Source organism: Bradyrhizobium sp. CCGE-LA001 (assembly GCF_000296215.2).
Lineage (GTDB): Bacteria > Pseudomonadota > Alphaproteobacteria > Rhizobiales > Xanthobacteraceae > Bradyrhizobium.
In genome coordinates this window covers 2896968-3010297 of the sequence record NZ_CP013949.1, presented here as the reverse complement: position 1 = coordinate 3010297, position 113330 = coordinate 2896968, and the positions used below count along the sequence as shown (strand labels likewise).

Genomic DNA, 113330 nt, shown 5'->3' with positions numbered 1-113330 from the left:
AACGGCTCGTCCGCCCGGCGCGCGTGCCAGACGAAGCTGACGGCGAGCGCGACCGCACCGCCGACCATCGCCAGCACGGTCGGCGACAGCCACGGATAGCGTGTGCCGCCCCAGGTCAGCACCAGCATGAAGACGACGGCGGAGGCCATCAGCAACACGCCGCCGAGCCAATCGACCTTGCGCCTGCGGTGGAACACCGGGATCTTCTTCATCTTCGGCAGCAGCAGCGCGATCGCGGCGGCCGAAAGCGGCAGGTTGATCCAGAAGATCATCGACCAGTGCAGATGCTCGGCGAACACGCCGCCGATGACCGGGCCGAGAATGCCTCCGACCATCCAGACGCTGGAGAAGTAGGCCTGATATTGCCCGCGTTCGCGCGGGCTCACGACGTCGGAGATTACGGTCTGCACCACCGGCATGATGCCGCCGCCGCCAAGGCCCTGAAGGCCGCGCGCCAGGATCAGCATCGGCATGTTCGGCGCGATCGCGCACAGCACGGAGCCCGCAACGAACAGGCTGAGGGACGTGATGATCATGGCCTTGCGGCCATAGATGTCGCTGAGCGTGCCGAACACCGGCGCGACCGCAGTCGAGGCGAGCAGATAGGCGGTGATCACCCAGGACAGGTTGGAGACGTCCTGGAACTGGCGGCCGATGGTCGGCAGCGCGGTCGCCACGATGGTTTGGTCGAGCGCGGCCAGGAACATCGTCAGCATCAGGCTGATGACGATGGTGCGGACCTCGTCCTGCGAGAGCGGCACCGGCGGGGCGATGGAGGGCGCGTCATCGACGCTGATGACCTCGCTCGGAAGCCGGGACAGCTCTTCGGCGATATCGTCGGGCAACGCCTGGATGTCGGCAGAACTGCTCTGCCGGTCGAACTTGTTCATCTCGATCGGACGTCGTGAGGCGGCGCAACGCCGCGAAGGATTCGTTCTATGCAGCCCAATGTAGACAGCAAAGACTTCCCCAGGCAGGCACCGCGGCGCATGGGTGCATCCCATCGCAGGGTCATCCCGAACACGTGATCAGGTCAGCACGGCGGATCAGTCCTTTGGACGTCGCTTCAGGCGGGCCCGTTTCGGCAAGGTCCCCGGCCATTGCACGATGTGGTCCTCGAGCTCCTCGTCCGGGATCTCATCCTCGCTGCCCTCGACCCGGCCGCGCACGGAGACACCGGCCTCATGCACCGTGTTGGGATCGCCCGACACCAGCGGGTGCCACCAATAGAGGTCGCGTCCCTCGGCGACGAGCTTGTAGCCGCAGCTCGGCGGCAGCCAGTTCAGGGTGCGGACATTGGTGGGAGTCAGGCGGACGCAGTCCGGAACCTTGTCGGAGCGATTCGGGTAGTCCTTGCAGGCACAGCTGGCGCCATCGAGCAGCTTGCAGCCGATATGGGTGAAATAGATATCGCCGGTGTCCTCGTCCTCGAGTTTGTTCAGGCAGCAGCGGCCGCAGCCGTCGCACAGGCTTTCCCATTCGTCCCCAGACATCTGTTCCAACGTCTTGGTTTTCCAGAAGAATCCTTCCTGGCCGGAAGGTCGCTTGGGAGCTGCGGTCATGCGCCTCAACAAGAGTTCGAAAGAGCTACGGCACCGCCATCTAGGGCGTGCGTCGGGAACGTTGCAAGCAACGCCCCCGCAAGGCCCGTAATGACCCGGGGGCAATTAGGCCTGTTGTTCAAAATCGCGAGCGTGGCCATTGGTTTATAGGCCCTGCTCGGCTAGAAGGAACGCTGGGTCCCCCTCGGACGCGTACCGGGCGCCTTGGGTTTGCCGCAACATACCCGCAAGACGTCTCGATGCCGCCCCGGCCGGGTGCTTGAACGCTTTCGAAGCAAGCCGCAAGGGTTCTAGGTGCGCCAGATCATACCACCGCATTGGAAGCAGAGGATCCGGAATTTCTTCCTGGATCTCGATGCGCGCATCGACTCCTCGCTGTTCTCCTCGGCCAAGGGCATCCGCGAGCTCTACGAACGCTACTCGACCTTCATGGACCGATTCTATGTCGGACGCTGGAAGCGCTGGGTGTTCATCGAGCCGCTGTCGGAAGCCGCGACCCTCGGCCTCGGCGGCCTGGTCGTGATGCTGACGCTCGCGATCCCCGCCTTCCGCGAGACCGCGGACGAGGACTGGCTGAAGAAGTCCGACCTCGCCGTGAGCTTCCTCGACCGCTACGGCAACCCGATCGGCAGCCGCGGCATCAAGCACAACGACTCGATCCCGCTGGAAGATTTTCCGGACGTGCTGATCAAGGCGACGCTGGCGACCGAGGACCGCCGCTTCTACGACCATTTCGGCATCGATATCGCCGGCACCGCGCGCGCGCTCGTCACCAACGCCCAGGCCGGCGGTGTCCGTCAGGGTGGCTCCTCGATCACCCAGCAGCTCGCCAAGAACCTGTTCCTGAGCAACGAGCGCACGATCGAGCGCAAGGTCAACGAGGCCTTCCTCGCGATCTGGCTGGAATGGCGCCTGACCAAGAACGAGATCCTCAAGCTCTATCTCGACCGCGCCTATATGGGCGGCGGCACCTTCGGCGTCGACGGCGCTGCGCATTTCTACTTCAACAAATCGGCGCGCGACGTGACCTTGGCGGAAGCGGCGATGCTCGCCGGCCTGTTCAAGGCGCCGACGAAATACGCTCCCCACATCAACCTGCCCGCGGCCCGCGCCCGCGCCAACGTCGTGCTCGACAACCTCGTCGATGCCGGCTTCATGACCGAGGGCCAGGTGTTCGGCGCCCGCCGCAATCCGGCCTTCGCGGTCGATCGCCGCGACGAGGCCTCGCCGAACTATTATCTCGACTACGCTTTCGACGAGATGCGCAAGCTGGTCGACACCTTCCCGAAATCCTACACCGAGCGCGTCTTCGTGGTCCGCACCGCGATCGACGCCACCGTGCAGAAGGCCGCCGAGGATGCGGTCGAGAACCAGCTGCGCCAGTTCGGCCGCGACTATCACGCGACGCAGGCGGCGACCGTCGTCGCCGATCTCGACGGCGGAATCCGCGCCATGGTCGGCGGCCGCGACTATGGCGCCAGCCAGTTCAACCGCGCCACCGACGCCTATCGCCAGCCCGGCTCCTCGTTCAAACCCTATGTCTACACCGCGGCACTGCTGAACGGCTACACGCCGAATTCGATCGTGGTCGACGGTCCCGTCTGCATCGGCAATTGGTGTCCGCAGAACTATGGCCATTCCTATTCCGGCTCGGTGACGTTGACGCAAGCGATCACGCGCTCGATCAACGTCGTGCCGGTGAAGCTGTCGATCGAGATCGGCCGGAAGAACGAGCCCAAGGCGCCGAACCCGGCCAAGGTCGGCCGCGGCAAGATCGTCGAGGTCGCCCGCCGTTTCGGCATCAAGGCGCCGCTGCCCGATACGCCGTCGCTGCCGATCGGCTCGGACGAAGTCACCGTGCTCGAGCACGCGGTCGCCTATGCGACCTTCCCCAACCGCGGCAAGGCGGTGACGCCGCATGCCGTGCTGGAGGTGCGCACCGGCGCCGGCGATCTCGTCTGGCGCTGGGACCGCGACGGGCCGAAGCCGCGGCAGGCGATCCCCGCCTCGGTCGCCGCCGACATGGCGGGCATGATGAGCCACGTCGTCAGCGAAGGCACCGCGCGCCGCGCAGCGCTGGACGGCATTCCGACCGCAGGCAAGACCGGCACGACCAATGCGTATCGCGACGCCTGGTTCGTCGGCTACACCGGCAATTTCACCTGCGCGGTGTGGTACGGCAACGACGACTATTCGCCAACCAACCGCATGACCGGCGGCTCGCTGCCGGCGCAGACCTGGCACGACATCATGCTGGTGGCGCATCAGGGCGTCGAGGTCCGGGAGATCCCCGGCATCGGCATGGGCCAGAAGCTGCCGCCGCAGCATGTCAGCAACGCGCAGGCCAATGCGGGACCGAAGGTGCTGGAGACCAAGCCGGGTCCGCCGCCCATCCTAACCAAGCGCGGCGCCGACATCCTGGTGCGCGTCGAGAAGCTGCTGGATGACGCGGCCAGGACCGCGAACAAATCGTCGGCCGCCGACGCCAATCCGGCCAAGCCGTCTTCGTCGAACAGCGCGCTCGCCTTCCCGCAGAATTATGCGGAAGAGAACGCCAACGCCTCCGCCCCGCGCAAGAACTGATCGAAACCCGTGCGGCTGATCCTGATCACATTGACGGCGCTCCTTCTCGCAGGCGTGGTCGGCGTCGGCACCACCTGGATGACGACGACGCGCGGCACCGATATCGGCGCACTGACCATCGGCCCCTGGACCGCGCGCCCGCGCACCGGCACCGCCGACGTCGACCCCTATTCGCGCGCCACCATCGTGCGCAACGGCGAGCTGCCGATCGGCACTGGTGACGGCGTCGCCTTCACCGCGACCACCGACGACAAGAAGAAGGCGCTCGACGGCCGCTGCGATGTGGTGGTCTCCGGCGTGACGCCGCCGGCGCGGTTCTGGACGCTGACGCTCTACGACCGCAAGGGCCATCTCGTCGCCAATTCGCTCCAGCGCTACGGCTTCACCAGCCAGGAGATCGTGCGCCAGTCGGACGGCTCGTTCGAGATCCGCATCGCCTCGCGCTCGCGCGCCGGCAACTGGCTGCCGACCGGCGGCATCGAACGCTACGCCCTGATGCTGCGTCTCTACGACACGCCGGTCGGCGTCGCCACGCGCACCCAGCGCGATGCGCCGATGCCCACGATCACCACGGTGGGCTGCTCATGATCCGGCTGCTGTTCACCATCGTCGCCGGCATTGTCCTCGGCCTCGTGGTCCATCTCGTCAGCGTGCTGGCGCTGCCGCGGATCGCGACGCAGGATGCCTATTCGCGGCTGACGCCGATGACGAAACTCAACGGCGTCACCCAGCTTCCCCTCGCCGATCCGCAGACCTCACCGATGCCGTTCATGGATCCGGCCTTTGCGCTGGCGATCTGCCGCTACGACCTCTCGAACGGGCCGATCAAGCTCACGGTGCCGGTGAGCCAGGCCTACACCTCGGTGTCGTTCTACACCCGCAACGAGATCGCCTATTACGCCATCAACGACCGCTCGGCCGGCCGCAAGGTGATCGAGCTCGACCTGATGACGGAAGCGCAGCACAGCGAGCTGCCCGAGGACGAGGAGGTCACCGCGGCCGACCGCCTGATCATCGATTCCCCGACCGCGACCGGCCTGATCCTGATGAAGGCGCTCGCCCCCGAGCCGGGCCTGATGCAGCAGGCGCAAAGCTCGCTTCAGGCTGCGACCTGCGCGCCGCAGACCGAGGCGCCCGCCAAGGCCGAGGCGCCGCGCCGGCGCTGACGAACGGTTCTTTGGCCGCGCAAAATAAAACGCGCGAAAACAACCCCATGCACAGTAGCGAAGGCGCTGAAATCATTCGCTCTTCGAGAGGGATATGCGAAGCCAAGCTGTGTTTGCTTGTTTGACACGTCGGGCAAAACACCCGGCATGCTCGCGAACAGCATCGCGCCCGATCAATGAATGATCTGGCCGAGGAAATCCCTCGCCCGCTCCGTGCTGGGCGCGCGGAAGAAGGTTTCGGGATCCGACTCTTCGACGATGGACCCGCGGTCCATGAACACCACCCGGTCGGCGACTTCGCGGGCAAAGCCCATCTCATGCGTGACGCAGACCATGGTCATCCCGTCCCGCGCGAGCTCGACCATGATGTCGAGCACCTCCTTGACCATCTCGGGATCGAGCGCGGAGGTCGGCTCGTCGAACAGCATGATCTTCGGCTGCATGCAGAGGGCGCGCGCGATGGCGACACGCTGCTGCTGGCCGCCGGAGAGCTGTCCCGGATATTTCTCCGCCTGATCGTGGATGCGCACCTTGCGGAGAAAGCCGAGCGCGCGCTCGCGCGCCTCCGGGCGCGACAGGCCGCGCACCTTCATCGGCGCCAGCATGCAGTTCTCGGCGATCGACAGATGCGGAAACAGGTTGAAGCTCTGGAACACCATGCCGATCTCGCGGCGGATGCTGTTGATGTCCGCCATCCGGTCGGTCAGCTCGACGCCATCGACCATGATCCGGCCGGCATCATGCTTTTCGATGTGATTGATGCAACGGATCAGGGTCGACTTGCCCGAGCCCGAAGGACCGCAAAGGACGATTTTCTCCCCTGCTCTCACGTTCAGATGGATATCGTTCAGGGCCGTGAAGCGGCCGAACCGCTTCACTACCCCCTCTACGGCGACGATGGCCGGTGACCGGCTCGTCTCGTTGATGGCGGCGCGCTGAACCATTTTCGTCTCCCCGGACCAGGACGTCTCGTACGCTCACTCATTGGCGCGTTCCGGCAATCGCATAGCGCTTGCGCAGCAACACGACGCCTTGCGATGCCGCCGAACTGATCGCGAGATAGACCACGACGATCACGAGATACATCTCGACGAGACGGCCGTTGAGCTGCGCAAGCTTCGAGGCTGCGCCGAGCAGGTCGGTGAGCGAGAGCACGTAGACCAGCGAGGTGTCCTGGAACAGGATGATGGTCTGGCTCAGGATGATCGGGCTCGCCACGCGGAGCACCTGCGGCAGGATCACGCTGCGATACGTCTCGAAGGTCGACAATGCCAGCGCCTGGCACGCCTCGAACTGCCCGCGGTTCACGGCGCGCAGGCCGACGCGGATGATCTCCGAATAGTAGGCGGCCTCGAACAGACCGAAGGTGATGAAGGCCGTCCAGGTGGCGCCGATCGGGATCGGGCGGCCGTTGCCGGCGAGATGACCGAGCACGATCGGCACCAGGAAGAAGAACCAGAACAGGACCAGGATCAGCGGGATCGAGCGGACCAGGGCGATGTAGCCGCGCACGATCTTGCCGATCACAGGCACCTCGAAGTGCTGCAACAGCGCAAAGCAGGTGCCGAGGACCATGCCGACCACGAAGGCGACCGCAGTGAGCGCGAGCGAAAACAGCAGGCCGGACCAGAGATAGGGCCACGCCTGAAGAACGATCGAGAAGTCGAGGCTGTTCATTTCGCGATCTCCATCCCCTCGGGCAGGGCCTCGGCGTTCTGGACGTCGTCGGCGAGGCTCGGCTCGACGGCATTCTCCGCTGGCGTGGTGCCGGGAATGCGCACCGCCCTGTCGATCAGGGCCATCCCCTGGTAGGCGATCAGCGCCAGCGCGAGATAGATCAGCGTTGCAGCGCCGAAGGCCGTAAAGGTCTGGAACGTCGCCTCGCTGATCTGGCGCGCCTGGGCCGTCAACTCCATCAGTCCGATCGTGAGTGCGACCGAGGTGTTCTTGTAAATGCCCATCACCTCGCTAGTCAGGCTCGGCACGATCAGACGAAGCGCCTGCGGCACGATGATGTGGCGATAGGTCAGATACAGGCTGAGCCCAAGCGCGCTCGCCGCCTCTGTCTGTCCTCTCGGCAGAGCCTCGATCCCCGCACGGACCTGCTCGGCAATACGGGCCGCGGTGTAGAGCCCGAGGCAGATCAGCGCCGGAAAGAACGATCCCCAAGGCGGTGGAATCTGCTTGATCGCATTTCCGAGCGCCGTGGGAAGGATCTCCGGCAAGACGAAATACCAGAGGAACATCTGCACCAGGACGGGGATGTTGCGGAAGATCTCGACATAGAGCCGCGCAAGCGCCGCGACAGCCCGATTCTGCACCGTGCGGCCGATGCCGACGACGATCCCGACCGCAAAGGCAATCCACCAGCCGAAGAAAGCCAGAGCCAGGGTCCAGCCGAGGCCCGACAACAGCCAGTCGATATAGCGCTGCCCATCCGCCGTCTGTTCAAAAAGCACTGAAAACATGACGCACCTCGAAGTTCCGGATGCGAGAGAGGATCAGCCCGTAGAGATTCCGCGATGTGGGTCTCCGCCTAATCGACCGCGTCGCTTGGATGGGCGATCCGTTGCTTCAGCTCGTCCGTCAGCGGGAAAGCGAGATTTTCCCCCTTGGGCGGAATCGCTCGCGTGAACCATTTCGCGTAGGTCTTTTCGAACTGACCCGACGCCATCTGCTTAGACAGGACGTCGTCGACCAGCGCCTTGAAGGGCGCATCGCCCTTGGTGAACATCAGGCCGTAATAGATCTTGGCGTAGCCCTCGGGGAGGAAGATCAGCGCATCTGGCTTCGGAGCTGCGGCCTTGAGGCCGGCAAGAAGGATGTCGTCCTCCATGAAGGCTGCCGCGCGGCCGGTATTCAGCATCAGGAAGGACTCGGCATGATCCTTCGCCTGCACGATGTTGAAGCCCAGCTGCTCCTTCGCGTTCACGCCCTGCGCAAAGCCGACTGCATTCGAGCCCTGGGTGACGACGATCGTCTTGCCCTTGAGATCGCCGGCCGTCTTCAGGCCGCTATCCGTCTTGACCAGCCAGCGCGGCTGGCTGACGAAGGTGGCGACCGAGAACGAAACTTGCTCCTGTCGCTTCCTGTCGTTCGCCGTGCCGCCGCACTCGATGTCGATGGTGCCGCTTTGAATGAGCGGGATCCGGTTGGACGAGTTCACCGGCGTATATTTGACGGCGAGATTAGGCAGATTCAGCTCCGTCTTGACCCTGTCGACGATCGCCGCGCAGAGATCGAGCGAGAAGCCTATCGGCTTTTGATCGGGACCGAGATAGGAGAATGGAATGGAGGCCTCGCGATGACCGATGGTGATGGCCCCGCTCGACTTGATCCTCGCGAGCGTGGAACTGTCGGCCGCGATCGACGGTGCAGCAAAGGCGGCGGCGGCCGCAAGGCCGGACAGAACGCCCCAGACACGGGCAAAACCAGTCATGTGCATCTCCCCTTCTGAAAAACGGTCTAGGCAGCCCTGAATGACGGCTTCACGCCGCGCCGCTTGATGACATCGATCAGGCGATCGACATCGGCGAACGTGTTGAACATTCCGAACGACACGCGAATGCCGTCGCGCTCCGGCGACACACGAATGCCGTTCTGCTCGAAATGGCCGAGCCATTCGGCAGCAGGCAGCGCGATGACGTAGATATGCGGCGCGCGGTGCCGCCGCTCGCGCGGACCGACGAGACCAACGTTCAGCGCGTCGAGCCCGGCGATGAGATGATCGCCGAGATCGAAGCAATGGCTCTGAATGTTCTGCACGCCCAGCGCTTCGATCATGTCCAGGGAGGCCCCAAGCGCGTGGATCGCCGGAAGATTGAAGTTGCCGAGCTCGAAGCGGCGCGCGCTCGCGGCGAGTTCGAGCTTCTCCGGCCGGGCAATGAGATCGGCCGGGACCTCCGCTAGGCTCGCGGCGGCGAGATAGGCGGGCTCCAGCTCGGTCCTGGATTTTTCCCAGACCAAGAGACCAAGCCCTTGTGGCACGAGGAGGCCCTTGTGGCTGCCCGACCCGATGAAGGTCGCGCGCATCGCTTTTGCGTCGATCGGCACGACGCCGATCGCCTGCATCACGTCGACGACGAAAAAGAGCCCCTTCTCCGCGCAGAGCGCGCCGATGCTTTCGACGTCGAAACGATGGCCGGCGTGGAACGTCACCTGCGACATCGAGATCGCCCGCGTGCTCGCATCGACATAGCGACGAAGGCTGTCGGCGTTCACGACCTCCGTCATCGGCACGAAGTCGACCGACACGCCCTTTCGCCGCAGGTTGAGGAAGGCATAGGCATTGTTGGGATGATCGCCATGGATCATCAGCACCTTGTCGCCGGCGCGCAGGGGCAGCGCATTGGCTGCGATGTTCATGCTTTCCGAGGTGTTCTTGGTGAAGGCGATCTCGTCGGCGCCGACGCCGAGAAACCGCGCGAGCTTCTCCCGGGTCTGCTCGACCCGATCGAGCCACACGCTTTTCGGGCCGGCCGTCTCAAACCCCTCGCGAAGGAAGAGGTCGATTGCCGCCCTGACGGGACGTGCAAGCGGCGTCTGGAAGCCGGAGTCGAGATAGGTGATGCGCTCGACCGCTGGAAATTCCTTCCGCACGGCATCGACGTCGTAATGGCGAGACATTCCAATCTCCTGATGAGCGCGCCCGGAAGAGGCATGGACGCGCTGCACAAATCCCGATCACCGTTCTGCAACGCCAACGATATGGGCAGCTCGCCAGCGCGGTCGAGAAAGTTTTTCATATTTCAATAGGAATTATTCCGAAAAATGATAATTTCTATATCCGCACGGAGGACAGATGCCACAAGCCAATTCCGACGGCCCGCTCGACCGGGCATTCGCCATCGTCGGCCACGTTGCCGGTCAGGTGAGAGCCGTCTCAGTCGCGGAAATCGCCAATGCGCTGGCTCTGCCGCTACCGACCGCTCACCGGCTGATCGGGAATCTCGAGCAGCGCGGGCTTCTGCAGAAGGCCGTGGGCACAAAGCGCTACGTCGTCGGCAATCAACTGGTCACGCTGTCGGCCAAGGTGATCGGCGCGGCCTTCCGCACTGCGCGCCGGCACGCCGTGCTGCGCGCAGTCGCGGCCGAAATCGGCGAGCAATGCGAGATCGGCGTCGTGCGCGACAATGTCGTTGCCTATGTCGACAGTGTTCGCGTCTCGCAACCGCAGGGTCTCCAATTCAATCCGGGCGAAGCGGCGCCGCTCCACTGCACTTCGACCGGCAAGATCTACATGAGCCGGCTGCCGGAGCGCGCGCGTGAGAAGCTGTGCCATGCACTCGCGCTCACTAAATACACGGAGACCACCATCGTCGACATCGAAAGCCTGATGAAGGTCCTCGACGAAACCCGCAAGCGCGGCTGGGCGAAGACCAATGAAGAATATGTGCGGGGGGTCGTTGGCTGCGCCGTGCCGATCCTGTCTCCGGATCGCGAACTAATTGCGTGCCTGGGCGTCTCCGTTCCCGTGGCCCGCGTGAGCTTCGCCGAACTGGATCGGTTCATAGGTCCACTTCAGAAAGCGGCCGCGCTGCTATCCGAAACCATCCTCCAGGCCGACGAGGAAGATGCCAGCGATGCATCGGAAAACGCTTGAACTCCTGAAGATTGAACTGTCGACGGCGCATGGTCACACCGCATCACGAAACAGTTCACTCTCCGAACCGACTGCGCCAATCTCCATCTTGAAACGACTGGGCGATTTCACATACATTGGACGCGTGGGGACGAAGCAGACTCCCCGTGAGACTTCGGTCCAAGCTCTGCGCAGCACGCAATACGTGGAGCTTGCGCATGGACACCGAACGACACTCCTCATCCCGCAATATCGTCGCCATCCTCTCGCGCGGAGATGCTGACGCCCGCGGGGTTGCGACCCCGCAAAACAGCCGCTTCGTCCGCGTCTTCGAAGCCCTCGCCGCCGTCGGCATCGAGGCTCGACCCGTCATCTACGACGAGAGCGTCGCCGACGCGGTTCGCGACCAGTTGCTCAGCGTCGACGGCGTGCTCGTTTGGGTCGATCCGATTCATCAGGGCAAGACGCGCGCCGAGCTTGACGGCCTGCTGCACGACGTCGCGGCGCAAGGACCATGGATCAGTGCACATCCGGACATCATCCTGAAGATGGGCGTCAAGGAGGTGCTCTACCGAACCCGACATCTCGGCTGGGGCACTGACACGCATCGCTACGATAGTGCTGCGGCATTCCGTGCCGAATTTCCCTCACGCCTGCAGGCGAGCAGCCCGCGCGTGGTGAAGCAGAACCGCGGCAATGGCGGCCAGGGAGTCTGGAAGGTGGAGCTACTATCCGACGCCGACGGCATCGTACGCGTGCTGCATGCGCAGCGCGGCAGCCTGCCCGAGGACATGCCGCTCGATGCCTTCATCGCGCGCTGCGAGCCCTATTTCGGCTGGGGCGGCTGCATCATCGACCAGGCGTATCAAGCTCGCCTGCCCGACGGCATGATCCGCTGCTACATGAGCGGAGCCAAGGTTGCCGGCTTCGGGCATCAATTGATCAAGGCTCTGATCCCGCCGCCGCCGGAAGGTCCCGATGCGCCTGAGGCGCAGCCGGGACCGCGCATCATGCACGGGCCGGATGCCCCGGCGTTCCAGCCCTACGGAGATCGATGGAGAACGAATGGACGCCGCGGATGATGGAGACGCTCGGCATCGACGAGGGCTCGCTTCCGGTGATCTGGGATGCGGACTTTCTCTACGGGCCACGGGATGCAGCCGGCCGCGACACCTACGTGCTGTGCGAGATCAACGCGAGCTCCTGCTTCGCCATCCCCGACGAGGCGCCAGCCGCGATCGCGCAGACGGTGAAGCACCGCTTGATCCGGACTCACAGGTCCTCCGCATCAACCTGACGTCAGCGATGTGGCAGCAGCTGTCACGCGACAGTAGGACGCAATCGCAACCAGCGATGAGCCGTTGAAGCTGCGAGTCTGCGGCGTTATCGATCCCGGCAATCTGCTTTGATCGGGAGGAACGCATGAGCACCATCACTGGCGGCTGCCACTGCGGCGCAATCCGCTATGAGGTCGAGGGCGAGGCAATCGTGCACGCGCTGTGTCACTGCCGTGACTGCCGGCTCCACGCGGGCGCGCCAGTCGTCGGGTGGACGATGTATACCGAGAATGCGCTCAAGGTGACCAAGGGCGAGCCCAAGATCTATCGCTCCTCCGAGCATGGCCGGCGGCACTTTTGCAGCGACTGCGGCACTGGCTTGTTTTACGTCAATGCCGACATCCTGCCGGGGATGATCGACATCCAGAGCGCGACCTACGACGATCCCGACGCCGTGCCGCCGATGATGCACATCCAGGTGGCCGAGCGCCTGCGCTGGATGGAGCGCGCGCACGAACTGCCGACGTTCGACCGCTATCCGCCGCAACCGTCGTAATGGCAGCTGTCAGCGCAGCCACTCCTTGATCTGCCGCGTCACTTCGGCGGTCGAGATGCCGTAGCGATCGTGCAGTGTCGGCAGTGCGCCGGCGGCGAGAAACGCGTCCGGAAGCCCGATCTGCCGGAACGCGGGATGGACGCCTGCGCGCATCAGCAGCGCCGCCACGGCTTCGCCGAGGCCGCCGATCACCGTGTGGTTCTCGGCGACGACGACGAGGCGGCGAGGCCTGCCCGCTTCGCGCAGGATCGCTTCGGTGTCGAGCGGCTTGATCGTCGGCACGTGCAGGACGGCTACGTTGACGCGATCATTCGAGAGAGCCTGGGCCGCCTCCAGCGCGCGCATGGTCATGATCCCCGACGAGATGATCAGAACATCGGTGCCGTCGCGCAGCAGCGCGGCCTTGCCGAGCTCGAAGCGGTAATTGTATTCGTCGAGCACCAGCGGCACCTGTCCGCGCAGCAGCCGCATATAGACCGGCCCGCGATGCGCGGCGATGGCCGGCACGATCTGCTCGATCTCGTGCGCATCGCAGGGGTCGATCACCGTCATGTTGGGCATCGCGCGGAACAGCGCGAGATCCTCGGCGGCCTGATGGCTCGGCCCGTAGCCCGAGGTCAGGCCGGGCAGCGCGCAGGCGATCTTCACGTTGCGGTCTTCTTCCGCGATGGTCTGGTGGATGAAGTCGTAGGCCCGGCGCGAGGCGAACACCGCATAGGTCGTCGCGAACGGCATGAAGCCTTCCGCCGCAAGGCCGGAGGCCGCGCCGAACAGCAGCTGCTCGGCCATACCCATCTGGTAGTAGCGATCGGGAAAGGCCTGCGCGAAGATATGCAGGTCGGTGTATTTGCCGAGATCGGCGGTCATGCCGACGACGTCCTCGCGGCTGCGGGCGAGTTCGACCATCGCGTGGCCGAACGGAGCCGGCCTGGTGCGCTGCCCTTCCGCCGCGATCGAGGCGATCATCGCCGAGGTGGTCAGCCTGGGCTTTCCTGATGGCGGCGATCCCTCGGGCTTCATGGCTGGTCTCCCGCGTTCAGGGCGGACAGGGCGAGCTGCCATTCATGCGGCTCGACCCGAATGAAATGGTTCTTCTCGCGCTGCTCCAGGAAGGGAACGCCCTTGCCCATCAAGGTGTCGGCGACGATCATGCGCGGCTTCGGTGCGGCATGCGCCAACGCCGCATCGAAAGCGCCCACGACGGCGTCGAGATCGTTGCCGTCGACACGCTGCACGAACCAGCCGAACGCTTCCAGCTTGTCGACCAGCGGCTCGAAGCCGAGCATCTGCCCGGACGGACCGTCGGCCTGCTGATTGTTGACGTCGACGATCGCGATGATGTTGTCGAGCTCGTGGTGGGCCGCCGACATGATGGCCTCCCATTTGGAGCCTTCGTCCAGCTCGCCGTCGGAGAACAGCGTGAAGATGCGTGCGGTGGATTTCTTGCGCTTCAGCCCGAGCGCCATGCCGACGGCGATGGCAAGGCCGAGACCGAGCGAGCCGCCGGACATCTCCATGCCCGGCGTATAGGAGGCCATGCCGGACATCGGCAGGCGGCTGTCGTCGAAGCCGTAGCTTTCGAGCTCGGCCTCGGGAATGATCCCGGCCTCGATCAGGGCTGCATAGAGCGCGATCGCATAATGCCCGTTCGACAGCAGGAAACGGTCGCGGCCTTCCCAGGCGGGATCTTCGGCGCGAAATCGCATCGCGTGAAAATAGGCGACGGCCAGCACGTCGGCGATGTCCAGCGCCTGGGCGATATAGCCTTGGCCCTGGACCTCGCCCATCAGCAGGGCATTGCGGCGGATGTTGCGGGCGCGCTGCGCCAGCGTCGGCGCATTTGCGAGCGTTGCCATGATCGTCTCTCCCTGCCCGCTCAGTGGATCAGCATGCCGCCGTTGACGTCGATGACCGCGCCGGTGACGTAGGCCGACAGGTCGGAGGCGAGGAAGGTGTAGATGCCCGCGACGTCGACGGCCTCGCCGAGCCGGCCGAGCGGGATGCCCTCGAGGATCTTCGCGCGCATCTCGTCGGTGAGCTTGCCGGCGGTGATGTCGGTGCCGATCAGGCCCGGCGTCACGCAGTTGACGCGGATGCCGTCGGGCCCGAATTCACGCGCCATTGCCTTGGCGAGCCCGAGTACGCCGGCCTTTGCCGCCGAATAATGCGGTCCGCCGAAAATGCCGCCGCCGCGCTGGGCCGAGACCGACGACATGCATGCGATCGATCCGCTTCTGCGCTTGCGCATATGCGGGATGACCGCCTGCGACAGGAACAGGATGCCCTTGAGGTTGACGTCCTGGATGCGGTCCCAATCTTCCGGCGTGATATCGAGAAGCTTGACCGGCTGGGTGACGCCGGCATTGTTGATGAGGATGTCGATCTGGCCGAATTTGGCCATCACGGCTTCCACGGCCTTGATGCAGGCCTGCTTGTCGGCGACGTTGCAGGCAAGGCCGAGATGCGGCTCGCTGCCGGCCGGTTCGAGGCCGCGCGCAGCAGCCTCCGCAGCCGGGCCGTCGATATCGAGGATGGCGACCCGGGCGCCTTCCGCTGCAAAACGGCGGGCAGCGGCGAGGCCGATGCCCCGCGGCGAGGCCGCGCCGGTGATGATGGCAGTCTTGCCGCGTAGCAGCATGTGCTCCTCCCTGGATCGCTTTTGCAGACCGCGCAGGCGCGGCGTTCTTGACCTCATTCATTATGCAGGCGCAGCTTTTCCCACAAACGCGCTGTTGTCTTGCATAGGTGAATTTGGTTCACTTGTCGGATGCTGCTATCGTCCATCCCGATATCGTCCATCCGCGCCTTCGAGGCGGCGGCGCGCACCGGCTCGTTCCGAGATGCGGCGAACGAGCTTCATCTCACCCCAAGCGCAGTCAGCCACGCCATTCGCAAGCTCGAAAGCGCGATGGGCACCGTCCTGTTCGAACGCAGCGCCCGCGCCATTCGTTTGACGCCGGCGGGCGAGAACCTGATGCGTCATGCCGGTGCCGCGTTCGACAATTTGCGGCGCGGCATCGAGGAGGTTGCCGGCCGCGGTCCGCAACTATTGAGGGTGCACTGCGCGCCGAGCTTCGCCGCCCAATGGCTCGCCCCTCGCCTCGCCCGTTTCATGGCCGCCGAGCCCAATCTCGAGGTCCGCCTCGCCGCCAGCACCGAGTACGCCCGGTTCAGCAACGACGATTTCGACATCGACATCGTCTACGGCCAGCCGAGGGCCGAGGGCGTCGAGGTGATGTCACTCGGCGAAGAGACCGTGACGCCGCTCTGCACGCCCGAACTCGCAAAGAAGATCCGCAAGCCGAAGGATCTGTTCGACCAGGTGCTGATCCGCTCCGAGGTGAAGCAGGTGCAGTGGCATCAATGGTTCAGCGCCAACGGCCTCGAAGCGCCGGCCATTCACGGCATGCGCTTCGATCGCAGCTTCCTGGCGATCGCGATGGCCTCAAGCGGCCTCGGCGTGACGCTGGAATCGACCCGGCTGGCCGAACGCGAGATCGCGACAAGGCGGCTGGTTGCACCGCTCGCCAAACGGTCCCTCGATATCCGCTATGTCGGCCATCATCTGGTGTTTCCACGCGCAAGCCAGCAGCGCCGGCCCATCCGCGCGTTCACCGAGTGGATCATGCGCGAGCTTGCGGCCGGCCGCTCGGTCTGATCTCTCCGCGCGCACGGGTCAGGCCGAGTCGGGGAGTATCGTCCGCCCGATCGCCGGCAGTGGCGTCATGAACAGCCGCACCCCGAAGCGCCGGCCTTCTTGGCGGTTTCGTCGGCGGCGCAACAGGCCGAGACGTCTTCCGTCGCGGGGCCACCGCAGCAGCCGGAAGCGGCAGTGGACTCCACGCCGCCTCGCGTGCAGACGCCGGTCTCCGGCAACACGAGCTCGACCCGGGCCGCAGCCGCCTTGTCGCCAGCGATGTCGGCGGCGATCGAGCGCACCTGTTCGTAGCCGGTCACCATCAGGAAGGTCGGTGCACGGCCGTAGGATTTCATGCCGGCGATGTAAAAGCCCGGCTCGTCATGCGAAAGCTCGCGCGCACCATGGGGACGGACCGTGCCGCAGCTATGCTCGTTGGGATCGATCAGCGGCGCGAGCGCAACGGGTGCCTCGATGGCCGGATCGAGCTGCAGCCGCAGCTCGGAGAGGAACGACAGATCGGGGCGAAATCCGGTCGCGACGATCAGCTCGTCTGCCACCACGCTGCGCGCGCCGCAGCAGGCACCCGCCGAGATCCTGAGAAGGCCTTCGGCGTCCAAGACGTGCGTGACACCAAAGCCGACCTCGATCGCGATCTTGCCGGCGGCCACGAGCGCTGCGAAGGCAGAGCCAAGCTCGCCACGCGCGGCCAGCTTGTCGTTGCGGCCGCCGCCAAAGGCCTTGGCGGGTTCAATGCCGCGCAACAGCCAGACGGGCTTCGTGCCGGGCACCTCTTCGGCGAGTTGCACGAGATCGACCAGCGTGCCGATGGCGGAATGACCGGCACCGAGCACGGCGACGGTCTTGCCGGCATATCTCGCGCGACCCGTGCCCTGCACATCCGGCATGCCATAGGCGATGCGGTCCGTGCGCTCGCGTTCGCCAATGGCCGGCAGGCCGTTGCTGCCGGCGGGATTGGGCGAGAACCAAGTGCCGGAGATGTCGATGACGGCATCGGCGCGCAGCACCTCGGGTCCTTTGCCGTTCTGATAGCGGATCTCGAACGGCGCCTGCTCCCTGCCCTTCGTCTTGGCCTTGTCGAAGCCTGCGCGGCTGATGGACGTGACGCGACTGGACGTCCGGATCACATCGCGCAGCTTCGTGCGCGTCGCGAGCGGCGCGAGGTAGCGCTCGATCAGCTCGCCGCCGGTGGGATAGGCGCTTGGATCCGGCGAATTCCACCCCGTGGGCGCGAGCAGGCGCGCCGCCGCCTGGTCGACATTGTATTCCCATGGCGAGAACAGCTGCACGTGCTGCCATTGACGGACCGCATGAGCGGCCTCGTTGCCCGCCTCGAGCACGATGGGAGACATGCCGCGTTCGAGCACGTGCGCGGCCGCCGCGAGACCGACGGGCCCTGCCCCGATGATCGCAACTGTCTTCTCGTTCATCCGACTTCTCCCATCATTCTAGAATGATCGAATAATGTGACCCGAAAGAATCAGGCCGCCGTTTGCGTGTCCTTGCACCCGAGTTCGTCCGCGCAGCATTCCGCAGCCAGGAAATCCACCAGGCCCCGCATCGCGTCGTAGTTCGCATGGCAGACGAGCGTCGTGGAGTCCCGCACCTGACTGACGAGCCCGACCGAGACCAAGGTCTTGATGTGATGCGACAGCGTCGAGGCCGGGATCTTCAGCTTGTCCTGCAAGCGGCCCACTGGCATGCCCGAATGCCCGGCGCGAACCAGGGCGCGATAGATCTGCAGGCGCGTCCGGTTGCCCAGTGCTTCCAAACGTGCCGCTGCGTCATCGATCCTCATGGCGCGAGACGATGCCCTCATTCGCGCGAGCAGTCAACTATATTTCTAGAACGTTCGAAACACGGTGATGCATATCCGGATTGACGCATGCCAAATAATTCCATAAGTCTGGATATATGGAAACAGAGGAAGCCGTCCTTGCTCTCGCAGCGCTGTCGCAATCAACCCGGCTGGAGGCCTTCCGGACGCTGGTCCGGCACGAACCTGAGGGACTTGCAGCAGGCGACCTCGCCCGCCTGCTCGAAGTGCCGCAGAACACGCTTTCGGCACACTTGTCGATCCTGAGCCGCGCGCGGCTCGTGTCGTCCGAGCGGCGCAGCCGCTCGATCATCTACCGCGCCAATCTCGGCGAGTTTCGCGACGTCGCCGTATTCCTGCTGCGCGATTGCTGCGGCGGACGGCCGGAGGTCTGCGAACCCGTCGTCGAGACGCTGCGATCGTGCTGCGCGCCCAAACGAAAGGAGCGAAGCCGTGCCTAATCAGCACGCCTTCGACCTTCCGCGGCGCCTGGCGGCCGAGGCGCTCGGCACCGGCATGCTCGTCGTCACCGTGGTCGGGTCCGGCATCATGGCGGAAACCCTGACCAGGGATGTGGCGCTTGCGCTGCTCTGCAACACCTTGCCGACCGGGGCCACCCTGGTCGTCCTGATCACGTTGCTCGGTCCGATCTCCGGCGCGCACTTCAATCCGGCCGTCACGCTCGTTTTCACCGGCAAGCGCGAGCTGCCGGTGAACGAGGCCGCTCTCTACGTGTTTGCGCAGATCGCCGGCGGCATCGCGGGAACGCTGGCGGCGCACCTGATGTTCGGACTGCCCCTGCTCGACCTCTCGGCCAAGGTCCGAACCGGAGCACCGCAATGGTTCGCCGAAGCCGTCGCGGCGTTCGGGCTGGTCGCGACAATCCTGGCCGGAATCCGCTTTCAACGCACGGCGATCCCCTGGCTGGTGGGCCTTTACATCACGGCGGCCTATTGGTTCACGGCTTCCACGTCGTTTGCCAACCCTGCGGTGGCCATTGCACGGTCGCTCACCAACACCTTCGCCGGCATTCGCCCTGTCGACCTGCCCGGATTCATCCTTGCCGAACTCTGCGGCGCGTTCGCCGGCATGCTGCTGATGCACTGGCTGCTCGGACCCTCCCGCGCGCCCGCCCCTGTCCCGATTGCGGAGACCACACGATGAGCGTCACGATCTATCACAACCCGGCCTGCGGCACCTCGCGCAACACGCTGGCGATGATCCGGCAGAGCGGCGTCGAGCCTGATATCATCGAATATCTGACGACGCCGCCCTCCCGTGAAAAGCTGGTCGGGCTCATCGCAGCCATGGGCATGACTGCTCGCGCGCTGCTGCGCGAGAAAGGCACGCCCTATCGCGATCTCGGCCTCGATGATCCCAAATGGTCCGATGACGAGCTGATCGACCAGATGCTCGCGCGTCCCATCCTGATCAACCGTCCGATCGTGGTGACGCCGAAGGGCACGCGGCTGTGCCGGCCTTCGGAGGCGGTGATCGATCTCCTGGAAAATCCGGTCGGCCGGTTCGTGAAGGAGGACGGCGAGGTGGTGGAAGCGCGATAGGCGCTTCCGTTTGCGATCAGATCTTCGGAATCTTCGCCTTCTCCACCACGCCGGTCCATTTGGTGATCTCGGTCTCGATCAGCGCCTTCATCTCCTCGGGCGAACTGCCGCGCACCTCGCCGCCGACGGCAGTTTCCAGCCGTTGCTTGAGATCGGGGTCCCTGAGTGCGTCGCGCGTTGCTGCATTGAGCGCAGCGACGATGGCGGGCGGCGTTCCCTTCGGGGCCAGGAGGCCCGCCCAGGTCCGCACGTCGTAGCCCTTGATGCCGGCCTCCTGAACCGTCGGCACGTCGGGCAACAGCGCGGTGCGCACCGGCGAAGTCACCGCAAGTCCGCGGATCGCGCCGCTCTGGATCTGGGGCGCGAGCAGGACGGGGGTGCCGACGATGACCGGAACCTCGCCGCCGAGCAGCGCGGTGATGGATTGGGAATCGCCGCGATACGGTACGTGCAGGATCTCGACGCCTGCGGTCGCGTTCAGCAGCTCGCCGGCGAGGTGATGGGTGCTGCCGAACCCCACCGATCCAAAGCTGAGCGAACCAGGCTTCGCCTTCGCCATGGCGACGAGCTCGCCGAGCGATTTTGCCGGATGGTCGTTACGCACGGCGATGACGAGCGCGTAGTACACCAGCGTGGAGACCATCTCGAAGCTGTCGGCGGGCTGATAGGCGAGGCTCTTGTAGGTCGCCGCGGAAATCGCGTGGGCGCCGGTGACGAGCCCGATCGTGTAACCGTCGGGCGCAGCTTTCGCGATCGCATCCGCAGCGATGTTGCCGCCAGCGCCGGGCTTGGCCTCGACGATGATCGGCTGCCCGAGCCGCTTCGAGAGGCCGTCGGCAATGATGCGCGACAACGTGTCGGCCGCCCCGCCGGCGGCAAAACCGTGCAGCAGGCGGATCGGGCGGGACGGATAATTGTCCGCCGACGCAGGAACGGTCGCGAGACAACCGCCCAGCAGAAAAATGGCCGCAGCAAGCCGCTTCACCCGTCGCATGGATGCTTCCTCCCCTTGATCGTTATGTCGTTGGCCGCAGCGTGTGCGGCGTCGTTCCGTCGAATTCGAATCCGCTAACGAGCGAACTCGGTGCATTCAGGCGAAGGCGCCATGCCCCAGACGTCGCGCGGCAGGCCGACCCAGATCTTGGGCCGCTGCGGACGATCGCGATGCCAGGGCCGCGGCTCGAAATAGCCGAGCGCCTCGTCGGTCATGCGGTCGAGATCGCAAAACAGCTCGACGAGATGCCCGTCGGGATTGCGGTGATAGATCGCGGTGTTGTGCCCGGGGCCGTGGCGAACCGGGCCCCAGAGCACGGGCAGCTTGTGCCGCGCGAGATGGTCGCAGGCCTGATGCATGTGGGCGGGACCGCGCAGCTCGAAAGCGAAATGATGCAGGCCGCGCACGGGTGCGCGGGCAAAGTTCAGCGTGTGGTGTTCGAAGCCGCTGCGCATGAAGACGAAGCGGTCCTCGATCCAGTCGGAGACCCGCAGGCCCATGAAATTGGCATAGAAGTCCGAGGCCGCGTGCGGATCGGGCGTACGAAGGGCGACATGGCCGAGCTTGCTGACGGCAAGCGCACCGATGCGCTCCTGCGCGGGCGTCGGCGTCCAGCCCTGGATCAGCTCGAAGCGTGTCCCCTCGGGATCGCTGAACGACAGCAGCCTGGAGACGCCAGGCAAGGAATCGCTCTGAAGCTCTGGCCGCAGATCGGCTTGCTTGAGCGCAGCGCCGAGCGCCTCGATCTGCACATCGGGAGATATCTCGAAGGCGATGCTCTTCAATTCGGCGTCACCGGGCTCGATCACGAGCGAGAGCTGCTCGGAATCGTTGGCGAGAAAGACGCGGTCACCGTCGCGGCCGACGAGGCCAAGGCCGATCACGGCGCGGTAATAGTCGAGCAGCCGCTCTGGATCGGGCGAGGAAAAGGTGGCGTGCCGCAACCGGGTGAAGCGTGCAATGGGTGCCTGTGTCGTCATCGTCCACCCCTCATGGCGTCATGATGATCTTGCCGAGCGCGGAGCCCTGCTCGAGCAGCGTGTGGGCCTTCCTGACCTCGTCGAGCTTCAGGACCGCCGAAATCGCCGGCCTGATCGCATTCCGGCCCAGGGCATCGATCACACTGCGCATCAGGGCGCGACGCCCGTCGCGATCGTGGTCGTAGATATGAAAGGAGAAGCAGCGCACGGCCGGACAGATATCGAGATGGTTGCGCATCGCCCCCATCAGGTTCTCTTCCGGCAATCCCGCGAAGGCGTTGTACGACAGCAGCGTGCCCCATTTGCCGAGCGCGCCGAGATAGGCGGTGAACTCGGGCCCGCAGACGTGATCGAGCACGAGGCCGACGCCCTCGCCGTTGGTAAGTTCGCGGGTTCGGGCCACCACATCTTCACTCCGATAGAAGATGACATGATCGGCGCCGTTGCTGCGCGCGAACTCCGCCTTCTCTTCGGTCGAGACCGTGCCGATGACATTCATCTGCGCGAGCTTCGCCAGCTGCACCAGCGCCGTGCCGACGCCGCCGGCCGCGCCGATCACCAGCACGCTTTTAGGCGCGCGCGGATGGTTGCACTCGTGCAGCAGCGCGTACGCGACCTGATAGTTCGACAGGCACACCGCCGCTTGCAGATCGACATTGTCGGGCAGCGCGTGAACGGCGTCCGCCGGCGCGACCACATAATCGGCGTAACAGCCGCCGCGTTGGGACAGATCGCGCGCGCTCAGCAAGACCTTCTGGCCGATCGCAAAGCCCTCGACACCGGGGCCGAGCGCCGCGATGCGGCCAGCGACGTCATTGCCGGGATTGGCCGGCAGCGGCGGCATCCATTTGTAGACGCCGCGCCGGATCAGCACGTCGGGCTGGCCGACCCCGAACGCTTCGGCCCGGATCTGCACTTGGCCGGGTCCGGGCACCGGCACGGGAAGCTCGACCAAGTCGAGTGCATCCGGCCCACCCGGCTGACGCACCAGCACCGCTCTCATGATTCAGCCGCCTCCCAAGTCCATATTTTCGAAAATCATACCGTTTGCGAAAATTATTGCAAGATGGTCGTTGGCGCGGCATCTTGGGCCATCGATTCAACGACAGACATCATGCCCGACAGCGCCATCCGCCCCCGCAAGGAATTCGGCAAGACCATTGCTGCCGACATCACGCATCGCTTGCGCGAGGAGATCGTTGCCTGCGCGCTTCCGCCGGGTGAGCCGCTGCGCTTCGACGTGCTGCGCGAACGGTTCGGCGCGAGCTTCACGACGCTGCGCGAGGCGCTGACGGCGCTTGCCGCCGAAGGACTGGTCGATGCGCAGGAGCAGCGCGGATTTCGCGTGGCACCGGTCAGCCGCCAGGATCTGGTGGAGGTCACCGACGCGCGGGTCCTGATCGAGATGGAATTGATCCGCCGCGCGATCGCGCGAGGCGATGACGATTGGGAAATCGCCGTGATCTCGACGCTGCACCGATTGAAGCGGATCGAGCAGCGCGATTCCGAACACCCCTTGCGCGACCCCGAGTGGAAGATCGCCCATCGCCAATTTCACCAGGCGCTGGTGTCCGCCTGCGGCTCGGCGACGCTGCTCGCCATTCGCGCCGAGCTGTTCGATCGCGCCGAGCGCTACCGGCATCTCTCCGCCAATTTCCGGCCGCGCCCGCGCGACAAGGCCGGCGAGCACCAGGCGATCATGCAGGCTGCGATATCCCGCAATGCTGATCTCGCCGTGCAACTGATCGAGGCGCATATCCGCTCGACGTCGGACAATGTGGCGACCTACGCCGGCCACCTGCTCGATACCGAATAGGCCGTAACAGGAATTTCGGACGCGGCGGGCTTGCGTCGCGCCTAATTTTCGAAAATAATACACAAGATCGAAAATTTGAACCTTCGGGGCGAGAAACCATGAAGCTACTGTCATTCTGGGATGGAAATCGGGAAAGCTGGGGCGCCGTTGTCGAAAACGGAATCGTCGATCTCTGCCGCGCCCTGCCCCAGTACCCTGTTCTCGCCGACTTCGTCGGCAGCGATGACTATGCGCGCCGCGAGGCCATCGTCGCCGCACACAAGCCGACGATGGCGCTGAGCGACGTCAAATATCTGCCAGTGATCCCCCGCCCCGAGAAGATCGTCTGCGCCGTGCGCAATTATCTCGACCACCACAACGAGGCGGTCGCGTTCGGCATGAAGCGCGAGATCACCGAATTCCCGCCGATATTCCTGCGGGTCTGGCGCTCCCAGGTGGCGCACAATGCGCCGGTGATCCGGCCGAAAGTCTCGGACAATTTCGACTGGGAGGGCGAGCTCGCCGTCGTCATCGGCAAGGGCGGTCGTCACATCAGCCAGGCCGACGCCTGGAGCCACGTGGCGGGATATTCGATCTACAACGATGTCAGCGTTCGCGACTGGCAGCGCCACGCCCAACAGATCGCTTCCGGCAAGAACTTCGTCGGCACCGGCCCGTTCGGCCCGTGGCTGGTCACGCCCGACGAGATCGGCGACCCGACCAAGCTGAAGCTCGAGACGCGCGTCAACGGCGCGACTGTGCAATCCTCTGACACCTCGATGCTGATCTTCTCGATCCCGCGGCTGATCGAATATTGCTCGACCATCTTCGACCTCGTGCCCGGTGACGTCATCGCCACCGGCACGCCGGCCGGTGTCGGCTTCACGCGCAAGCCCCCGGTCTTCCTCAAGCCGGGCGACGTCGTGGAGGTCGAGATCGAGAACATCGGCGTGCTCCGCAATCCCGTCGTGGACGAGGCATAGCATCGCGCATGTCATACGACATTCGAAAGACCGCGGTCGGCGTCGAGACGATCTGGCACGAGCGCGGCCCGCGGCTGGAGCAGCCGCTGCTGGTCGGCACCGCCGTCGCAGTCATCCGCAATCCCTTCGCCGGTCGCTTTGAATCCGACCTGATGCCGTTTCAGGCGTCCTTGCGCGAGCTCGGGCGCGAGCTGGCGACACGTCTGATCGCGCAGCTCGGCGGCGCAGAGCGCATCGAAGCCTATGGCAAGGGCATCATCGTCGGCGAGGACGGCGAGCTCGAGCATGGCGCGGTCTGGCACGAAGCCGGCGGCCACGGCATGCGCGAGGTGCTGAGCCGATCCAAGGAGCAGCCGAAGGCGATCGTGCCGGCCGCAAAGACCATCGGCGGACCCGGCACGCGCCTGATGGTGCCGCTGGGCCATATCCACGCCGCCTATGTCCGTAGCCATTTCGGCACGGCCGAGATGACGCTGTGGGACGCGCCGCGACGCGACGAGATCGCTTTCGGCCTCGTGATGGCGACGGGCGGCCGCCCGCATGCGCGCATCGGCGGCCTCAAGGCATCGGAGATTTCAGTGCACGACGGGCAGCGCTGACTGACGGGCGTCCACGTTCAGCTATCCGAGCATTCCCTTTAGTCCCGCGTAGATCGAGCCGACGGCGGTTGCGGCGACACCCGCCAGCGGCCCGACGGTCTGCATGAGATCCTGGATCAGGCGGGCGCGGCGGCGCAGCTGCTCCTCGCCGACATGCTGCCCGAGCAGGCGCGCCACCCTGAATGCGAAGGCGTTCGGCTTGCCGCCCTGGGTCAGCACACGCGGCAAGATCTGGAAGATCACAACGCTGAGAATGTTGCCGGAGACGAAGGCGAGCAGGATGCTCGCGCCATATTCGAACACTTCACGCCATTCGATCCAGATCGTCGGAAGGATCGGGACATGATCGTGGATCCCCGTGACCGTCAGCATCGACAGGACGCTGACGGCCGCCGCCAGGAACGCCAGCACGAGCGCCGTCAGGGCGGACACCCGGTGCAACGGATAGGCCACGAAGCCGAACAGCAGCGGTATGACAATCGATGCAATCCGAAGCGGGATCGGGGACACGTTGAAAGTGATGGTCACGAGCACGTGCGCGATCACCAGCAGCAGGGATGGAATGACCACATAGAGCACCGCATGCGTGCCGTAATAGCGCAGCGAATTGTTGTGGCGCTCGAGGCGGACATTGACGCGATCGAGATCGCGCCTGAGCTTGTCCAGGTCGGCAACGATCTCGTCGATCTCGAGCAGGGTCGGCCGCACGACGCGCAGATCCCGCGAGCAGTGCTTGCACGCAATGGCTTCGTCCTTGATGGTCTCGGCGCAGAACGGACATTCCATCGCTAGCGCGACTTCCTTTGCCTCATGATGGTCTCGACCTCGTCCCTGGCCCGCCGCAGTTCATCGCGCAAGTGCTCGCGCTTGCGCAGGAGATCGTCCCGCTCCGCAATCAGCGTCGCGGGAACGGCGATGTCGCGTCCGCAAGACGCGCAAACCAGCGCCCCCTCCGCAGTCCCGGACTGGCAGTAAGGACAACTCACTTGGGCGCGACCTTGAGGGTGAACATGGCCGTGCCCGGCCGGCCATCGCTATCCTTGATGTCGACACGCATCGTGTATTCGCCCGGCGGCAGCTCCGCATCATGCATGTTGATGCCGTCAGGCTGCACGAAGGGCTTGACCCGAGGGGTCAGGTCGACATTCGGCGTCCGGAGGAAGATCACCTTGACGGATTCCGGATCGATCTTGGCCCCGCCATAGGATTGGAATTTCAATACCAGCCGCAGGGGTGAACTCGCGGGGGCGCCCGGCGAGACGAACTCGATCTTGGGGCCGCGCATGATGCCGCGCTGATCGACGGCGACCGCGCCCTTCGGAGGCGGCAGCTGGGCTTCCTCTTCCGTGATCAACGGCGCGGCGCGCGATGATCCCGCAGCCAACAAACCTGCAGCCACAAGGCCCAGTAGAATATTCCGCTTCATTTTCTTCCCCCCTCCTCTTTTCGTCACCGCAAGCCGCCATCGCCGATGATGGTGTAAGGCGCCCAGAACAGCGGATGCGCGTAGGCAAACTCGGTCTTGCCTTCGCCGTTGAGATAACCGGGACCATCGACGAGGGCCATCGTCGCCTGGCGCAGCGCTTCGCTGCGCGACAGCTTGGGATCGTCGGCCTGCCGCTTGAACAGATCCGTCACCAACTGCCGTGCGGACTGCGAATGCACCGACCAGTTCGTCACCAGCAGGGCGCGCGTGCCGGCGTAGAAGAACGCACGGCCGAGCCCGGAGGCCGCCTCGGCCCCTGCGCCCGCACCGGCGCCGGTGTTGCAGGCGGACAGGACGACCCAGTCCGCGTCCAGCTTGAGACCGAGGATCTCTTCCATCGTCAGCAGCCCGTCGCCGCCCTCGCCCGTCACAACCGGCGACGACAAGGCGAGCGCCGGCTGCGTCAGGCCGTTGAGCTCGCCCGGGACCAGGCCGTGGGTGGCAAAGGCCAGGATCCTGAAGCCGGAGAGATTCATGGTCTTCACCGCGCTCTCGGTCGCGCTCTTGCCGAGGAACAGCACCTTGGAGGGATCCGCCTGCAAGACCAGCGCGATCGACTTCAACTCCTCGGCGGTATCGGGAAGCCGAGGCAGGAGACCGAGCTCGGCGCTGTCGACACCGTCGAGCTTGGGACTGTTGCGCCGCTTCAGCGGCCCGCCGCGCGTCATGTTGCCGCCTGCATCGGCGACCTGAATCTTCTCAGCGGTGCCTTCCGCCTCAGCGTGCTGCTCGCTGTTGAAATAGGGATCGCCGAACGCCACGAGATCGCCGCGGCCGGGCTTGCCGGGCGGCAATTGCCGCAGCGTGCGCAACGCTGCCGCCGACGGCACCGTCGACACGGCATGGGTTCGCGCCAGCCACGGCACGTTGCGGTAACCGACGAAGAGCGGATCCTCGTCCGCGGCCACGTCCGCCGGTGCCGTCGGCAACAACGACAGGGGCAGCAGTCCGAGCGCGCCGTTGGTCACGACGATCAGGTTCTTGGCCGGCTTCCAGCCGCTCTCGACGGGCTTGAGCAGCAGCTCGTACAGCTCATGGCCGAGCTTGAGGTCGAAGGGCGGAATGTCCGAGATCATCGCAGCCTGCGGCTCGAGCGCTTCCCGCAGCTTGCGGATCTTGCTCTCGATGTCACCGATCTTGGCCTGGACGGCAGCGAACGCCACCGGCCCCGACTTCGGCACGGCCCAGACGAAACTGCCGTTCTGGCCGAAATAGAACGACAACATCGCCTCGTCGTCGCCGAGCGTTGCGCGGATCTCAGCGACGCTCGGCGGCTTGGGCGAGACGAGATCGGCGTAGATCGGGAATTTCTGCTTGATCTCCTGGCGCGCCTTGTCGCGCTGGCCGCGCAAGGTGGCAATCGAGGCCTGGATTTGTGCAACACCTTTCTCGTCGCGCTCCGCCGCAGGAAGCGCGAGCACGTTGTTGAGCGTGCCGAGCTGGGCGTTGACCTGCTTGGTCAGGTCCTGCTCCTTGCGCACGAGTTCGGCGAGCGCGGGATCCTTTGCCGCCGCACGCGCACTCGAGGCTGCCAATGCCTGCTGCACCGAGCGGCCGCGGACGGCATCGGCCAAGCTGAACGTCTCTTCGCCAACCTCCTTGCCGGCTCCTTCCACCCTGCCGAGCAGCAGCAGATAGCTCTCGACAATGGTCTGCAGCCGCTGGCTGCGCGCGGCCACCACGGTGGTGTTCTCGTCGTCGGCGTTCTCGTTGGCGCTCGCCATCATGACCGGAATGGCGGCCTTGAACTCCCTGATCGCATCGGCATCGCGGCGGGCGCGCATCAATCCAACCGCCAGCGTGCCGCGCGCGGAGGCGGCGTCGAAATGATTTTCGCCGACCCGGGCGATCTGCTTCTTCACGAGCTGCTCGGCGGCGGCAATGCCGGCGTCCAGCTGACCGGCGCCATAGAGCGATAGGATGCGGGACGGATTGAGCTCGAACACCTGGCGACGCTGCGGCTCCCAGCCCGCGACCGCCTTGTCGATCCGCGCAAACATCACGTTCGCTTCGGCGTTCTGACGCCGCAGCGTCAGGATGCCGGCGAGCTGCGACAGCAGTTGCACGGTGGTCTGCGACTCCTCGGGCACACCCACGGTCTTGTTGATCTCGAGGGCGACACGGCCGAGCTTCTCGGCCTCTTCGTAACGGCCCTGGTCGACCAGAATGCCAGCCAGGCCCATGACGTAGCGCGGCGTAACCGAGTTGTACTTGCCGGTATCCTTCAGGCGCGAGAGCAGCGCGCGGCGCGCGTCCACCTCGGCCTCGGCGAGCCGGCCCTGCTTCGCCTTCATGCGCGCCTGGCTCAACACGGTGCCGTCGATCGCCTGCAGCAGAAGCGTCTCGGCCGGCGCACTGTCCGACGCCATGATGGCTTTCGTGCTCGCGCGCTTGCGCAGCTCCCCGTTGCGATAGGCGGCCTCGGCGTCGGCGAACTGCCCGCGCGCCTCGAAGATCACGGCGCGCGTGAGCTCCAGCTCGCCCTCCCAGCTCTGGCCGAACTTCGCATAGGCCGCTCGCCAGTTGGGATGGCCGCTGGTGCGGGCCTCCTGGATCGCGGTCTGGCTGCGGCGGAGATAGGCTTCGGCCTGTGCGATGTCGCCCATCTGGATGAGAACGGCCGCGATCCCGCGGTTCGTCACGAACTGGAATCCCTTGGCGCCCGGCATGCTGGCCGATTCGCGCAAGAGCCTTTGCATGATCTCGAGCGCGCGCTTCGGATCGCCCGCGATCGAGTGCTGCAGAGACTGGAGCTGCAACATCCGCCCCAACAGATTCGGGCCGACGGCGCCGCGCCCGATTTCCACGGCCTTGTCGGCGTCGGTCATCGCTTCGGCGAGCCGGCCGAGCTGCGCGCGTGCATTGGCGCGATCGAAATAGAGCTGGGCGAGATCCTGGCGGGACTCCTTCCCGGTCGGTGCCGCGTCGGCCTCCGACTTCAATTCCGCGATCAGCTTCTCGTCGGGCTTGTCGCCGTCGAGGATGGCCGTGATGTCGGCAATGCTGCGCGGCGGCGCAACGAAGTCCTTCGGCAGCGCCGTGCCTGCCTCGAGCTTGGGTGCGGTTTCCTTGGGAAGTTCGACCGCGACATTGGCGCGGCCATTGGCGGCATTCAGTGCCGCCATCACGCAAGCCCTGACCTGAGGCGTTGCCTTGGCACGGCAGGCTTCGAGATTGGCGCCACCCGCGGGCCCTCCGCCGGCGCGCATGCAGGCCTGCACGATCGGCCTGCCGACGGTCATCCGGCAATTCTCGAGCGCCGCTTCCTTGGTCAGCGCGGCTACGGAGCCGGTCGATCCGAGCAGAATGGCAAAGGCCAACAGGTGGCGGGCGGGAATGTCCAATCGGCTATTGCATGGACGCGCGGCGTCTAAGCTCATCTCGAAGGACCTTTGGGTAAAATGACTTTGAAGAAACGAGACAATCCTATCTGGCCGGCCCGGGAGGACAAGGGGGATCAATGCGGTTCCGGAAGCCTCACAGGCCGGGCTAAGCCCGGCAGAGGGGCCAAGGCTCCGCCGAGGGGCCGGTTCCAGGCTGATGGCGCTGATCGGTTGGGGAACGAGCCGAGGGCGGCGTGCTCAGCCCTTCGAGACCACCGCGCGGCCGTAAGGCGGCTGTCCCGCGACCGGCGGATTGGCGGTCTGGGCGGCCAATTCGCCGATCAGGCGGTCGGCGTCGGCGGCCATGCCGTCGGGCGCCTGGATCACCAGACGCTCCAGCGCCCAGCGGTAGGACGAGACGCGCTGCTCCAGGCACTGCTGTACCCACTGCACGATCAGCGAGTTCTCCTGCATGCGCGCCACCGCGTCGTCCCTCTCACGCGGCGAGAGGGAGGAGACGCGCGCCATGCTGGCATCGCGCTTCCTGTCGAGATCGATGACGCGGATCGCAGAGGCGAAGAACGGCTCGAACCGGGTGATGTCGTTGCGCACGTCCTCGATCAGCAGCGCATAGCGCGAGGCATGCGAGCGGTGCGGCTCGTCGATCAGGGTGCGTCCGTACATGGTGCGGTCGAACACGATCTTCTGCCGCCAGGGCGATGGCAGCGCCTTGTAGTCGCCGAACACGCTCTTCCATGCGGGGCGCGACAGCGGCGGCTCGATCATGGGATAGGCGAGGTCGCGGAGCTGACGCTCCTCGTCGGTGAGCTGAAATTGCGAGGGCCTCAGGCCGACGCTGGCGGTGGCCTCCGCACCCAGCCAGCGGTGCATGTCGTCGCTGCGCATGCTCTCGCGCGTGCGGCCGAAATCTCCGCCGCTACAGGCGCCCAGCATCGCGCCGAGCAGCGCGAGCAGGACGGCCGATAAAAAGGGCCGGATCTGGCGGATGGGCTCCGGCATTGCAAAAACCCGAAATCAGCGGCGACGACGACGGCGCCCCGGCGCTGTGCCCTGCTCCGGCCCGCGATCGCCGCTGGTTTCGTCCGCCTCACGCTCGATACGAATCACGGGAAGGATCACGATCGTTCCCATGTCCGCGCGCGGAGCGACATCCCCCGACGAGCCCACCCGGCGACCGGCCGGAAATTCAATGATGGTCCCCATGTCAGCTCTCTTCGATTGCCGCGCGACCGAACGCGCCCCTGCAACATGTCAAGCATTAAGATCAGTTCATGGTTAACGGGGTGTAAACGCGGCCTCCGGACCGTAAACGAACGGACGTGCCGCGCCGTCCCGCTGCGGCACGACAACGCTCAAATTGCCGGGCCGGCTTCACGCCTCGTTTTCCTTAACGAGGCTTTAAACGAAGCTGCGATAGGCTGGCCGCAAGTGTCTCTCCCGAGTTGCGTACGCTTCCATGACCAAGTCGCTGTTTCCCGGATTCGACGGGCTGATGACCCTCTCCCGTCGCGAAGGCGTCGACGTCCGTCCGACGCTGCTGCGCGTGCTGACAGATCTCTACGTCCAGACGCGCGTCCACAGTGACGACGAACAGCGCCAGTTCATCGAGCTTGCAACGCGGCTGATCGACCAGGTCGACGACGCGACGCGTGCGGCGATCAAGGCCAAGCTCGCGGTCTATCCGCAAACGCCCGTCCCGGTGCTGCAGAAGCTCGGGCTGGTGGCCACCCAGGAAGGCCGCAGGGTTCCGCTCGCGCGCGAAATTCCCTCGCCCGCGCCGGCGCCCACACCGCTGCGCACGCCCACCGAGGCCGAGCAGCGCATCGCGTCGAACATGGCGATGCAGCCAAAGGACGCCGCCGAGATCCACGACATGTTCTTCCGCGCCGCCGCCTCCGAGCGCGCGCTGATCCTGCACAATCTGGCGCAGACCCCGCTGAAGGCCGCGCCGCGGATTCCGACCGTGCGCGCCAAGCGCGCGATCCAGATCCTGGAGATGGCCGCGATCGCGGGCGACGCCGAGAACTTCACCTTCGAGCTCGGCGACAGCCTGATCCTGCCCTCGCGCGTCGCCGCCCAGATCGTCGACGATGCCGGCGGCGAGGCGCTCGCGGTTGCCGCGCGCGCGCTCGACATGCCGAGCCCGGTGTTCCAGCGCATCCTCCTGTTCTTCAGGCCGGAAATCGGGACGTCCGTAAACGAGGTGTACCGGCTGTCGCGGCTCTATGACCGCCTCAGCGATCGCTCGGCGCTGGTGATGCTGGCAGCCTGGCGCGGCTCGACGCTCGCCGTCACCCGCGCCAAGTATGGGTCATCGCTCCATGACGGCGAGCGCCAGCGCGCACGTGCCGGCGCCAGCCAAACGCGGCCGGGAGTGCAGCCCGGCTCTAGCCCGACCGTGCGCACTGGCACCAGTTCGTCGGAGCGTTGACCACCGCGATCGGCGCTATCGTTGAGTGAGACGCGTAAGGCGTCTCGAGCTCGTCATTGCCAATGCGGCGAGCAACACGTTTCTTTCTCGTGCCCCGGACGCAGCGCAGCGCCTCTTCGGCGGTGCGCTGCAGAGCCGGGGCCCATTTCGCCGCATCGCTCATGCCGCTTTCTGGGTCCGGCTCTGCACGGCAACGCTGATGCGTTGCCGCTTGTCCGGGACACGGTCGGCGGCAGTCAGCCCTTCGCCAACTCGAGAAAATGCCGTCCCGCGCGGTCCTCTGTCTCGACGATCCAGGCATCCGGATCAAAGCGGATTTCCTTGCCCAGCCTTTCCTCGATGGTGTGGTCCGGCAAGGGCCGCGGAGCGACCGGCACGAAGAAACGATCGACCGGGCGGCCGTCGTCATAGACCGTCTGCGGCGCGGGCCCATACAGCATCGCATTGCCGTCGAGCAGCGACACTTTGACGAACACCGCGCCCGCCTCCTCGGCCCCGCGGCGGCGCACGGCGCCGAACACGCCTTCGGTTTGGCAGCGGCGCAAGTATGCCGCCACCCAGATGTTGGATTTCAAACGCATGAATCGAACGATAAGCCAGTGGCGCAGTCCGCGCCAGCCGTCGCACGCGCGTGGAAATTATTCGACCGGCCGGCCGATCGCCGCACCGAGCTCGCGCAGCAGCCGGTCGGACACCTGGCCGGTGACCTGCATCTTGTGCTCGCGCTCGAATTTCTGGATCGCGGACTGGGTCTCGGCACTCATCGTGCCCGTGATCTTCAAATTGCCGTAGCCGTATTCGGACAGCGCGCGCTGCACGCCGGCGATGCGTCGCGCGGCCGGGCTCTGCGCCGGAATCGGCGCAGGCGGACGCATGGCGGCGGGTGGCATCGAGGTCGTCGCCTTGACCAGATTGGCCATCGGATCGCTCGCGCGCGTCGAGGCGGTCGCCTCGATGGGTTTTTCCGGCAGCTTCTCGGCGGCACGCTCGGCGGGTTTCGGCTCTGCGCGGAACTCCGTCGCGCGCGGCTCGAGCGGCGAGGTGTCGGCGCCGACAGGGCGCGGACGCGGCAAGGGATTCGACAGCGACGCGGACGACGGCGCGGGAAGATTGATCACCGTGCCGAACATCGGCGCCGGATGCCGGCCGGTCTGAAGGAACAGCGCATTGGCGACGATCGCACCGACCGCGGCGATGGCGACGAGGCCGGCCAGCGTATCCTTGGGACTGTGCAGCAGCACGCGCATCACGAGGTTGCGCTCGGTCTCGACATCGATGACCGCCGCCTTGGCGCCACGACGGCGCGGCGCGGTGTCGTCCTTTGCAGACTTCTTAGGCACTTTTCTTCACCAGAGCGGGTTGGTTCTGAGGTTCCTGGCGCAGCACCGGCGTCAGGGTCGCGATCTTGCTCTCGCCCGCCTTCTCATCGGCGAGCTTGACTTGCGGCGGCGTGTAGACCAGCGGCAGCTTGACGGTGACGGCCGTACCCTCGCCGAGCCTGCTTTGTACCGTCAATTCGCCGAGATGCAACGCCACGAGACTCTTGACGATCGAAAGTCCGAGGCCGGTGCCTTCGTGACGGCGCTGATAGGTCTTGCCGGCCTGGAAGAACGGCGCGCCGATGCGTTCGAGATCGTCGGGCGCGATGCCGACGCCGGTGTCGCTGATGCGTAGCGCGAGCTGCGAACCCGAGACCGCAGCGGTCACGGTGACCTGACCGCCGCGCTCGGTGAACTTGATGGCATTGGCGACGAGGTTGAGCACGATCTGCTTGAACGCCCGGGGATCGCCGGTCATGACCGGCAGGTCCTGCGGCGCATCGGTGATGAGGTCGATGCCGTTCTCCCGCGCCTTCAGCGCCAGCAGATTGCAGCAATGCATCAACGAGGCACGCGGCGCGAACGGCTCCGAGGCGATCTCGAAATTGCCTGATTCCATCTTGGACATGTCCAGGATGCCGTTGACGACCGACAGCAGGTGCTGGCCGGACGCGTTGATGAGCTCGGCGTATTCCTTGCGCTGGGCCGCGCCCAGCATCAGGGTCTGCTCCTGCGCGATCATCTCGGAGAAGCCGATGATGGCGTTGAGCGGCGTGCGCAACTCGTGGCTCATGGTGGCGAGGAAGCGCGTCTTGGCCGCATCGGCCGCCTCGGCGGCGCTGCGGGCCTGATCGAGCGCCTGCTCGGACAGCTTGCGGTCCGTGACATCGCGCATCACGGTGACGACTTCGGCCTCCTGCATGACGTCACGCGCCCTGTCCTGATCGAGCGGGCGGCAGCGCATCTCGACCCAGATGAAGTCGATCTGGCCGCGCTCGGCGCCGGCAGGCTCCCGCCGCAGCCGGAACTCGACGCTGCGCACGTCGCCGCGCGCCGCATCCGACAGAGCGGTGAGATAGGCCGGCCGATCAGCGACGTGGACGCGGTCGAACAGGCCATGGCCGAGCAGTTGCGCGACGGGCATGCCGAGCATGGCCTCCGCAGCCGGCGAGATGAACTGAACCGCGCCATTGCGCTGATGTCGCGAGATGACGTCGCTCATGTTGCGCGCGAGCAGGCGATAGCGCTCCTCCTCGCGCGACAACAGCGCAACGCTGGTGCGCGCGAGCGATTCCGCGCCGAAAGCAAGGCCCGCAGCGTACAGCGTCGCCGACGCCACGCCGAGGGCGATCAGCGCGCTGCGCTCTGCGGCGCTCGGTTCGCTCAGCGGGAGCCAGCCGAAATGGCCGACGAGGATCAGGATGCCGGCACAGGACAGCGCCAGCAGCGAGGCAAAGGCGGTGACGCGGCGCGAGGCCGATAGCGCGGCTTCCAGCGGAACCACCACCAGCCAGACCGCGGCAAAGGATTCGATGCCGCCGGTGGTGACCGCGACCGCCATGATCAGGCCGGCGAGCGCCAGCGACGACAACACGTGGGCGCCTTCATAGCGGCCGGTGCGCGACAGGAACCAGGACAACAGGATCGGCGCGATCAGCCAGGCGAAGGCCGCGACCTCGAGCGCGCTCGGCGCGCCGCGCACGACGAGATAGATCGGGAATGCGGCGAAGGCGGCCAGGCTGCCGAGCAGCCGCGGCGCCATGAAGGCACGATGGCGCGCTCGCGTCAGCGCATCGTAACGCGCGGAGGGATGCAGCAGCGCATCGAGACAATCGCGGATGATACTCAAAACTGTCACGGGTCTCGCGCTTCGGCTCAATCGTCTTTAGAAGACGCGCCGGAACGCCTCCTTGTCGTTGAGCCACCGTGTCAGAGCGACCTTAAACGAGTGCTAAGGCGGGTCGACATGCGGCCCGACACCGCGCCGTCGTGGGGCTTTTTAGACGATTTGGCGACGTCTTCGCTGCGGATGGTGAACACAGGGTTTCACCTCGCGCCACATGGTTTCGAATTGGTGGATGCGGGGCGCCCAGCAGTGTCACGGGCGCGGACGTCAATCGAAAATTTACCGCAGCGTCGATCGCGAAGAATTTTGCGTAAATTTTCGACGAATTAAGCTCAAGGCAATCACTTGCGATTTATCGAGGGTTGCTAGGTCCGACATCCGCGGCGATCGCCGCGAACGGGATCGAACGTACAGGTCGCAAGATGCGCTTTCTGCTCCGCATCACATTCTGGCTCGGGCTGGTGCTGGTGCTCCTGCCGCGGGACAAGACGCCCGAATCGGAGAAGCTGCCGCAGATCGGCGCCGCCGACGCGGTGCAGGCTGCGACTGCAGCCGTCTCCGATGCGACCCAGTTCTGCAAGCGCCAGCCCGCAGCCTGCGAGGTCGGCGGCCAGGCCGCAGCCATCATCGGCCAGCGCGCCCAGGACGGCGCACGCAAGCTCTATCAGATCATCAACGACAAGAAAGAGCAGATCACCAACGAGAAGGTCGACGGCACCAAGACCGATCACAAGAAGGCGCCCGACCATACCGGCTCGATCGCGATGGCCGGCGAAGGCGACATTGCCGCGAGCGAAGCTATGCGGGATACCCTGACCCAGGACGACCTCGCGCTGGAATGGCGTGGTCCTCAGGCGGCGAATTAGAGCGCGTCCTCGCAAGCTTTGGCGATGACCGCGCGGCCCGCCGCTCTTCCTAACGAGAAAGTCTATTGGGCCTTCCGCGGATCATCGGTGGCATTCAGGTAATCGATACCGGTGGGGCCGACGCCGGTGATCTGAAAGATGACCTCTTCGTCTCGTGTTTCGGCGAACTGCCATACCTTGGGTGGGACATGCGAGAACGTGCCCGGGGGAAAAGCCAACAGTTTCGAGCTCTCGGCCTTGTCGCCGATCGCGGAATAGTAGGTTCCGGAAATGATCGTCCGGACCCGCTCGTCCGGATGAGAATGGACAGGCAATCTGAAATTGGCGGGCAGCTTAAGGCGGATCGTAAACAAGCCGGGTTTGGCGGGATTGCCGTGTAGCACAGCTATCTGTGCGCCCTTCGGCATTGAAGCTATTGGATTCCACTTCAGGTCGGCAGGCATGATGCGGGCGTATGCCGGCGACTGATCTTGCGCCTGTAGCGTTCGCGGAGATCCGAGCGGAATCACGAGGACGACAAGGGCGGCCAGCAACTTGAAGGAACGCATCGTTGCACTCCATGCTCGATTGGGCCGCTTCATTCTACGTCAAGTAGCCGGCGTTGGCGATGGCTCCATTCGAACGCTTTGCTCAGCGACCACAGGCTGGCTGTAAGCACGCCGATCGTCGATTCGTGCCCGATCCCTATCGATTTCACGGCTTCGCGTCCCTATATTGGGTGGAAGCGGAACCGTGGGCCAGCATGACGACGATCAACGAAATCAGGGACAATTTCGAGCTTCTGGACGAGTGGGACGACCGCTACCGGTACGTCATCGAGCTCGGCCGAACCCTGGAACCGATGCCGGAGGCCGAGCACTCCGCCGAGAACAAGGTGAACGGCTGCGTCAGCCAGGTCTGGCTCCAGAAGCTGATCGACCGCAGCCATGGTGCACCGATCCTGAAATATCGCGGCGACAGTGACGCGCATATCGTGCGCGGGCTGGTCGCGATCGTGCTCGCGCTCTATTCCGGACGCACACCGCAGGAGATCCTCAATACCGACGCCATCGCGGTGTTCAACGAGTTCGGCTTTCGCGATCATCTGACGCCGCAGCGGTCCAACGGACTGCGCTCGATGGTCGAGCGCATCAAGACCGACGCGAAAGAGGCACTGGCCGAAGCTTCGTAGGGTGGGCAAAGCGGAGCGTGCCCACCATCATAGATTCGATCACCGAGAGATGGTGGGCACGGCACGCAAGCGCGCGCCTTTGCCCACCCTACGAGATTAAGTCCTGAGCTACTTCCGCTTCCGCTGCTGCTGCCCGAGGCCCATCTGCTTGGCCAGCTGCGAGCGGGCTACCGCATAGTTCGGCGCGACCATGGGATAGTCGGCGGGCAGGCCCCATTTCTCGCGATATTGCTCGGGCGTCATGTTGTACTGGGTGCGCAGATGGCGCTTCAGCGACTTGAAGCGCTTGCCGTCTTCCAGGCACACGAGATAATCCGGCGCGATCGACTTCTTGAGCGAGACCGCCGGCTTTGCCGGCTCGAGCGGCGCGGTCTCGGTACGGCCCGACGAGACCCGTACCAAGGCGCCATGCACCTGGCTGATCAGGTTCGGGATCTCGGCCGCAGGCGTCGGATTGTTGCTGAGATAAGCCGACACGATGCCCGCCGTCAGCTCGATGAAATTCTTGCCTCCCGCATCCGACATGCGCCCGCCCTTTCTACGCCTTGCGTCCCACGGGATTGACGACGTCAAAGTATTCCATGTCAAGAACACGTTCGGCTGAACACGACGACTGTCTACGATCGACTGATTACTGCTGAATGGCAGCCCTTTACTTGGGTACTCAGCCGCGCTGGTCGAGATGCGAGCGGAGTTCGTCGATGGAGGCAAAGCGCATCATGCCCTCCGGCATCTGCGCTTCGATCGAGCCGTCGGAATAGAGCGAATAGGCCATGCCGTCGACGACACCGGACTTGAGCACGGTGACGGGCGGCTGCTCGGGCGTGGCTGCGGACTCCGGTGCTGGCGGCGGCGGGGGAGCGGCTTCCTCAAAGGTCGAAGGCGAGCGCGGCGGCGGCGGGGGCCGGCGCGGGCTCACCGGCGGTTCCGTCGGGCGCATGCGCTCCGGCTTCGGCCAGGCATCGTCGAAACTGGCAGGCGGAGCGCCCTGGCCGGCGGGCGGTACGGGTTCGTCGTGAGGCGGCGGCGTCGTGTCCTCGGTGGCCTTCGCCTCCGTGCGCTCCCGCTCCTTGCGCGAGGTCGAGGCGAACAAGAGGTTGCGACGACGCGGCGCTTCCGGCGCCGCAGCAGGCGTTGGTGCTTCCGGAGTCTCGACGCGCGGACGCTCGCGCGCCGCGGCTTCGCTCTGCCACGGCGGCGGACCTGCTGCAGGAGGCGGCGGCGGCGCCGGTTCGATCTTCGCAGACGGCGCAGGCGCTGGCTCGCCAGGCATCGCCAGGCCCGGCAGCACAGGCCTGACACGAACCTCGGACGGCGAACCGGCAGCCAGCCGGCGCGCGATGCCCTTCAGCTCGAGCAACAGGACATGCAGGCCGACCAGTAACAGTCCGGTGCAGACGCCGAGGGTTCCAGAGATTATGAGGGTGCTGCCGAGACTGAATTCCCTGACGGTGTAGCCAAACAGGATCGCAAGGAGGCCCGCCAAAACGGCGAAAATCCCCGCGATCAACAATGCCAAGGTCATCGAACTCACCCCCGGCCGCGCACCCACACGCGACACTCGTCACGCCACGATACCGTCATACGGTGTTCCACGCCAACGACCAATTGGGGGCGCTGTTCCTAAAGAGAAGGAAATCAGGGACTTATTCACATTCCCTTCAGCTACGGCTCACTACAGCTACAACTCTCCAAGTTTCTGAATTTGCTGCGTTGCATCAGGAATTTAGCCATAATGCCCAATTACTTGGTAATGGAACTGCGCTATAGGGAATCCGGGGAGCAGGCCCGCGCGCACCAGTCGGGCCAAGAGGGGATTCCGGGGCGCCAATAGCCATGACATCCATCACGACTTCGGCGATCGACACGCCTCTGCGGCGCTCGGTCGAGCGGACTTGCGACGATCTCGCCATGGTGGTGCTCGCCGCGGTCGCGGTCATCGCAGGCCTGACCTTCCGCGACTACGGCCTCGGCTGGGATGACTACACCCACGCCGAATATGCCGATCTGTTGCTGCGCATGTTCGGTTCCGGCTTCAAGGACACCGCGGCGCTCTCCTTTGCGAACCTCTACATGTATGGCGGCGGCTTCGACATGGTCGCCGCGCTCCTGCACAAGGTCATTCCGCTCGAGCTGTTCGAGACGCGACGACTGGTCGGCGCGATCGTCGGCGTGATCGGGCTCGCGGTGACGTGGCGGCTCGGCCGCCGCGTTGGCGGCCCCCTTGCCGGTCTTGCCTCGCTCCTGCTGCTCGCGCTGTGCCCGATCTTCTACGGCCACATGTTCATGAACCCGAAGGATGCGCCCTTCGCGGTGGCCATGATCGTCCTGATGCTCGGCCTCGTCCGGCTCGCCGAGGAATATCCGCAGCCCTCGCCGCGCACGATCCTGATCGTCGGCCTGGGGGCCGGCCTGTCGCTCGGCTGCCGCGTTCTCGGCGGGCTCGCGCTGGTCTACGCCATGGTCGGCTTCATCCCGCTGTTCTTGGAGGAGCTGCGCAACGAGGGCGCGCGCGAGTCGGTCCGCCGCTTCGCCCATGTCGTCTACGTGCTGCTCCCCGGCCTCGTGGTCGGCTATCTCGTGATGGGGCTGATCTGGCCGTGGTCGATCATGGAGCCCGGCAATCCCTTCGAGGCGCTGACCTACTTCTCGCACTTCTTCGAGAAGCCCTGGAAGGAGATGTTCGACGGCGCGATCGTGTCCGTGCCTGATATGCCCTGGTCCTATCTGCCGACGCTGTTCGCGCTCCAGCTGCCCGAGGTGATGCTGGTGCTGATGGCCGGCGCCATTGTCGGCACCTTCGCACTGCTGCCGCGCCGCCAGGTTCCCGCGCGCCGCAAGACCATCCTGCTGATGCTGACGCTTGCCGCGACCCTGCCGCTCGCAATCGCGATGGTGAAGCGGCCGGCGCTGTACAACGGCATCCGCCATTTCGTCTTCGTGATCCCGCCGATGGCGGTGCTCGGCGGCGTCGCCTTTGCCTGGACCATGGAGCGCCTGCGCGCCAATCACCGCACCTGGCAGCCGGTCGTGCTCGCGACCTTCTGCTTCGGCCTCGCGCTCTCGCTGGCCGAGATGATCCGGCTGCACCCCTATCAGTACACCCACTTCAACCACATCGCTGGCACCGTGCGCGGCGCCGACGATCGCTTCATGCTGGACTATTGGGGCCTGGCGCTGAAGCAGGCCTCCGACGAATTGCGCGAGCAGCTCGTCGAGCGCCAGGAGGTGCCGCCTGCGAACCGCAAATGGAAGGTCGCGGTGTGCGGTCCGCAGCGCCCGGCGCAGGTCGCGCTCGGCCCCGACTTCACCATCGGCTGGGATTCCAACGCGGCCGATTTCGCGATGACGCTTGGCGAGTTCTACTGCAAGGGCCTCACCGCGCCCGTGATGGTCGAGATCAAGCGCGACGACGTGGTGTTCGCCCGCGTCTACGACATCCGCGGCCGCGGCATTTCCAGCCTGCTGTCGATCCCGGCGCCGTAATATCCTTCTCCCGTAGCCTGGATGGAGCGAAGCGCAATCCGCGACCGCTGCTGAGGCGCCCCGCATTGCGCGTTGCTCCATGCGAGCTACGCCGAACTGCCGCGCGCTTTGCCCGCCTTGCCGCCGCACCAGACCGGGACTAGGCTCCCTCCCCGCAACAACGATGTTCGGAGAGATCAGCCATGTCGCCAGCGGAAGCTCGCCTGAAGGAAGTGCCGTCGAACATGACGGAGGCGGAGTGGCAGCAACGGGTCAATCTCGCCGCCTGCTATCGCCTCGTCGCGCTGTACGGCTGGGACGATTTGGTCGACACCCATATCTCCGCACGTGTCCCCGGCCCCGACCATCACTTCCTCATCAATCCCTATGGGCTGATGTTCGACGAGATCACGGCCTCCAGCCTCGTCAAGGTCGATTTGCACGGCAACCAGCTCACTGAGAGCGAATACAGCATCAACCCGGCCGGCTTCACCATCCATTCGGCGATCCACGAGGTGCGCGAGGACGCGATCTGCGTGCTGCATCTCCACACCCTCGACGGCACCGCGGTATCAAGCAGCGCGGAAGGGCTGCTCCCGCTCAACCAGACCGCCCAGCTCGTCACCCACGATCTCGCCTATCACGACTATGAGGGCATCGCGCTGGACCACGACGAACGGCCGCGGCTCCAGAAGGACCTCGGCGACCATAACCACATGCTCCTGCGCAACCACGGCACCCTGACCGTCGGCCGCTCAGTCGCCTCCGCCTTCGAGCGCATGTATCACCTGGAGCGCGCCTGCTCGATGCAGGTGCGCACGCGCGCGCTGGGCACGCCGGTCTATCCGGTCGAGGAGATCGCGATCGAGAAGAACACCGAGCTGCTCGCCAATCGCGACCGCGCCGAGCTGCGCGCCACCACGCTGGTGTGGCCGCCGCTGCTGCGCAAGCTCGACCGCGAGCTACCGGGCTACAGGTCTTGAGATTTTCGGGGTTTGGTGTAGGGTAACGCCCAACGAACCTCTACGCCTTTTGGAATGAAACGCCGCCCAATCCCGGGCGGCGTTTTTGTTGCGCGGGCTCATCCGTCATTGCGAGGAGCTCTTGCGACGAAGCAATCCAGCTGGTTCCGCGGATGGATTCTGATTGCTTCGCTGCGCGCGCAATGACGGGGATGGAATCTTCGTAAGCCCAAGGTCTCGTAGGGTGGGCGAAGGCGCTCAGCGCCGTGCCCACCATCTTGCGGCTTGCGCGGGAAAATGGTGGGCACGCTGCGCTTTGCCCACCCTACGGCACCGTGCCTACTTCACCTCCGCCAACGCGGCGAGGATTCTCGCCCAGGAGCGAATGCCCTTCTGGAAGCTGCGCAGGTCGTATTTCTCGTTCGGCGAGTGGATGTTGTCGTCGTCCAGTCCAAAACCGACCAGCAGCGAGTCGAGGCCGAGCGTGCGCTTGAAATCGGAGACGATCGGGATCGAAGCGCCCGAGCCCATCAGCACGGTCTCCTTGCCCCATTCCTCCGTCAGCGCCTTGCTGGCGGCGGCAAGCGGCTTCATGTTCCAGTCGAGCGCGATCGCGGACCCGGCCGAGTGGTCGCCGAACTCGACCTTGCAATCTGCCGGAATGCGCGCGGACACATAGTCGCGGAAGGCCTTGCGGATCTTGTGGGGATCCTGGCCCTGCACGAGGCGGAACGAGACCTTCGCCGAAGCATGCGACGGGATCACGGTCTTGGAGCCTTCGCCGATATAGCCGCCCCAGATGCCGTTGACGTCGCAGGTCGGACGCGTCGAGGCCTGCTCGACCAGCAGCCTGCCCTTCTCGCCAGCCGGGAGCGACAGCCCGACCGGCTTGAGGAACGTCTCGGGCGTGAAGGCGAGCTTCTTCCACTGCTCCAGGACGGCGGGCGGCGTATCCTTCACGTTGTCATAGAAGCCGGGAATGGTGATGCGGTTGTCGTCGTCGAACAGGCCGCCCAGAATCTTCGTCAGCAGGCGGATCGGATTCATCGCCGTGCCGCCGAACACGCCGGAATGCAGATCGCGATTGGCGGCGGTGATCTTCAGCTCCTCATAGAGCAGGCCGCGCAGCGAGGTGGTGATCGCCGGGGTGTCGCGATCCCACATGCCGGTGTCGCAGACCAGCACGTAGTCGGTCTTGAACTCGTCCTTGTTGGCCTCGATGAACGGCACGAAATTCTTCGAGCCGACCTCCTCCTCGCCTTCGATCAGGAAGGTGACGTCGATCGGCAGCGAGCCCGTCACCTTCTTCCAGGCGCGGCAGGCCTCGACGAAGGTCATGACCTGGCCCTTGTCGTCCTCGGCGCCGCGCGCGACGATGATCTTGCGGCCATCGGCATGATCCGTGACGACAGGCTCGAACGGCGGACGGTGCCAGAGATCGAGCGGATCGACCGGCTGCACGTCGTAATGGCCGTAGAACAGCACATGCGGCCGTCCGCCTGCAGCGGTCTTGCCGACCACGGCGGGGTGGCCGGCGGTCGGCCTCACCTCGGCGGCGACACCGAGGCTTGCAATGTCCCTGGCGAGATGCTCGGCCGCCGCCTTGCAATCGGCGGCGAAGGCCGGATCGGCCGAGATCGACTTGATCCGCAGCAGCGAGAACAGGCGCTCGAGGCTATTGTCGAAATCCTTGTCGATGTGGTCGAGCACGGATTGAAGCTGCGCATTGGCCATGGTCGAATTCCCGATTGTGAGGTCTCAAGACGTCTGCGCTTTTAGCGCCGCCGCCGGCTCGGAGCTAGCCGCAACCGGCGGATGCCGGATGTGCCATGCGAGGCTGGCTGCGAGGATGGCAGTGGCCATGAGGTTATTGCCCCAGGCCTGGATGACATTGGGAAACCACGGCAGCGACAACAGCATGAGGATGCCGGCCGCGGCCAAAGCGAGCCAGGTTCCCAGCCGCACATGCGCCCGCGCGTCGAAGGCTGCCCGGTGCGTCAGCACCGCGATCGGAAAGAACAGCCAAATGAAATAGTATTGCCGCGCCAGAGGCGAGGCGATCGTCATCAGGCAGAACAGGATGCCGAGTTCCTCGGCATCGGAACGCGCCGTTCGTCGCGATTGCCGCGGCATAATCGCGACGAAGCCGAGCCCGATCATCGCCGACAGAGCCAGCACGATCCAGTTCGCCGTCCTGTAGTCGACATCGATGACGTTCATCGTACGCGGCGGCTTGTTGGGATCTTCCTGATTGTAATTGATCGGCCGGACCAGGCGATGCGTGACGGCAATGAGAGACTGGTTGACCCACGACCAATTCTGCTCGTCACGCTGGCCGAAGCCTTTTTCCGAGCTCGAGCCGACCATGGCCTGGTACCAGGTCGCAAGCTCGGCCGCGTTGCGCTCGAAGCCGCGGATCGGCGCCGGCACGACGTAGAGCAGGATGCCGGTGAAGGCGACCGTCGCGAGGGCGGCCGCCCATTTCCGCCGCCAGACCAGATAAGGCAGCACCGCGATCGGAAACACCTTGATGGCCGTGGCGAGCGCGAACATGAAGCCAGCGAGCCACGGCCGCTGCTGCCGCAAGCTCCAGAAGCCGAAGAGCATCATCGCCAGCAGAACGAGGTTCGGCTGGCCGAGGTCGAACATGTCGAACACGAAGGTCACGGTGACGAAGGCAGGCAGCGCCTCCAGCCAGGGACCGGGCTTGTGGTCCGATCCGGCCAGGACCTGGGAGAACGTCCCGGTGTACCACCACGCCACGGCATTCAGGATCGACAGGACGACATAGAGCGGGATCTTGCCGAACCAGCTCGGGATCGCCAGCAGGATCGCGGACAGCGGCGGATAGATGAAGTCGAAATGCGCCTCGGCGCTGCCCGGATAAAGCGGCTGCCCCTGCAAGACCTGTTGCCCGGCCCAGTACCACAGCCCGTAATCCTTGGTCTTGCCGTGGCCGAAGATCTCGGGGACGAGCACGTCGGCGGTGAGGAGGACGCAGCAGAACAGGAAGAGCAGGTCCAGCGGCGCGCGCAGCGACAGGCGTCTCGGCGCATCGGGCTTGGCAAACGGGGCGGTGGAGGTCACGGGTGCGGTCCAGTCGGCGACGGACTAGCACGTAGCAGACGGAGGGGCGCTTGGAGAGCCCCTCACCGGAATTTGTGGGCGCTCCCCCTCCCGCGTCATGGCCGGCTGGATTGCCTATCGCCGCAGCAACCCGCCGAGCGCGCCGCGCACCAGGGTGCGGCCGATCGAGCCGCCGAGCTGGCCGCCGAGCGACTTGCCGATATTGGCGGCCATCCCCCCGATCACCTGGTTGGTCACCGATCGCGTCACGTCGCGCGCAATGACCTGGCCGGTCGACAGACGTCCCCGCTTGACATTGGTGCCGAAGATCGTGCCGACGACCGAGCCGATCTGGCCGAGAATGCCGCCACCGTTTCCATCCGCCGGACCGTCGGCCGTCACCGCCGTGCCGGCGATGCGCTTCTGAAGCATCTCGTAGGCGGACTCGGAATCGACGGCGGTGTCGTATTTGCCCTTGACCGGGCTCGCGGCCATGATCGCCTTGCGCTCCTCCGGCGTGATCGATCCGATCCGTGCCGATGGCGGCCGGATCATCACGCGCTCGACCATCGACGGCGTGCCGTTGCCTTCGAGGAAAGAGACCAGCGCCTCGCCCTTGCCGAGCTCCGTGATCACCTTGGTGGTGTCGAGCTTCGGATTGGGCCGGAAAGTCTGGGCCGCGGCAGCCACGGCCTTCTGGTCGCGCGGCGTGAAGGCGCGCAGCGCATGCTGTACGCGGTTGCCCAACTGCCCGAGCACGCGATCGGGCACGTCGATCGGGTTCTGCGTCACGAAGTAGACGCCGACGCCCTTGGAGCGGATCAGGCGGACCACTTGCTCGATCTTGTCCATCAGCGCCTTGGGCGCGTCGTTGAACAACAGGTGCGCCTCGTCGAAGAAGAACACGAGCTTGGGCTTGGGCAGGTCGCCCGCCTCGGGTAATTCCTCGAACAGCTCCGACAGCATCCACAACAGGAATGTCGCGTAAAGCCGCGGGCTCTGAAGCAGCTTGTCGGCGACGAGGATGTTGACCATGCCGCGGCCGTCGCGGTCGGTCTTCATGAAATCCTGCAACGTCAGCGCCGGTTCGCCGAAGAAGCTGGTACCGCCCTGGTTTTCCAGCACCAGAAGCTGGCGCTGGATGGTGCCGACGGTCGCCTTGGTGACGTTGCCGAAGCCCTGGGCGGCCTTGCGGATGGCGGCGAACTGATCTTCCTCCGCGTCCGCTCCCTTCTTCGCAGTGTTGGGCACGATGGCATCGAGCAGCGCGCGCAGGTCCTTCATGTCGATCAAGGTGAGACCGTTGTCGTCGGCGACACGGAAGGCGACGTTGAGCACGCCTTCCTGCACCTCGTTCAGATCGAGCATGCGCGCGAGCAGAAGCGGCCCCATCTCGGTGACGGTCGCCCGCACCGGGTGGCCCTGCTCGCCGAACACGTCCCAGAACACCGTCGAGAACTGGTCCGGCTGGAAATTCAGGCCCATCTCGGTGGCGCGCTTGACGATGAAATCCTTGGGCTCGCCGACCTCGGAGATGCCGGAGAGGTCGCCCTTGATGTCGGCTGCGAAGACCGGAACGCCCGCGCGTGCAAATCCTTCCGCCATCACCTGCAGCGTCACCGTCTTGCCGGTTCCGGTTGCACCCGTGACGAGGCCATGGCGATTGGCGAGCGCCAGCGTCAGCCAGGCCTGCTCGTCTCCCTTGCCGACGAAGATCTTGTCGTCGGTGTCACCGAGCTTGCTGTCCTGTGCGGTCATTGTTCTCTCTGATCTCTCTGTGGTATTTCGCGTATCGAGACTCGAACGCACCAGTTCCGTAGTTTAACGCATGTCGCGCGCCGATTAAAACCATTCAACGTGTCTGCCGCGTGCGACATTGTCGGAAACTTCAGCCGAAAGTCGGAACGACGTGCTCGCAACGCGGCAATTTATCGCCGTTTCCATCTCTGCTCTTGCGCCGCTGCAACACTTTCTAGGCGTTCGAGGATGAATCGCGACCACCCATGCGTTCATCGCTTGTATTTCACATCGCACCGGCTCAAGATCATTTTCGAAAACAATATTCCGGCATGTGAACCGGCTGAGGGGCAGGCCATATGGACGAGCTGATCGGAAGGCTGGCGGCGAACGCCAGCATAGATAGTGCTGTCGCGGAAAAGACTGTCGGCATTATCCTGGGCTTCCTCCGCAGCGAGGGTCCTCCCGACAGCGTGCAGGCTCTGATCGACCATATCCCAGGTGCGGAAGCCGCGATCGAGGCGTCCAGGAGCGGCGGCGGACTGTCGCGGCTGATGGGCGGCGGCCTGATGGCCGTCGGCACGCGCCTGATGGGCCTTGGGCTCGGCATGTCGGAGATTCAAAACATCGCCCGTGAACTTTTCCGCTTCGGCCGAGACAAAATCGGAGCGGATCAGATGGGCAAGATCATTGCGGGGACGCCGGGCCTCAGCCAATTCGCCTGAAGCCACGCATTTCATATCGAGTATCATGACATATCCGATCTCCGAGATTGAGGGCCTGTCGACCTTTGCCGCCAACAAATTGAAGGCGCAGGGAATCCGCACCACCGACGCGTTGCTCGAGGCGGCTTCGACCGTGAAGGGCCGCAAGGCGCTGTCCGCCAAGACCGGCATCAGCGAGCAGCAGCTCCTGGAATGGGCCAACGTCTCCGACTACATGCGCATCCCCGGCATGGGCCGGGCCAAGGTCAACCTCGTTCGCGCTGCCGGCGTCACCACCGTGCGCGAGCTCGCCTATCGGAATCCGGCAAGGCTCGCCCAGAGCATGCGGGACGCCAACGAGAAGAAGAAGCTCCTCCGCATCCTGCCTTCCGAGAAGTCGGTCAGCGACATCATCGCCAAGGCGAAGAAGCTTCAGCCGAAGATCACGTATTGATACGAGCTCCGTCATCCTGAGGTGCGAGGCATGGGACGCAAAGCGTCCCATGGGAAGCCTCGAAGGATGCACGGCCACGCTGCATCCGCATGGAGAGGGCCGGGCCGTCGCCCTTCGAGGCTCGCCGAAGAGGCGAGCGCCTCAGGGTGACGGCGATAGAGCAGCGCGTGTTGCCGCCAATCCCTCCTTGACTCCCCCTCCCCGACCGCGCAAAGCCACGCGCATGAATGCCTCGCCCTCCCCATCCGTCCCACCGGCCGGCTCGGCCGGGGCTGACGTGCTGCGGACGCTGTTGGAACGGCCTGTTCCGGCGGTGATGGGCGTCCTCAATGTCACTCCGGACTCTTTCTCCGACGGAGGCCGGTTCATCGCGCCCGAGCAGGCGCTCGCGCGGGCCCGGGCGATGGTCGCTGATGGCGTCGACATCATCGATATCGGCGCCGAGTCCACCCGCCCCTACACGGGCGCCCAGCCGGTCACAGCGGCTGACGAACTCGCCCGGCTGAAGCCGGTGCTGGCAGGCGTCGTGGCCCTCAGCGTGCCCGTCTCGATCGACAGCATGAAGGCGGAAGTGGCAGCGTTCGCGCTCGACCAGGGCGTGGCTGTCGTCAACGACGTCTGGGGCCTGCAACGCGACGCCGCCATGGCGCCGCTGGTGGCGGCACGAGGTGTTCCGGTCATCGTCATGCACAACCGCGACACTGCCGATCCCAGCATCGACATCGTCACTGACATGAAGACTTTCTTCCTGCGCTCGCTGGATATCGCCGCCAAGGCCGGCATCGCGCGCGAGAAGATCGTGCTCGATCCCGGCATCGGCTTCGGCAAGACGGCGGAGCAGAGCATGATCGCGCTGGCGCGGCTGCGCGAGCTCGACATGTTCGGCCTGCCGATCCTGGTCGGCGCCTCGCGCAAGCGCTTCATCGCCTCGGTGTCGCCGTCGGAGCCGAAAGAGCGGCTCGCCGGCTCGCTCGCGGCGCATCTGATCGCCGCGCAGCGCGGCGCCAGGATCATCCGGACCCATGACGTCGCCGAGACCTTGCAGGCCCTGCGGGTCGCGCATGCAATCGAGAGCAAGCAATGACTGATACGATCTTCGTGACCGGCCTGTCGATCCATGCCCGCCACGGCGTGATGGATCACGAAACCGAGGTCGGCCAGCGTTTCGTCATCGACCTCGAACTCTATACCGACCTGTCCGAGCCGTCGCGCAGCGACCGGCTCGCCGACACTGTGTCCTACGCCGAGGTGGTGGCGACCACGACGGCAGCATTCAAGAACACCAATTACAAGCTGCTGGAGCGCGCCGCCGGCGCGGTCGCCGACGCCATCCTGTCGCACTTCCCGCGCATCCGTGCCGTGAAGATCACCGTGCACAAACCGCATGCGCCGATCGCCGCGATCTTCGACGATGTCGGCATCATGCTGACACGCTCGCGGCATCCCTGATGGCGAGCGTCCTGATCGCTCTCGGCGGCAATGTCGGCGATGTCCGCGCGACATTCAGAAAAGCGATCGCGCATATCTGCGGCATGGCGCAAGCCGCGCTGATCGCGCGCTCGTCGGACTACACAACGCCGCCCTGGGGCGACGAAGACCAGGCGGCCTTCATCAATGCCTGCATCGAAATCGAGACCGACCTCCATCCGCATGCGCTGCTGTTCGTGCTTCAGAAGGTCGAGCAGAAGTTCGGCCGCACGCGGGAGAAGGCGCGGCGCTGGGGTCCGCGCACGCTCGATCTCGACATGATCGCCTATGACGATGTGTCCTTGCAGAAGCCCGATCTGACGCTGCCGCATCCGCGCCTGTTCGAACGCGCCTTCGTGCTGGTACCGCTGGCCGAAATCGCGGCTGAGCGCGTGATAGCAGGCATTCGTGTGCGTGACGGGCTCGCCAGCGTCTCGACGCAAGGCATTGAGCGGCTTCCGGATACCGGTTAACCAAAAACAACCGTTTGCAGGGACGGTGCGCCGTGGCAATTTCGCCTGCGAATAACGATACGTTTGGGAGCACCCACGCCGCATGACCTCCGTGACTGACGACCTGCCGCTGGCGGCGGATTTCCCCAAAGCGACCGTCGAGGACTGGCGCAAGCTGGTCGATGGCGTGCTGAAGGGCGCGCCGTTCGAGAAGCTGGTCGGCAAGACCTACGACGGATTGAAGATCGAACCGCTCTATCCGCGCGCCAAGGGCGTTGCGCCGGTGGTAGGGCGGCCACAAGCCGCACCGTGGCAGATCATCCAGCGGGTCGACCATCCCGATGCGGCCGCCGCGAATGCGCAGGCGCTGACCGATCTCGAGAACGGCGCGACTGGGCTGGCACTGGTGTTCGCCGGCGGCAGCGGCGCGCATGGCTTCGGCCTGGAACCTTCCGCCGACGCGGTCGCAAAGGTCTTGAAGGACATTTATCTCGATGCTGGCATCGGTCTCGAACTCGAGATCGGTCCGCAATCGCGGATGGCCGCGATCCATGTCGCGGAATATGTGAAGAGCGCGGGCCTTGATCCCGCCGCCTGCGACATCCGCTTCGGCCTCGATCCGTTGGCGGCTCTCGCGGCATGGGGTCACAGCCCCTACAGCTGGGAGGAAATCGTTCCCGCCGTGAGCGGCGCCATCAAGGGTCTCGCCGGGCTCGGCTTCAAAGGCCCGTTCGTGTCCGCCGACGGCCGCGTGATCCACGATGCCGGCGGCTCCGAGGTGCAGGAGCTCGCGTTCGTGCTGACCTGCGGCGTCGCTTACTTGCGCGCGATCGAAGACGCCGGCATTCCGCTGGAAGCCGCGCAGGGCATGGTCTATGCGCGACTCTCCGCCGATGCCGACCAATTCCTGACCATGGCGAAATTCCGCGCGCTGCGGCTGTTGTGGGCGCGCATCGAGACGGCCTGCGGCCTGACGCCGAAACCGCTGTTCATCGCCGCCGACACCGCCTGGCGCATGCTGACGCAGCGCGATCCCTACGTGAACATGCTGCGCGCGACGATTGCGACGTTCGCGGCGGGGCTGGCCGGCGCCAACGCGATCACGGTGCTGCCGCATACGCTCGCGCTCGGATTGCCTGATCCCTTCGCGCGCCGCGTTGCGCGCAACACACAGCTTCTGCTGCTGGAGGAAAGCAACCTCGCCAAGGTCAGCGATCCCGCGGCCGGCGCCGGCGGCATCGAGACGCTGACGGCGCAGCTTTGCGACGCCGCCTGGGCCCTCTTCCAGGAGAGCGAGAAAGCCGGCGGCGCCTTTGCCACGCTTCAGCGGGGCGTGTTCCAGAGCAAGGTGGCGGCGGCGCGAAAGGCACGCGAGGCCAACATCGCCAAACGCCGCGACGTGCTGACCGGCGCCAGCGAGTTTCCGAACCTGCAAGAGAACGAAGCCACCGTGCTGAGGGCAACGCCGGTCGCGCTCCCGCCCTACGGCGAGCAGAAATACAAGTTCGATCCGCTGCCGCCGATCCGGCTGGCGGAACCGTTCGAGGCGCTACGCGACAAGTCTGATGCCGCGTTGAAGGCACGCGGCGCGCGGCCGAAGGTGTTCCTGGCCAATCTCGGCACGCCTGCCGATTTCACCGCGCGCGCGACGTTTGCAAAAAGCTTCTTCGAGGCTGGCGGTATCGAGGCCGTCGACAGCGAGGGCTTTGCCGATCTGGCCAAGCTCGCCGCGGCCTTCAAGGCCTCCGGCGCTGAGCTCGCCTGCCTTTGTTCCAGCGACAAGGTCTATGCGGAACACGCTGAAGCCGCGGCCAAGGCCCTGCAAACGGCCGGCGGCCGGCATATCTATCTGGCAGGCCGCCCGGGCGAGGCTGAGGCGGCACTCCGTGCGGCCGGCGTCACGGGCTTCATCTTCGCCGGAGGCGATGCTCTTGCAACATTGCAGGACGCCTACCATCGGATGGAGCAGCCATGACCGACACCAACAAACCCGTCCTCACCGGCGGCTGCCAATGCGGCGCCGTGCGCTTTGGCGTCAAGACGGCACCGACCAGGGTCTCGATCTGCCATTGCCGGATGTGCCAGAAGGCGTCCGGCGCACCGTTCGCCTCTTTTGCCGATATCACCAAGACGGACCTCACCTGGACCAAGGGACGACCGTCGTTCTTCCGCTCCTCCTCGATCGCCGAGCGCGGCTTTTGCGCCGCCTGCGGCACGCCGCTGAGCTTCGGCCGCATCGACGGCGACCGGATCGAGATCATGACCGGCACCTTCGACCGGCCCGACCACATCGTGCCGACGCGGCAGTTCGGCACGGAGTCTCGCCTCGGCTGGGTGGTCGGCATTTCCAATCTGCCGAGCCAGACCACGCAGCAGAACTACGGACCGGAGAAGATGGCGACCATCGTCAGCCATCAGCATCCGGATCATGATTGAGCGCCTATGATATGGTTGAAGCCATGAGCCGCATTCCCAATTTTGCCGATGTCGCCTTCGAGAGGACGACCACCGCCGCTCCAACCGGCAGCGCCGAGCCGTGGCTGACGCCCGAGGGTATTCTGGTGAAGCCCGCTTATGGCGAGGCGGATCTGGCCGGGCTCGATTTCCTCGAGACCTATCCGGGCATCGCGCCTTACCTGCGCGGCCCCTATCCGACCATGTATGTCAACCAGCCCTGGACCGTCAGGCAATATGCCGGCTTCTCCACGGCGGAAGATTCCAACGCGTTCTACCGCCGCAATCTCGCGGCGGGACAAAAGGGCCTGTCGGTCGCCTTCGATCTTGCCACCCACCGCGGCTATGACTCAGATCATCCGCGCGTCGGCGGCGACGTCGGCATGGCCGGTGTTGCCATCGATTCCATCTACGACATGCGCACGCTGTTCGCAGGGATTCCGCTCGACCAGATGAGCGTCTCCATGACCATGAACGGCGCGGTGCTGCCGATCCTCGCGCTCTACGTCGCCGCCGCCGAGGAACAGGGTGTGCCGCCGGAGAAGCTGTCGGGCACCATTCAGAACGACATTCTGAAAGAGTTCATGGTGCGCAACACCTATATTTATCCGCCTGCGCCCTCGATGCGGATCATCTCGGACATCTTCGCCTACACCTCGCAAAAGATGCCGAAATACAATTCGATCTCGATCTCCGGCTATCACATGCAGGAGGCAGGCGCGACGCAGGATCTCGAACTCGCCTATACGCTCGCCGACGGCGTCGAATATCTGCGGGCCGGCCTGGCCGCCGGCCTCGACGTCGACCGCTTCGCACCTCGCCTGTCGTTCTTCTGGGCGATCGGCATGAACTTCTTCATGGAAGTCGCCAAGCTGCGCGCCGCGCGCCTGCTCTGGGCCAAGCTGCTCAAGCCGTTCAATCCCAAAGACCCGCGCTCGCTGTCGCTGCGCACGCACAGCCAGACTTCGGGCTGGTCGCTGACCGCGCAGGACGTCTTCAACAACGTGATGCGCACCACCGTGGAAGCGATGGCGGCGACGCAAGGCCACACCCAGTCGCTGCATACCAACGCGCTGGACGAGGCCTTGGCACTGCCGACGGACTTTTCGGCGCGCATCGCCCGCAATACCCAGCTGTTCCTGCAGCAGGAGAGCGGCACCACCCGCATCATCGATCCCTGGGGCGGCTCCTATTACGTCGAGCGTCTCACCCGTGATCTCGCCGCAAAGGCATGGGGCCACATCCAGGAGGTCGAGGAGCTCGGCGGCATGGCCAAAGCCATCGAGGCCGGCGTGCCGAAGCTGCGCATCGAGGAAGCCTCGGCCAAGACCCAAGCGCGCATCGATGCCGGCAAGCAGGCAGTGATCGGCGTCAACAAGTACAAGCCGACCGACGAGGACAGGATCGATATCCTGAAGGTCGACAACAGCAATGTCCGGCGCCTGCAGATCGACAAGCTGACGCGGCTGAAATCCGAGCGCAACCAGAAGGACGTCGAGGCCGCGCTCGCCGCGATCACGCGCTCGGCCGGCGAAGGCAACGGCAATCTGCTCGCGCTCGCCATCGACGCGGCGCGTGCCAAGGCGACCGTCGGCGAGATTTCGGAGGCGATGGAGAAGGTGTTCGGCCGGCACCGCGCCGAGATCAAATCCATCACCGGCGTCTACAAGCGGGAGGCGTCCAGCATGGGCAACCAGGTCGAGAAGGTTCAGGCGCTGATCGACGCCTTCGAAGAAGCCGAGGGCCGCCGCCCCCGCATTCTGGTCGCCAAGATCGGCCAGGACGGCCACGACCGCGGCCAGAAGGTGATTGCCTCGGCGTTTGCCGATATCGGCTTCGACGTCGACATCGGGCCGCTGTTCGCGACCGCCGACGAGGCGGCGCGGCAGGCTGTCGAGAACGACGTCCACATCCTTGGCGTCTCCTCGCTCGCGGCCGCCCATCTCACCGCCGTGCCGGAGCTCAAGGCCGCGCTGAAGAAGCAGGGCCGCGACGACATCATGATCATCGTCGGCGGCGTGGTGCCGCCGCAGGATTACGACGCGCTCTATGCCGCCGGCGCGGAGGCTATCTTCCCGCCGGGCACGGTGATCGCGGACGCCGCTGAGGAGCTGATCCGCAAGCTGAATGCGCGGCTCGGGCATAGCGAGGCGGCGGAGTAGCTTCGCCGTCGGCATCCCGACCAGAAGGATTATTGCGTGATGTTGTTCGCGCCAACGTTCATCCGCGCCCTGGCTGCGGCCGCAATTTTCTGCACGCTGTCCGCCCCCGTACTCGGCGCCGACCCCAAGCCCGACGCTATCGTCAAGTCGAAGAGCATCGAGGCGCGCGTCTTTCTCGACGACAAGATCAAAGCCGACACGCGCCTCGCAGCGGATTGCCTCGCCGAAGGCAAAAAGTGGCTCGACAAGAATGCGACGGAAGCTGCCGCGTCGCGCAAAGCCGACCCGCAATTCTTCAGGGACGGCGGTTGGGATTTCGAGCGCAAATACGAGATCCGCTCCATTGTTGCCGACCGCTACGTCAGCATTCTCCGCAACGATTACATGAACACCCGTGGCGCCCACCCCAATTCGGACGTGAACACGATCCTGTGGGACAAGGCTAACAATAAGCGCATCTCGATCCGCCCGTTCTTCACTGAGACGGCCGACAACGCCCCGACCATGAATGCGATGCTGAGGGCCGTGATTGCCTCGCTCAGGATCGAAAAGACGAAGCGCGGCGCCGGCGAGACTGCGACCGACGAATGGTTCAAGGAGCTGAGGCCGAGCCTGCTCAAGATCGGCGCAGTGACGCTCGCGCCCTCGACCGAAGCCGGCAAGAGCTCCGGCCTCACCTTCCACTATCCGCCCTATGCGGTCGGCCCCTACGCAGAGGGCGAATATGTCGCCTTCGTGCCGTGGGAGACGCTGAAGCCCTACCTGACTGCGGAGGGCACGCGCATCTTCGGTGGCGCGCGGCCGAAGGGTGACGCCGAGAAGCCGTGAACGATCGCTACCGGGTCCGATCCAGCGTCCGCGCAAGTGAATCCGCCCAATCGGGAATCCATGAGTCAAACAGCGCTCGCCAGCGATCGGCATCCGCGGGTTCGGTCTCGAGGTCGACGGACCATTCGATGAGGGTGCGGTCTCCTTCCGTGATCGGCCGCAGGTGCATGGTGCCTTGGTAGCGCGTCGGCGCCGGCGCCTGGCTTTCGCCTGGGCTCCCATCTGCTTGCGGATATGGCAGCGGTTCGAGACCGGCATAGGTCAAGATGTGCTGCCGGTCGGAGTGATCGACCAGGCGCTGGCGGATCCAGTTTCCCAGATAGCAGAAGCGCCTGGTGGCGCCGACTTCGTCGCCGCGCTTGTCGTCTTCGATCAGGCTCTCACTCACCCCATCGATATAGGCGGGGTAGTTGTTGAAATCGCGGATCAGCGACCAGACGTCGTCCAGCGGGTGGTTCAGCACGGCGCTGTAGTAGGCTTGGGTCATCGGAGGTGTGCCTTTGGCTTTCTTTGCGCGCTAAGGTTGGCGATTGGCGCGGGCAAAACCCACCCGATTTCCGACTGCCTCTTCGATGGGCTTCCAGCTTTCGCACAAGTTGGCGCACTGGTTGGTAGCGCTACCTTGCAGCGGCACCGCAAAGCCGACTACAATGCCGCCATTGACAAGAGCGCCCGACGTCACGGGCGCCGCTGGGAGGCCATTCGATGTCCAAGATTTCGCGCCGCACCTTTGCGGCCTCATCCGCCGCCGTCGCGGCATCCGCCGCATTCGGCCTCAAGCCCGCACGCGCACAAGCCTATCCGGCGCGGCCGGTCACCGTGATCGTGCCCTGGGGCGCGGGCGGCGGTACCGACGCGACGGCGCGCATCGTTGCGGCACTGCTGGAGAAGGATCTCGGCCAGCCCTTCAACGTGGTTAACCGCACCGGCGGCTCCGGCGTCGTCGGCCACAGCGCGATCGCGACCGCGCAGCCCGACGGCTACACCATCGGCATGCTCACGGTCGAAATCTCGATGATGCATTGGCAGGGTCTGACCGATCTGACGCCGAAGAGCTACACGCCGCTGGCGCTGATGAACGAGGATCCGCCCGGCATCCAGGTCTCCTCCTCATCGCCCTACAAGACGGTCAAGGAGCTCGCCGAGGCGATCAAGGCCGCGCCTCCCGGCAAGTTCAAGGCCTCCGGCACAGGCCAGGGCGGCATCTGGCATCTGGCGCTGGTCGGCTGGATGCAGGCGATGGGCCTGCCCGCCAACCAGGTCGCCTGGGTGCCCTCGAACGGCGCAGCACCGGCGATGCAGGATCTCGCCGCGGGCGGCCTCGACCTCACCACCTGCTCGGTGCCGGAGGCGCGCGCTATCATCGAGGCGGGCAAGGCCAGGAGCCTCGCCATCATGGCGCCTGCGCGCAACCCGATCTTCAAGGACGTTCCGACGCTGAAGGAGGCCATGGGCATCGACTACGCGACGGGCGCCTGGCGCGGCATTGCCGGACCGAAGAACCTGCCGCCGGAGATCGCCACGAAACTCACCGCGGCTCTGAAGAAGGTCTACGATTCCGCCGAGTTCAAGGACTTCATGAGCAATCGCGGCTTCGGCACCGTCTGGGGCGATGCCGCCAATTTCGCCGGCTTCATGGACAAGGGCGACGCCCAGATGGGCGAGGCGATGAAGGCGGCGGGCCTGAGCAAGGCGTGATCTGCGCCTGCGATGCTCTGATTGCCTCTCCCCGCCTGCGGGGAGAGGGAGTGCACTTCTGACAGGACTTCCCCGATGCGTCTTCCCGACTCCGTCACGGGATCGTTTCTCGTTGTGCTCGGCGCGGCCGCCGCCTATGGCGGCTGGATCTTGCCGCCGGTGCCGGGGCAGCCGGTCGGTCCCAACGTGTTTCCGCTGGTGATCGGCTGCGGCCTTGCGCTATGCGGCCTCGCGATCGTGTTCGGCGTCGGGCGTTCGTTCGAGGAGGAGGAGGAACTCGTCCCGTTCGAGAACGGCCAGGCCGCCGCGCCGCCCCCGCAGAGCAAGCTCTACGGCCTACGCGCGCTGCTGCCGCCGGCACTGCTGCTGTTCTACGTTTTTGCGGCGGACCGGCTCGGCTTCATCATCACCGCGGCGATCATGGTCTACGTCACTTCCACCGCGCTGGGGGCGAAGTGGAAGCTGGCGCTGCCGCTCGCGGCGCTCTCGCCCTTCGCCATCCACCTCATCTTCGGCAAGCTGCTGCGCGTGCCGCTGCCGGTCGGCCTGCTGCCGACGCCCTGGTGATTCATGCTCAAAACCCTGATTGATGCGTTCGCGCTGATCTCCACCTGGGAAGTCATCATCTCGATGTTCGCGGCTTCCGTGTACGGGCTGGTGATCGGCTCGCTGCCGGGCCTGTCGGCGACGATGGCAACCGCCCTGCTCGTCCCTGTCACCTTCTACCTGTCCCCGATCGCGGCGATCGCGACCATCGTCGCGGCGTCGTCGATGGCGATCTTTTCCGGCGACATTCCCGGCGCGCTGCTGCGCATTCCCGGCACGCCCGCGTCCGCCGCCTATGCCGACGAAGCCTATGCCATGACGCGTAAGGGCCAGGCCGAGCTGGCGCTCGGCGCCGGCGTGTGGTTCTCGGCGGTCGGCGGCATCGCCGGCGTATTGTCGCTGATGATCCTGGCGCCCCCGCTCGCCGAGATCGCGCTGTCGTTTTCGACCTTCGAATATTTCTGGCTGGCGCTGCTCGGCCTGATGTGCGCCACGCTGGTGGCGCGCTCCTCGCCGGTGAAGGCGATCGCGGGCATGTTCATCGGCCTGCTGGTCGCCTGCATCGGCATCGAGAATCCCGGCGGCGTCCCGCGCTTCACCTTCGGGATCACCGATCTGTTCGGCGGCATCGAGCCGATCCCGGCGCTGGTCGGCGTGTTCGCGGTGGCGCAAGTGATGCGCGCGATGCTGACGCCCGAGCCGCCGCCGCTGCCGCGCCGAAAATTCGGAAGCATCATGGCCGGCCAGTGGAGGCTGACCAAGCTCTATCATTGGCAGATGACGCGCGGGAACATCGTCGGCATCATCATCGGCGTGCTGCCCGGCGCCGGCGCCGACATGGCCGCCTGGGTTTCCTATGCGATGTCCAAGCGCTTCTCCAAGGAGCCGGAGAAGTTCGGCACGGGTCACGTCGAGGGCCTGGTGGAAGCCGGCGCCAGCAACAATGCCAGCATCGCCTCCGGCTGGGTGCCGTCGCTGCTGTTCGGCATCCCCGGCGACACCATCGCCGCGATCGCGATCGGCGTGCTCTACATGAAGGGCCTCAATCCCGGCCCGACGCTGTTCACCGAGAAGGCGTCGAGCATGTACGCGATCTATCTGATGTTCATCATCGCGAACATCATGATGATCCCGCTCGGCATCGCCATGATCCGCATCGCGGCCTACATCCTGCTGGCACCGCGCTCGGCCATCATGCCGATCATCATGCTGTGCTGCGCGGTCGGCTCGTTCGCGATCGGCAACAACATGTTCGGCGTCGTCACCGTCGCCGCCTTCGGCGTGATCGGCTATGTCATGGAAGCCAACGGCTATCCCGTCGCCGCCATGGTGCTCGGCATCGTCATGGGCACCATGGTCGAGCAGGCTTTCGTCACCTCGCTGATCAAGTCGGACGGCAGCATCCTGCCATTCTTCGAGCGCCCGGTTGCGGCGATCCTCGCCGCGATGGCGATCGGCGCCCTGCTGTGGCCGGTGATGGTATGGGCCTGGCGCAAGCTGAAGCCGCCCCAGACAGCGGGGGCCACGAGCCGGTGACATCGGGCGGGCCGGCCTCGCCTGCCCGGCCGCAGCGTTGTAAAGCAGGGCATGATTGAGAAAAAGGCCTCGCTGGACATCAAATCCCTCGCCCGCGACCTTCGCTCCGGCAGCCGCGCGGCGCTGGCGCGGGCGATCACGCTGGTGGAGAGCCGGCGCGGCGACCACCAAGCGCTGGCGCGCGAGCTGGTGCAGATGCTGCTGCCGGACACCGGCAAGGCGTTCCGCGTCGGCATCACCGGCTCGCCCGGCGTCGGCAAATCCACTACGATCGATGCGCTTGGCACGCACCTGATCGAGCAGCGCCACAAGGTCGCCGTGCTCGCGGTGGACCCGTCCTCGGCACGCAGCGGCGGATCGATCCTCGGCGACAAGACGCGGATGGCGCGCCTCGCGGCCTCGGACCATGCCTTCATCCGCCCCTCGCCGTCATCGGGCACGCTCGGCGGTGTCGCGGCCAAGACCCGCGAGGCGATGCTGCTCTGCGAAGCCGCCGGCTTCGACGTCGTGCTGGTGGAGACCGTCGGTATCGGCCAGTCCGAGACCGCGGTCTGCGACATGACCGACTTCTTTCTCGCCCTGATGCTGCCGGGCGGCGGCGACGAGCTGCAGGGCATCAAGAAGGGCCTGGTCGAGCTCGCCGACATGATCGCGATCAACAAGGCCGACGGCGACAATCTCAAGCGGGCCAAGATCACCGCGGCCGACTATCGCGGCGCGCTGCATATTCTCAGCCCCCGGTCCGAGCATTGGCATCCGCCGGTCGAGACCTATTCGGCACTCACCGGCGATGGCATCGCAAAAATCTGGCAGAAGGTCCTGGATCACCGCAAGGCCATGAATGCGTCCGGCGATTTCGCGGCGCGGCGACGCGATCAGCAGGTGAAGTGGATGTGGTCGATGCTGGAACAGCGCATGCTGGCGCGGCTGCGCAGCGAGGCGTCGGTGCGGACGAAAGTCCGGAAGATCGAGGCTGAAGTTGCCGACGGCCATCTCACGCCGGCCCTCGCCGCCGAGCAGATCCTGGAGTTGCTGCAATGAGCGGAAAGCTCCGCATTCTCCTCACCGGCTTCGGACCGTTCCCCGGCGCGCCCTATAACCCGACCCAGCCGCTGGTGGCACGGCTGACGCAGTTGCGCCGTCCGGCGCTCGATGATGTCGAGCTGTCGAGCCACATCTTCCCCGTGACCTATGCCGCGGTCGACCGACAATTGCCCGAGGTGCTTGCAAAGCAGAACCCGCATGCGCTGCTGATGTTCGGCCTCGCCGCGCGCACGCCCTATCTGCGGATCGAAACCCGCGCGCGCAACGCCGTCACCATGCTCTGGCCCGATGCCGCCAACACCCGCTCGAGCAAGCGCGGCATCGCCGGCCATGCGGACGCGATGATGTTCGGCCCCCACACGGCGAAACTGCTGCGCGCCGCGCGCCTGACCGGCATCGATGCCCGCGCCTCGCGCGATGCCGGCGCCTATCTCTGCAACTATCTGAGCTGGCGCGCGATCGAGAATGTGAGGACCGGCGGGCCGCAGCTTGCGGCGTTCATCCACATTCCCCTGCTTGCCCGAAGCGGCGCCGTGCGACGCAAGGGCGCACCGCGCATGACGCTGGAGGAGCTGGTGGATGCGGGCGAGGCGATGTTGATGGAAATGGTGCAGTTGGCACGGAAGCAGCCGAACAAGCCGGCATCGAAAATGGTGGGCACGCTTCGCTTTGCCCACCCTACGGCACCGTCTGTGCGGTAAACATTTAACCCTACCGCGAACAATCCCCACGGCCCTCAGCCGGCTGCGCTACCTAATCCCCCGCGGACCCCCGCGTCCGCCGGAGGACGCGTCATGGACCTCAATCGTCGTCATCTCATCGGAGCTTCGACCGCCGGCATCGCCGGTGCGCTCGCCATGCCGGCGGACGCTGCGCGCGCGGCGCCGCTGACGTCCCTGCTCGGCCGCGACGCCACGCAATATGGCGTGCGACCCGGCAGCAGCGAGGATCAGACGCGCGCGCTGCAGCGCGCGATCGACGAGGCGGCGCGGGTGCAAATGCCACTCGCCTTGCCTCCCGGCATCTATCGGACCGGTCTGTTGCGATTGCCGAGCGGCGCGCAACTGATCGGCGTGCGCGGCGCGACCAAGTTCATGTTCACCGGCGGGCAGTCGGCGATCCAGAGCGACGGGTCCGATGCGATCGGCCTCACCGGCATCACCTTCGACGGCGGCAAGTTTCCGCTGCCGACCCGGCGCGGCCTGATCCACATCCTGGGCGGCCGCGACGTCCGCATCACCGATTGCGAGATCACCGCTTCCGGCGGCAGCGGCATCTGGCTCGAGCAGGTGTCGGGCGACATCTCCGGCAATATCTTCACGAATATCGCGCTGACAGCGGTCGTCTCGTTCGATGCCAGGGACCTCAGCGTGTCCCGTAACACCATCATCGGCACCAACGACAACGGCATCGAGATCCTGCGCACGGCGATCGGCGATGACGGCACGCTGGTCGCCGATAACCGCATCGAGGACATCAAGGCAGGCCCCGGCGGCTCGGGCCAGTACGGCAACGCCATCAACGCCTTCCGTGCCGGCAATGTGATCGTGCGCGGCAACCGCATCAGGAATTGCGATTATTCCGCGGTGCGCGGCAACTCCGCCTCCAACATCCACATCACCGGAAACAGCGTCAGCGACGTGCGCGAGGTCGCGCTCTATTCCGAGTTCGCGTTCGAAGCCGCTGTCATCGCCAACAACACGGTGGATGGCGCCGCCGTCGGCGTCTCCGTCTGCAATTTCAACGAAGGCGGCCGTATCGCGGTGGTCCAGGGCAACATCATCCGCAACCTGATCCCGAAACGGCCGATCGGCACCGCGCCGGATGATGACGCCGGCGTCGGCATCTATATCGAGGCTGATACCTCGGTGACCGGCAACGTGATCGAGAACGCGCCGTCCTACGGCATCGTCGCCGGCTGGGGCAAATATCTGCGCGATGTCGCGATCACCGGCAACGTGATCCGCAAGGCGCTGGCCGGTGTCGGCGTTTCCGTGATGCCGGGCGCCGGCACCGCGCTCGTCAACAACAACATGATCTCCGAGACCCCGCGCGGCGCCGTGGTCGGGCTGGACCATGCGCGCGCGGTGACGTCCGATCTTTCGGCAGATGGTGCGCAGCGATTTGCTCAGGTCGTGATCGGCGGAAACGCGGTGCGGCGCTAGGCCCGCGGCTAGGCAGAGGGGCCGTTCATCCTTCGAGCCTCCGCATGGGACGCGGTGCGTCCCATGCTTCACACCTCAGGATGACGGGCGAGAGAAGTGCGCTAGGCCTTGTTGGGCATTCCCTTAGAACGCGTTCCTGAGCAGCGGGTATTTCGCTTCCAGTCCGTCGAGGCTGAAGGTGAATTCGACGACGCGCTCGGGGGCCGCGACGATCTCCTCGGGCGGCGGGGCGAACTGCGGCAGGAGCGCAGCCATCGCAGCAGGCGCGCTCTTCGGTGGCTTCGCGGCTGGCACCGCAAGCGGCGGCCTCACTTCAGGCGCGCTGGACGGCGCGGTCGCGGCAGGCGCGAGCGGTGACCTCACGGCGGGTGCGGCGAACGGTGCCCGCGCAGCGGGAGCCTTGAGCGGCGGCATCTCGGCGGGAGCGGTGAACGATGCCATCGTGGGCGGCGCCATCATGGCAGGCAGCGTGACCGGCGCCGGCATGGGCAGCTCGTTGAGCGGTGCGATCGGGGCCTCGATGACCTCGGCGAGAAGGTCTGGCCTGGGATCGAGCCTGACCGGTACGGCGGTCTCGGGCGCGATGTGGACGGCCTTCGGCTGCACGGTCTGCGCCTGTTGCTCGCGCGGAAACACGCGCGGCATCGTCGCCGGCGACCAGCCGAAGGCGGGCGTGACGCTCGCGGCGGCTTCGGCGACGTCCGCGCCGGTCGCAAGCGCGCGCCAGGTCTGGACCGCGCGCTTGGCTTCTTGAATGTTCTCGAGAAATGCGAGCTCGGAGTGATAGCGGCGCCAGCGGCCGGTCTCGAACATTTCGGAGAGATGTTGCAGCCGCTGCTCGGCGAGAGCGCACCAGCGTGCCGCAATGTCGCGGCTAACAGCGTCGCGAACGACTTCTTGGCGATGTGTCATGAACCAGCCCGTCAGGGGAAAACACGGACGCGGAGGACGCAACGCACACGAATCAATTTAGACGCGACATGAATATTTTGTGGAAAAGTTGTGTCTTGTCCAGCAACGACACTGCGTTGGTCGTCAAACACCGTAGTCGTGCGGTCATTTGCTGTGTTTTCGAGTCAAGCTTCGCACAAGCATGACGGGCTTGCAGCGTGTCGAGCGGAGGTTCGCCACGAATCCAGGCGGGTTCGTTCAACCGCAAGCTGAATGCGCGCGCGGCTTCAAAAAACAGGATGCAAAAGAAAAGACCCGTCCGGGGGGACAACCGGACGGGTCAAAGCCATATGGGCGCTTGGGGTGGATGGGCGCTCGCGCCTGATATGACCGATGGGGAGGGATGACCGCTCCCACATAATTTGGTCGTGGCAGCTGGCTGAACGTTCAACGCGGCGTTTGCTTTTTTGGCCTTGGCCTAGCGCGCAGCTTTGTCGCAGGCCTTATCGCGTCGCCGGCCTATCCGCCTGAGAAACCGTGGATTTCTCGTCCGAGCTCGACAACGAGGGTTGTTCGATTGCGCGCATACCCGGCTCGTCGCGACGCTTGCCGGCATCTTCACGTTTTGTTGTACCGGATGCCTCGGCGACCGGCGTCGCATTGTCGGCGGGAACGGCCATGACCGCGGCAAACGCGTCGGCCTGGCCATCGCCGAACTGATCGTCGCGCCCGGGTGAACCGAGATCGCGCGCGGTCTTCGTCAGCGTCATGCGCAGCGCTTCCGGCTTCAAGGCGTGGTTGCGCTCGAGCAGCAGCGCCGCGACGCCGGAGACATAGGCGGCCGAGAACGAGGTTCCCGACGTGATCTGATATTTGCCGCCGGGCGCCGGGAGGAAGATGTCGACCCCGGGAGCTGCGACCGCGATGTGATTGCCGCGGTTGGAGGCGGTGAACAGCCTGTCCTGCTGATCGGTGGCGCTGACAGCGATCACGTTGGGATTGGCGGCGGGATAGAGCGGCGGCGATTTCGCGCCGGCATTGCCGGCAGCGGCGATCAGCACCAGCCCGCGCGCGGCGGTCGCGGCGATGGCGCGCTCAATCACCGCATCCTTCGGACCGGCGAAGCTCATATTGACGATCTGCGCGCCGTGCTCGGCGGCATGGTTCAGCGAGCGCAGGATGACGTAGGACGAGCTCTCGGCGCCGCCGGCGGTGCCGCCAAAGGCGCGGATCGCGATGATGCGCGCCTCGGGCGCGCTGCCCATCAACCGGGCGTGCGCCACGATGGCCCCCGCGATGCCGGTGCCGTGAATATGCGGGCCCTCGGCGCTGCCGAGCGCATCGAAACTGTCGGCGACGGAATTGGCGAGCTCGGGATGGCTGGCGTCGATGCCGGAATCGATCACAGCGACCGTGACGTTGGCGCCATGCGCCAGCGTATGGGCCTGCGGCAGGCGGAGCTTCGTCAGCGCGTATTGCGCAGGATCGCCCTCGGTCGTCCGCGACGACCTTTGATCCTGGAGCACATAGCGGAAGTTCGGCTGGAGCGAGCGCACGCTGCCGTCGGCCGCGAATTCGCGCCGCACTGTCTCGTATGGGCGGCCGTCGCTGATGCGGAACAGGCCGAAAGTGGCGCCGATCAACGGAAAATTTTCGGAGGCGACGCGCGTCAGACCGTGGCGACGGGCGAGCTCATCGGCCTCGGTCGGCGACAGCGCGGCGTCGATCTCGGCGACGAATTCGTTGGCGAAGCTGCGCGAGGCGACCGCGAGCGGCGTGTTGTTGCCGCGCCCCTTGCCGGCGGCTTTCTTGCCCGCTTTTCCACCGCCCTGCCCGCCTGTGTTGGGTTGGCCTGCGCACTCGCCGTCGGCATCGCGGTAAGCTGCAGTGCACGCTGGATAGAGGTTGGGGGAATAGCGCGCATAGGGCACTACCGGCTTCATCGGCCGTACGCGCGACGTCGTGGTATGGGGAATGGTCGCCATCGTCCGCGGACCGCGGTCGACGCTGACCGTACGCCCGGCGAGACTGGAAGTGACGCGCGGGGCCATGCTCGGAGAGATGGTCGGCGTGCGCGAGGGAACGCTGATCGCAGGTGCGCGCATGATCGCCTGCGCCTGCGCAGCCTCCACGCCCAAACAGGCGGTAAGCAACAGCGCGGCGCCGACCGACGAAGCGTAGGCCCCGGCGCGTCCCCTGTTCTCGGACTTGCGCGTCATGGGTTCAGCGGCGCGTTCAGGGCGCCGCGACGGCCAGATTGACGAACTTCTCGCGCTGCATCTTGCCGAGCAGCGAGGCGAGCTCGTCCTGGCTCATCGCCTTGTTGAACTGGAGGCGGAACATGCCGCCCTTGGCGCCGTCGATGATCGAGGCCTGGTAGCTGTCGAGCAGCGCGGTGATGTCGGCAATGCGCGCCTCGGGCGTGAAGCGCACCAGCGCGCGGGCCGGCGTGGACGCGCTGCCGAGTTCGCGCGTGATCGGTGCGCTGGTCGACAGCGAAGCCGTCTGGTAGGTCGCCGGCTGGTTCTTCATCAGCACGGCGCCGATGATTCCGGCCTGCAGCACCAGCGCGACGGCGCCGAGGCCCGCCGACCAGGCCAGCGTGCGCGGCGACAGGCCCGCGAAGAAGGTCGAGATGCGCGCCGACAGCGGCAGCGAACCGGTCGCCCGCGCCGGCTCGGCGTCGATCGCGGCAAACAGCTTCTGCATCGCGCGCGCCGACGGAGCGCCCAGGCTCTCGTTCAGATGAATGGTCTCTTCGTACTCGCCGCGGATCGCGGCATATTGCTTCGCCAGCTCCGGATCGCGCGCCAGCGCTTCCTCGACGCGGCGGGCATCGCGCGCGTTCAGCGTGCCGGCGGCGTGCCAGGGCAGCAGCAGTTCAATCTCACTGGGCTCTTGCTCCAGCATCTTCTTGCTCAAAGCCATCATGGCCAGCCTCGCTCAACGCCGGCTGCCTTCAGCAGTTCGGCCAGTTTCTTGCGCGCGTAGAACAGGCGCGTCTTCACAGTGTTCTCCGGTATCCCGACGATTTCGGCCACTTCCTCCACGGACTTCTCGTGGTAGTAGACGAGATCGACGATCTCCCGATGGTCAGGTGAGAGGCCCGTCAGACACTCCCGCAACGCCTCACTGGTATCCTTCTTCTGGACCACCGTTTCCGGATCGTCGGACGTATCCTCGATCGCGTTGGCGGCCTCTTCGTCCAGCTCGAAATCCTTCCTGCGCCGGAGCGCAGAGAGGGCCTTGAATCGGGTGATTGCCAGCAGCCAGGTGGAAACGGCGGATCGGCCCTCGAACTTGCCGGCTTGACGCCAGACGTCGAGAAACACCTCGCTGATGAGGTCTTCCGCCGCCTGCTCGTCCCGAACGAGCCTGAGACCGAACCTGTAAACCCTGACATGGTGCCGCCCGTACAGCACCTGCATGGCGAGCCGGTCGCCTTGAGCGATCCTGGCGATCAGGACCTCGTCCGTAGCCGCCTGTGTCACGCTCAAATGCCGTCTCGCAAGGTTGGTCGGGTCGGTGCGGCGGACGGTTCGACTGGAGGGGCGAAATTCTTCAACCTACCGCAGTCATACGGAAGCTTGTGTGATCTACCCCACATACGCGCATTTTCCGTGTTCCGCCCCTGGCGGTCGGCCTTTTCGGTCCAGATTGGTAGCATAATACTGAACATTTCCCTGCAGTGGCCGTCCGGCACAGGCGGCGCGGCCAAGTCTGGTTCCCCATAGCAGCCTTGCACGACGTATGTCTCGCGAACCCCCGTTTTGGCTCGACCGCATCGCACCCGATGCCTAATCGTCGGCAAACGATCTTGCCCGTCGATGTTCCATGGCCCGAAGACCACGGACGGATTCGATTTCAAAAGGATACCAAACCTAAAGGCTTGCCACGTAGATTTTTGAGCTGACATCCACCATTGGCGGGACAATGAGCACGGCTGCGACGTCCTTTCCGGAGAGGAATGCCGCTGAAGTCGCGGATCTCGTCCTCACACCCGAGGCCGCCGCGCCCGAAGTCCGCATGCGCCGGACCCGGCAGCGCCGCCAGATGTATATCGGCCAGGTCGCAAGCTACTCGCTCGGCGCCTCGGTCCTGTTGCTATACGCCTTTGACGGCGCGATCTCCCTCGACGTTGCCTCGTTGTTCTGGTTCGGCGGGCTCCTGACCATCGGCACGTTCGCCGTGCTCTCCGAAGCCGGTGTCGGCGACAGGTTCAGCGACCACTATCTCACCGTATTCCAGATTTCGGCGCACACGGCGCTACAGTTCGTGTTCCTGCTGTCGGTACCGACCATCGGCGTCACCTTCATCAGCGTGCTGTTCCTGATCTTCGCCTTCGGCTCGCTGCGCATGACCTCGGCGCAGGCGATGCTGACCTGGGCGATCGCGACCTGCGGCCTTGCCGCGGTCTTCCTTGCCTCCGACCTGCCGATCGGCCTGCCCGTCGCAACGCGGCTGCAGCGGACCGCCTCCATGCTGTGCTTCGTGCTGGTGATCGGCCAGTGCGCCTTCCTCGGCCTGTTCGGCGCGACGCTGCGCAAGGTCCTGTATCGGCGCAGCATCGAGCTGAAGGCCGCATATCAGCGCATCGAGGAGTTGGCCGAGCTCGACGAGCTCACCGGCTCCTACAACCGCCGCTGCATCATGCGGCTTCTCGATGCCGCGATCGAAACATCCCGGCAGGCATCGGCGCCTTGCGCGATCGCGCTGATCGATCTCGACTGGTTCAAGCGCATCAACGACGCTCACGGACATCCCGTCGGCGACGAGGTGCTTCGCACCTTCGCGATCACAGTTTTCGCCAACATCCGTTCGGCCGACAGCTTCGGCCGCTATGGCGGCGAGGAGTTCCTGCTGCTGCTGCCGGGAACCGACGGCAAGGCGGCGGCAAGCATGCTCGAGCGCTTGCGCAGCATCGTTGCCGATCTCGACTGGAGCGCATTCTCTCCCGGCATGCGCGTGACCATTTCCGCGGGCGTCGTGACGCTGCGCGAATCTGATACTGCCGACACGTTCCTCGCCCGCGCCGACAGCGCGCTCTATTCCGCCAAGGCACAAGGGCGCAACCGCATTTCAACGAACTGACCAATTCATTTTTCCCGGCGCGTGAGAAGACGTCGCCGGAGCAAACGCTCCAGGACAGGGCAATGAGATCGAGATCCATGAAACCATCCGAGAACCTGCTCGAGGAATTGCAGGCTGCGCTCTCGCACGGCACCGTCGCGCGCCGGGTCGAGACGCTGCGCCGCGTCACCGACCTCTTCGTCGGCAACGCAATGGATTATTCCGACGACCACGTCCGCGTGTTCGACGACGTGTTCCAGTGCCTCGTCGAGCAGATCGAGACCTCGGCCAGGGCGCTGCTCGCCGACCGCCTCGCCCCGATCGCAGCCGCGCCGCCCGAGATCATCCGCACACTGGCGCTCGACGAGGTGATCGAGGTGTCCGGGCCTGTGCTGTCGAAATCGGAACGGCTAGACGAGGCGACCCTGATCGAGATCGCGCGCACCAGAGGCCAGGCGCATCTCAAGGCGATTTCGCTCCGGCGGGTGCTGTCCGAGGCCTTGACCGATGTGCTGGTGACCCGCGGCAACGAGGACGTGGTGCAGTCGACCGTCAGCAATCCGGGCGCGCGCCTCTCTGAGGGAAGTCTCACCGATCTCGTCACCCGCGCCGAACGCGACGACGAGCTTGCCACCTGCATCGGGCAGCGGCCCGATTTGCCGCGTCATCACTATTTGAAGTTGGTCGCGAAGGCCTCCTCGAGCGTGCGTAGGAAGTTGGCGGCTGCGCACCCCGAACTTGCGGACGAAGTGTCGAGTGTGGTCCAGGAAGCGGCCCAGCGGGTCCGCACCGCTGCCATGACGAAGCAGACCGAGATGGCGCGCGCACTGGTGAAGTCGCTGTACGACGACGGCCGCCTCAACGAGTTACAGGTGACTGCTTTCGCCGAGCAAGGCAAGTTCGACGAGACCAATGCGGGGCTCGCCGCGCTTGCGGGCGTCGCGGTCGAGACCGCCGAGAACATGATGATCGAGAGCCGCACCGAGGGCGTGATGATCCTCGCCAAGATCGCGGGTATGTCGTGGCCGAGCGTGCGCGCGATCATCGCCATGCGCGAGAAGCTCGCGGGCGGCTCGCAGACCGACATGCTGACGCTGCGCGACACCTACGAAGCCCTGCGCTCATCGACTGCGCAACAGGTGCTGCGCTTCCACCGCATGCAGCAGAACACGACGCCGGCGTGAGTGGCGGCCGGTCAATACCGCAACACCCTCGATCCGACCGCCGCGCCGATCGCGGTCACCACCGCGGTCGCGAGCGTGTACCAGGTCGCAACGAACAACGGAGAATCGTCGGTGCAGTGCGAGGCGTAGAGCGTCGCGGCGAGCCCGGCCGACACCAGGCCCGCGAGCGCACCGGCGAGCGCGGGGCGTGACGGCGCGCCGTGGCGCAGGCCGAACAGCGCCCCTGCCAGAAGCGGCAGCGACATTGCGGGGATCGCGACCAGGCATACCCTGGAGTTCTTGCCCATCATGCGCATCGTCATCGGCATGGCCGGCGCCATCATCATCTCGCCACCGATCGCGACCGCGAGCAGTCCGACGGGGAGCAGCAAGAGCCAACCCCAGCCGCGCAGCAGCGCCTCGGGCCGCGACAGATGCAGGCTGACGATGATGGCGGGAATCGCGAGCGAGAGCGTCACCGCGAATTTCATGTCGAAGAACGGATTGCCCATCGCGTTCATCAGATCCGACCGTACGCCGAGGAAGGTCGCGAAGATCAGGATCGACAGCGGCGCGGCCACCAGCAGCGCCATGGTCAGGACGGCGCCGACGCGCGGCGCGCGATGGTCGTTGTCGGCCGCGAGTGAACGAATGAGTTGATCGGTATCCATGGCTACTGGTCCCGCAGTTTGGCAGTCAGCGCAGCAAGCCCGCGATGCAGTGCGACCCGCACCGCACCTTCGCTCATCGCAAACTTCGCCGCCGTATCCTTGATCGAGGCGGCCTCGACCGCGATCGACTGCAGCACGTCGCGCTGGCGCTGCGGCAGGGTGCCGAGCTGCGCGGCGACCTCGCCTGCCGAGGCCGTCTCCTGCGGCGCCTCGCCCGGCAGCGTCTCGGCGAAATCGTCGATATTGACGAAGACACGTTTGCCGCGCCGCCGCAGCGCATCGATCAACTTGTTGCGGGCGATCGCGAACAGCCAGGGCGCGAACGGGGCTTCGCTGTCCCAGGTGTGCCGCTTCAGATGCACCGCCAACAAAATCTCCTGCACGATATCCTCGGCTTGATGGGGAGGCTGGCCGGCCCGCGCCAGCCCACGCCTCGCAGCGGCGCGCAACACCGGCGTGACCGCCTTCAACAGACGATGATAGGCCGCATCATCGCCTGCCATGGCCGACCGCATCAGGCCGGTCCATTCATCTTCACGTCCGCGCACGCGCGCCCCTCACCATGCAATTCGGCCGCTCTTTCAACTTGTTACGCAGGCAGCCAAGTGCTCACGAACTCGTGATCAACCCGATGCCACCCATCCGATACGGCCGTAGGAATCCGTGACGGCTCATAACACCGATCGGTCCTCTCCGCATCGGTCGGGCGCGCAAGCGGCCGGCTGCCCCGTTTTTGCCCGGCGTGGCCCGAAGATTCCCATTTTCTGCCCCGCTGTCGTCACGCCCCAGGGTCTCTGTTCGTTCCTGGGACGGGCGGAATTGGGGAGATCGTCAACATGATCAAAGCGAGCGGACGCGCGGCCCTCATCCTTGCGGCCGGCCTTTTCTTGCTGCTTGGCGGCGTTGCACAGGCGGAGCCGAGCTCGACCGGCAAATCGGACAGCGCGGGCAAGCAGGCCGACACGGCCAAGCCTAGCAAGCAGCGGCGCCATGAGTCTGGCCGTACCGGCGATGGCAAGACGGCGCAGAAATCCGGTGACAAGGCCGACAAGCAGGACGCCACGGCAAAGGCCGACGAAGCCAAGCTCGGGAATAAAACCAACAACGATGTGCCGGCCGCGAGCCAGATGCCGCCGGAAGTCGCCAACGCCAATGCGCAGATCGCGGCCGCCGACACCCCGACCGCGGCTGCGGCCTCCGCGATGACGGGCCGTGCCAACGACAACGTCCAGGCGGCGGCCGACGATACCGCCAACGGTGCCGCCCCAAATGCCGAGCCTCAGGTGGTGGCTCCCGATCAGCTCAACGACGTCGACCGTGCCCTGCAACAGGACAACCCGCCGGCGCAGAAGGCCGTGATCGCCGCAACCGAAGCGCAGCCGCGCCCCGCACCGGTGATGGCAAGCAGCCAGCAGAGCTCGGCCTGGGACCAGAGCTCCCTGATCGGCAAGATCTTCATCGGCGTCGGCACGGTGCTGACGCTGGCCTCGGCGGCGCGCATGTTCATGGCCTGATTGCCAGTTCCACCAGGGCGCGCGGCTCGCGCGTTCTGGTCCGGCCCCCTTGAAGCCCACCGCGCCAGCGGGCACATTGCCCGCCCAATCAAAGCGTGGGTGGAGCATGAGCACGTTCGAACACATCATCGTCGAAAGCATCGATGCGGTCGGCATCATCAAGCTGAACCGGCCGAAGATGCTCAACGCGCTCTCGTTCGGCGTCTTCCGCGAGATCGCGGCCGCCGTCGACGACCTCGAGGCCGATGAGGCCATCGGTTGCATCGTCGTGACCGGCAGCGAGAAGGCCTTTGCCGCCGGCGCCGACATCAAGGAGATGCAGCCGAAAGGCTTCATCGACATGTTCTCCGAGGATTTTGCCGCGATCGGCGGCGACCGCATCGCACGCTGCCGCAAGCCGACCATTGCGGCGGTCGCGGGTTATGCGCTCGGCGGCGGCTGCGAGCTCGCCATGATGTGCGACGTCATCATCGCCGCCGACACCGCGAAGTTCGGCCAGCCCGAAATCACGCTCGGCACCATTCCAGGCATCGGCGGCACCCAGCGCCTGACCCGCGCAATCGGCAAGTCGAAGGCGATGGACCTCTGCCTTACCGGGCGCATGATGGATGCGGCCGAGGCCGAGCGTAGTGGCCTCGTCAGCCGCATCGTGCCGGCCGACAAGCTGATGGACGAGGTGATGGCGGCGGCCGAGAAGATCGCCTCGATGTCGCGCCCTGCCGCCGCGATGGCCAAGGAAGCGGTGAACCGCGCCTTCGAGACCACGCTGGCGGAGGGCATGAGCGTCGAGCGCAACCTGTTCCACTCGACCTTCGCGCTGGAGGACCGCTCCGAGGGCATGGCGGCGTTCATCGAGAAGCGCAAGCCGGTGAACAAGAACCGGTAGAGGCCCGCCCGCGGTAAGGCTGGTGTAAGGCCGTCTCGCTGCCCGCGGAACTTCTGTGACGAAGCTGCAACAAGCACGGATTTCATGGGGGTTTCCCCCGCGGCAGTTTGCCTGCGGGACCTGCGCTGGTTAAACAGTTAAGAGGGCCGCCGTCGGCGGGGGCGGACAGGCAGGGTTGCGGGTTTACATGATTGGGCGTGCCGCCAGAGCTGGTCGCGTGATGATGCGGCATCGATCGGGCGTGGCTCCCGTGTTTGCGACATGGGCCACACTGGCGCTTTCTTGCGCCCTGTCCTCGGCCGCATCGGCAGAAGCCCTGCCCGAGGCCCTCGCCAAGGCCTACCAGACCAATCCGCAGCTCAACGCCGAGCGCGCGCGGCAGCGCGCGACCGACGAGAACGTGCCGCAGGCCCTCGCCGGCTACCGCCCGCAGATCGTGGCCAGCCTCAGCGCCGGCCTGCAATCCGTGCGCAATCTGCTGCCCGACAACACCGTTCAGACCGCCAATCTGAAGCCATGGATCATCGGCGTCACCGTGACGCAGACCCTGTTCAACGGCTTCCGCACCGCCAACAGCGTGCGGGCCGCCGAACTCCAGGTGCAGTCGGGTCGCGAGGCGCTCCGCAATGTCGGCCAGGGCGTGCTGCTCGATGCGGTCACCGCCTACACCAACGTGCTTGCGAACCAGTCGCTCGTCGAAGCGCAGCGCTCCAACGTCGCTTTCCTCCGCGAAACACTCTCCGTCACCCAGCGCCGCCTCAACGCCGGCGACGTCACGCCGACCGACACCGCCCAGGCCGAAGCGCGCCTCAACCGCGGCCTTGCCGATCTCAACGCGGCCGAAGTCGCGCTCGCCGTCAGCCAGGCCACCTATGCGCAAGTGATCGGCAATGCGCCATCGCAGCTTCGGCCCGCCGAAGCCGTCGACCGCTATCTGCCGAAAAGTCGCGAAGACGCAATGACGATGTCGATCCGCCAACATCCGGCGGTGATGGCCGCAAGCTTCGACGTGGACGTCGCCTCCACCAACATTCGCATCGCCGAAGGCACGCTGCTGCCGAGCGCCAGCATCCAGGGCAGCGCCAGCAAGAGCCGCAACAACGACCCGACGCTCGGCACGTTCGCCGAAGACCAGGCCTCGATCGTCGCCAACGTCACCGCGCCGATCTATGACGGCGGCCAGGCCGCGGCGCAGACCCGGCAGGCCAAGGAAATCACTGCGCAGAGCCGGCTCGTGCTGGATCAAGTGCGCAACCAGGCGCGCACGGCGGCCGTCAGCGCCTGGGTTGCCAATGAAGGCGCCAAGGTCACGGTCTCGGCCTCGGAGTCCGAGGTGAAGGCCGCGACCGTCGCGCTGCAGGGCGTGCAGCGTGAGGCCGCCGGCGGTCAGCGCACGACCGTGGATGTGCTGAACTCGCAAGCGGATCTGATCCAGGCCAAGGCCCGCCTGATCGGCGCGCAGCGTGACCGCGTCATCGCCTCCTACACGCTGCTCAGCGCCATCGGCCATCTCGACGTCAAGACCTTGAACCTGAACACGCCGGACTACCTGCCCGAGGTGCATTACCACCAGGTCCGCGACGCCTGGCACGGCCTGCGGACGCCGTCGGGGCAGTAGAGGTCGAAGCTTTCCCTTCGCTCCTGCGAAAGTGACGCCGCCATTGGGCGTGCTGCGATCCCACGCGCCTCGCACCTGTGCTAAGGTCGCTCGTCAACAACGAAGCAGGAGAGAAACCATGCTCAGCCGGCGCGGCGTGCTCTTCGCCTCCCTGGCCGCCGGAGTAGCCATGACCAGCAAAGCCCATGCCCGCGCGGCACAGCCCGCAACGCCCATCAATTTCGAGGTCCCGGCGCATGCCTGCGACTGCCACACCCACATCCATGGCGACGTCGAACAATTTCCGTTCTTCGCCGGGCGCGTCTACACGCCGGAGCTGGCGAGCCCTGAGGAAATGGCCGCGCTGCACAGGGCTCTGCATATCGAGCGCGTGGTGATCGTCACGCCCAGCGTCTACGGCACCGACAACGCCTCGACCCTGTTCGGCATGAAGGCGCGCGGTGCGACCGCGCGCGGGGTCGCCGTGATCGACGACAAAGTCAGCGAAAGCGCGCTCGATGCGATGCATCAGGACGGCTTCCGCGGCATCCGCCTCAATCTCGCGACGGGAGGCGTCAATGATCCCAACATCGGCCGACCGCGCTTCACCACCGCCGTCGAACGCATGAAGGCGCGCGGCTGGCACGTGCAGCTCTACACCACGCTCGCTATGATCTCGGCGATCAAGGACCTCGTCGAGACGGCGCCGGTGCCCGTCGTGTTCGACCATTTCGGCGGCCTCGAGGCTTCGCTCGGGCTGGAGCAGCCGGGCTTCTCCGATCTCGTCGCGCTCGTCAAATCGGGCAAGGCCTATGTGAAAATCTCGGGCGCCTATCGCTCATCCAAGCTCGCGCCCGACTATCAGGATATGGTGCCCTATGCCCGCGCATTGATCGCGGCGAATGCGGATCGCATCGTCTGGGGCACCGACTGGCCGCATCCGGACTCCAGCCGCGTCGAGGGACGCAAGCCCACCGACATCGCGCCACTCTATCAGATCGACGACGGCCGCCTGCTCAATCAACTTGCGGTGTGGGCGCCGGACGCGGATGTGCGCAAGAAGATCCTGGTCGACAATCCGGCGCGGCTCTACGGGTTCTGACGATCAGCGCGCGCGGCGCGAGAAGAAAGAGATCAGCACCGGCAGCGTCACCAGGATAACCAGCGGCGCCAGCATCATGCCGGTGACGACCACGACCGCGAGTGGCTTCTGCACCTGCGAGCCGATGCCCTCCGACAGCGCTGCCGGCAACAGGCCGATGCCCGCGACGACGCAGGTCATCAGCACCGGCCGAAGCTGCAGCTCGCCGGTACGGATCACCGCGCTCATGCGGTCCATGCCTTCTTCGATGAGCTGGTTGAACTGGGACAGGATGATGATGCCGTCCATCACCGCGATGCCGAACAGCGCGATGAAGCCGATCGCCGCCGAGACGCTGAACGCCGTGCCTGATATCAACAGGCCCAGCACGCCGCCGAAGATCGCCATCGGGATCACGCTCATTGCCAGCAGCGTATCGGTCATCGAGCCGAAATTGAACCAGAGCAGGACGCCGATCAGCGCAAGCGAGATCGGCACCACGATCGACAGCCGGCGGATCGCGTCCTGGAGATTGCCGAACTCGCCGACCCAATCCATGTGCGAGCCGGGCGGCAGCTGCACCTGCTCGGCGATCTTCTGCTGTGCCTCGCGGATCGCGCTGCCGAGATCACGCTCGCGCACCGAGAACTTGATCGGCAGATAACGCTCCTGCTGCTCGCGATAGATGTAGGCGGCGCCGGAGACGAGATTGATGTTGGCGACCTCGCTCAAGGGAATCTGCGTGACGGTGCCGTTGGGCCCGGGCGCGCCGATCCGCAAATTGTGGATCGCCTCCGCGCTTCGGCGATATTCCGGCGCGAGGCGGACGATGATCGGGAAGTGGCGATCGCTGCCCGGCTCATAGAGATCGCCCGCAGTATCACCGCCGACCGCGACCTTGATGGTGGCGTTGATGTCGCCGGGCGAAAGGCCGTAGCGGGCGGCCTTGGCGCGGTCGATGTCGATCTGGATGGTCGGCTGCCCGAGCGAGGTGAACACCGCGAGGTCGGTGACGCCCTGCACGGTCGCGAGCACCGACTTAATCTTGTTGGCGGTGTCGGTCAGCGCCTGGAGATCGCTGCCGAACAGCTTGATCGAGTTCTCGCCCTTCACGCCGGAAACCGCTTCGGAAACGTTGTCTTGCAGGTATTGCGAGAAGTTGAACTCGACGCCGGGGAAGCGGTCGTCGAGCTGCTTGAGCAGCTCCGCGGTCAGCTCTTCCTTGTCGCGCGTGCCGGGCCACTGGCTCACGGGCTTGAGCGGCGCGAAGAACTCGGCATTGAAGAAGCCGGCTGCATCCGTGCCGTCGTCGGGACGGCCGTGCTGCGACACGACGGACTCGACCTCGGGCCGGGCGCGGATGATCTTGCGCATCTCGTTGACATAGGTGTTGCCTTCCTGAAGCGAGATGGTCGGCGGCAGCGTGGCGCGGATCCAGAGATTGCCCTCCTCCAGCTTCGGCAGGAATTCGAGGCCAAGCAGCCGGCTGAGCGCCACCGTCAGCAGCACGAGGCCGACGGTGCCGCCGAGCACGATCTTGCGATTGGCAACCGCCCAATGCAGCAACGGAGAATAGATCCGGTGCAGGAACTGCATGACCCGGGTCTCAGTCTCCTCGACATGTGCCGGCAGGATGATCGCGGAGAGCGCCGGCGTGACGGTGAACGTCGCAAGCAGCCCGCCGGCCAACGCATAGGCGTAGGTGCGGGCCATCGGCCCGAAGATGTTGCCCTCGACGCCGGAGAGTGTGAACAGCGGCAGGAAGGCCGCGATGATGATCGCCGCAGCGAAGAAGATCGATCGCGAGACGTCGGCGGCCGCGCTGAGGATGGCGTGGCTCTTCATGCCGAACAGCGTCTCTGACGACATCTGCTCGGCATCCGACATCGGCGTCGTCTGCGTCAGGCGGCGGAAGATCGCCTCCACCATGATGACCGTGCCGTCCACGATCAGGCCGAAATCGATCGCGCCGACCGACAGCAGATTGGCCGATTCCCCGCGCAGCACCAGGATGATCACCGCGAAGAACAGCGCGAACGGAATGGTGGCGCCGACGATCAATGCGCTGCGGAGATCGCCGAGGAAGATCCATTGCAGCAGCACGATCAGCAGAATGCCGACGACCATGTTGTGCAGCACGGTGTGGGTGGTGAGGTCGATCAGGTCCTTGCGGTCGTAGATGCGCTCGATGCGTACGCCGGGCGGCAGGATGGACGAATTGTTGATCTGCTGGACGAGTTGCTCGACCCGTTTGATGGTGGGCGTGCTCTGCTCGCCGCGGCGCATCAGGACGATGCCCTGCACGATGTCGTCGGCATCATCGAGACCGGCGATGCCGAGACGCGGCTTCTGACCGACCGTGACCGTTGCGACGTCCTTCACCAATACCGGATTGCCGCCGGTCTGCGCTACCATGGTGTTGGCGAGATCGTCGATCGAGCGGATCAGGCCGACGCCGCGCACCACGGCGGATTGCTGGCCGATATTGACGGTGTTGCCGCCGACATTGACGTTGGAGTTGCCGACGGCCTGGAGCAGTTGCGGCAGCGTCAGACCGTTGGCAACGAGCTTGTTGAAGTCGACCTGGATCTCGTAGGTCTTGCTCCTGCCGCCCCACCCGGTGACGTCGATGACGCCGGGTACGGCGCGAAAGCGGCGCTGCAGGATCCAGTCCTGGATGGTCTTCAGGTCGAGCACGCTGTAATTCGGCGGTCCCACCAGGCGATAGCGGAAGATTTCGCCGATCGGACTGAGTGGCGAGATCTGCGGCTGCACGTTGCCCGGCAACGGCGCGAGCTGCGCCAGCCGGTTCAACACCTGCTGCTGCGCCTCGTCATAGGTGTAGGCGAAGGAGAACTGGATTTTGACGTCGGAGAGGCCGTACAGAGAGATGGTGCGGATGGTCGTGATGTTCTTCAGACCCGCGACCTGGGTCTCGATCGGGATCGTGATGTAGCGTTCGATCTCTTCCGCCGACAGGCCGGGACTTTGCGTCACGATGTCGACCATCGGCGGGGTCGGGTCCGGATAGGCCTCGATGTTGAGCTGGTTAAACGCGATCAGGCCGCCGACAAAGACGGCGACGAACATGCCGACCATCAGAAAGCGCCGGTTGACGGCGAGAGCGACGAGACGATCCATTCAGGTCTTCAATTTCTTGGGTCGTCGATCAGCTGCCGGATGCCGCGCGGTCGATGAACAGGCTGCCTTTGGTGACGATCTGCTCGCCGGGATTCAGATTGCTGGTGACCTCGACGAGGTTGCCGTTGATGAGGCCGGTCTTGATCTGACGCAGCTCGACAGATTTGTCGTCCCGCGCGACCCAGATGCGGACCTTGTCGGCTTCATAGATCAAAGCCTGTTTCGGCACCGCCGGCGCGGCACGGTCGCCGGCCGAATAGATCGTGACGTTGGCGAACATCTCCGGCTTGAGCAGGCCTTCCTTGTTGTCGATGGTGGCCCGGACCAGCAGGCGGCGGGTGCTGGGATCGATCGCAGCGGCGACATAGTTGATCCTGGCGGTCAGCGGCCGGCCGGGCAGCGCCATCACGTTGACGCTGATGTCCTGGCCAATGCAGATCGCTGCCGCATCGCTCTCGCGCACGAACGCGGTGAGCCAGACCGTGGAGAGGTCGCCGATCACGAAGACCGGATCGCTGGCGCCGGAGCTGACATACTGGCCGGGGCCAATCTTGCGCTGCACGACGGTGCCCGAGATCGGCGAGTAGATCGTGATCTCCGGATTGATGACGCCCTTCTCCTGAAACGCAGAGATGGTCTCGTCGGTGAAGCCGAGGATGCGCAGCTTGTTGCGCGCAGCCTCGAGCGCCGTTCCCGAGGAGCGCATGTCGTTCCGTGCCTGGACCTGGGTTGCTTCCGCCTGCTGATAGTCCTTCAGCGGAATGGCATGGCCCTCATAGAGGTCCTTGGCGCGCTTGAACTGGATGTCGGAAAGCTCGAGCGCCGACCTTGCCTTGTTCTGCGAGGTCATCGCGGCGATGAAATCGTTCTGGGCCTGGACCGTGTCGGCGGCTTCGATCGTGAACAGCGGTTGGCCTTGCTTCAACATCTCGCCCGGCTTGGCGAGCAGCTTGGTGACTCGGCCTGCATAGGGCGAGAACACCGGCGTGGAGCGGTCTTCGTCGACCGCGACCTTGCCTTCGGTGACATATTCGGCCCGGAAGCTCTTGGCCTTGACCGGCTCGATCGTCAGCGTCGCCCATTCCGACGGCGTCGGCGTGAAGGTCTGCGCATTCTTCCGCGACTGACTCGAAATCTCGGAATGCTTCTTTGGCTTGGCTCCCGAATACGGAAAGCCGTAGGCGGCGGCACCGGCAACAGCCAGTAAAACTACGGAAGCGATCATCCGTCGTTTTGTAAACACCTGCGATCGCTTGGTATTCTCAACTACCATTGGGCCCGGTCGCTTCTGCGACGATCTCGGCAAATGATTGCCCGCATCGGTCGCGCTAATAGTGCTGAATTCTGATTTCAAACAACCTAAAAAACGCAGGACGCCTCGCGGTTGACGTTAAAAGTTTCCGACTTGTCAGCTTCGTGTCAGCTTCGCTCCGGCCACCGTGCCGGATGACTGCCGAGCGGCATTGCCGGACGGCTCCATTGCGCCGGCGTTTTCGACAGCAGCGCCGAATGGCGCACTGCCTTCAACATACCGAAGCCAGATGACATGCGTTCGATGAACGCAGTATGTACAGCCTCGCCCGTAAGATCCGGGGTGATCAACCCGCCGCCGAGCCGACCGAGATCCCACAGCCATCGTCCCGTCTGCGCCAGCGATACGCGCACGTGCCAGCTGCCACCTTCGCGCGCCTGGCGCGCTTTGGCCATCATGGCGCCGAACGCCATCAGATATCCGGTGGCGTGGTCGAGGATCTGCGCCGGCAATTCCTTGGGGCCGTCGATGCCGGCGGCCCTCCCTTCCGCATCGTTGAAGCCGGTGGTGGTCTGCACCAGCGAGTCGAAGCCGCGCCGCTCCGCCCAGGGGCCGGCATGGCCGTAGGCTGACAGCGTTACACAGACGATGCCCGGATTGATTTCGGCGGCGTCTTCCGGCGCGAAGCCGAGAGCCGCAAGTGCGCGCGGGCGATAGCCTTGCGAGAAGATGTCGGCGTCCTGCAATAACGCACGTAGCTGCGCCCTGCCCGCCTCGCTCTTGAGCTCGATGAAGGTCGTGAGCTTGCCGCGCCCAGTGTCGATGGTGAGCCAGTCAATCGCGGGCAACTCGGGGCCTGATACCAGCAGCACGTCTGCGCCGTGCGCGGCGAGCGTTCGGCCCGCGACGGGACCGGCGATGACGCGGGAGAGATCGAGCACGCGCAGGCCTGCGAGCGGGCGGTCGTTGTTCGATGATCTTTGCGGCCACGGTTTTGGCGCGGCCTCGCCGATCTTCTCGATCGAGATCAGCGGCAATTGCGCGAGCGCACGCGCTTGCGGCGATGCAGACCATTCGTCGTAAGAGCGCATCAAAGCAACGACGCCGCCCGCGGCGTAAGCCGCAGTCTCGAAATCCTCGCCCTTCCATCGCGTCAGCGCCGCCTGCACCTTCTCGCGCTCCGGCTCGCAGCCGAGCACCCCGCAGACGGCGTCGCGATGATGCGGAAAATTGGTGTGGCAGCGCACGAAGCGGCCATCGCCCGTCCTGTAGACGCCGGCGATGGCATCCCAGGCCGGCGGCGGCGGCTTGTCGTCGAGGCGGAGGTATCGCTCCGAACGGCATTCGGCGACGGCATGGCGGATGTCGACGGAGACGCCCTGCACCTCACCGCTGCGCAGCCGCCAGATTTCGGCGGCAGCAAGGCCTGCGGCGGCGATCGTGGTCTGCCCGGCGACCGCTACGCGAAACGAGGACGGGATCTGCGGCTCCTCGCCCGTCAGCCGCACGCGGTCGAGTGCAGCCGGATCCCCGCCGACGGAGGTCCAGATGTCCTTGAGAATGTCCGCCGGGCTTTGCATGACCGCTTCTCTCCCGCTCGGATGCGCATGGTACTCGGAAAACCACTGCAGACTCTTCCGGATCATGATCTAATTTTCACCTTCCCACGATCACAGAAAGGATTGCAATGGCCGCCATCGATCCCCTCACCGCGGGCGCCGTGTTCATCGCAACGGCGGCTACCGACGCGGTCTATGTCATGTTCACCTCGGCCGTGATTGCGCGCAAGCGCATCCCGGCGGCGAACTGGAGCGCGGTCTGGTACATGCTGTCCTCCTATGCGGTGATCAGCTACACCGATAATCCCTTCTATGTCGCTTTCGCGGCGATCGGCTCCTGGGCCGGCGCCTACGTCTCACTGACCTACCTGCACCGCCCGCCCGGCGGCCCGCCGGTGGGGGCGGCACCGGAGTGAGGATTGCGTGCCTCTCTCTCGACGTCATTGCGGAGCCCTTGCGACGAAGCAATCCAGACTGCTTCCGCGGATGCATTTCTGGGTTGCTTCGCGGAGCCTGTCATCGGGCCGCGCTTCGCGCGGACCCGTTGGCTCGCAATGACGATGAGGAGGCTTCTGTGTTTATCCTGAAGGGGATACACTCGCACACGACCACAATAAGGAAAACCAGACAATGGATCTCGGCCTCAAAGAAAAGAACGCCATCGTGCTCGGCGGCACGCGCGGCATCGGGCGGGCGATCGCGGCGACGCTGGCCGGCGAAGGCGCCAATGTCGCGGTGTGCGCGCGCAACGCCGATCAGGTTGCGGCGACCGTGGCTGAATTGAAGGCGAGCGGTGTCAACGCCACCGGCGGCACGGTCGACGTCACCGATGGCGCGGCGCTTAAAAGCTGGATCGAAGGCGCGGCAAAGGAGCTCGGCGGCCTCGACCTGTTGTTCTCCAATGCCGGCGCGATGGCGCAGGGCGGCGACCCTGCATCGTGGGAGCAGAATTTTCGGCTCGACGTGCTCGGCGCGGTGCATGCGTTCGAGGCTGCCCGGCCGTTCCTCGAAGCAAGCGGCGCCAGAAGCGGCGACGCCGCCGTCGTGATCATCTCGTCGATCTCGGCAGCGCAGGCGGACACCGCCAGCTCCTACGGTCCGATCAAGGCTGCGCTGATTCACATGGCCAAGGGGCTTGCGCGGCAATATGCGAAGAAGAAAATCCGCGTCAACGTGGTCTCGCCCGGTACCGTCTATTTCAAGGGCGGCGTCTGGGAGATGATCGAGAAGAACATGCCGGATCGTTACAAGGACGCGATGAGCCGCAACCCGACCGGCCGCATGGCGACGCCGCAGGAAATCGCGAGCGCGGCCGTGTTCCTGGCGAGCCCGGTGTCGGGATTCACGACCGGGTCCAATCTCGTCGTGGATGGCGCGATCTCGAACCGGGTGAATTTTTGAGGGAAGCTGGCTTGCCGAGCTCTCTCCTCCGTCATGGCCGGGCTTGACCCGGCCATCCACGCGCTGCCTAGCTCGCTGAAAGACGTGGATGCCCGGGTCAAGCCCCGGGCATGACGACCGAGAATGAGGCGCGCCGTCGTTGCAAACAAATTCGCTGCGGCGCTCCGCTACTCACTCAATGAAAATCCCGCGACGGCGGCAGGATGCGGACGTTGCGGGGATGACGGACTTTCTGCGCCGGCATGTCCGCGAGGGCGCGGGGGTCTTCGTTGAGCGGCTCGACCACCGTGGCGCCGGCCGGCACCGGATGCTTGCGGCTTAAGGCATCGCCTGCGAGGCCGACCAAATCATGCGAGCGGTCGACCATGCGCTGGGCGATCAGATGTGTCACCTTTTCGGGGCTGCTCTGGATGTAGCCTTCGACCAGGATGAGGCGCGCGCCCATCACTTCTTTCCGGTACTGCTCCATGATCTTGGGCCAGACCACGACATTGGCGATGCCGGTCTCGTCCTCCAACGTCATGAACACGACGCCGCTGGCGCTGCCGGGCCGCTGCCGCACCAGGACCACACCGGCGCAGCGGACGCGGCGCCGCTCGTTCTCATGGCTGACATTCTTGCAGGCGACGACGCGCTCGCGCGAGAACATCTCGCGCAAGAACTCCATCGGATGTCCCTTCAGCGACAGGCGGATGGTCTGGTAGTCGGCGACGACCTGCTCGGCGCGCGGCATCACCGGCAATGGTTTGGCGCCTTCGTCCGGCTGCTCGCGCGCGGTCGCCGCCTCGAACAGCGGCAGCGGCACGTCGTCGGGCAGCCGCCGCACCTGCCACAGTGCCTCGCGGCGGTCGAGCCCGAGCGAGCGGAACGCGTCGGCATCCGCCAGCAGGATCAGCGCGCGCTTGGGCAGGCCGGTGTCGCGGGCAAAATCTTCGAGCGAAGTGAAGGGACGGCGGTTGCGGGCCGCGACGATGCGGTCGGCCCAGTCGAGCACTCTCTCCACGTTGTCATTCCGGGGCGCGCCTCTTGGCGCGAGCTCTGGTGCGCAATTGCGCACCTTAGAATCCATATTCCCGATCGGGGTTATGGATTCCGGGCTCGACGCTGACGCGCCGCCCCGGAATGACAGCTGGGAGCGTTTCAGCCGCTCCTCATCCTCATCGAGCCAGTGAAAACCGTCGATCTGGCGGAAGCCAAGACGGACGGCGCAATATTTGCCGTTTCCCTCCTCCAGCGTGTTCTGCGCAAAGCTGTAGGACACATCGATGTCGCGCACCTCAACGCCGTTCTTGCGGGCGTCGCCAACGATTTGCGCGGGTGCGTAAAAGCCCATCGGCTGCGAGTTCAGCAGGCCGCAGCAGAAGGCGTCGGGGTGGTAATGCTTCAACCATGAGGAGATGTAGACGAGCTGCGCAAAGCTCGCCGCATGGCTCTCAGGAAAACCATAGGAGCCAAAGCCTTTGATCTGATCAAAACAGCTTCTGGCAAAATTGGCATCGTAGCCGCGCGCGACCATGTTGCCGATCAGCTTCTCCTCGTATTGGCCGATGGTGCCGACATTACGGAAAGTTGCCATCGAGCGGCGCAGGCCGTTGGCCTCCTCGGAAGTGAAGTGCGCGGCCTCGATCGCGATCCGCATCGCCTGCTCCTGGAACAGAGGCACGCCCAATGTCTTGTGCAGCACATTGTAAAGCTCGTCCTTGTCGCCGTGGTCCGGCGACGGAGACGGGTAGCTCACTTTTTCCAGCCCGTTCCGCCGTCGCAAATACGGATGCACCATGTCGCCCTGGATCGGACCCGGGCGCACGATCGCGACTTCGATGACGAGATCGTAGAACGTCCGCGGTTTCAGGCGTGGCAACATGTTCATTTGCGCGCGGCTTTCGACTTGGAATACGCCGAGCGACTCCCCGGCACACAGCATGTCGTAGACCTTGGGATCGTCTTGCGGGACGTTCGCAAGCACAAAACGCTCACCTTTGTGCTCATCGATCAGATCAAAACATTTCCTGATGCAGGTCAGCATGCCCAAAGCGAGCACGTCGACCTTCATCATGCTCAGCGCATCGACGTCGTCCTTGTCCCATTCGATGAAGGTGCGGTCGTCCATCGCGGCGTTGCCGATCGGCACATAGGTGTCGAGCCGGTCCTGCGTCAGCACATACCCGCCGACATGCTGGGAGAGATGACGCGGGAATTCGATCAGCTCGGTCGCAAGCTCGACCGCGAGATTGATCATGGGATTTTTGGGATCGAGCCCGGCCTGCCTGACCTGCATGTCGTTGAGGCCCTTGCCCCAGCTTCCCCAGACGGTGTCGGCAAGCGCAGCGGTGACGTCCTCGGTCAGGCCCAGCGCCTTGCCGACGTCACGGATGGCGCTGCGCGGACGGTAATGGATGACGGTAGCGATGATCGCGGCGCGGTGGCGGCCGTAGCGGCGATAGACATATTGCATCACCTCCTCGCGCCGCGAATGCTCGAAATCGACGTCGATGTCGGGCGGTTCTAGCCGCTCCTTGGAGATGAAGCGCTCGAACAGCAGATCGACCTTGGTCGGATCGACCGAGGTGACGCCGAGCACATAGCACACCGCCGAGTTCGCCGCCGATCCCCGCCCCTGGCACAGGATGTTCTGGCTGCGTGCGTATTGGACGATGTCGTGTACGGTGAGGAAGTAATGCGCGTATTTCAGCTCGGCGATCAGCGCGAGTTCTTTCTTCAGCGTCGCGCGCAGCTTTGCGTCGATCTTGTCGATGCCGCCGAAATATTTGTCGACGCCCGCCCAGGTCAGATCCTCCAGATGCCCTTGCGCGGTCTTGCCCGGCGGCACCGGCTCGTCGGGATATTGGTATTTGAGCTGGTCGAGCGAGAAATTGATCTTGTCCGCAAAGCGCATGGTCTCCGTGACTGCCTCAGGGAAATCGCGGAACAGCCGGGTCATTTCCTGCGGCGTCTTCAGGAAGCGCTCCGCATTGGCTTCGAGCTTACGCCCGATGGCCTCGATCGTGGTCTTTTCCCGGATGCAGGTCAGCACGTCCTGAAGAGGACGGCGTGCGGGATCGTGATAGAGCACCTCGTTGGTCGCAAGCAGCGGGACCTTTGCCTGCATCGCGAGGTCATCGAGTCGCGCCAGACGGCGCCGGTCGTCGCCGCGATAGACCAGGCTCGCCGCCAACCACACACCCGCGGCGCGGCTGCCCCTGAGCTTTGCGAGAACATCCAGCGCTTGGGCGGGGTCGAAGCGATGCGGCAGCGTCAGGACCAGGAGCTGTCCTTCCGCAAATTCCAGCAGATCGGCAAAGGTGAGACGGCACTCGCCTTTCTCGATCCGCGTGATGTCGTCGCCACGCTTGCCCTTGGTGAGGAGCTGGCACAGCCGGCCATAGGCCGCACGGTCGCGCGGATAGACCAGGATATCAGGCGTGCCGTCGATGAAGACGATGCGAGCGCCGATCAAGAGTTTCGGCTTGTGCAGCACCTTGTCATTGTCGAGCTCCTTGTAGGCCCGCACCACGCCGGCCAGCGTGTTGTGATCGGCGATACCAATCACGGGAATGCCGAGGATGCTGGCCTGATGAACATAGGCGCGCGGATCCGAACCGCCGCGCAGGAAGGAGAAATTGGTGGTGATGCCGATCTCGGCATAAGCAGGCGTAGTCATGCGAAGAGACCATGCACATACCATTTCGCGGGAATGGATTTGCCCTCCTTGTCAATCAACTCGTCATAGAGCCCGTCGCGAAAGATCCAGAAGCGCAGGCCTTCGGCGTCCTCGATACGGAAATAGTCTCGCGTCGATTGCTGGCCGCCCCGCCACCATTCCATGGCGATGCGCTCCGGTCCTTCCACCCGCACCACCGCATGTTTTGCACGTCGCCAGGTGAATTGATGCGGCGGACCGTCGGGCACGGTCGCAAACGGCACCGTGACCGGTTCCGGCTTGTCGAACAGCCGCAACGGGCGCAGCGGCGGCTCGCTCTCGGCCCGCGCCGGCCATTCTGCCTGCATGGCAGCGGCGAGATGATGCTGCGCCGGCGCGGCCAGCACCGCGCATTCGGGAATATGGGTATCCTCAGGCAGGTGCACGACGACGCGTTTTCCTCCGATGCGCGCGGCGATGCGGTCGATCAACGCGGCAAGCTCGTCATTGTCGTGGACATGAGCGTCGAGATCGCGTTGCTCCTGCACCACGATCTCGGTGCGGCTTGCCGACAGCCGCACCATGTCGAAGCCGAAACCGGGATCGAGGGGATCGGCGAGCGCATCCAACCGTTCGCGGAACAGGCGGTCGATCACCGCGCTTTTCGTCACCGGCCGCCCGGTCTCGACCATGATCGTACGCACCACGCCGTCGGTGCGGAAGAACGCGGCCTCCAGGCGCCGCGCGCCCTTGCCCTGCTTCTCCATCGACGTAACAAGCGTGTCGGCCAGCCGCGACAGCGTCATCGCGATCATGGTGTCGGTCGCGATCGGCTCGGCAAAGCGTTTCTCCACGATGTAATCGGGCAGCGGTTTACGCGGATTGATCGGCGCATCGCCCTGCCCCAGCGCATGCGCCAGCAGCGCGGAGAAGCGCGCGCCGAACCGCGCCGTGATCTCGTGGGCGCTGCGCGAGGCGACATCGCCGATGGTCTTCAGGCCGGCGCGGCGCAGGCCGGTGGTGACGGCCTCGCCTGCGCCGAGCGCGGAGATCGGAAGCCGGCTGATCGCCTCCGCCTCCTCGCCATCGGCCACGATGGTGCCCGTGGCCTGCCGCGTCAGCGTGCGCGCACAGACCGAGGTGCCGGCGATCGCCGCGCTGACGACAAAACCCTGCCGGGCCAAGGCACGGACCAGCGTTCGCAACAACGCAGCCTCGCCGCCGAACAGATGCGCGCAGCCTGTGATGTCCAGAAACAGCCCGTGTGGCGGATCGAGCGCCACCAGCGGCGTGAAGCGGTCGCACCAATCGGCAATGTCGCTGAGCGTCTTCGCATCGGCGACGGTATCGGCATCGAACACACGCAGGTCCGGGCACATCGCCCGCGCGTTGGCCAGCGGTTGGCCGATATAGAGGCCGAGGCGCTCGGCGGCCTCGTCCAGCGCATGGATCACCAGTGCATTGTTGTCCTTGATGACGACGATGCTGGGCGCATGATTGGTTTTACCCAGCCCGGCGCTGCCAAGGAACCGCTGAATCCGGTCGATGGGCAGGCGCGGCAGCCACAGGCTGAGAATACGTCGACGGTTCACTGAACTGGCACTCATCACAATTCCATTCCATGATCCACCGGCCGCACGGGCCGTGACGATTGCGCAAGAGTTCAGCATCGAAGCGCGGCGCGCCCCAGGCACTCCATGCCGTGCCCGGCGGCGAATGCGCCGCACGCAGCATCCATCGGGTCTCCGCGGTCGACGGCAGCGGCTGCGCGGCCATGCGCAGCAAGAGGCCGGTGACGCCGGAAGATTGCGCGGCGAGCGTCAGCTTGCGGCTCGCCACCAGATCAAACTGCTTGGTCTCGCCCCACAGCTCGAGCACGACGGCGCCGAGCGCATCGCAGGCGAGTGCGTCGGCCGAGGTGCGCAGCGCACTCTCGACATCGGCGGCGCGCACCATCACCACGCGACGTGGATCGAGCCCGAGCTCGGCAAGCCCGCTCATCGACAGCGCGCCGGTTTCGATTTCAGAAAAATCCTGCCGCACCCACAGCAGCGGTTTGCGGGCCGTCACGCGGCCTGCAAGCCCGCTGACGAACCCCGTTGCGGCGGCGCCCTGACGCCCCTCGCAAAACACCTCATGGATCGCCGCGCGCGCGAGCCCGCCCTTCAGCACGCGATCGGCCTCGCCATGGCCGAGCGCAACGCGATCATACTGATGCACGACCTCCGCCGTCTCGATGCGCTCGATCTGGCCGCGCAAGGTCGCAAGCGCGCTCATCCGTGCGCCGCTCATGCTCGCCGCTCCTCAGGAATTTGATGCCGTGATCTCCAAAAGAAGAACCTACGGCTGGCTCATTTGTTCATGATATGTTCTAATATAAAGCTAACGGCGCGCAGAGAGTCAATCGAATTGCCGCGCTTTTGGATTCGTGAGTTGAATCAAAGGGATTCCGATATGGACGTACAACGCAAGCTGGAAATCCTGGCAGACGCCGCCAAGTACGACGCGTCCTGTGCCTCCAGCGGCACCGAGAAGCGGGATTCCAGCGACGGCAAGGGCATGGGCTCGACCGCGCCCGGCATGGGCATCTGCCATTCCTACGCGCCGGACGGACGCTGCATCTCGCTGCTCAAGGTGCTGCTGACCAATGCCTGCAACTACGACTGCCTCTATTGCGTCAACCGCGCCTCCTCCAACGTTCCGCGCGCCCGCTTCACCGTCGATGAATTGGTCAAGCTCACGCTCGACTTCTACCGGCGCAACTACATCGAGGGCCTGTTCCTCTCCTCCGGCATCATCCGCAGCCCTGATTACACGATGGAGCAAGTGGTCAGCGTCGCGCGAAAGCTGCGCGAGGAGCATCACTTCCGCGGCTACATTCATTTGAAGACCATTCCGGAGGCCGACGATGCGCTGATCGCGGAGGCCGGCAAATATGCCGACCGTCTCTCCATCAACATCGAGATGCCCGAGGAGACGAGCCTGCAGCAATTCGCGCCGGAGAAGGACGTGCGCGCGATCCGCCGCACCATGGGCCGGCTGCGGCTGAAGCTCGACGAGGCCGAGGAAGACCGCAACGCGAAAACGAAAGCGAAACCGCAGCGCTTCGCGCCCGCAGGGCAAAGCACGCAAATGATCGTCGGTGCCGACGCAGCCTCCGATCAGACCATTCTCCACACCAGCGCCAATCTCTACGGCGCCTACCGGCTGCGGCGTGTCTATTACTCCGCGTTCAGCCCGATCCCCGATGCGAGCCGCGCCTTGCCTCTGATCCAGCCGCCGCTGCTGCGCGAGCATCGGCTCTACCAGGCCGACTGGCTGATGCGGTTCTACGGCTTCGACGTTGCGGAGATCGTCGACGACAGCGCGATGCTGCCGCTCGACATCGATCCGAAGCTCGCCTGGGCCTTGCGCCACCGCGACCGCTTCCCGCTCGACGTCAACCGCGCCAGCCGCGAGGAATTGCTTCGCGTGCCGGGCTTCGGCACCAAGACCGTCGAACGCATCATCGCAACGCGGCGCACGACCACGATCCGTCTCGCCGATCTCGCGCGGCTGCATGTCCCCCGGAACAAGGCGATGCCGTTCATCGTCCTCAGCGACCACCGGCCGACGCCGCATCGGCTCGATGCTGTCGGGCTCATCGAACGGTTCAAGCCGAAGGCAACACAATTGGGGTTTGGCTTCTGATGCAGTACATCACCCTGGACACCGAAACCGATTTCGACGGCTGGCGCAAAGCTGCGCGCACGCTCGTGCTGCATCATGTCGAGCCGCGCGACGTCACCTGGGCCGTGCAGGGCGGCGAAGCGGATTTGTTCGCACCGCCCTCGCCCTCTCCGATACTCGAAGTGAATGATGGCACCTTCAGCGTCCCGGCAAAATTCGTCGAGCTCGCCAAGGCCGCGATCCTGCATCGCGACGGCGAGCGCTTTGCGATCCTCTATCGCCTGCTGTTCCGGTTGAAGGACAATCACGATCTCATCGATGTCGCGATCGACCCCGACGTCGCGCAGGTCACGGCCATGGCGAAGGCGGTTCATCGCGACGAGCACAAGATGCATGCCTTCGTGCGCTTCCGCGAGATCGGCAGGGAACGCCAGGCGCATTACGTCGCCTGGTTCGAGCCGGAGCATCATATCGTCGAACTCGCCGCGCCGTTCTTCGCCAAGCGCTTCGCCGACATGCCCTGGTCGATCCTGACGCCGGACCTCTGCGCGCATTGGGACGGCCACGGGCTCTCGTTCACGCCAGGCGTTAGCAAGAGCGAGGCGCCGGGCGAAGACCGGCTGGAGGAAACCTGGCGACGCTATTACGCCAGCATCTTCAATCCGGCCCGGCTGAAGGTGAAGGCGATGCAGGCCGAGATGCCGAAGAAATACTGGAGGAACCTGCCCGAGGCCTCGATCATTAAGCCTCTGATCGAGGATGCCGAGCGCATGACCGGCGCCATGATCGCCAATGCCGCAACCGATCCGCACAAGCCTCAAAAGCGGCCGGAGGCTCCGATGATACGCAAGACTGCCAGCAACGACCTCGAAGCCCTCCGCGAGGAAGCCGCGCATTGCCGCGCCTGCCATCTCTACAAGGACGCGACCCAGACCGTGTTCGGCGAGGGCCCGAGATCCGCCAACATCATGCTGATCGGCGAGCAGCCCGGCGACAAGGAGGACCTCGCCGGCCATCCCTTCGTCGGCCCGGCCGGCCAGATGCTGGATCGCGCATTGGAGGAAGCCGGCGTCGACCGCAAGAAGGTCTATGTCACCAACGCCGTCAAACACTTCAAATTCGTGCCGCGCGGAAAGATCCGCCTGCACCAGAAGCCGAACACGCCGGAGATCCGGGCGTGCCGCCAATGGTATGAACGGGAAGTTTCGGCAATCCAGCCCGATCTCATCGTCGCGATGGGGGCCACTGCCGCGCAAAGCGTGTTCGGAAAGATCACGCCCATCGGCAAGACCCGCGGCCGGCTCATCGACCTACCCGACGGACGCAAGGCTTTGGTGACGGTGCACCCGTCCTATCTGCTGCGGCTACCCGATCCGGAGGCCAAGGTACTGGAATATCGGCGTTTCGTCGAAGACTTGAAGATCGCGGCCAGCTTGCAAAAGAAGGCTGCACGGGCGGCCTGAACACCGGCAGGAACACCCCTTCACGCCCTGGTTGTCATCCGGCCTTCAAATCCATCACGGACAATACCCTTAATTGAAGGTTAAGGGGCGTCCTGACATGACAGATGTTGCATTCGACCGTGCGGTAGGCGATCCGACGCCGGTACAGCCGGCTTCCCGGCCCAATCTCGACAAGGGCTTCAACCCGCTGACCATGATCCTGTTCTTCGGCATCCTCGCCGCGGGCCTGCTGTTCGTCGCCTACAGCATCTATGCCGATATCAATGCGACCGGCGTGCGGGTGACGACCTACCTGCCCTACATCCTGCTGTTCGTTGCGCTGCTGATTGCGCTCGGCTTCGAGTTCGTCAACGGCTTCCACGACACCGCAAACGCGGTGGCGACCGTGATCTACACCCATTCGCTGCCGGCCGAATTCGCGGTGATGTGGTCTGGCTTCTTCAACTTCCTCGGCGTGCTCTTGTCCTCCGGCGCGGTCGCCTTCGGCATCGTCTCGCTGTTGCCGGTCGAGCTGATCCTCCAGGTCGGCTCCAGCGCCGGTTTCGCCATGGTGTTCGCGCTGCTGATCGCCGCGATCCTGTGGAATCTCGGCACCTGGTTCTTCGGCCTGCCTGCCTCCTCCTCGCACACGCTGATCGGCTCGATCATCGGCGTCGGCGTCGCCAACGCCGTCATGCGCGGCCGCGACGGCACCTCGGGCGTGGATTGGACCAAGGCGACCGAGATCGGCTACGCGCTGCTGCTGTCGCCGCTGTTCGGCTTCCTCTGTGCCGCCATGCTGTTGCTGCTGCTCAAGTTCATCGTGCGCAACCCGGCGCTCTATGCCGCGCCCGAAGGCAACACGCCGCCGCCGCTCTGGATCCGCGGCCTGCTGATCGCGACCTGCACCGGCGTCAGCTTCGCGCACGGCTCCAATGACGGCCAGAAGGGCATGGGCCTGATCATGCTGATCCTGATCGGCACCGTGCCGACGGCCTACGCGCTCAACCGCGCACTCCCGGAATCCCAGGTCGCCCAGTTCCAGAAGACCTCGGAGGCCGCCTCCAAGGTGATCTCGGCCAAGGGCGCTGGCCACAGCATCATCGGCGATCCCCGTCCCGCGGTGACCCAGTACATCACGGTGCGTCACATCAGCGAGGGCACCTATCCCTCGCTTGCGGTGCTGGTGAAGGACGTCGGCGATCAGGTCGCCAGATATGGCACGTTGAACAAGGTGCCGGCGGAAGCCGTCGGCAACACCCGCAACGACATGTACATGACGTCGGAAGCGATCCGCTTCCTGATGAAGGACAAGGAGAACGATCTCAACAAGGAGGAGATCGCGACCCTGAACGCCTACAAGGGCTCGCTGGACGCCGCCACGAAGTTCATCCCGACCTGGGTGAAGATCGCGGTCGCCATCGCGCTCGGCCTCGGCACCATGGTCGGCTGGAAGCGCATCGTCATCACCGTCGGCGAGAAGATCGGCAAGAGCCATCTCACCTACGCGCAAGGCGCCTCGGCCGAGCTCGTCGCCGCCGGCACGATCGGCGCCGCCGACGTGTTCGGCCTGCCGGTCTCGACCACCCACGTGCTGTCGTCCGGCGTCGCCGGCACCATGGCTGCGAACGGCTCAGGCCTGCAATGGGCGACGATCCGCAACCTGCTGATGGCCTGGGTGCTGACGCTGCCCTGCGCAATCATGCTGTCGGCCACGCTCTACGTGATCTTCTCGCGGATCTTCTAAAGCGTCTGCCCCAGAGACGAAGGGCCCGTGCGATGCACGGGCCCTTTTCTTTTGTGCTTCGGCTTTGGTCCTATGACGCCGCGAGCTGCTCCTCGACCAGCTTGACCCAGTACGACGTGCCAAACACGATCGCCTCGTCATCGAAATTGTAGGCGGGGTGATGCAGGCCGGCGCTGTCGCCATTGCCGCAGAAGATGAAGGCGCCGGGGCGCGCTTCCAGCATGTAGGCGAAATCTTCGCCGCCCATCAGCGGCGACATTTCGTGCACATTGCTTTCGCCCGCGACTTGCATCGCAATGCGCCGCGCCACCTCGGTCTCGGCAGCGTGGTTGTTCACCACGGGATAATTGCGCTTGTAGCGCAGATCGATCTTGGCGCCGGTGATCTGCGCCACACCTGCGACCACCTCATGCACGCGCTTCTCGACCAGCTTGCGCACCTCCGGCGACAGCGTGCGGATGGTGCCCCTCAGCGTTGCCGTCTGCGGAATGACGTTGCGGGCGTTGCCGGCGTGGAATTCGCAGATCGAGATCACCGCCGATTCCAGCGGATCGACGCTGCGCGCGACGATCGATTGCAAGGCGGTGATCACCTGTGCGCCGACCAGCACGGAATCGATGCATTTGTGCGGACGCGCGGCATGGCCGCCGAGGCCCTCGATTATGATGTCGACCTCGTCGGTCGCCGCCATGATCGGACCCGGCCGGATCGCGAACGAGCCGACCGGGATGCCCGGGCCATTGTGCATGCCGTAGACCTGCTCGATGCCGAAGCGCTCCATCAGGCCGTCGTTGACCATCGCCGCGCCGCCGGCGCCGCCCTCTTCAGCGGGCTGGAAGATCACCACGGCATCGCCGGCGAAGTTGCGGGTCTCGGCGAGATAGCGCGCCGCCCCCAGCAGCATCGCGGTATGGCCGTCATGTCCGCAGGCATGCATCTTGCCGGGATTTTTGGACGCGTAAGGCAGGTTGGTCTGCTCCTCGACCGGCAGCGCGTCCATGTCGGCGCGCATGCCGATCACCTTGAGTCCTTCGCCGGCCGGCTTGCTGCCCTTGATCACACCGACCACGCCGGTCTGGCCCAGACCGGTGACGACCTCATCGCATCCGAACTCGCGCAGCCGGTCCGCAACGAATGCTGCGGTGCAATGAACATCGTACAGCAACTCCGGATGCTGATGGATGTCCCGGCGCCAGGCCTGAATATCGGGTTGGAGGTCGGCGACGCGGTTCACGATGGGCATGGAAGATCTCGAGCTTCGTTGGAATGTAGGACTGTCTACCATGCAAGCGCCGGTCCACCCAACAGCTGGGGATCGGGACCTAGCCCTGACGCGCAGGCATGGCCGGGCTTGTCCCGATCAGCTGCGTCTGCCTAATAGGATGGAACGTTGAGTGACCATCCGGGTGGAAGCAGAATGCCAAGGCGGCTCGAAGGTGAATTTGACTACATTGTCGTCGGGGCCGGTACGGCGGGCTGCATCGTCGCGAATCGGCTGTCGGCCGATCGCAACAACCGCGTCCTCGTCCTCGAAGCCGGCGGCGACGACAATTGGATCTGGTTCCACATTCCCGTCGGCTATCTCTTCGCGATCGGCAATCCGCGCTCCGACTGGATGTTCAAGACCGAGCCCGAGCCGGGCCTGAACGGCCGCGCGCTCGCCTATCCCCGCGGCAAGGTGATTGGCGGCTGCTCGGCGATCAACGCCATGATCTCGATGCGCGGACAGGCTGCCGATTACGATCACTGGCGCCAGCTCGGCATGACCGGCTGGGGTTATGACGACGTGCTGCCGCTGTTCAAGCGGCTCGAAGACCACTTCCTCGGCGCCAGCGAGCATCACGGCACTGGGGGCGGCTGGCGCATCGAAGCGCCGCGGCTGTCCTGGGCCATTCTCGACGCCATCGGCGACGCCGCCGAGGAGATGGGCATCAAGCGCATCCCGGATTTCAACACCGGCGACAACGAGGGTACCAGCTATTTCCACGTCAACCAGAAGCGCGGCCGGCGCTGGTCGTCGGCACGCGGCTTCCTCAAGCCGGCACTGAACCGTCCCAATCTGCGGCTCGAGAAGCACGTGCTGGTCGACCGCCTGATCATCGAGCAGGGCCGCGCAATCGGCGTGCGCTTCATCCAGAACGGTGAGATCATCGAGGCGCGCGCAAAGCGCGAAGTCATCCTCTCGGCCGGCTCGATCGGCTCGGTGCAGGTGCTGCATCGCTCCGGCATCGGCCCGGCCGACTGGCTGTCGCCCCTCGGCATCGATATCGTGATGGACAAGCCCGGTGTGGGCCGCAATCTCCAGGACCATCTCCAGCAGCGCGCGATCTATAAGGTCGAGGGCGTACGCACGCTGAACGAGACCTATTACAACCTGTTCCGCCGCGGCCTGATGGGCCTCGACTATGCCTTTCGCCGCCGCGGTCCTCTCACTATGGCGCCGTCACAGCTCGGCATCTTCACGCGCTCGGATGCGACACGCGCACGGGCCAACATCCAGTTCCACGTGCAGCCGCTGTCGCTCGACAAGTTCGGAGATCCACTGCACCGCTTCCCCGCCATCACCGTGAGCGCCTGCAATCTGCAGCCGACCTCGCGCGGCACCGTTCGACTGCGCTCGGCAACGCCAGACGAGAAGCCGATCATCGCGCCGAACTATCTGTCGACCGACGACGACCGCCAAGTCGGGGCCGACGCCATCCGCACCACGCGACGCCTGATGCAGCAGAAGGCGCTGGCAAAATACCGTCCCGTCGAATATCTCCCCGGTCCGACCGTCGGCGATGACGACGCCTCGCTCGCAAAAGCCGCCGGTGACATCGGCACCACCATCTTCCATCCCGTCGGCACGGCGAAGATGGGAGCGGCCAACGATCCGATGGCGGTGGTGGACGAGCGGTTGCGCTTCTACGGCCTCGACGGCCTGCGCATCGTCGACGCCTCGATCATGCCCACCATCACCTCGGGCAATACGAACACACCGACGGCGATGATCGGGGAGAAGGGCAGCACGATGATTTTGGAGGATGCGAAGTAGCATCCTACCTCACATGATCATCCAGCGCTTTTCAATCGGCCCCGTCGACGCAGAGATCGCCATGCTGCAATGGGGCGCGAGCGGCAGGCCGCCTGCCCTGCTCGTGCACGGCACCGGCTTCGTCGCCGACGTATGGGACGAGGTCGCGCGCGAGCTCGCATCGACCTACACCGTCTATGCCCTCGACCGGCGCGGTCATGGTGCAAGCCATAAGCCCGGCGCCTATCACTTCCTGGATTACGCCGACGACGTCTGCCAAGTGGTCGATGCGCTCGATCTTCGCGACATCTACGGCATCGGCCATAGCGCGGGCGCGACCGACCTGCTGCTTGCAGCAAAGATGCTGCCCGGATGCTTCACGCGCCTGTTCTTAATGGAGCCGACGGCCATGGATCCTGGCGCGGCGCGCTCCGGCGGATTGAGCGAGGCATCACTCGCCCGCGTGCAGGGCACGCTGCGCCGGCGAGCCGAATTCGACAGCGCCGACGCCGTGCTCGCGCGTTACCGCGAAGCACCGGCGTTCGCGGATTGGACCGAGACGTCGCTACGCGCGTACGTACGCCACGGCTTCGCGCCACTCGACGGCGGACGAGTACGGCTTTGCTGCACACCCGAGATCGAAGCCGCGATCCTGCTTCCGATCTATGAGGTGATGGAGCAGGTCTATGTCGGCGATGCCCGCGGCAATCCGTTTGCGTCACTCACCAAGCTCGACTGTCCGGTGCGCGTCACGACAGCGGCGAAGTCGGACCCGATCTACAAGGAGATGGCGCGACGCGCGGTCTCGCTGATTCCGGGCGTGACCACGCTGGTTTTCGAGAATGCCGGCCACTGTGTCGCGCAGGAAGCGCCGTCGGCCGTGGTGGAAGCCGTACGTGAGTTCGCCAGGTAAGGCCGCGGACGAGGCAGCCTAAGCAATCGGCTTCAGGCCGACCGCCGCACCGCGTTGTCCACCAGCGTCTTGCCGAGCGACCAGATCGCGCCGGGGACCTTATGGCTGCCGGCGATGACGTCGTCGAACGCCTTCTCGATCCAGCTGCAGTCTTCCTCGGTGATCGTGAGCGGCGGCAGCAGCTTGATGGTGTGGCTGCCGTGACCGGCGACCTGCGTGAGGATCTTGTGATCCTTGAACAGCGGCACAGTGATGAGCTGGCAGAACAGGCCCTTGTTGGCGGTTTCCAGCACGTTCCAGGAGGCACGCAGCCGCAGCGATTTCGGCGGGCCGAACTCTACGCCGATCATCAGCCCCTTGCCGCGCACTTCCTTCATCAGCTCGTAGCCGGGCACCATGCGCGTCAGCGCGAGGCGGAGCTCGGCGCCGCGCTTGGCGGCGGACTCGATCAGCTTCTCGGACTCCATGACGTCGAGCGTGGCAATGCCCGCAGCCATCGCGAGGTCGTTCTTGGAGAAGGTGGAGCCGTGCACCACCGCACGATCCATCTGGTTGAAGATCTTGTCGAAGATGGCCTTGCGCGTCAGCACCGCGCCGACCGGCACGTGGCCACCCGACAGCGACTTCGACAGCAGCACCATGTCGGGCTCGACGTTCCAGTGCTCGACGGCGAGGAAGCGGCCTGTGCGGCCCATGCCGGTCTGGATCTCGTCGGCCACGAACAGCGTGCCGTATTTCTTGCAGAGCGCGGCCGCGCCGGGCAGGAACTCGTCGGTGGGCATGTTGACGCCCTTGCCCTGGATCGGCTCGACGACGAAGGCCGCGACCTCGCGCGAGGCCAGCGCTTTTTCGAGCGCGGCCAGATCGTTGAACGGGATCGGGGTGCAGCCCGGCAGCAGCGGCTCGAAACCGGTGCGGAAATTCGAATCACCCGTCAGCGACAGCGCGCCATAGGTCAGGCCGTGATAGCCGTGGGCGCAATAGACGATGCCCGGACGCCCGGTCGCCGCGCGCGCGAATTTGATCGCGGCCTCGACGCATTCCGCCCCGGAATTGGCGAAGAACGCCTTGTCGAGATAGGGAACGTATTTCAGGAGGCGCTCAGCCAGCACACCGGCGAGCACCGAGACGTCGAACTGGACGAGGTTGGGCAGGTCGGCATCGAGCACGCTCTTGAGCGCCTCGCGCATGACTGGATGATTGCGCCCGATCGCGAACACGCCGAATCCGGACAACAGGTCGAGGTAGCGCGCGCCCTCGCGGTCGTAGAGATACTGCCCCTGCCCCTTCTGGAAGCCGACATCGTAGCCGATGGTCTTGAGAACCCGAACGAACTGCTCATTCAGATATCGGTTATGCAGGGCGCTGCGCTGGGCCTGACGGTCCGCGAACAGCTGAGACATGTCTGGATTTGGACTGTGCATCCGCTACATACTTCGTTTGAGGGCCGTCCCGTCAACTGAAAACGGACCGCTATCGAAAACGCTCTGTGCGGCCTTTTGCCCTTTTTCGGACCATCTTCGCAAGCAGAGCTTTAAACCATGTTGCACTGCCAAGGAACACTCATGCGTTTAGCCCTTTACACCGGAATTATACTGGCTGGCGGTTACACCTGTCTGACCCCCGCGCTCGCCGCGGACCCGACCGGCGACTGGCGGGTCGCCGACGGCGTTGCCAACATCCGTGTCGCCCAATGCTATGGCAGCATGTGGGGCGCCGTTTCCTGGGAAAAGCAGCCCGGGGGCCGCGACGAGAACAATCCCGATGTGTCAAAAAAGAACAGGCCGACGCTGGGCATGCCGACCCTGATCAACATGAAGAAGAAGCCCGGCATCGATCAGTGGGAAGGACAGGTCTACAACGCCAAGGACGGCCAGCTCTACAGCGCCACGATCACGCCGGCCGGTGCCGACCAGCTCGAAATCAAGGGCTGCGTGATGGGGTTCCTGTGCGGCGGCGAGACCTGGACCCGGGTTGCCCCGCCGATCCCTTTGAGCCCGGCCAATGCCATGGCCAAGGGCGCGCCAAAGTCGACCGGCGCGGCGCCGAAAGCCCAGGGAGCGACGGGCGCCACGCCGCCCGCAGCTGGGTCAGCACCTGGATCGGCAGCTGGATCGGTACCTGGGCCTGCTGCCGCCCCGAAGGTTGCGGCCAAGCCCGGTCAGAAGGGCGCCGCCGATCCGGTCGGCGACATCTGCCTACTCCCTGACATTGCGGGGTTTGCCCATTAGGGCCGGCTGAAACAGCAGCACGGCGGCAAGCGTCGTCACCAGCGAGAGTGCGAGCAGCTTGCCCATGCTGGACGTGCCGGGATGGCTCGAGAGCCACAGGCTGCCGAACGCCGTCGCCGTCGTCAGCGCGCTGAAGAAGATCGCCCGTGTCAGGCTGGTCTGGAGCAAGTTCGTCCTGCCCGAGCGCCAAGCCACGACGTAATAGATCTTGAAGGCAACGCCGACGCCGAGCAGGAGCGGCAATGCGACGATGTTGGCGAAGTTGAGCGGCAGGCCGATCAGCACGCAGATCTCGAGCGTCACCACGCCGGCCACCAGGAGCGGCACCAGCGTCATCAGCACGTCGACGAACCGGCGGAGCGTAATCCACAACAACAGGCCGATCACCAGCAGCGCGTAGATGCCGGCGTGGATGAACGCCTTCACCACGGTGTCACCCGATTTCAGGATCGAGACCGGCCCGCCGATCGCGGTCGGCTCGGCCGCAAGCACCGCCGCGGCAAACTTGCGCAGCGTGTCGTTGTCGTTGGGATCGCCCTTCGGCAGTGCCTCGACGCGGATGATGCCGTCCTTGCTCTTCCAGGCGTTGACGAGATCGGGCGGCAGTGAGTTCAGGGTGACCGGCCCGGCCTGCATTGCATTCCTGAGCTGGCTGAACACGATCTTCATCGGCGTGACGAACACATCCTGCGCCTTGTTGCGCGTGGCCTCGTCGCCCTTGGCGAGCTTTTCGAGCGCGTCGGCGAGCCGGCGAGAGGCCGTCGCACCAGGTCCTTTCGCATCGCCCGCAGTCCGGCGCAGATTGTCGACCGAGGATTTCAGCGCCTCGACGTTTTCCTGATCCGACGGCGCCTCGTCGATCTGGTCGGGGTTGAGCGCGGGATTCAGCACCTTGGCGCCCTGAGCGAGCAGCTTCAGCTTCGGCGGCTGGTCCTGCGGCACGAAGCTGTCCAGCGACATCACGCGCAGCACCTCGGGCACCTTCTCGAGCTTCGCCTCGACCTGCTTTGCCTGCTCCTCCGACGTCGTCATCACGTTGATTGCATTGGCCCCGGTGTTGGGATCCTTGCGCAGGTCGAGGAAGGTCGCGATCGATTCGGCGTGCGGGTTGCGCAGATTCATCGGATTGAAGTCGAACTTCATGAAGTACAGCAGCGGCAGGCCGGCGAGCGACAGCAGCAGCGTGCCGCCCACGACCAGCACGCGGTGCTTCTCCAGGAAGTGATCGAGAGGCGCCAGGAAGGCGTAGCCGACCGGCTCCATCTCGCCGGGCGGGTTCAGCAGCTTCAGCAGCGCCGGCAGCACGGTGATCGACGAGAGGAAGGCCACCAGCATGCCGACACCGGCGATCTGACCGAGCTCGGAGATGCCCTTGTAGTCGGTCGGCATGAAGCAGAGGAAGCCTGCGGCCGTTGCCATCGCTGCGAGCGAGAGCGGCACCGCCGAGCGCTTGGCCGCCAGCACCAGCGCGCCCGAGAGATCGTCGTGCTTGTAGCGCTCGGAGCGATAGCGGACGCTGTACTGGATGCCGAAATCGACGCCGAGGCCGACGAACAGCACGGCAAACGCGATCGACAGCAGATTGAGCGAGCCGACCATCATCAGGCCGGCCGCGGTCGTGATCGCAAGGCCCACGAAGAGATTGACGAACACGGCGAAGATGATCTTCGACGAATGCAGTGCCAGCCACAGAATCAGCAGCACGACCAGGACGGTGCCGACGCCATTGACGACGGCGCCTTCCTGGACGGTCGCGTATTCCTCGTTGGCGATCGGCACCGGGCCGGTCAGCCGCACCCGCGCCTGATATTTGTTCGCAAAGTCGAGCTCGGCCGCCGCTTTCCGAATCGCGTCGGTAGCATCTTTGCCGGGCTCCAAGGCGTTGTAGTCGAGGATCGGCTTGAACTCGATGAAAGCGCGCTTGTCCGAATCCTTCAGCGGCTCGTCGCCGACGAGTTCGCGCCAGGAGAAGCTCGCATTGCCCTTGTTGAGCACGGTCTCGACCGTCTGCGCGATCAGGTTGAAGGGCCGCTCGGTGCTGTCGAGCTTGACCTGGCCACGCTTGACGCCGGCGAGACCCGTCTCAAGCGCGCCGGTGAGGCCCCGGATCGAGGGATCGCCGGCCATGATCTCGATCAGAGGCGCCGCGGCTTCGAACTGGCCGGTGATCTTGCCGACCTCCTCGGTCGGCAGGAACAACAGTCCGTTCTTCTCGAAGAACTCGCCACTGCCGAGCTGCTGCAGCGACAGGAAGTTGGTCTTGTCGTCCTTCAGCCTGGCGTAGAGCGCGTCGGCAGCTGCGCTCGCCATCTCCGGCGTTCTGGCTTCGACCACGGCGAGGATCGTTTCGTTCTGATCGAACGCCTTGTCGAATTGCTGGTCGCGCTTGCGCCAGTCGAGATTTTGAGAAATCAGCGAATTGATGTCGGTGTTGATGGCGAAGTGGCGCGCAGCGTAATAGCCGGCTCCCACCGAGAGCAGGAGCCCGAGAATGACGACGAGGGTGGCAAATCGGGTGCAGGCCCTGACGGTGGCAACGACTACGCTTTGCAGCACTTCTTTTCTTTCTGCGGTTAATAGCTTGCCGGAAACGCCCGCTGTTTATCGGAGTTCCCGGGCGAAACCTATTGCTGTTTTCAGTGGCTCTAACCGCGAGAAGTTCGAGTTAAGCGGTGGAAGAGCGTGGCAAATTCATGCGGGCGGTCGGTATAGCCGGGGAGTTGAGGCGGGAAAGTGACGAAAGGGTGAGCACAAATGTCGCCATCTTGCTCACAAGCCTCACATACTATAGTACCGCACAATTGATCTGGCGGGGAACCAAGGGTTCATTCGACCTTCCCTTGTTGCCGATTTTTTGACACAAAGTATTGCGCCTCCATGCGCCGGAGTCCCAAACGGGGGTGGGCAGCTACCGCGTGCGCGAGGCCAATGGTGCGGATATTGCACCTTATTGGTCAGTCGGGGTGCTGCCGGGGGATTTTGAAGCGGATTGGTGCAACTTGCGTAATGGGCGTCTAATGGAAGTTTATCTGGCGCAGCCGCGCGGCTTCTGCGCGGGCGTGGTGCGTGCGATCGAGATCGTGGAACGGGCTCTGGAGAAATACGGCCCGCCCGTCTACGTGCGCCATGAGATCGTGCACAACAAATACGTGGTCGAGAGCCTGAAGAACAAGGGTGCGATCTTCGTCGAGGAATTGTCCGAGGTTCCGCCGAAGTCGGTGACGGTCTTCAGCGCCCATGGCGTCGCCCGCAGCGTCGAGGAAGAGGCTGCAGCGCGCGACCTTCCGGTGCTCAACGCCACCTGCCCCTTGGTCACGAAAGTTCACAATCAGGGGAAGCGATACATCACCAAGGGGCGCACCCTGATCCTGATCGGCCATGCCGGTCACCCCGAGGTCGAGGGCACGATGGGCCAGGTTCCGGGGCCAGTGCTGCTTGTTCAAAGCGTTGAAGAGGTTAAGGCCCTCACGCTGCCGGCGGATACGCCAGTGGCCTACATCACCCAGACCACCCTGTCGGTCGACGACACCAGGGACATCATCGCGGCCCTCCAGGCCCGCTTTACAGATATTCAAGGCCCGGATATCCGGGATATCTGCTATGCGACACAGAACCGCCAATCTGCGGTAAGGGACTTGAGCAAGCTGGTCGACGTGATCTTGGTGGTGGGCGCTGCCAACAGTTCGAACTCGAATCGGCTCCGCGAAATCGGCACTGAGGCCGGCGTCGCGAGTTATTTGATTGCCGACGGCAGCGAGCTCAATCCGGAGTGGTTGAAAGATGCCAGGACCGTCGGCGTCACGGCCGGCGCTTCAGCGCCTGAGGTACTCGTGGATGACGTGATCGAAGCGATGCGGCGGATCGGACCGGTCAAGGTCCAGGTGCTGCCGGGCCGCGAGGAAAACATCGAATTCCGGCTTCCGGCCCAACTGGCTGCGAGCTGACCCACCCGAATTGAAAAGCCCAGAAAGAAACGTGTAATGGCCATCCCCTTCTTCAAGGAAATGCGTATCGGCGGCTATTTGCTCAAGCAGAAACTGCTTGGCCGCAAGCGCTATCCGCTCGTGCTGATGCTGGAGCCGCTGTTTCGCTGCAACCTCGCCTGCGTCGGTTGCGGCAAGATCGATTATCCGGATGCGATCCTCAACCGCCGCATGACGGCGCAGGAATGCTGGGACGCCGCCGACGAGTGCGGCGCGCCGATGGTCGCCATTCCCGGCGGCGAGCCGCTGATCCACAAGGAGATCGGCGAGATCGTGCGCGGCCTCGTCGAACGCAAGAAGTTCGTCTCGCTCTGCACCAACGCGCTGCTGCTCGAGAAGAAGCTCGATCTGTTCGAGCCCTCGCCGTATCTGTTCTTCTCGGTGCATCTCGACGGCCTGAAGGACCATCACGACAAGGCGGTGTCGCAGAAGGGCGTGTTCGACCGCGCGGTGTCGGCGATCAAGGCGGCCAAGGCGCGCGGCTTCACCGTGAACGTCAACGCGACCATCTTCGACGGCCATCCGGCCGAGGAGATCGCCAAATTCCTCGACCTCACCGTCGAGCTCGGCGTCGGCGTCTCGATGTCGCCAGGCTACGCCTATGAGCGTGCGCCGGACCAGGAGCACTTCCTCAACCGCACCAAGACCAAGAAGCTGTTCCGCGACGTCTTCGCCATGGGCAAGGGCAAGAAGTGGAATTTCATGCATTCCGGCCTGTTCCTGGACTTCCTCGCCGGCAACCAGGAATACGAGTGCACGCCATGGGGCATGCCCGCGCGCAACATCTTCGGCTGGCAGAAGCCCTGCTATCTGCTCGGTGAAGGCTACGCCAAGACCTTCAAGGAGCTGATGGACACCACCGATTGGGACACCTACGGCACCGGCAAGTACGAGAAGTGCGCCGACTGTATGGCCCATTGCGGCTACGAGCCGACGGCGGCGACTGCTGCGCTCAACAACCCGCTGAAGGCGATGTGGGTGTCGCTGCGCGGCATCAAGACCTCGGGTCCGATGGCGCCGGAGATCGACATGTCCAAGCAGCGCCCGGCGCAGTATATCTTCTCGGAGCAGGTCCAGAAGAAGCTGTCAGAGATCCGCAAGGACGAAGCCGCCGCCGCGCAGGCGAAGGCCGCGCAGAAGGCTTCGACCGCGGCGTAAGCGCACGGATCAATCTCACGACGAAGGCCCGGCCGCGATCGCGACCGGGCCTTTTCTTTGTGCCGGTGTGCGCAGCCCGTGTCCCGGACGCGCTGCAGCGCTCTTTGCGCTGCTGCGCAGAGCCGGGACCCAGCAGCCCCGCGCCGTGTCGATGCATGGGCCCCGGCTCTGCAGCGCATCGTCGAAGGGACGCTGCGCTGCGTCCGGGGCACGAAGCATGAGTGTGTTGCTGGCTCTCTCCGCGTCGTCATTGCGAGGAGCCCTTGCGACGAAGCAATCCAGAATGGTCAGATGCAGAGCATCGGCGAAATCCATTCCCCCTCTCGGCAAGGTCGAGCGCCGCCGCAACCATCGCTCCGTCCTCGACCATAACGGTCGGAAGCCCCGCGAACACACGAAGCGCGTGCACGATGCCTGCGGCCTGATAACCGTACGCGCTTCGTAGCACCCGTTCGACTTTGAGGAGCACCGTGACGGCGGCAAAGACCCTCTGGCCGTCGATCAAGGCGCGGGCGCGCGCGGATTAGGTCGCGTGATCTCCGGTCAGGTAGCGGATGATCAGACTGGTATCAATCGCGATCATGCCGCCGCCTGGCTTCGGCAAGCACGCTCGCGTCCATCTCTTCGAGCGTCTTCGGCTTGCCTGGATAATTCAAGACGCGAACACCTCTTCCGGTCGCGTCGCCGCAAAGGCCGGCGCAGGCTTCAATAGGACGCCCTCCGAAGTCTCCTCGACGGTAAAGGCGCGTCCCAGCCTTCCAGTCCCGCGCCCTGCAAATGACGCTGGGCAGGATGACCTGCCCCTTGGTGGAAACGACAGTAGTGAGCTTATCCGTCGGCCATGGCCCGACCTTTCGAGGTAAGACAAACGTAAGATAAACGCATATGGAGGAAACCACATCGCGTCGATGGCGCCGCCTGTGACAATCTCGCGCCTCAAAAAGCTAAAGGCCCGGTCGCATGCCGGGCCTTTTGTTTGTCAGATCGAGAATCGCCGCCTCAGGCCGCCTTCGACACCAGCTCTTCGCTCTCGATCAGCTCGGTGCCGATCAGATAATCACGGCAGCCGCGCAAGGACCGCAGCGCGCGGTTGAAGTCGATGCCGGTCGAGACCAGCGCATGCAGCGTCGTGGGGTTGCGGACGATGCCGCGCAGCACGGCCGGAAGGTCGATCTGGCCGTTCGGCTTGATCGCGGCGCGGGCGAGCGCCGGCAGCGCGCGATGGGCGGGGTCGCTGATGACGCGGACCGCGGCAAACGGCAGCCCGGCCTCGGCGGCGTAGGCAGCCGCAATGTGGCTCTCCATGTCGACGGCCGCAGCGCCGGTCTCCGAATGCAGCGCTGCCTTGCAGGAGCGCTTCGTGACCACTTCCTCGGCACCGGCGAGGCTGCCGCGCACCACGCGGCGGCGCCCCGAGGTCAGGCGATCGATGAGGTCGTCGCCGAGCGACAGCCCGGCGGCCCAACGGGTGTCGCCGGACAGCACCTCGGTCGCCAGCACGACATCGCCGGAACGCAAGCTCGGGTCCAACCCGCCGGCTACGCCGAAGGAGATCACGCCGCGAATCGTCTCGGGATCCACCACCGTCAGCAGGGCCCGCAACTGGGTGGGGCTGCTCGACGAACAGATGACCGCCATGCCAGGCCCGGCCGCAATACGGGCCTCCTGAACCAGTCCGGTCACGATCAATATCGGCCGCGGGTCGATGGTATTACCCACGGTAAAATAGTCCCCCGTCCCCAAAGTCACATTCCGACCCCTACCACCCTGCTGTTGGTGTTCCGCAAGTTCCGATACCGCGCCAATGCCCACAGCGGGAAGAACTTTGGGTAACCATGATACCGTAGATAGAACACGCGGGGGAAGCCTGTGGCGGTGTACCGCTGCTCGTCCCACAGTCCTTTTTTGTCTTGTGTTGCAATCAGGTACTCCACCCCGCGGGCGACGGCCGGGTGATCAACCTCGCCTGCCGCCATCAGGGCAAGCAAGGCCCATGCCGTTTGCGAGGCGGTCGAGGGGGCGGCCTCCCAGCCCTTGTAGTCCAGGCGGTAGCTGACGGCGTCCTCGCCCCAGCCACCGTCCTCGTTCTGGATCGAGGTGAGCCAGTTCGCGGCTTTGCGAATCATGGGGTCCTTGTGGTCGACGCCGGCCATGTTGAGGGCACAAAGCACCGACCAGGTTCCATAGATGAAGTTCATGCCCCAGCGGCCGTACCAGGAGCCCTCGGGGTGCTGGGTCTTCCTGAGATAGGCGACGCCGTCGGCTACGTGCTTGCTGGTCTTCTCGGTCTCGCCGAGCTGGGCCAGCATCGAGATGCACCGCGCAGTGACGTCCTCGGTCGGCGGATCGAGCAGCGCACCGTGGTCCGAGAACGGGATGTTGTTCAGGTAATATTCGAGGTTGTTGACGTCGAAGGCGGCCCAGCCGCCGTCGTCGCTCTGCATGCCCTCGATCCACTCCCGGCCGCGGGCGATCGCGGCGTCGTAGCCGGCAACCCCGTGCTCCCGGCGCATGCGATCCATCGACATCACCACGACGGCGGTGTCGTCGAGATCGGGATAATGGGCGTTGTTGTACTGGAAGGCCCAGCCGCCGGGGCGCACGTCGGGCCGCTTCGCCGCCCAGTCGCCCTTCACCTCGAGCTCCTGCTTCGGGATCAGCCAGTCGAGGCCCTGCTTGGCCGCTGGCACCGCTTTGTCGCCGCCGGCTTCGAGCAGCGCATGGGCCGTCAGCGTCGTGTCCCACACCGGCGAGACGCAAGGCTGGCAATAGGCCTCCTCGCCGTTGATGACGAGCAGCTTGTCGATGCCGCGGCGCGTGGTGGCCCGCGGCGGATAGTTCTCGTCCTTGCCGAGCGCGTCATACATCATGACGATGTTGGCCATCGGCGGATAGATCGCGCCCATGCCGTCCTCGCCGTTGAGCCGCTCTTCGGTGAAGGCGAGCGCCGCGTCGATGGCGCGCTTGCGCAGGCTCCTCGGAAACATCGGCTCGATGACGCGCAAGGCTGCATCGAGCGAGCGAAACAGCACGAACCAGGCCATGCTCTGGTGCGGCGCCTTCGCGGTCATGCCGATCGAGCGCGGATCCTGCAGGAACAGCTCGTCGATGCCGACGCCCTTCGGATTGCGCGCGCGCGGCTTGAGCGCCGCAAGCACCATCAGCGGCACCATGGTGGTGCGCGCCCAATAGGAAATCTTGTTGAGGTGGAACGGCGACCAGAACGGCAGCAGCACGATCTCGACCGGCAGCACCGGCACCGCGCGCCAGGTCAGGACGCCGAACATCGCCAGCGTGAAGCGGGTGAAGACGTTGCTGTGGATCGCGCCGCCGCGCGAGCGGATCGCCTCGCGCGCGCGCACCATGTGCGGTGCGTCGATGGAATCGCCGATCATCTTCAGCGCAAAATACGCCTTCACGCTGGCGCTCATGTCGAACTCGCCGTCATGCACCAGCGGCCAGCCGCCATGGGCACCCTGGATGCGGCGCAGATAATTGCCGATCCTGGCCTCGAGCACGACGTCGACCGGCTCGGCGAGGTGGTGGCGCAACAGAATGTATTCTGCGGGAATCGTGGCATCGGCCTCGAGCTCGAACACCCAGTGGCCGTCGGGTTGCTGGAAGCGGAGGACGCCATCGGTCGCCGACGCAATGCTCGATTCCAGTGCCTTCGAATCCAATACCTTCGAATCCACTATCTTCGAATTCAAGGCTTCGCGGCTGGTCGCGTTCACGGAATCCATGTCGCTCGATTGCTCCGATAGTCCATTGAAATTGGCCGGGGCATCGCCCGTCAGGGCCGCTTTGCGGCCAAAACCAGATCGGCGGCACGATCGCCCGATCGGACCGATCCCTCGATGGTTGCTGGCAATCCCGTAGCAGTCCAATCGCCGGCAAGAAACAGGTTTTTCAGCGCAGTGACCGGCCCCGGACGCAGGGCATTCTGCGCCGGCGTCGCCGCAAATGTGGCACGGCGCTCGCGCACGATCTGCCACGGGGGCAGCTCACCCGAAACGCCGCCGGCCTTGCAGACATCGTTCCAGATCGCCTGCGCGAGTTCCTCGCGCGGCATGTCGACCAGACGGTCGCCATTGCTGATGGTGACGGACAGCCGGTTCGGGAATGCGAACAGCCACTCCACCACGCCCCCGATGACGCCGAGGATCGGCGCGGAGCCCGGCGGCGGCTCAAAACGGAAATGCGCGTTGACGATGGCGCGGAATTCGGTCGGCGTCTTCAGGCCCGGCAGCAGGGTGGCGGCGGCGCGCGGCGGCACCGCCATCACGACGACATCGCCGTCATCGAGCGCGATCACGTCCTCGCCGCCGAAATTCAGCGCGCTGGCCTTGCCGTCTCCGGTCGCAAACGACCGCAATTCATGGCCGAGCTGAACGCTGTGGCCCCTCTCCTGCAAGAACTTCACCGCGGGCTCGATCAGCACGGCACTGAGACCGTCGCGCGCGATCAGGGGCCGGCAGGCCTGCCCGCCCGCGAGCAGCGTCTCGCGCACGATCGCGCCGGCAAGCCCGGCCGACCCCTCGGGCGGATCGACGTTGAGCGCCGCCAGCAGCAGCGGCTGTACCAGGCGCTGGTAGAGCATGCCCTCGGTCGGGATCGACTTGCCGACCGGCGTCTCCTCCGACGCCCAGATCAGCGGCGCTAGCTTCAGATAGTCGGTGAGACCCGTATCAGGGACGCGGCGGCTCTCGTCGAGCACCCAGGTCGGCAGCCGGCCAGCGCCGAGATCGATCTGCCAGCGCTGTCCGGTCTTGATGTCGACGAAGGGAAACTGCGCGCTCTCGGGGCCGACCAGGCCTGCCTCGGTGCCGATCGCGCGCGCATAGGCGCGCGCATGGCTGTTGCCCGACAGCAGCAGATGATTGCCGTTGTCGATGGTGAGGTTGGTGGCGCCATCGAAATAGGACCGGCAGCGGCCGCCGGCCTGATGCGTCGCCTCGTGCACGGCGACCTTGAAGCCTGCATTGGCGAGCCGCACGGCGGCAGAGAGGCCGGAAATTCCCGCACCGATGATGTGAGCTGTGTTTTGCATCAGATGAAAGCGTAACGGAGCAGGATCAGGATACGTGTGACCTTCGACACACGCACCGGCTCGCGCGGCGCGTTGAAGCCGCGCGCTATCAGGAGGTCCAGAATGGAATGATAGTATTTCGACATGATCCGCGGCGCGCGCACCGCGCGGCGCTTATTGCGGTTCATGATCTCGTCGGACTTCTCGAAATGCGATTTTGCGCGCTGCGCCAGCGGCAGGCAGACCTTCGGCAGGGCGCGCTCGGTGATCACGCGATCGGGATCGTTGGAGGTGATGCCGGCATGCATCAGCGCCTCGCGCGGCAGATAGAGCCGACCGAGGCCGGCGTCCTCGTCGATATCGCGCAGGATATTGGTGAGCTGGAGCGCGCGGCCGAGATGATGGGCGAGCAGGATGCCATCCTCCTCCGGCATGCCGAACACGCGCACCGAGAGACGCCCCACGGCGCTGGCCACGCGATCGCAATAGAGATCGAGCGTCGCCATGTCGGGCGCACGGATGTCCTGCGGCACGTCCATCTCCATGCCATCGACGATGGCCAGGAAATCCTCGCGCTTGAGGCCGAAGGCCTTCACCGAGCCGACATAGTCCTTCAGCCGCGGCGGCGGATTGCCCTGATAGAGGGCGTCGATGTCGTTGCGCCATTGCTGAAGCGCGGCGAGCCGCTCCTCGCGCGGGCCATGGGAATCGGCGATGTCATCGACCTGGCGGCAGAAGCTGTAAATCTGGAACATCGCTTCGCGCTGGTCATGCGGCAGGATGCGCATCGCGGCGTAGAACGAACTGCCGGATGCGGTCGAGCCATAATTGGCGCCGGGCGAGGTCGCCTCAAGCGTCATGTGCAGTCCCCGGTCTGGAAATGGCCTTCCGTCCGAACGCGCGCCGGCCGACTTCGCCGATCATGCCGGCGAGGCTGAAGGTGAGAAGCTCGAACTTGTTCAGGTGCACGCGTTCGCGCAGGGGATCCCGCACCTTGAGCAGACGCACGATGCGGTCGGCATAGGCCTGGATCACCGAGATGTCGACGCCGAGGCGGAAATCCCTCACCTCCGCGCTGAGCGACTTACTCTCGTTCAGCAGCGCCTCGTTGCGCACGGCGAGGGCCTGAAGGCAGGCCAGCATCGCCGGCGGCGACTGCGCCAGCCCGAGCTCTTCGACTGAGGCGCCGTGTGCTGCCAATGCATCGCGCGGCAGATAGACGCGGTTGAGCTCGCGGAAATCCTTGCCGCAATCCTGCAGATGGTTGTTGATCTGGAGCGCCGCGCAGAGCGCATCCGATGCCGCCCAGGTCGAGGTGCTCTCGCCGTGGACGTCGAGCATGAAGCGGCCGACCGGCATCGCCGAATAGCGGCAATAATGGATGACCTCGTCCCAATTCTCGTAACGGAGCTTGGTCACGTCCATGCGGAACGCAATGAGCACGTCGAGCGCATGACGCGGCGCCATGCCGCGTTCGGCCAGCGCACGACGCAGGATCACGGCCTCGGCCTGGGTGTCGCCATTGCCGAGCAGTTCCGCCTCGAGCAGATCGAGATAGCTAAGCTTCTGGTCGGCCGGCAGCGCCGCATGGTCGGCAATGTCGTCGGCGGTGCGGACGAAATTGTAATAGGCCAGGATCAAGGCACGGTGACGCGGATGAATGATCCAGGACGCGACGGGAAAATTCTCGTCGCGGTCACCCTTGCCGGATCGCAATTCGCTCGCAGAGGTCATCGAGGGCTGGTTTACAATCGTTTGGACAGGAAGGGCTTTTTTGCTCGCGCGGGCTCATGCCGACGATGCCGCCGCGGCCCCCATATAGGGGAATACGGCCGCAAAACCAATCCTGTCTGTCGATGGCTGCCCCTCGCGGATTTGCGCCTGAAAAGGCGGCCCCGGGGGCCGCCTCCATGGGCCAGCGGCCGAGCTTACTGGTTGTGGTTCTTCAGGACCTGGTCGCAGGCCTGGGAGATCTTGGCCCGGTTCTCCTTGAGGCAGGCCAGGATGGTGAAATCGCCCTGGTCGATGACGGGACGGCAGAACTTCTGCACATCGCGGGTGCAGGCCTTCTGCTCGGCGTCCGTGCCGCGCCCCTGCTGGGCGAACGCTGCGGTCGAAAGGGAGGCCGACAGCAGGGTGAGAGCGACGAGAAGCTTACGCATTGTATTCCTTCATTCTGACGGCAGAATCGCACCGATCCCGGGCTGCACAGGGCGGATGGCCGGAACGGATTGTTCTGATGGCAAGTCGCCGCGGGAAGTGCGGCCTCAGAGAAGGCACAAGCACTGGCAAATGCGGCCAAATTGGCGCCGCGCCCGCCGAATCAGGTCTTCCCTGCGCCTTCATTGGCAGATGTAAGAGTTTGATACTACGTCATAATTCATGAGCCTCGCATTTTACTGCATGGCTGTTGCAGAGCTGCATCTCTAAGCCCCGCCCTTCCCGCCCGAAACACACCGAAACACGACAAACCGCCGCGCCTGGGCATGGCGCGAGGCGCCATGAACCGCCGTCTCTGGCCGTCACGCTTTGAACCTGACACAGGCTCGGAGCACTAAACTTTCGATGTGGCGAGACGTTCTCAATCGTGGGCGAACGTCGTTCCAAAACGGGATATTTGAGATGACATTCTTTGGGCGATCTGGACTGGCAATCAAGGCGGCTGGCATCGGCGCTGCGCTGCTCTTTTCGGTTTCTGCAAGCCACGCTCAGTCGTCCGGGCCGTTCGCCGGTTTCGACGGCGCATGGACGGGCACCGGCACGGTGTCGCTGTCCGACGGCTCCACCGAGCGCATCCGCTGCAAGGCGGACTACAAGGTCGCCGGCAGCGGGCTCTCGCTCAAGCAGGCGCTGAATTGCGCCTCCGACAGCTACAAGTTCAATCTCACCAGCGACGTGACCAGCCAGGGCGAACGCATCTCCGGCAATTGGAGCGAAACCAACCGCAACATCTTCGGCAATTTGCAGGGCACCGCCGGCGGCGGCCAGATCGACGTGTTCGTCGAGGCCAACGGCTTTGCCGCCAACCTGTCGCTGCGCACCAACGGCACCAAGCAGACGGTGCAGATCTCCTCCAAGGGCGAGATCCGCGGCGTCAACATCACGATGACGAAGGGCTGAGGCCCTTCACGCTTCGAAACGAATTCAGCCTTCGGTTCTCGCGAGCCGGAGGCTTTTTGCTGACATTGTTACGGACATGGACTCAGTTCGCAGACACCTGCTCAAAGTTGCCGGGCTCTTCGCGGCCAGCCGCGCCTTCGCCAATGATCAGCAGGGAACGACCATGCAGCCTTCACCCGTGAAGCCGCGTCACGTGCTCTGCTTCCTCGGCAAGGACGAAGGCCTGCTGCATCCGCCGAAGGCGGCGGCCAAGACGATCGCGGATTTCAATTTCGAGATCGACCGTACCTATTCGCAAGCCAAGCCCGACCCGCACATGGAGCGCTCGTTCGGTGTGTGCTGGGACCGCGTCTTCCCGAAAGCATGGTCGGAAGCGGACGAAGCGGCCGTGTTCAACCACAAGGCCGTGCTCTACGTGCTGAGCCCGCCCATGGAGCAGCAGAAGACGATCGCCTATTCGGCCGCCGCCTTGCGCATCGTTGAAGAGATGATCGAGGCCGGCGCCACCGCCGTGAAGGGAGAGAGCGCGGGCGTGGCCCATGGCCTCTCGCGATGGATGCAATTGGCCCGCGACTGCAAGGCCGCCGCCAAGACGAATCAGGGCCTCACGGTGACGGCAGCCATGGGCCGGACCTGCCGCCTTGCCTTCGCCAAGCGTCCGCTCGGCGGCGATACCTACAACGAAAGCGTCGGCTTTCACCTGGTCGGACTGCCGGATATCTACGTCGCAAAATCGCGCGGCAGCGACCGCGACGCGGTGAAGTTGATGGACGAGATTGCCGACGCAATGGCCGAGCGCGGCATCGAGGCGACGCTGCGCGACCGCAAGCTCGCGCTGTCG

General features: G+C 65.0%; 101 protein-coding genes and 2 pseudogenes (2 of these 103 cut by a window edge). 51 read left to right on the top strand and 52 right to left on the bottom strand.

Annotation, left to right across the window (positions count from 1 at the left end; all coding sequences use genetic code 11):
- Positions 1-890, bottom strand: partial view of an MDR family MFS transporter gene (locus tag BCCGELA001_RS14010; RefSeq protein ID WP_060735576.1) — the 5' portion only. It extends 691 nt beyond the left edge of the window; only the first 890 of its 1581 coding nucleotides appear in the window; it begins with the start codon at positions 888-890; its stop codon lies off the left edge, out of view.
- Positions 891-1046: 156 nt separating this feature from the next.
- Positions 1047-1562 carry a YcgN family cysteine cluster protein gene (locus BCCGELA001_RS14005; protein ID WP_008553715.1) on the bottom strand — a complete coding sequence of 172 codons (516 nt, stop codon included), beginning with the start codon at positions 1560-1562 and terminating at the stop codon, positions 1047-1049.
- A 294-nt stretch (positions 1563-1856) separates the two neighbouring features.
- On the opposite strand from BCCGELA001_RS14005, the gene BCCGELA001_RS14000 reads away from it, so the two are divergent.
- From BCCGELA001_RS14000 to BCCGELA001_RS13990, 3 genes are read left to right on the top strand one after another with little or no spacing between them, the layout of a single operon-like run.
- On the top strand, positions 1857-4145 hold the full coding sequence (locus BCCGELA001_RS14000; protein WP_060735575.1) for a transglycosylase domain-containing protein: 2289 nt from the start codon (positions 1857-1859) through the stop codon (positions 4143-4145).
- Positions 4146-4154: 9 nt separating this feature from the next.
- Positions 4155-4733 carry a DUF1214 domain-containing protein gene (locus BCCGELA001_RS13995; RefSeq protein ID WP_008553700.1) on the top strand — a complete coding sequence of 193 codons (579 nt, stop codon included), beginning with the start codon at positions 4155-4157 and terminating at the stop codon, positions 4731-4733.
- Entirely contained in the window at positions 4730-5311 is a 582-nt protein-coding gene (locus BCCGELA001_RS13990; RefSeq protein WP_008553699.1) for a DUF1254 domain-containing protein, read from the top strand. The genes BCCGELA001_RS13995 and BCCGELA001_RS13990 overlap by 4 nt, the downstream gene beginning before the upstream one ends.
- Positions 5312-5484: 173 nt before the next feature.
- Here BCCGELA001_RS13990 and BCCGELA001_RS13985 read toward each other — a convergent pair whose 3' ends face one another.
- From BCCGELA001_RS13985 to BCCGELA001_RS13965, 5 genes are all read right to left on the bottom strand, one after another.
- Entirely contained in the window at positions 5485-6255 is a 771-nt protein-coding gene (locus tag BCCGELA001_RS13985) for an amino acid ABC transporter ATP-binding protein (protein WP_060735574.1), read from the bottom strand.
- Between the two features lie 37 nt (positions 6256-6292).
- Positions 6293-6988, bottom strand: coding sequence for an amino acid ABC transporter permease (locus tag BCCGELA001_RS13980; protein WP_060735573.1), 696 nt, complete (start codon positions 6986-6988; stop codon positions 6293-6295).
- Positions 6985-7779 carry an amino acid ABC transporter permease gene (locus tag BCCGELA001_RS13975; RefSeq protein ID WP_060735572.1) on the bottom strand — a complete coding sequence of 265 codons (795 nt, stop codon included), beginning with the start codon at positions 7777-7779 and terminating at the stop codon, positions 6985-6987. The genes BCCGELA001_RS13980 and BCCGELA001_RS13975 overlap by 4 nt, the downstream gene beginning before the upstream one ends.
- A gap of 68 nt (positions 7780-7847) precedes the next feature.
- Positions 7848-8756 carry an amino acid ABC transporter substrate-binding protein gene (locus BCCGELA001_RS13970; protein ID WP_144441295.1) on the bottom strand — a complete coding sequence of 303 codons (909 nt, stop codon included), beginning with the start codon at positions 8754-8756 and terminating at the stop codon, positions 7848-7850.
- 20 nt (positions 8757-8776) lie between these two features.
- On the bottom strand, positions 8777-9937 hold the full coding sequence (locus BCCGELA001_RS13965) for an aminotransferase class V-fold PLP-dependent enzyme (protein WP_193409775.1): 1161 nt from the start codon (positions 9935-9937) through the stop codon (positions 8777-8779).
- Positions 9938-10112: 175 nt separating this feature from the next.
- Between BCCGELA001_RS13965 and BCCGELA001_RS13960 the strand changes: the two genes are divergently transcribed.
- From BCCGELA001_RS13960 to BCCGELA001_RS13950, 3 genes and pseudogenes are all read left to right on the top strand, one after another.
- Complete coding sequence (locus tag BCCGELA001_RS13960; RefSeq protein ID WP_008553668.1) at positions 10113-10913, top strand: IclR family transcriptional regulator; 801 nt, start codon at positions 10113-10115, stop codon at positions 10911-10913.
- A gap of 197 nt (positions 10914-11110) precedes the next feature.
- Positions 11111-12189: pseudogene (locus tag BCCGELA001_RS13955) on the top strand (Cj0069 family protein).
- Positions 12190-12314: 125 nt separating this feature from the next.
- Positions 12315-12725 carry a GFA family protein gene (locus BCCGELA001_RS13950; protein ID WP_008553665.1) on the top strand — a complete coding sequence of 137 codons (411 nt, stop codon included), beginning with the start codon at positions 12315-12317 and terminating at the stop codon, positions 12723-12725.
- 9 nt (positions 12726-12734) lie between these two features.
- On the opposite strand, the gene BCCGELA001_RS13945 is transcribed toward BCCGELA001_RS13950, so the two are convergent.
- From BCCGELA001_RS13945 to BCCGELA001_RS13935, 3 genes are read right to left on the bottom strand one after another with little or no spacing between them, the layout of a single operon-like run.
- Positions 12735-13745 carry a transketolase family protein gene (locus BCCGELA001_RS13945; RefSeq protein WP_144441294.1) on the bottom strand — a complete coding sequence of 337 codons (1011 nt, stop codon included), beginning with the start codon at positions 13743-13745 and terminating at the stop codon, positions 12735-12737.
- On the bottom strand, positions 13742-14581 hold the full coding sequence (locus tag BCCGELA001_RS13940; RefSeq protein WP_008553654.1) for a transketolase: 840 nt from the start codon (positions 14579-14581) through the stop codon (positions 13742-13744). Before BCCGELA001_RS13940 ends, BCCGELA001_RS13945 begins: the two co-directional genes overlap by 4 nt.
- A gap of 20 nt (positions 14582-14601) precedes the next feature.
- On the bottom strand, positions 14602-15363 hold the full coding sequence (locus BCCGELA001_RS13935; RefSeq protein WP_008553651.1) for an SDR family NAD(P)-dependent oxidoreductase: 762 nt from the start codon (positions 15361-15363) through the stop codon (positions 14602-14604).
- 132 nt (positions 15364-15495) lie between these two features.
- On the opposite strand from BCCGELA001_RS13935, the gene BCCGELA001_RS13930 reads away from it, so the two are divergent.
- Entirely contained in the window at positions 15496-16383 is an 888-nt protein-coding gene (locus BCCGELA001_RS13930) for a LysR substrate-binding domain-containing protein (RefSeq protein ID WP_060737645.1), read from the top strand.
- Positions 16384-16448: 65 nt separating this feature from the next.
- Here the strand turns inward: BCCGELA001_RS13930 and BCCGELA001_RS13925 are convergent, their stop codons facing one another.
- Positions 16449-17813, bottom strand: a complete 1365-nt coding sequence (locus BCCGELA001_RS13925) for an NAD(P)-binding domain-containing protein (protein WP_060735568.1) — start codon at positions 17811-17813, stop codon at positions 16449-16451.
- A 50-nt stretch (positions 17814-17863) separates the two neighbouring features.
- Positions 17864-18181 carry an ArsR/SmtB family transcription factor gene (locus BCCGELA001_RS13920; protein ID WP_008553642.1) on the bottom strand — a complete coding sequence of 106 codons (318 nt, stop codon included), beginning with the start codon at positions 18179-18181 and terminating at the stop codon, positions 17864-17866.
- A 116-nt stretch (positions 18182-18297) separates the two neighbouring features.
- Between BCCGELA001_RS13920 and BCCGELA001_RS13915 the strand changes: the two genes are divergently transcribed.
- Genes BCCGELA001_RS13915 through arsC form a run of 3 tightly spaced genes read left to right on the top strand, consistent with a single transcriptional unit; the run spans position 18298 to position 19761 of the window.
- Positions 18298-18660, top strand: coding sequence for an ArsR/SmtB family transcription factor (locus BCCGELA001_RS13915; RefSeq protein ID WP_008553640.1), 363 nt, complete (start codon positions 18298-18300; stop codon positions 18658-18660).
- A 55-nt stretch (positions 18661-18715) separates the two neighbouring features.
- Positions 18716-19363, top strand: coding sequence for an aquaporin (locus tag BCCGELA001_RS13910; protein ID WP_060737644.1), 648 nt, complete (start codon positions 18716-18718; stop codon positions 19361-19363).
- Entirely contained in the window at positions 19360-19761 is a 402-nt protein-coding gene (gene arsC / locus BCCGELA001_RS13905; protein WP_060735567.1) for an arsenate reductase (glutaredoxin), read from the top strand. The genes BCCGELA001_RS13910 and arsC overlap by 4 nt, the downstream gene beginning before the upstream one ends.
- 16 nt (positions 19762-19777) lie before the next feature.
- Here the strand turns inward: arsC and BCCGELA001_RS13900 are convergent, their stop codons facing one another.
- The 3 genes from BCCGELA001_RS13900 to BCCGELA001_RS13890 all read right to left on the bottom strand — a co-directional run bounded on the left by BCCGELA001_RS13900 (position 19778) and on the right by BCCGELA001_RS13890 (position 22738).
- Positions 19778-20755 (bottom strand): tripartite tricarboxylate transporter substrate binding protein, encoded by a 978-nt coding sequence (locus BCCGELA001_RS13900; RefSeq protein WP_060735566.1) that lies wholly within the window; start codon positions 20753-20755, stop codon positions 19778-19780.
- 74 nt (positions 20756-20829) lie between these two features.
- Positions 20830-21735, bottom strand: coding sequence for a VOC family protein (locus BCCGELA001_RS13895; protein ID WP_060735565.1), 906 nt, complete (start codon positions 21733-21735; stop codon positions 20830-20832).
- Between the two features lie 10 nt (positions 21736-21745).
- Positions 21746-22738, bottom strand: coding sequence for a zinc-dependent alcohol dehydrogenase family protein (locus BCCGELA001_RS13890; protein WP_060735564.1), 993 nt, complete (start codon positions 22736-22738; stop codon positions 21746-21748).
- 111 nt (positions 22739-22849) lie between these two features.
- Between BCCGELA001_RS13890 and BCCGELA001_RS13885 the strand changes: the two genes are divergently transcribed.
- The 3 genes from BCCGELA001_RS13885 (at position 22850) to BCCGELA001_RS13875 (ending at position 25112) form a co-directional block, all read left to right on the top strand.
- The gene (locus tag BCCGELA001_RS13885) at positions 22850-23551 is read left to right on the top strand and encodes a GntR family transcriptional regulator (RefSeq protein ID WP_060737643.1); all 702 of its coding nucleotides are present in this window, start codon (positions 22850-22852) and stop codon (positions 23549-23551) included.
- 98 nt (positions 23552-23649) lie between these two features.
- Positions 23650-24513 carry a fumarylacetoacetate hydrolase family protein gene (locus tag BCCGELA001_RS13880; protein WP_008553620.1) on the top strand — a complete coding sequence of 288 codons (864 nt, stop codon included), beginning with the start codon at positions 23650-23652 and terminating at the stop codon, positions 24511-24513.
- Positions 24514-24521: 8 nt separating this feature from the next.
- Positions 24522-25112 (top strand): amino acid synthesis family protein, encoded by a 591-nt coding sequence (locus tag BCCGELA001_RS13875; RefSeq protein ID WP_060735563.1) that lies wholly within the window; start codon positions 24522-24524, stop codon positions 25110-25112.
- Between the two features lie 21 nt (positions 25113-25133).
- Here BCCGELA001_RS13875 and BCCGELA001_RS13870 read toward each other — a convergent pair whose 3' ends face one another.
- The 5 genes from BCCGELA001_RS13870 to BCCGELA001_RS13845 all read right to left on the bottom strand — a co-directional run bounded on the left by BCCGELA001_RS13870 (position 25134) and on the right by BCCGELA001_RS13845 (position 31145).
- Entirely contained in the window at positions 25134-25898 is a 765-nt protein-coding gene (locus BCCGELA001_RS13870; RefSeq protein ID WP_008553607.1) for a hypothetical protein, read from the bottom strand.
- Positions 25899-26094: 196 nt separating this feature from the next.
- Positions 26095-26538, bottom strand: a complete 444-nt coding sequence (locus tag BCCGELA001_RS13860; protein ID WP_060735562.1) for a hypothetical protein — start codon at positions 26536-26538, stop codon at positions 26095-26097.
- 23 nt (positions 26539-26561) lie between these two features.
- Positions 26562-29978 carry a CHAT domain-containing tetratricopeptide repeat protein gene (locus BCCGELA001_RS13855; protein WP_060735561.1) on the bottom strand — a complete coding sequence of 1139 codons (3417 nt, stop codon included), beginning with the start codon at positions 29976-29978 and terminating at the stop codon, positions 26562-26564.
- Positions 29979-30179: 201 nt separating this feature from the next.
- On the bottom strand, positions 30180-30941 hold the full coding sequence (locus tag BCCGELA001_RS13850; protein ID WP_060735560.1) for a hypothetical protein: 762 nt from the start codon (positions 30939-30941) through the stop codon (positions 30180-30182).
- Positions 30942-30956: 15 nt separating this feature from the next.
- The gene (locus BCCGELA001_RS13845) at positions 30957-31145 is read right to left on the bottom strand and encodes a hypothetical protein (protein ID WP_008553585.1); all 189 of its coding nucleotides are present in this window, start codon (positions 31143-31145) and stop codon (positions 30957-30959) included.
- Positions 31146-31398: 253 nt separating this feature from the next.
- Between BCCGELA001_RS13845 and BCCGELA001_RS13840 the strand changes: the two genes are divergently transcribed.
- Positions 31399-32373, top strand: coding sequence for a DUF2336 domain-containing protein (locus BCCGELA001_RS13840; protein WP_008553583.1), 975 nt, complete (start codon positions 31399-31401; stop codon positions 32371-32373).
- A gap of 236 nt (positions 32374-32609) precedes the next feature.
- Here the strand turns inward: BCCGELA001_RS13840 and BCCGELA001_RS13835 are convergent, their stop codons facing one another.
- From BCCGELA001_RS13835 to BCCGELA001_RS13825, 3 genes are read right to left on the bottom strand one after another with little or no spacing between them, the layout of a single operon-like run.
- A complete protein-coding gene (locus BCCGELA001_RS13835; RefSeq protein ID WP_008553573.1) occupies positions 32610-32954 on the bottom strand; it encodes a DUF1491 family protein in 345 nt (114 codons plus the stop codon).
- Positions 32955-33011: 57 nt separating this feature from the next.
- Entirely contained in the window at positions 33012-33713 is a 702-nt protein-coding gene (locus BCCGELA001_RS13830) for a peptidoglycan-binding domain-containing protein (protein ID WP_060735559.1), read from the bottom strand.
- Positions 33706-35550 (bottom strand): PAS domain-containing sensor histidine kinase, encoded by a 1845-nt coding sequence (locus tag BCCGELA001_RS13825; RefSeq protein WP_060735558.1) that lies wholly within the window; start codon positions 35548-35550, stop codon positions 33706-33708. Before BCCGELA001_RS13825 ends, BCCGELA001_RS13830 begins: the two co-directional genes overlap by 8 nt.
- Before the next feature lie 410 nt (positions 35551-35960).
- On the opposite strand from BCCGELA001_RS13825, the gene BCCGELA001_RS13820 reads away from it, so the two are divergent.
- Positions 35961-36404: a DUF5330 domain-containing protein gene (locus BCCGELA001_RS13820; RefSeq protein WP_060735557.1), complete on the top strand. Its 444-nt coding sequence runs from the start codon at positions 35961-35963 to the stop codon at positions 36402-36404.
- Positions 36405-36466: 62 nt separating this feature from the next.
- Here the strand turns inward: BCCGELA001_RS13820 and BCCGELA001_RS13815 are convergent, their stop codons facing one another.
- On the bottom strand, positions 36467-36952 hold the full coding sequence (locus tag BCCGELA001_RS13815) for a cupin domain-containing protein (protein WP_008553552.1): 486 nt from the start codon (positions 36950-36952) through the stop codon (positions 36467-36469).
- Positions 36953-37146: 194 nt separating this feature from the next.
- Here BCCGELA001_RS13815 and BCCGELA001_RS13810 point away from each other — a divergent pair, with 194 nt between their 5' ends.
- Positions 37147-37575 carry a SufE family protein gene (locus BCCGELA001_RS13810; protein ID WP_060735556.1) on the top strand — a complete coding sequence of 143 codons (429 nt, stop codon included), beginning with the start codon at positions 37147-37149 and terminating at the stop codon, positions 37573-37575.
- Positions 37576-37683: 108 nt separating this feature from the next.
- Here the strand turns inward: BCCGELA001_RS13810 and BCCGELA001_RS13805 are convergent, their stop codons facing one another.
- On the bottom strand, positions 37684-38100 hold the full coding sequence (locus BCCGELA001_RS13805) for a MucR family transcriptional regulator (protein ID WP_008553547.1): 417 nt from the start codon (positions 38098-38100) through the stop codon (positions 37684-37686).
- A 139-nt stretch (positions 38101-38239) separates the two neighbouring features.
- Positions 38240-39100 carry a hypothetical protein gene (locus BCCGELA001_RS13800; protein ID WP_060735555.1) on the bottom strand — a complete coding sequence of 287 codons (861 nt, stop codon included), beginning with the start codon at positions 39098-39100 and terminating at the stop codon, positions 38240-38242.
- Between the two features lie 311 nt (positions 39101-39411).
- Here BCCGELA001_RS13800 and BCCGELA001_RS13795 point away from each other — a divergent pair, with 311 nt between their 5' ends.
- Together BCCGELA001_RS13795 and BCCGELA001_RS13790 are read left to right on the top strand one after the other, a co-directional pair.
- Positions 39412-41061 (top strand): glycosyltransferase family 39 protein, encoded by a 1650-nt coding sequence (locus BCCGELA001_RS13795; protein ID WP_060735554.1) that lies wholly within the window; start codon positions 39412-39414, stop codon positions 41059-41061.
- 182 nt (positions 41062-41243) lie between these two features.
- The gene (locus BCCGELA001_RS13790; RefSeq protein WP_008553529.1) at positions 41244-42023 is read left to right on the top strand and encodes a class II aldolase/adducin family protein; all 780 of its coding nucleotides are present in this window, start codon (positions 41244-41246) and stop codon (positions 42021-42023) included.
- A gap of 318 nt (positions 42024-42341) precedes the next feature.
- On the opposite strand, the gene BCCGELA001_RS13785 is transcribed toward BCCGELA001_RS13790, so the two are convergent.
- The 3 genes from BCCGELA001_RS13785 to BCCGELA001_RS13775 form a co-directional block, all read right to left on the bottom strand.
- Complete coding sequence (locus BCCGELA001_RS13785; RefSeq protein WP_060735553.1) at positions 42342-43736, bottom strand: M20/M25/M40 family metallo-hydrolase; 1395 nt, start codon at positions 43734-43736, stop codon at positions 42342-42344.
- A 24-nt stretch (positions 43737-43760) separates the two neighbouring features.
- Positions 43761-45089, bottom strand: a complete 1329-nt coding sequence (locus BCCGELA001_RS13780) for a glycosyltransferase family 87 protein (RefSeq protein ID WP_060735552.1) — start codon at positions 45087-45089, stop codon at positions 43761-43763.
- A 114-nt stretch (positions 45090-45203) separates the two neighbouring features.
- Positions 45204-46826 carry a helicase HerA-like domain-containing protein gene (locus BCCGELA001_RS13775; protein WP_060735551.1) on the bottom strand — a complete coding sequence of 541 codons (1623 nt, stop codon included), beginning with the start codon at positions 46824-46826 and terminating at the stop codon, positions 45204-45206.
- Positions 46827-47164: 338 nt separating this feature from the next.
- Between BCCGELA001_RS13775 and BCCGELA001_RS13770 the strand changes: the two genes are divergently transcribed.
- From BCCGELA001_RS13770 to BCCGELA001_RS13730, 9 genes are all read left to right on the top strand, one after another.
- Positions 47165-47530, top strand: coding sequence for a hypothetical protein (locus BCCGELA001_RS13770; RefSeq protein WP_008553501.1), 366 nt, complete (start codon positions 47165-47167; stop codon positions 47528-47530).
- A gap of 25 nt (positions 47531-47555) precedes the next feature.
- Positions 47556-47963: a DUF4332 domain-containing protein gene (locus tag BCCGELA001_RS13765; protein ID WP_008553500.1), complete on the top strand. Its 408-nt coding sequence runs from the start codon at positions 47556-47558 to the stop codon at positions 47961-47963.
- Positions 47964-48186: 223 nt separating this feature from the next.
- Complete coding sequence (gene folP, locus BCCGELA001_RS13760; protein WP_060735550.1) at positions 48187-49047, top strand: dihydropteroate synthase; 861 nt, start codon at positions 48187-48189, stop codon at positions 49045-49047.
- A complete protein-coding gene (gene folB, locus BCCGELA001_RS13755) occupies positions 49044-49412 on the top strand; it encodes a dihydroneopterin aldolase (protein WP_008553485.1) in 369 nt (122 codons plus the stop codon). The genes folP and folB overlap by 4 nt, the downstream gene beginning before the upstream one ends.
- The gene (gene folK, locus BCCGELA001_RS13750; RefSeq protein ID WP_008553483.1) at positions 49412-49903 is read left to right on the top strand and encodes a 2-amino-4-hydroxy-6-hydroxymethyldihydropteridine diphosphokinase; all 492 of its coding nucleotides are present in this window, start codon (positions 49412-49414) and stop codon (positions 49901-49903) included. The genes folB and folK overlap by 1 nt, the downstream gene beginning before the upstream one ends.
- Before the next feature lie 82 nt (positions 49904-49985).
- Entirely contained in the window at positions 49986-51857 is a 1872-nt protein-coding gene (locus BCCGELA001_RS13745; protein WP_008553481.1) for a methylmalonyl-CoA mutase family protein, read from the top strand.
- A complete protein-coding gene (locus BCCGELA001_RS13740; RefSeq protein WP_008553479.1) occupies positions 51854-52318 on the top strand; it encodes a GFA family protein in 465 nt (154 codons plus the stop codon). Before BCCGELA001_RS13745 ends, BCCGELA001_RS13740 begins: the two co-directional genes overlap by 4 nt.
- Before the next feature lie 23 nt (positions 52319-52341).
- Positions 52342-54498, top strand: a complete 2157-nt coding sequence (gene scpA / locus BCCGELA001_RS13735) for a methylmalonyl-CoA mutase (RefSeq protein WP_060737642.1) — start codon at positions 52342-52344, stop codon at positions 54496-54498.
- Positions 54499-54537: 39 nt separating this feature from the next.
- Positions 54538-55326 (top strand): DUF3298 and DUF4163 domain-containing protein, encoded by a 789-nt coding sequence (locus BCCGELA001_RS13730; RefSeq protein WP_060735549.1) that lies wholly within the window; start codon positions 54538-54540, stop codon positions 55324-55326.
- A 7-nt stretch (positions 55327-55333) separates the two neighbouring features.
- Here BCCGELA001_RS13730 and BCCGELA001_RS13725 read toward each other — a convergent pair whose 3' ends face one another.
- Positions 55334-55813 (bottom strand): SRPBCC family protein, encoded by a 480-nt coding sequence (locus BCCGELA001_RS13725; RefSeq protein WP_008553451.1) that lies wholly within the window; start codon positions 55811-55813, stop codon positions 55334-55336.
- A gap of 218 nt (positions 55814-56031) precedes the next feature.
- Between BCCGELA001_RS13725 and BCCGELA001_RS13720 the strand changes: the two genes are divergently transcribed.
- From BCCGELA001_RS13720 to BCCGELA001_RS13695, 6 genes are all read left to right on the top strand, one after another.
- Positions 56032-57024: a tripartite tricarboxylate transporter substrate binding protein gene (locus BCCGELA001_RS13720; protein WP_060735548.1), complete on the top strand. Its 993-nt coding sequence runs from the start codon at positions 56032-56034 to the stop codon at positions 57022-57024.
- A 75-nt stretch (positions 57025-57099) separates the two neighbouring features.
- Complete coding sequence (locus BCCGELA001_RS13715; RefSeq protein ID WP_060735547.1) at positions 57100-57591, top strand: tripartite tricarboxylate transporter TctB family protein; 492 nt, start codon at positions 57100-57102, stop codon at positions 57589-57591.
- Positions 57592-57594: 3 nt separating this feature from the next.
- Positions 57595-59106: a tripartite tricarboxylate transporter permease gene (locus BCCGELA001_RS13710; protein WP_060735546.1), complete on the top strand. Its 1512-nt coding sequence runs from the start codon at positions 57595-57597 to the stop codon at positions 59104-59106.
- A 51-nt stretch (positions 59107-59157) separates the two neighbouring features.
- Entirely contained in the window at positions 59158-60147 is a 990-nt protein-coding gene (gene meaB / locus BCCGELA001_RS13705; RefSeq protein WP_008553435.1) for a methylmalonyl Co-A mutase-associated GTPase MeaB, read from the top strand.
- Positions 60144-60851 carry a pyroglutamyl-peptidase I gene (locus BCCGELA001_RS13700; protein WP_060735545.1) on the top strand — a complete coding sequence of 236 codons (708 nt, stop codon included), beginning with the start codon at positions 60144-60146 and terminating at the stop codon, positions 60849-60851. The genes meaB and BCCGELA001_RS13700 overlap by 4 nt, the downstream gene beginning before the upstream one ends.
- 93 nt (positions 60852-60944) lie before the next feature.
- Positions 60945-62315, top strand: a complete 1371-nt coding sequence (locus BCCGELA001_RS13695) for a TIGR03808 family TAT-translocated repetitive protein (RefSeq protein WP_060735544.1) — start codon at positions 60945-60947, stop codon at positions 62313-62315.
- Positions 62316-62438: 123 nt separating this feature from the next.
- On the opposite strand, the gene BCCGELA001_RS13690 is transcribed toward BCCGELA001_RS13695, so the two are convergent.
- The 4 genes from BCCGELA001_RS13690 to BCCGELA001_RS13675 all read right to left on the bottom strand — a co-directional run bounded on the left by BCCGELA001_RS13690 (position 62439) and on the right by BCCGELA001_RS13675 (position 66703).
- Complete coding sequence (locus tag BCCGELA001_RS13690) at positions 62439-63227, bottom strand: TIGR03809 family protein (protein WP_060735543.1); 789 nt, start codon at positions 63225-63227, stop codon at positions 62439-62441.
- 482 nt (positions 63228-63709) lie between these two features.
- Positions 63710-65425, bottom strand: a complete 1716-nt coding sequence (locus BCCGELA001_RS13685; protein WP_060735542.1) for a S8 family serine peptidase — start codon at positions 65423-65425, stop codon at positions 63710-63712.
- Between the two features lie 16 nt (positions 65426-65441).
- Positions 65442-66137, bottom strand: coding sequence for a hypothetical protein (locus tag BCCGELA001_RS13680; RefSeq protein WP_060735541.1), 696 nt, complete (start codon positions 66135-66137; stop codon positions 65442-65444).
- The gene (locus BCCGELA001_RS13675; RefSeq protein WP_060735540.1) at positions 66134-66703 is read right to left on the bottom strand and encodes a sigma-70 family RNA polymerase sigma factor; all 570 of its coding nucleotides are present in this window, start codon (positions 66701-66703) and stop codon (positions 66134-66136) included. The genes BCCGELA001_RS13680 and BCCGELA001_RS13675 overlap by 4 nt, the downstream gene beginning before the upstream one ends.
- Before the next feature lie 436 nt (positions 66704-67139).
- Here BCCGELA001_RS13675 and BCCGELA001_RS13670 point away from each other — a divergent pair, with 436 nt between their 5' ends.
- Positions 67140-68297 carry a GGDEF domain-containing protein gene (locus BCCGELA001_RS13670; RefSeq protein WP_008553394.1) on the top strand — a complete coding sequence of 386 codons (1158 nt, stop codon included), beginning with the start codon at positions 67140-67142 and terminating at the stop codon, positions 68295-68297.
- Positions 68298-68359: 62 nt separating this feature from the next.
- Positions 68360-69460, top strand: a complete 1101-nt coding sequence (locus BCCGELA001_RS13665; RefSeq protein WP_060735539.1) for a DUF2336 domain-containing protein — start codon at positions 68360-68362, stop codon at positions 69458-69460.
- A gap of 11 nt (positions 69461-69471) precedes the next feature.
- Here BCCGELA001_RS13665 and BCCGELA001_RS13660 read toward each other — a convergent pair whose 3' ends face one another.
- Both BCCGELA001_RS13660 and BCCGELA001_RS13655 read right to left on the bottom strand, forming a co-directional pair.
- Entirely contained in the window at positions 69472-70110 is a 639-nt protein-coding gene (locus BCCGELA001_RS13660) for an NrsF family protein (protein ID WP_060735538.1), read from the bottom strand.
- Positions 70111-70112: 2 nt separating this feature from the next.
- Positions 70113-70658: a sigma-70 family RNA polymerase sigma factor gene (locus BCCGELA001_RS13655; RefSeq protein WP_060735537.1), complete on the bottom strand. Its 546-nt coding sequence runs from the start codon at positions 70656-70658 to the stop codon at positions 70113-70115.
- A gap of 288 nt (positions 70659-70946) precedes the next feature.
- On the opposite strand from BCCGELA001_RS13655, the gene BCCGELA001_RS13650 reads away from it, so the two are divergent.
- The 4 genes from BCCGELA001_RS13650 (at position 70947) to BCCGELA001_RS13635 (ending at position 75209) form a co-directional block, all read left to right on the top strand.
- A complete protein-coding gene (locus BCCGELA001_RS13650; RefSeq protein WP_060735536.1) occupies positions 70947-71624 on the top strand; it encodes a hypothetical protein in 678 nt (225 codons plus the stop codon).
- Between the two features lie 106 nt (positions 71625-71730).
- The gene (locus BCCGELA001_RS13645; RefSeq protein ID WP_008553390.1) at positions 71731-72510 is read left to right on the top strand and encodes an enoyl-CoA hydratase; all 780 of its coding nucleotides are present in this window, start codon (positions 71731-71733) and stop codon (positions 72508-72510) included.
- A 220-nt stretch (positions 72511-72730) separates the two neighbouring features.
- Complete coding sequence (locus BCCGELA001_RS13640) at positions 72731-74128, top strand: TolC family outer membrane protein (protein WP_060735535.1); 1398 nt, start codon at positions 72731-72733, stop codon at positions 74126-74128.
- A 118-nt stretch (positions 74129-74246) separates the two neighbouring features.
- Positions 74247-75209, top strand: coding sequence for an amidohydrolase family protein (locus BCCGELA001_RS13635; protein WP_060735534.1), 963 nt, complete (start codon positions 74247-74249; stop codon positions 75207-75209).
- Positions 75210-75212: 3 nt separating this feature from the next.
- Here the strand turns inward: BCCGELA001_RS13635 and BCCGELA001_RS13630 are convergent, their stop codons facing one another.
- The 3 genes from BCCGELA001_RS13630 to BCCGELA001_RS13620 all read right to left on the bottom strand — a co-directional run bounded on the left by BCCGELA001_RS13630 (position 75213) and on the right by BCCGELA001_RS13620 (position 81161).
- Positions 75213-78329, bottom strand: a complete 3117-nt coding sequence (locus tag BCCGELA001_RS13630) for an efflux RND transporter permease subunit (RefSeq protein WP_060735533.1) — start codon at positions 78327-78329, stop codon at positions 75213-75215.
- A 28-nt stretch (positions 78330-78357) separates the two neighbouring features.
- On the bottom strand, positions 78358-79602 hold the full coding sequence (locus BCCGELA001_RS13625) for an efflux RND transporter periplasmic adaptor subunit (protein WP_060735532.1): 1245 nt from the start codon (positions 79600-79602) through the stop codon (positions 78358-78360).
- Positions 79603-79748: 146 nt separating this feature from the next.
- Complete coding sequence (locus BCCGELA001_RS13620) at positions 79749-81161, bottom strand: CoA transferase (RefSeq protein WP_060735531.1); 1413 nt, start codon at positions 81159-81161, stop codon at positions 79749-79751.
- A 107-nt stretch (positions 81162-81268) separates the two neighbouring features.
- Between BCCGELA001_RS13620 and BCCGELA001_RS13615 the strand changes: the two genes are divergently transcribed.
- Positions 81269-81556, top strand: coding sequence for a hypothetical protein (locus BCCGELA001_RS13615; protein ID WP_008553352.1), 288 nt, complete (start codon positions 81269-81271; stop codon positions 81554-81556).
- Between the two features lie 214 nt (positions 81557-81770).
- Complete coding sequence (locus tag BCCGELA001_RS13610; protein ID WP_008553350.1) at positions 81771-82541, top strand: SDR family NAD(P)-dependent oxidoreductase; 771 nt, start codon at positions 81771-81773, stop codon at positions 82539-82541.
- A 175-nt stretch (positions 82542-82716) separates the two neighbouring features.
- Here BCCGELA001_RS13610 and BCCGELA001_RS13605 read toward each other — a convergent pair whose 3' ends face one another.
- Genes BCCGELA001_RS13605 through BCCGELA001_RS13595 form a run of 3 tightly spaced genes read right to left on the bottom strand, consistent with a single transcriptional unit; the run spans position 82717 to position 88473 of the window.
- A complete protein-coding gene (locus tag BCCGELA001_RS13605) occupies positions 82717-86202 on the bottom strand; it encodes an error-prone DNA polymerase (protein ID WP_060735530.1) in 3486 nt (1161 codons plus the stop codon).
- Complete coding sequence (locus BCCGELA001_RS13600) at positions 86199-87788, bottom strand: Y-family DNA polymerase (RefSeq protein ID WP_060735529.1); 1590 nt, start codon at positions 87786-87788, stop codon at positions 86199-86201. Before BCCGELA001_RS13600 ends, BCCGELA001_RS13605 begins: the two co-directional genes overlap by 4 nt.
- Positions 87685-88473, bottom strand: coding sequence for an ImuA family protein (locus BCCGELA001_RS13595; RefSeq protein WP_008553334.1), 789 nt, complete (start codon positions 88471-88473; stop codon positions 87685-87687). The genes BCCGELA001_RS13600 and BCCGELA001_RS13595 overlap by 104 nt, the downstream gene beginning before the upstream one ends.
- 162 nt (positions 88474-88635) lie before the next feature.
- Here BCCGELA001_RS13595 and BCCGELA001_RS13590 point away from each other — a divergent pair, with 162 nt between their 5' ends.
- The 3 genes from BCCGELA001_RS13590 to BCCGELA001_RS13580 all read left to right on the top strand — a co-directional run bounded on the left by BCCGELA001_RS13590 (position 88636) and on the right by BCCGELA001_RS13580 (position 93039).
- Positions 88636-89871, top strand: coding sequence for a putative DNA modification/repair radical SAM protein (locus tag BCCGELA001_RS13590; RefSeq protein WP_060735528.1), 1236 nt, complete (start codon positions 88636-88638; stop codon positions 89869-89871).
- Entirely contained in the window at positions 89871-91313 is a 1443-nt protein-coding gene (locus tag BCCGELA001_RS13585; protein ID WP_008553329.1) for a UdgX family uracil-DNA binding protein, read from the top strand. The genes BCCGELA001_RS13590 and BCCGELA001_RS13585 overlap by 1 nt, the downstream gene beginning before the upstream one ends.
- A 97-nt stretch (positions 91314-91410) precedes the next feature.
- Positions 91411-93039 (top strand): inorganic phosphate transporter, encoded by a 1629-nt coding sequence (locus BCCGELA001_RS13580; RefSeq protein WP_060735527.1) that lies wholly within the window; start codon positions 91411-91413, stop codon positions 93037-93039.
- A gap of 70 nt (positions 93040-93109) precedes the next feature.
- Here BCCGELA001_RS13580 and BCCGELA001_RS13575 read toward each other — a convergent pair whose 3' ends face one another.
- Positions 93110-94282 (bottom strand): M20 aminoacylase family protein, encoded by a 1173-nt coding sequence (locus tag BCCGELA001_RS13575; protein ID WP_060735526.1) that lies wholly within the window; start codon positions 94280-94282, stop codon positions 93110-93112.
- A 174-nt stretch (positions 94283-94456) separates the two neighbouring features.
- On the opposite strand from BCCGELA001_RS13575, the gene BCCGELA001_RS13570 reads away from it, so the two are divergent.
- Positions 94457-96076 carry a GMC family oxidoreductase gene (locus BCCGELA001_RS13570; protein ID WP_008553305.1) on the top strand — a complete coding sequence of 540 codons (1620 nt, stop codon included), beginning with the start codon at positions 94457-94459 and terminating at the stop codon, positions 96074-96076.
- 13 nt (positions 96077-96089) lie between these two features.
- On the top strand, positions 96090-96968 hold the full coding sequence (locus tag BCCGELA001_RS13565; RefSeq protein ID WP_060735525.1) for an alpha/beta fold hydrolase: 879 nt from the start codon (positions 96090-96092) through the stop codon (positions 96966-96968).
- A gap of 32 nt (positions 96969-97000) precedes the next feature.
- On the opposite strand, the gene hpnO is transcribed toward BCCGELA001_RS13565, so the two are convergent.
- The gene (hpnO, locus tag BCCGELA001_RS13560; RefSeq protein ID WP_008553291.1) at positions 97001-98392 is read right to left on the bottom strand and encodes an aminobacteriohopanetriol synthase HpnO; all 1392 of its coding nucleotides are present in this window, start codon (positions 98390-98392) and stop codon (positions 97001-97003) included.
- A 141-nt stretch (positions 98393-98533) separates the two neighbouring features.
- Between hpnO and BCCGELA001_RS13555 the strand changes: the two genes are divergently transcribed.
- The gene (locus tag BCCGELA001_RS13555) at positions 98534-99199 is read left to right on the top strand and encodes a DUF2147 domain-containing protein (protein ID WP_008553289.1); all 666 of its coding nucleotides are present in this window, start codon (positions 98534-98536) and stop codon (positions 99197-99199) included.
- On the opposite strand, the gene BCCGELA001_RS13550 is transcribed toward BCCGELA001_RS13555, so the two are convergent.
- Positions 99167-101755 carry an MMPL family transporter gene (locus tag BCCGELA001_RS13550; RefSeq protein WP_060735524.1) on the bottom strand — a complete coding sequence of 863 codons (2589 nt, stop codon included), beginning with the start codon at positions 101753-101755 and terminating at the stop codon, positions 99167-99169. The genes BCCGELA001_RS13555 and BCCGELA001_RS13550 overlap by 33 nt on opposite strands.
- 461 nt (positions 101756-102216) lie before the next feature.
- Here BCCGELA001_RS13550 and ispH point away from each other — a divergent pair, with 461 nt between their 5' ends.
- The gene (gene ispH / locus BCCGELA001_RS13545; RefSeq protein WP_060735523.1) at positions 102217-103143 is read left to right on the top strand and encodes a 4-hydroxy-3-methylbut-2-enyl diphosphate reductase; all 927 of its coding nucleotides are present in this window, start codon (positions 102217-102219) and stop codon (positions 103141-103143) included.
- A gap of 36 nt (positions 103144-103179) precedes the next feature.
- Complete coding sequence (hpnH, locus tag BCCGELA001_RS13540) at positions 103180-104340, top strand: adenosyl-hopene transferase HpnH (RefSeq protein WP_008553273.1); 1161 nt, start codon at positions 103180-103182, stop codon at positions 104338-104340.
- A gap of 569 nt (positions 104341-104909) precedes the next feature.
- Here the strand turns inward: hpnH and BCCGELA001_RS38810 are convergent.
- The 7 genes and pseudogenes from BCCGELA001_RS38810 to BCCGELA001_RS13505 all read right to left on the bottom strand — a co-directional run bounded on the left by BCCGELA001_RS38810 (position 104910) and on the right by BCCGELA001_RS13505 (position 111531).
- Positions 104910-105227 (bottom strand): annotated as a pseudogene (locus tag BCCGELA001_RS38810) (AbrB/MazE/SpoVT family DNA-binding domain-containing protein).
- A 112-nt stretch (positions 105228-105339) separates the two neighbouring features.
- Positions 105340-106089 carry a phosphorylase gene (locus BCCGELA001_RS13530; protein ID WP_060735522.1) on the bottom strand — a complete coding sequence of 250 codons (750 nt, stop codon included), beginning with the start codon at positions 106087-106089 and terminating at the stop codon, positions 105340-105342.
- The gene (gene shc / locus BCCGELA001_RS13525; RefSeq protein WP_060735521.1) at positions 106086-108083 is read right to left on the bottom strand and encodes a squalene--hopene cyclase; all 1998 of its coding nucleotides are present in this window, start codon (positions 108081-108083) and stop codon (positions 106086-106088) included. Before shc ends, BCCGELA001_RS13530 begins: the two co-directional genes overlap by 4 nt.
- Before the next feature lie 50 nt (positions 108084-108133).
- The gene (hpnE, locus tag BCCGELA001_RS13520; protein WP_060735520.1) at positions 108134-109390 is read right to left on the bottom strand and encodes a hydroxysqualene dehydroxylase HpnE; all 1257 of its coding nucleotides are present in this window, start codon (positions 109388-109390) and stop codon (positions 108134-108136) included.
- Positions 109390-110229 (bottom strand): presqualene diphosphate synthase HpnD, encoded by an 840-nt coding sequence (hpnD, locus tag BCCGELA001_RS13515; RefSeq protein WP_060735519.1) that lies wholly within the window; start codon positions 110227-110229, stop codon positions 109390-109392. Before hpnD ends, hpnE begins: the two co-directional genes overlap by 1 nt.
- A complete protein-coding gene (gene hpnC, locus BCCGELA001_RS13510) occupies positions 110219-111103 on the bottom strand; it encodes a squalene synthase HpnC (protein WP_008553261.1) in 885 nt (294 codons plus the stop codon). The genes hpnD and hpnC overlap by 11 nt, the downstream gene beginning before the upstream one ends.
- A 194-nt stretch (positions 111104-111297) precedes the next feature.
- A complete protein-coding gene (locus BCCGELA001_RS13505) occupies positions 111298-111531 on the bottom strand; it encodes a hypothetical protein (RefSeq protein WP_008553259.1) in 234 nt (77 codons plus the stop codon).
- Between the two features lie 460 nt (positions 111532-111991).
- Here BCCGELA001_RS13505 and BCCGELA001_RS13500 point away from each other — a divergent pair, with 460 nt between their 5' ends.
- Together BCCGELA001_RS13500 and BCCGELA001_RS13495 are read left to right on the top strand one after the other, a co-directional pair.
- Positions 111992-112489: a hypothetical protein gene (locus BCCGELA001_RS13500; protein WP_008553258.1), complete on the top strand. Its 498-nt coding sequence runs from the start codon at positions 111992-111994 to the stop codon at positions 112487-112489.
- Between the two features lie 76 nt (positions 112490-112565).
- Positions 112566-113330, top strand: partial view of a hypothetical protein gene (locus BCCGELA001_RS13495; RefSeq protein ID WP_008553255.1) — the 5' portion only. 69 nt of this gene lie beyond the right edge of the window; 765 of the gene's 834 nt are visible here — the first part of the coding sequence; the start codon lies at positions 112566-112568; its stop codon lies beyond the right edge, outside the window.

Bases quoted from the DNA above. Each gene is read 5' to 3' on its own strand.
- BCCGELA001_RS14005 (WP_008553715.1), bottom strand. From the start codon at position 1,562: ATGACCGCAGCTCCCAAGCGACCTTCCGGCCAGGAAGGATTCTTCTGG.
- BCCGELA001_RS13990 (WP_008553699.1), top strand. From the start codon at position 4,730: ATGATCCGGCTGCTGTTCACCATCGTCGCCGGCATTGTCCTCGGCCTC.
- BCCGELA001_RS13985 (WP_060735574.1), bottom strand. From the start codon at position 6,255: ATGGTTCAGCGCGCCGCCATCAACGAGACGAGCCGGTCACCGGCCATC.
- BCCGELA001_RS13980 (WP_060735573.1), bottom strand. From the start codon at position 6,988: ATGAACAGCCTCGACTTCTCGATCGTTCTTCAGGCGTGGCCCTATCTC.
- BCCGELA001_RS13975 (WP_060735572.1), bottom strand. From the start codon at position 7,779: ATGTTTTCAGTGCTTTTTGAACAGACGGCGGATGGGCAGCGCTATATC.
- BCCGELA001_RS13970 (WP_144441295.1), bottom strand. From the start codon at position 8,756: ATGCACATGACTGGTTTTGCCCGTGTCTGGGGCGTTCTGTCCGGCCTT.
- BCCGELA001_RS13965 (WP_193409775.1), bottom strand. From the start codon at position 9,937: ATGTCTCGCCATTACGACGTCGATGCCGTGCGGAAGGAATTTCCAGCG.
- BCCGELA001_RS13960 (WP_008553668.1), top strand. From the start codon at position 10,113: ATGCCACAAGCCAATTCCGACGGCCCGCTCGACCGGGCATTCGCCATC.
- BCCGELA001_RS13950 (WP_008553665.1), top strand. From the start codon at position 12,315: ATGAGCACCATCACTGGCGGCTGCCACTGCGGCGCAATCCGCTATGAG.
- BCCGELA001_RS13945 (WP_144441294.1), bottom strand. From the start codon at position 13,745: ATGAAGCCCGAGGGATCGCCGCCATCAGGAAAGCCCAGGCTGACCACC.
- BCCGELA001_RS13940 (WP_008553654.1), bottom strand. From the start codon at position 14,581: ATGGCAACGCTCGCAAATGCGCCGACGCTGGCGCAGCGCGCCCGCAAC.
- BCCGELA001_RS13935 (WP_008553651.1), bottom strand. From the start codon at position 15,363: ATGCTGCTACGCGGCAAGACTGCCATCATCACCGGCGCGGCCTCGCCG.
- BCCGELA001_RS13925 (WP_060735568.1), bottom strand. From the start codon at position 17,813: ATGAACGAGAAGACAGTTGCGATCATCGGGGCAGGGCCCGTCGGTCTC.
- BCCGELA001_RS13920 (WP_008553642.1), bottom strand. From the start codon at position 18,181: ATGAGGATCGATGACGCAGCGGCACGTTTGGAAGCACTGGGCAACCGG.
- BCCGELA001_RS13915 (WP_008553640.1), top strand. From the start codon at position 18,298: ATGGAAACAGAGGAAGCCGTCCTTGCTCTCGCAGCGCTGTCGCAATCA.
- BCCGELA001_RS13910 (WP_060737644.1), top strand. From the start codon at position 18,716: ATGCTCGTCGTCACCGTGGTCGGGTCCGGCATCATGGCGGAAACCCTG.
- arsC (WP_060735567.1), top strand. From the start codon at position 19,360: ATGAGCGTCACGATCTATCACAACCCGGCCTGCGGCACCTCGCGCAAC.
- BCCGELA001_RS13900 (WP_060735566.1), bottom strand. From the start codon at position 20,755: ATGCGACGGGTGAAGCGGCTTGCTGCGGCCATTTTTCTGCTGGGCGGT.
- BCCGELA001_RS13895 (WP_060735565.1), bottom strand. From the start codon at position 21,735: ATGACGACACAGGCACCCATTGCACGCTTCACCCGGTTGCGGCACGCC.
- BCCGELA001_RS13890 (WP_060735564.1), bottom strand. From the start codon at position 22,738: ATGAGAGCGGTGCTGGTGCGTCAGCCGGGTGGGCCGGATGCACTCGAC.
- BCCGELA001_RS13885 (WP_060737643.1), top strand. From the start codon at position 22,850: ATGCCCGACAGCGCCATCCGCCCCCGCAAGGAATTCGGCAAGACCATT.
- BCCGELA001_RS13880 (WP_008553620.1), top strand. From the start codon at position 23,650: ATGAAGCTACTGTCATTCTGGGATGGAAATCGGGAAAGCTGGGGCGCC.
- BCCGELA001_RS13875 (WP_060735563.1), top strand. From the start codon at position 24,522: ATGTCATACGACATTCGAAAGACCGCGGTCGGCGTCGAGACGATCTGG.
- BCCGELA001_RS13870 (WP_008553607.1), bottom strand. From the start codon at position 25,898: ATGGAATGTCCGTTCTGCGCCGAGACCATCAAGGACGAAGCCATTGCG.
- BCCGELA001_RS13860 (WP_060735562.1), bottom strand. From the start codon at position 26,538: ATGAAGCGGAATATTCTACTGGGCCTTGTGGCTGCAGGTTTGTTGGCT.
- BCCGELA001_RS13855 (WP_060735561.1), bottom strand. From the start codon at position 29,978: ATGAGCTTAGACGCCGCGCGTCCATGCAATAGCCGATTGGACATTCCC.
- BCCGELA001_RS13850 (WP_060735560.1), bottom strand. From the start codon at position 30,941: ATGCCGGAGCCCATCCGCCAGATCCGGCCCTTTTTATCGGCCGTCCTG.
- BCCGELA001_RS13845 (WP_008553585.1), bottom strand. From the start codon at position 31,145: ATGGGGACCATCATTGAATTTCCGGCCGGTCGCCGGGTGGGCTCGTCG.
- BCCGELA001_RS13840 (WP_008553583.1), top strand. From the start codon at position 31,399: ATGACCAAGTCGCTGTTTCCCGGATTCGACGGGCTGATGACCCTCTCC.
- BCCGELA001_RS13835 (WP_008553573.1), bottom strand. From the start codon at position 32,954: ATGCGTTTGAAATCCAACATCTGGGTGGCGGCATACTTGCGCCGCTGC.
- BCCGELA001_RS13820 (WP_060735557.1), top strand. From the start codon at position 35,961: ATGCGCTTTCTGCTCCGCATCACATTCTGGCTCGGGCTGGTGCTGGTG.
- BCCGELA001_RS13815 (WP_008553552.1), bottom strand. From the start codon at position 36,952: ATGCGTTCCTTCAAGTTGCTGGCCGCCCTTGTCGTCCTCGTGATTCCG.
- BCCGELA001_RS13810 (WP_060735556.1), top strand. From the start codon at position 37,147: ATGACGACGATCAACGAAATCAGGGACAATTTCGAGCTTCTGGACGAG.
- BCCGELA001_RS13805 (WP_008553547.1), bottom strand. From the start codon at position 38,100: ATGTCGGATGCGGGAGGCAAGAATTTCATCGAGCTGACGGCGGGCATC.
- BCCGELA001_RS13800 (WP_060735555.1), bottom strand. From the start codon at position 39,100: ATGACCTTGGCATTGTTGATCGCGGGGATTTTCGCCGTTTTGGCGGGC.
- BCCGELA001_RS13795 (WP_060735554.1), top strand. From the start codon at position 39,412: ATGACATCCATCACGACTTCGGCGATCGACACGCCTCTGCGGCGCTCG.
- BCCGELA001_RS13790 (WP_008553529.1), top strand. From the start codon at position 41,244: ATGTCGCCAGCGGAAGCTCGCCTGAAGGAAGTGCCGTCGAACATGACG.
- BCCGELA001_RS13785 (WP_060735553.1), bottom strand. From the start codon at position 43,736: ATGGCCAATGCGCAGCTTCAATCCGTGCTCGACCACATCGACAAGGAT.
- BCCGELA001_RS13775 (WP_060735551.1), bottom strand. From the start codon at position 46,826: ATGACCGCACAGGACAGCAAGCTCGGTGACACCGACGACAAGATCTTC.
- BCCGELA001_RS13770 (WP_008553501.1), top strand. From the start codon at position 47,165: ATGGACGAGCTGATCGGAAGGCTGGCGGCGAACGCCAGCATAGATAGT.
- BCCGELA001_RS13765 (WP_008553500.1), top strand. From the start codon at position 47,556: ATGACATATCCGATCTCCGAGATTGAGGGCCTGTCGACCTTTGCCGCC.
- folP (WP_060735550.1), top strand. From the start codon at position 48,187: ATGAATGCCTCGCCCTCCCCATCCGTCCCACCGGCCGGCTCGGCCGGG.
- folB (WP_008553485.1), top strand. From the start codon at position 49,044: ATGACTGATACGATCTTCGTGACCGGCCTGTCGATCCATGCCCGCCAC.
- folK (WP_008553483.1), top strand. From the start codon at position 49,412: ATGGCGAGCGTCCTGATCGCTCTCGGCGGCAATGTCGGCGATGTCCGC.
- BCCGELA001_RS13745 (WP_008553481.1), top strand. From the start codon at position 49,986: ATGACCTCCGTGACTGACGACCTGCCGCTGGCGGCGGATTTCCCCAAA.
- BCCGELA001_RS13740 (WP_008553479.1), top strand. From the start codon at position 51,854: ATGACCGACACCAACAAACCCGTCCTCACCGGCGGCTGCCAATGCGGC.
- scpA (WP_060737642.1), top strand. From the start codon at position 52,342: ATGAGCCGCATTCCCAATTTTGCCGATGTCGCCTTCGAGAGGACGACC.
- BCCGELA001_RS13730 (WP_060735549.1), top strand. From the start codon at position 54,538: ATGTTGTTCGCGCCAACGTTCATCCGCGCCCTGGCTGCGGCCGCAATT.
- BCCGELA001_RS13725 (WP_008553451.1), bottom strand. From the start codon at position 55,813: ATGACCCAAGCCTACTACAGCGCCGTGCTGAACCACCCGCTGGACGAC.
- BCCGELA001_RS13720 (WP_060735548.1), top strand. From the start codon at position 56,032: ATGTCCAAGATTTCGCGCCGCACCTTTGCGGCCTCATCCGCCGCCGTC.
- BCCGELA001_RS13715 (WP_060735547.1), top strand. From the start codon at position 57,100: ATGCGTCTTCCCGACTCCGTCACGGGATCGTTTCTCGTTGTGCTCGGC.
- BCCGELA001_RS13710 (WP_060735546.1), top strand. From the start codon at position 57,595: ATGCTCAAAACCCTGATTGATGCGTTCGCGCTGATCTCCACCTGGGAA.
- meaB (WP_008553435.1), top strand. From the start codon at position 59,158: ATGATTGAGAAAAAGGCCTCGCTGGACATCAAATCCCTCGCCCGCGAC.
- BCCGELA001_RS13700 (WP_060735545.1), top strand. From the start codon at position 60,144: ATGAGCGGAAAGCTCCGCATTCTCCTCACCGGCTTCGGACCGTTCCCC.
- BCCGELA001_RS13695 (WP_060735544.1), top strand. From the start codon at position 60,945: ATGGACCTCAATCGTCGTCATCTCATCGGAGCTTCGACCGCCGGCATC.
- BCCGELA001_RS13690 (WP_060735543.1), bottom strand. From the start codon at position 63,227: ATGACACATCGCCAAGAAGTCGTTCGCGACGCTGTTAGCCGCGACATT.
- BCCGELA001_RS13685 (WP_060735542.1), bottom strand. From the start codon at position 65,425: ATGACGCGCAAGTCCGAGAACAGGGGACGCGCCGGGGCCTACGCTTCG.
- BCCGELA001_RS13680 (WP_060735541.1), bottom strand. From the start codon at position 66,137: ATGATGGCTTTGAGCAAGAAGATGCTGGAGCAAGAGCCCAGTGAGATT.
- BCCGELA001_RS13670 (WP_008553394.1), top strand. From the start codon at position 67,140: ATGAGCACGGCTGCGACGTCCTTTCCGGAGAGGAATGCCGCTGAAGTC.
- BCCGELA001_RS13665 (WP_060735539.1), top strand. From the start codon at position 68,360: ATGAGATCGAGATCCATGAAACCATCCGAGAACCTGCTCGAGGAATTG.
- BCCGELA001_RS13660 (WP_060735538.1), bottom strand. From the start codon at position 70,110: ATGGATACCGATCAACTCATTCGTTCACTCGCGGCCGACAACGACCAT.
- BCCGELA001_RS13650 (WP_060735536.1), top strand. From the start codon at position 70,947: ATGATCAAAGCGAGCGGACGCGCGGCCCTCATCCTTGCGGCCGGCCTT.
- BCCGELA001_RS13645 (WP_008553390.1), top strand. From the start codon at position 71,731: ATGAGCACGTTCGAACACATCATCGTCGAAAGCATCGATGCGGTCGGC.
- BCCGELA001_RS13640 (WP_060735535.1), top strand. From the start codon at position 72,731: ATGATGCGGCATCGATCGGGCGTGGCTCCCGTGTTTGCGACATGGGCC.
- BCCGELA001_RS13635 (WP_060735534.1), top strand. From the start codon at position 74,247: ATGCTCAGCCGGCGCGGCGTGCTCTTCGCCTCCCTGGCCGCCGGAGTA.
- BCCGELA001_RS13630 (WP_060735533.1), bottom strand. From the start codon at position 78,329: ATGGATCGTCTCGTCGCTCTCGCCGTCAACCGGCGCTTTCTGATGGTC.
- BCCGELA001_RS13625 (WP_060735532.1), bottom strand. From the start codon at position 79,602: ATGGTAGTTGAGAATACCAAGCGATCGCAGGTGTTTACAAAACGACGG.
- BCCGELA001_RS13620 (WP_060735531.1), bottom strand. From the start codon at position 81,161: ATGCAAAGCCCGGCGGACATTCTCAAGGACATCTGGACCTCCGTCGGC.
- BCCGELA001_RS13615 (WP_008553352.1), top strand. From the start codon at position 81,269: ATGGCCGCCATCGATCCCCTCACCGCGGGCGCCGTGTTCATCGCAACG.
- BCCGELA001_RS13610 (WP_008553350.1), top strand. From the start codon at position 81,771: ATGGATCTCGGCCTCAAAGAAAAGAACGCCATCGTGCTCGGCGGCACG.
- BCCGELA001_RS13605 (WP_060735530.1), bottom strand. From the start codon at position 86,202: ATGACTACGCCTGCTTATGCCGAGATCGGCATCACCACCAATTTCTCC.
- BCCGELA001_RS13600 (WP_060735529.1), bottom strand. From the start codon at position 87,788: ATGAGTGCCAGTTCAGTGAACCGTCGACGTATTCTCAGCCTGTGGCTG.
- BCCGELA001_RS13595 (WP_008553334.1), bottom strand. From the start codon at position 88,473: ATGAGCGGCGCACGGATGAGCGCGCTTGCGACCTTGCGCGGCCAGATC.
- BCCGELA001_RS13590 (WP_060735528.1), top strand. From the start codon at position 88,636: ATGGACGTACAACGCAAGCTGGAAATCCTGGCAGACGCCGCCAAGTAC.
- BCCGELA001_RS13585 (WP_008553329.1), top strand. From the start codon at position 89,871: ATGCAGTACATCACCCTGGACACCGAAACCGATTTCGACGGCTGGCGC.
- BCCGELA001_RS13580 (WP_060735527.1), top strand. From the start codon at position 91,411: ATGACAGATGTTGCATTCGACCGTGCGGTAGGCGATCCGACGCCGGTA.
- BCCGELA001_RS13575 (WP_060735526.1), bottom strand. From the start codon at position 94,282: ATGCCCATCGTGAACCGCGTCGCCGACCTCCAACCCGATATTCAGGCC.
- BCCGELA001_RS13570 (WP_008553305.1), top strand. From the start codon at position 94,457: ATGCCAAGGCGGCTCGAAGGTGAATTTGACTACATTGTCGTCGGGGCC.
- BCCGELA001_RS13565 (WP_060735525.1), top strand. From the start codon at position 96,090: ATGATCATCCAGCGCTTTTCAATCGGCCCCGTCGACGCAGAGATCGCC.
- hpnO (WP_008553291.1), bottom strand. From the start codon at position 98,392: ATGCACAGTCCAAATCCAGACATGTCTCAGCTGTTCGCGGACCGTCAG.
- BCCGELA001_RS13555 (WP_008553289.1), top strand. From the start codon at position 98,534: ATGCGTTTAGCCCTTTACACCGGAATTATACTGGCTGGCGGTTACACC.
- ispH (WP_060735523.1), top strand. From the start codon at position 102,217: ATGGAAGTTTATCTGGCGCAGCCGCGCGGCTTCTGCGCGGGCGTGGTG.
- hpnH (WP_008553273.1), top strand. From the start codon at position 103,180: ATGGCCATCCCCTTCTTCAAGGAAATGCGTATCGGCGGCTATTTGCTC.
- shc (WP_060735521.1), bottom strand. From the start codon at position 108,083: ATGGATTCCGTGAACGCGACCAGCCGCGAAGCCTTGAATTCGAAGATA.
- hpnE (WP_060735520.1), bottom strand. From the start codon at position 109,390: ATGCAAAACACAGCTCACATCATCGGTGCGGGAATTTCCGGCCTCTCT.
- hpnD (WP_060735519.1), bottom strand. From the start codon at position 110,229: ATGACGCTTGAGGCGACCTCGCCCGGCGCCAATTATGGCTCGACCGCA.
- hpnC (WP_008553261.1), bottom strand. From the start codon at position 111,103: ATGACCTCTGCGAGCGAATTGCGATCCGGCAAGGGTGACCGCGACGAG.
- BCCGELA001_RS13505 (WP_008553259.1), bottom strand. From the start codon at position 111,531: ATGCGTAAGCTTCTCGTCGCTCTCACCCTGCTGTCGGCCTCCCTTTCG.
- BCCGELA001_RS13500 (WP_008553258.1), top strand. From the start codon at position 111,992: ATGACATTCTTTGGGCGATCTGGACTGGCAATCAAGGCGGCTGGCATC.